This is a genomic window from Autumnicola musiva (assembly GCF_031846585.1).
GTDB classification, from domain to species: domain Bacteria; phylum Bacteroidota; class Bacteroidia; order Flavobacteriales; family Flavobacteriaceae; genus Autumnicola; species Autumnicola musiva.
The window spans coordinates 115,344-230,686 of record NZ_JAVRHK010000006.1 but is presented as its reverse complement, the minus strand read 5'-3'; the positions used below and the strand labels follow the sequence as shown (position 1 = coordinate 230,686).

Sequence of the window (115,343 nt, the reverse complement as noted above, 5' to 3'; positions counted from 1 at the left end):
TTTTCGATAGCAATTCGTCCCGATTGTTCTTCTATCATATTCGTAACCTCTTTTTGAAATTCAGGGTTTAGTCTTTTGATATGAGGTTTTCCAAAAAACCTAACTTTCCAGTTTTTTTTGATAACGGATAACAATTTAGACCTAAGGCACCTGTAGAATCATTGTTTAAGTTAAAATGTTGCCTTAAGCGTATTACTACGTTATTCTGGTGACCGTTGTAAATGATTTGTTTTCCGTCATCATCTAACTTACATAGATATTCAGCTCCAAAAGTTTTTATATTCTTCCTGGATAATTCACCAATTTTACAGGCGTTTCGTCGCAAAGCATCGTTGGAACTGTTTAATTTTTTTACTTCTTCAAAATTTAAATCACAGGCTATCCAATACCATCCAGGCGACATTGTGATGTATTTGTTAGAATAACAATTTTTGTCAAACCACTCCTTTTTTAAAATGTTGTCATTCCATGTTTTAGAAGGTTTTATTAATATTTCTTCAGCACTATCATAAATTGCTTCGCTTAATTTTATAAAGTTTTTCAAATATTCTTCAGACATTATTAATTGTTTTAGTGTATACCAAATCAGTTTTTTAAATTTTAAACATTATATATCGGGCATCTAAAGATGGTTTTAAAACTCTTATAGACAGTATTCTTAAGGTGAAATGGCAATAAGAATAATATTTTCTCTGAATATTATTGCCAATATTAATTAGCAATTGTGCAGTATATCTGCACATAAATTAATAATTTTAAAACCCAAGTTATTAATTTCCCAATGGCAATAACAAAAAATGCTTTAATAAGATATCAAACTTTAAATCGCTGTTTTAGAAATCCCGGTAGACGTTATTCAATAAATGATCTTTTAGAAGAATGTAATAAATCGCTTGCAGAGTTAAATGTTTATACAGAAGGAATAAAAAAGCGACAGCTTTACGAGGATATCAAATTTATGGAATCTTCCCAGGGATGGAGTATACCTTTGGCCAGGCTTAAAGAGGGGCGGAGTGTTTTCTTTAAATATGAAGATCAAAATTTCAGCATTAATAATCAACCAATTAATGAATTAGAGGCAGAACAGCTAAAATCGGCTATGTCGGTTTTGCAACGGTTCAAAGGACTTCCCCAGTTTAAATGGATAAATGAACTCCTGCCAAAAATAGACCAGGCCTTTAACTTTTCAGAAGATACTTCAGGAATTATTAGTTTCGATAATAACGAATTTTTAAAGGGGCTGGAGTTTATTGATCCACTCTTTAATGCCATACTTTATAATAAGACAGTGAAGATTCTTTACCAATCCTTCAAAAATCCGGAGCCTGTTTCCATAATTTTTTCTCCCTATCATTTAAAGGAATATAATAATCGCTGGTTTGTGTATGGGAAGAATTCAGAATATGATAATATGGTGAACCTCGCACTGGATCGTTTTGAAACCGTGGAGGAATTTGATGGAATATATGAGACTACAGATATTAATTTCGAGGAATATTTCGAGGATACGATAGGGGTTTCTATAATTCAGGGTCAAGAACCTGAAAAGATCAAACTGAGAATTGATAATAGTCTGTGGCCCTATATTGAAACTAAGCCTATTCACGGTTCACAGAAGGTTTTAATTAGAAAAGAGGACTATACAGATATTCTTCTGGAGCTAATTCCAAATTATGAATTAGAGAGCCAGATCCTTCATTTTGGGGAGAAAGTAGAGGTCTTAGAACCTTTGAGTTTAAGGCAAAAGATTAATAACAGAATAAAATCATTATTCGAAAAATATAATGAGTGCAGATAGACTGCATTAATCAGTTTTAGATTTGTCCTGTAATCAAAAAATGATATTCTCATGAAAAATCAAACCACCATTAATTGCCCTGAATGCGGAAGCGAAATAAATGTTAACGATATCCTTAAACATCAAATAGAGGATGCGATTCGTTCTGAATTTCAGCAGAAACAAAATCAGGCTAATAAAAAACTGAAGGCAGAACAGGATAATTTTATAAAGGAAAAGGAAGAATTTGAAGCAAAAAAGGAAAGGGAAAATGAGCTTTTTAAAGAACGCCTTGAAAAGGAGAAGAAAGAAGCGGAAAAGAAAATTGAGGAGAAACTAAAAGCCAAGCTGGAAGAAGAACAGATAGAAAGTAACCAGGAGCTTCAAAAAGAGCTGAATGAGAAAACCGAAAAGCTTAAGGAACTTTATAAAAAGGACGCAGAAATCAGCAGACTACAAAGAGAAAAATCTGAAATGAAGGATGCTTTGGAAGCTGAAACCGAAAAGAGGATTGCTGAAATGATGTCTAAAGAGAGGGAGAAAATCAGGAAGCAGGAAGATGAAAAGAATGAGTTGAAGTTCAAGGAACTTGAAAAGCAGCTTGACCAGCAGAAGAAATTAACCGAAGAGATGCGACGAAAACAGGAACAGGGTTCTATGCAACTTCAAGGTGAAGTTCAGGAATTAGCGATTGAAGAATGGCTGGCTACTAATTTTCCTCTTGATAATGTCGAAGAAATAAGGAAAGGAGCTAATGGTGCAGATTGTTTTCAGACTGTAAACACATATGAAGCTCAGAATTGCGGTAGTATTTATTACGAGAGCAAGAGAGCAAAGAACTTTTCAAATGCCTGGGTCAGCAAATTTAAAGATGATATGGCCAAGAAAGGAGCTACCCTAGGTGTACTTGTAACAGAAGTTCTTCCTAACGGGATGGAAAGAATGGGAATGATAGATAAAAGCCTGTGGGTTTGCACTTATCAGGAATTTAAAGGACTGAGTGCTGTTTTGAGACAGGGAATTATTACTGTTAATAATGCAGTCGTAACCCAATCGAATAAGGGTGATAAAATGTCTTTGCTATATGATTACCTGGTTGGTCCAGAGTTTAGAATGCAGATAGAAGCTATAAAAGATGCGTTTATAGAAATGCAACAAGACTTGGAAAAGGAGCAGAGAGTGGCTCATTCTCGTTGGAAACGCAGACAGAAACAGATTGAAAAGGTTATGGTAAACACTGCCGGTATGTATGGTAATTTAAGGGGAATTGCAGGTAGTACAGTTCCTATGATTGAAGAGTTAGAAGAAGAAAGCGAGTAGTAATTAATTAAAAGTTTTGAAGTGATTTATGGGCCACACAGATGATATCAAATTATTAGAGCAAAAAATATGGGAGTCTTTTGAATTTTTACGGTCAACTGGTCTTCAGCCTCACCATTATGATGTTATATTATTCCTTATTGTTTTAAGAAAATATAATCTTACTCCGAATAATAAGGAGGGAACTAAAGAGGACATACTCAAAAATATAGATGAAGAAATCGCAAGCTTCAATCCTGAACTTTTTAAAAGCTGGAAATTAGTTTATGAATCAATTTTAAAATCATTAGGGCGTTTCCAATTTTCAATATTTATGCGTCAAATTAATGATCTGGGTTTGTCTAAATCGGATCTTGAGTTTTCTAATCTTTTTGATTCCATACTTTATAGATTCATTGATTCTTTAGGAAGATCTTCTGGAGAACACTTCCTTCCCCCTGGTTTAGCAGATTTTATTATTAATCAGGCTAATTTAGAGTCTAGCGCTTTAGTATATAACCCATTCGCAGGAACGGGTACATTTGGACTTAAGTTTAAAAAGGACATTAAATATGTAGCTCAAGAAATAAATTTCAATACTTGGGCTCTTGGAATCTTACGAAGATTAGCTTACGGAAAAGATACAGAAAACTATTTCAATCATGATTCAATCCAGGAATGGATTAAATCAGCATCATTCGATTTAATCATTTCGGCGCCACCCTTTCAACCAATGAAAAAACTTTCTTCTAGTTGGCATACTAGATATAAGAGTTGTGATGAGTTTATTATTGAAGAAGGATTGGAATCTGTTAGTGCAAATGGTCAACTAATTGTTCTGGTGCCTAATAGTATTTTATTTGATTCTGGTTTTAAAGCTAGACTAAGAAAAAATCTTGTTGAAAAAGATTTAATTGAAAAAGTTATCACTTTACCACATGGTGTTTTAAAACATACAGGTATCAAAACCTCAATTCTAGTATTAAGTAAAAATAAAAAACGACCGGGAATAGTAACTTTTGTTGATGCGAATAAATATTTAGATGGTAATTCTAAATATCCGATTATCAATTATGAAAAAATAGTAACTGATTTAAACACAGAGAAATCCGGTGATGGTATCCAAAGAATTTCACGGGAGGAATTGACGGCTGATGATTATAATTTAGAAATAGGAAGAATATTATGGCGAGAGGAACTTGAAGTGATTCAAGATTCGAATGTGATAAGGCTAGCAAAGGTTTTGAAAGTTAATAGGGGAGAAAAGATTGAAAAAAATGAAGTTATTAGATCTATATCTGTCAAAAATTTAATCAAAGACGATCTTGATTTCTACTTGAAACTTGATCCGATTGAATCTTCAGCTATAAAGACTAAAAATTTTAGAAAAATTTCAAGATCAGCTCTTTTGGTTGCAAAGATTGGTAATGATTTGAGGCCTACATTTTTTAAATTCAATGGAGACCCTATTGCAATATCGCATGCTGTTATGAGTTTTGAGATTGTTGATGATAGTCTCAATTTAGATTATTTAATAAATGAATTACATTCTAATTTTGTCGAAAAGCAATTATCTATTTATAGACATGGAAGTGCAACGAAGCTTCTAAATTTTAAAGATTTTCTTCAAATTTCTATCAATCGACCTTCCAAAGCGGAACAAGAGTTAAGAATGAAGCGGGTCAAAGAAGCTTATATAAGATCTAAGGAGAAAGAGGTTGAATTAAAAAGAGAATTAATAGGACTAAAAGATAATTCTTTTAGAGAGTTTGCATCCATAAAGCATACATTCAGGCAATATTTAAATGCATTAAAATCGAATGTTTCTGGAACCAAAAAGTTTATCAGAAAGAATCAGGGGAAACCATTAGATCCCAATTTAATTTATAGTAAAAATTTAAATCAAACTTTTGATGAACATTTGTCTAGTCTTGAAGATACTATTGGTTCAATGAGCAAAATGTTAGAAACATTTGATGAAAGAATTGACCTGAAAAGAACCAAAGAAAAGAACGATCTTGTGAAATTAGTAAAGGAAAGCATTAACAGATTTAAAGATCCCGATTTCTTTAGATTTGATCAACTTCATATCGATCGTGAATCCTTTGATATGGGGGGGCGTTTTGCAAGGCCAGAGATTCTAATTAACAGAGAGGATTTCTATATGCTATTTTCTAATATAGTTTCAAACGCTCGGGATCATGGATTTAATAAAGATGATAAAGGAAACATTATAAGATGTGAAATTTGGAATGATTGGGATCGCAAAAATTACGTTTTGGAAATTTCTAATAATGGTAAACCTTTTCCTCGTAATTTTTCTTTCGATAAATTAATTACACGAGGAGAAAAAACTTCTGATAGTGGGGGCTCTGGAATGGGAGGGGCTGATATTAATTCAATATTAAACCATTATTCAGCTAAATTTGAAATTAAGAATGAGCCTCAATCTGAATTTCCAGTCTCATATATACTTAAATTTCAACATGAGTTTGATGTAATATTATAGTTTGTAAGATATGAATATAAAAGTACTTTGGATAGATGATTTGTATAAGACTCAGCAAGATATTATTGGTGAAGCGGAACAGGATGACATTGATATTATTCCTTTTGAATCTCACGAAGAGGGAATTAATGAATTAAAAAAGAATCCCATTTACGATGCTGTAATACTTGATGCCAAGGTCAAATTTAAAAAAGATGATACCGTTACCGATCTTAATGGTTTACGAGCATCAAGAGATTTTTTAATAGATTTGAATAAGACCAACTATTTACCTTTCTTTATATTCACAGGGCAGCCCGATTATACAGAAAAGGAGTGGTTTGAACAGTCTTATGGCAATTACTATATAAAGGGTGAAGACAATGAGTCTTTGTTCCAGGATATTTTGAAGTCACAAGAAAAAAGACCCGAAATTCAGGCAAGAAAGGAATTTCCAGGGAGTTTTCAATGCTTTGATGAAGGTATTTTAGGAAATTCAGATAAGACTAACTTTCTAGAAATTATCAAATGTTTTAAAGAGCAAGATTATCGAAAGAAGAACATCAATTCCCAGAGAGATTTACTCGAAGGAATATTTGTTGGACTAAATAATCCAATACCTTGTATTCCAAATTCATTTTTCAATAACGGAAAACCAAATCAAGAATGGTGCGTAAGATTTTTGGAGAATAGGCCAACGGATGATTCTAATGGAGAAACACACAGGTTAGATAAAAATATTCCAAGGGATATTAAAGCTGCAATTAGAAAGTTAAAAGAATCCACCAATCGATATTCGCATTTAAATGATAAAGCTGAAGTAAAAATGCCATTCCTTTCTAATTTTTTCTTGATCCAAGAGGTTCTATGCTGGCTTACGGTGTTTTGCAATGACCCGCATTATCGAAACTATTTTTAATGTGCACATACACTGCATACATTCATTCTATATTTGAACTATAAATAAAAACAACCAAAACAATATATGATTACAGGAGAATTAAAAAATCAGGTAGATAAGATCTGGAACGATTTCTGGACTGGGGGAGTTTCAAACCCGCTTACCGTTATTGAACAATTTACCTACCTCATTTTTCTAAAAAGGCTTGACGATAAACAGCTAAAGAAGGAAGAGGAAGAGAACCTCATGGGGATTGCTATAAAGAATCCAATTTATACTAAGGAACAAAAGGATCTTAGATGGAGTCAGTTTAAGGATAAAGATCCTGAAGTAATGTTCGACCTCTTTACCACGCCTCAGGAAGAACTGAGAGGAATAACCGTTTTCGACTTTATGAAAACCGTGGGCAGAGAAGGAGGTATTTTTTCTCAATACATGAAAGGAGCCACCTTTATGATTCCAACACCACAGGTTTTAGATAAGGTGGTGCAGAAGATTGATAAATTACCTCTGGATAGCAGGGATACTAAAGGTGATATTTATGAATATATGCTCTCTAAACTATCTATTGCTGGTAAAGCAGGACAATTTAGAACACCTAAGCATATCATTAGAATGATGGTCCATTTAATGGAACCTAAAAAAGATGATATTATTAGTGACCCGGCTTGTGGAACAGCAGGATTTTTAGTTTCAGCTGGCGAATACCTTTACGAGAAACATCACGATTGGTTTCAGGAAGAAGAGTTTCGGAAGCATTATGATGATAAGATGTTTAACGGAACAGAGTTCGATGCTTCCATGTTACGTATTGCTGCAATGAACCTACAGTTACACGGAGTGGAACATCCTTCTCTGATAGGAAAGGATGCTCTAAGCAAGAGTAACGGCGATGTAGATGATGCATATACGCTTGTGCTGGCAAACCCTCCTTTTAAAGGAAGCCTGGATTATGATACTGTAGAATCCAGTCTTTTGAAAACTACCAAAACTAAAAAGACTGAACTGCTGTTTTTATCTCTAATGCTACGTACCTTAAAAACAGGTGGCCGTGCGGCGGTGATTGTGCCAGATGGAGTGTTATTTGGAAGTAGTGGGGCTCATAAATCTATTCGCGAAGAGTTAGTGGAGAACCAACAATTACAAGGGATTATCTCTATGCCAAGTGGAGTATTTAAACCTTATGCGGGGGTAAGTACCGCTGTTTTAATTTTTACAAAGACCAATAGCGGTGGTACCGATAATGTATGGTTTTACGATATGAAAGCCGACGGTTATAGCCTGGATGATAAGCGTAATGCTCTAATTGATGAGGAATTCTTTGAAAAGGTTTTTAATGAACCTGAAAATGCAATAGAGGAAACCAAGGGTAAATGTGATATTCCAGAAGTCCTTGCCGATTGGAAAAAACTGGCTAAGGGAGAAGGAGGTTTTAGCGATCGCACTTCTCAGTCTTTTCTCGTGCCAAAAAAGGAAATCAAGGATAATGGTTATGATCTTAGTATTAATCGTTATAAGGAAATTGTATATGAAGAAGTGGAATATGAAAAACCGGAAAAACTGATCGCATCCATCAAAGAACTGGATGCCGAACGCCTAAAATCATTGTCAAATCTCGAAAAAATGATTGGTTAAATGTTTTTAGCTCATAGCAATTTTAAAATGATCCCGTTATCTGCCTTGGCTGAAATCAATATAGGTAAAACACCAGCGAGAAAGGAAAAATTAAATTTCGGAGAGGGTGAAACCTGGCTATCCATCAGAGATTTAAACGGAGTAAAATATATTGAAGACTCAAAAGAAGAACTAACAAATTTAGGTGTCAAAAGTTCAAATATCAAATTGGTAAAAAAGGGAACATTACTTTACAGTTTTAAGTTGTCGATTGGAAAGACTGCAATAGCAAACAAAGATTTATATACTAATGAGGCAATTGCCGCGCTTCCAATTAAAGACGAATCAATATTAGATCTTAACTATTTTTATTATGTGATGAGTTCTTTTGATTTTACGGAAGGAGGAGATCGAGCGGTAATGGGTAAAACATTAAACAAAGCGAAGCTAGCAAAATTGCAAATTCCACTTCCACCCCTAAAAGTCCAGCGAAAGATCGCGGCTATTTTAGACGAAGCCGACAGGTTGCGCCAGCTGGATAAACAGCTTATCCAGAAATATGAAGATCTAAGTCAGTCTCTGTTTTTGGAGATGTTTGGGAATGTAATTAAAAATCCAAATAACTACCCTGAAAAGAAATTATTAGATGTTTGTCAGGAAATTTTCTTAGGGCTTACTTCAAAAGTAGAATACGTTGAAACTGGAGGCTATCCACTCATTCGTGCAACTGATATCAGAAACGGACAATTAAAATTTAATAAAGCAAAATTTATTTCTGAAGCGCAACATAAACGAATTACAAAAAACAGGATAACAAAGAGAGGAGATGTATTGGTGAGTAAGTCGGGGTCTTTGGGAACCTGTGCTATTGTTGATTCAGATAAAGAATTTACGACATATGAAAGCATATTTACGGTACGAGTAAATCCAAAGTTTCTAATCAATATTTTTTTGACGGAACTTTTGAGAAATAAAAGTTTTAAAAAGAAATTATTGGGTAATAAGGTTGGGGGAACTGTAGCACATTTAAATCTAAAAATATTTCGAAATTTTATTATTCCTATTCCTACAATTTCTGAGCAGAAAAAATTTACATCTCAAATTAAATTACTTGAAGATGAAAAAATTAGGATTAGAAAATTAAGATTAAAGTCAAATGAACTTTTCAATTGTCTTTTACAAAAAGCTTTTAAAGGAGAGCTGGTATAAGGAAAGTCATAAAGAAATAAATAGATAATTTAATAATTAAGCATATTCCCAAAATCTGCTTAATTTTAGACGAAACCGATAACTAACCAAAACGAGTTTTAATGAACAGCCATTTAAGCTATTTCAAACCTTATTCAAAAACAGATAGAGAATACCAATTAGAAGATGATTTAACCAGGGCTTTTGCATTATGTCTTAAACGAGATCCATTGCTACTCCATGAGGTATTAAAATATATCATGAAGGATAATGAGGAAATCTATAACAGGCTTTTTAATCAAAAAAAGAAAGATCCAGACTTTGAAAATGATATTCAGCGCCGGGCAAAAGATGTAGAAGAATTTGAGATTCTCTTTGCTGTAAGCCTTACAGGATTGAGGTTGGATGTGGATAAATTTAACTCCTATAATGCAGAAAAGGTAGGTGATCAAAGACCTGATATGTATATACGGGCTAACAATGTGGCCATCATCTTCGAAGCTAAGCCAGATGATAGAGATTGTTCTTTTCAGCTCTATAAACAAACCGTTGATGCAATTGCTAATAAAGGAGTAGAGGGGATGAAGCCTATTCCTGTTGATCTAAATTGGAGAGATTTAATGGAGATGGTTGTACGCGTAGCTAATTTTGAAAATACGCTGGGATTAAGTGTACCCCTGGTAAATGATTTTATCAATTTAATTAAACGTCATAAACACAATTGGCTTCCAGAAATACCATTCAATCACCTTGATTTTGGTAATGATGTGCTAAAGGCAAACGAAAGATTAGAAACAGCCATTGAAGTTGGGGAGTTTGAAGCTATCAAGGGTAGACTTGGCTTTGAAATGAATACTAACTGGTCCCGAGAATTACTTTTTGAATTTACTAATACTGGATTAGCGGTAATTATGTGGCCTGCAAATACAAAAACTCAAGGCAAACACATATTGCATGAAAAGCCTGGTGTAATTTTTTCAAATTCGGTGCAAATACTAGGAAAGGAATATTCAGTTGAAAAACTCTTTCATATTAAAATATCAGATTCCTATGCCAAGTATATATCGAGTTTGAATGGTGATTATGAAGAACTAAAATCAAATATTTTCAAGTCCAATAACTTTTGGAAATACTCTGGAAGAAAGGATAGAAATCTTGGGCAGTGGGATGAAATAGAGACCTTTTTTGATCAAACCTTTGAATCAACCTTTGATTGGCGAGAAAAAACAAATTGGAGAAAATTAGAGAAATCCAATATGAATAGGATTTTGATTTCTTTTGGCCACCAGGTTAGAATCGAGATTCCATATGAAGATCTAAGGTCTATAGATACTGATAAGGAAAATGTACAGCCTGTGGTTGACCTGCTAACAGAATGTAAAAACAAATTTGAAAATATTTTTATCACTTCAGAAGATATAGCAACCAAAACAGTTTCAGTATGATTGCACCAAATCAAGCAGCTAATATTTACCCTAGAAGTATTAAAAATATAAAGGCACTATTACTTAAACTAGAGCTAATTGCAATCGAAGAAGTTGCCCGGCCACTGAATACACATTACGATGTACTTCAGGCTGAATTAAGAGAAGATCAGCTTACACTTTCTAATGCGTTTCACTATGGAGAGGATGCGTTGATCAATTATCCGAAATTAAACGGAAGTAAGAATTGGAATCGAATAACCGGTCATTTGAGAAATAGAATATTAAGCTTAGATACGTCAAAATAATGGCAAAATTATTTCCTTCCTTCGATCAAATCAGAAAGCAAAAAGTACAGCCCACAGAAGGTGAAAATGAGTTTTTGAATTTCCTGGTAAATAACCTCAATGATGATTATGAAGTTTTCTTTCAACCTTTTTTGAACGGGGATCAACCGGATATTATCTTGGTGAATAAGATTGCTGGAATCCTAATAATTGAAGTTAAAGACTGGAACCTGAATAATTACTATTTAAATCCTAAAAATAACTGGGTTCTTAAATCGAATAAAACAATCATTGAGTCTCCTTTATATCAAGTTCAAAAGTATAAGGAGAATCTTTATGAACTTCACAGTGAGGCGATATTCGAGAAGAAAATTCAAAATAAGAATGCATGGTCTGTTGTAAATTGCATGGTTTATTTCCATAATGCATCAGAAGCAGGGATAAATAGGTTTTTACATTCAGGAGAATACCAGGATTATCGATATAAGAACTTTCTTAATTATATGGAGTTCTGGGGGCACGACTCTTTGAATCCCCGACGCCTTGAAAAAATGCTTAGGCACTTTAGACTGAATCGGAAGTCTTATATCTTTGATGAAGCAATATATAAGAGTTGCAGAAGATATCTTGCTCCACCTTTTCATGAGCTTGAAGAAGGCAAGGAAATCAATTACACCAAGGCTCAAAAGGAATTAATAAGAAGTGAAGAAAGACCCTATAGAAAAATAAAGGGTGCTGCTGGAAGCGGGAAAACTCTCGTGTTGGCAAAAAGAGCTGTAAATGCTCATAAAAGAACTGGTGGAAGAGTTTTGATACTTACCTACAATTTAAGTCTTAAAAACTATATTCATGACCGTATAAGCGATGTGCGGGAGGAGTTTTTTTGGAATAAATTCTATATCACCAATTATCATCAATTTTTTAAAACTCAGGCCAATAATAACAATATCAAGATCACCAGTCTTGGTTGTTTTCAGGATACTGAGTTTTTTAAAAATAAGAATACTATGAAGTTCGATGCGATTTTCATAGATGAAATTCAAGATTACCAGCAGGCCTGGCTCGATATAATTACTGAAAATTTCATGCATGAAAATAGTGAGTTTGTGGTTTTCGGGGATGAAAAACAGAATATTTATGAAAGGGAGTTGGATGACAACAATGAAATAAGGATAAATAAGATTCGAGGTAACTGGAATAATTCTATGAATGAGTCTCACAGATTTGGAAGTGATATAGGTAAACTTGCTTTAAATTTTCAGAAACAATTTTTTAAACAAAAGTATAAGGCCGATGACCTAAATTTCCTCTCACAATTGGATTTTGAACAGCGGTTGATTCAGCAACATATTATCCCAAATTCTAATGCAGAAAAATGCGTGGAAAAGATATATGAGATATTGAATGCGAATAGGATTCATTCTTCTGATGTTGCAATTCTGGGAGCCTCGGTTACTAAGCTAAGGGATATTGAATATTTGATTCGAGAAAAGAAAAAGGAAAAAACCGCCATTACATTCGAGAGAAAGGAGGAATATGAGGATCTTAAAAAAGCCCAAATTGAATATCTCCAGAAGGCTAATACTCCATTAGACCTTATAGAACAAAAGGCAGAAAAGGATATTTATAATAAACTGGAGAAGATTCGACGGGGACGTAAAAATCATTTCTGGATGAAAACAGGTACCGTAAAACTATCTACTATTCATAGTTTCAAGGGGTGGGAGATTAATACTTTATTTCTACTAGTAGAAAATGATGAAGACAGTAACGCAAATGCAGAATTAATATATACAGGTCTTACAAGAGCAAGACAAAATCTGATAATACTTAACCTGGGTAATCCTAATTATCAAAGATTTTTTGAGTCCCAGTTTTCTGAAATAGGAATTTAAAAAAGATACATGAGCAATTTTAGTTTTCTACAAAAGGAATTTCCAGCGATATATCAGGAAGCTCTGAATACTGAAACGCACGTATTCAAGGAGCCCCGGTATTCCGCACTCCTTTCCAGAACTACCTTAGAGAAAGCAATTTTCTGGTTGTATGAAAATGATGTGGATCTAAGATTACCTTATGATACCAAGCTTGGAGCTTTAATGCATAACCAGGATTTTAAGGATATACTTAAACCATCTATGCATCGCGAATTGGATGTGATTAGACTTACCGGGAATAATGCCGCTCACGGAAAAAAAGTCAATCAATTTCAGGCACTTCAGTCGTTAAAAAATCTTTTTAGATTTACCTCCTTTTTAAGTGTCTATTATAGTGAAGAAAATCCTAAAATTCCTACGTTTGACGAAAAAATACTTCGGTATGAAGAAGCTGAAAAGGAGGCTTTTAGGGAATTAAAAAAGAGAGCAGAAAAACTTGAGGCCGAATTAGAGAAAAGCAAAAAGAATGCCTTTGAGCTTCAAGAAAAGGCTGTAGATAATGAGATTCTCCAATTACAGGTTCAAGAGCATGAAAAAAAATTAAGGGATAGAAAAGAGCAGCGAAAAAAAACTCAGGATTCTGATAAGTCTATTCCACCGCTTACTTCTGAAATTGAAACCCGAAAACAGCTTATTGATCTTTTACTGAAAGAGGCAGGTTGGGATGATTTAAAGCAAGGGAAAGATCTAGAATTTGAGGTAAAGGGAATGCCCCTAACAACTAATCCAAGTGGAACTGGATTTGTCGACTACGTTCTTTGGGGTAAAAATGGTTTGCCATTAGCTGTTGTAGAAGCAAAAAAGACATTATATGACGCTGCGAAAGGTAAACATCAGGCTTTTCTTTATGCCAATTGTTTAGAAGAAATATTTGGACAAAGGCCGGTAATCTTTTATTCAAATGGCTTTAATACACATTTATGGGATAATACGTTTTATCCAGATAGAGAAGTACAGGGTTTCTATACCCAGGATGAATTACAATTACTAATTGACCGAAGAACTTCGCGAAAAGATATAAGAGATTTTAAAGCAAATCTTGATATCGCAGGAAGACCATATCAATTAGAAGCCATTCAGCGTGTCGCTGAAAGTTTTACTACAAAAAAGGAAGGTGAATTAGTAGGTAGGAGCAGAAAAGCTCTGTTGGTAATGGCAACCGGTAGCGGAAAAACCAGAACAGCCGCTGCTATTGTAGATATGCTAACGAAAAGTAACTGGACGAAAAGGATTTTGTTTCTGGCAGATAGGAATGCCCTGGTTACCCAGGCTAAGAATGCCTTTAAAGAGCATTTGCCACATCTTTCGGCAATAGATCTTACTAAAGAAAAAGAAGATAGCGGTACCAGGCTCGTATTCTCTACCTATCCTACAATTATGAATAAAATTGATAGCTTAAAGTCTGATGATGGTAGGTTTTATGGAGTAGGCCATTTCGATCTGGTAATCATAGATGAAGCTCATAGGTCAGTATATCAGAAATACGGCTCAATATTCGATTATTTTGATAGTCTTTTAATTGGATTGACTGCTACTCCCAAGAAAGATATAGACCGAAACACATATTCTTTATTTGAGATAGAGGATGATAATCCTACATTTTCTTACGAACTGGACCAGGCGGTAGCCGATAAATTTTTAGTGCCACCTAAAGCTATTGAAGTTCCCATTAAATTTCCCTTAGAAGGAGTAAAATATAAAGAGCTTCCGGAAAAGGATAAAGCTCATTATGAAGAGCTTTTTGGGGATCCTACAACTGGCCAGGTTGTAATGGAGGAGATTGATAAGGGTAAATTAAATAGTTGGTTGTTTAATAAAGATACCGTTGATAAGGTTTTGGCGCACGTAATGGAAAATGGGGAGAAAGTTGAAGGTGGTGATAAGCTGGGTAAAACCATAATTTTTGCGAAGAATCATAAGCATGCTGCATTTATAGAAAAGCGTTTCAATAAAAACTATCCCGAATATAGAGGTAATTTCTTAAGGATTATTGATAATTACGCTGATAAGGCTCAGGATCTTCTGGAGAAATTTTGTGAAGATAAGACCGAAATGGAACCCCAAATTGCTGTATCAGTAGATATGATGGATACCGGGGTAGATGCTCCAAGGGTTGTAAATCTGGTATTTTTTAAAAGGGTTCGATCCTTTGCGAAATATTGGCAAATGATTGGAAGGGGGACACGGCTACGCCCCAATTTATTTGCTCCTAATAAGGATAAAGAGCATTTTGTGATTTTTGATTTTTGTTCAAACTTTGAGTTTTTTGATGAATTTCCAGATGGTATTACCACGTCTTCTTCTAAAAGTCTTTCTCAACAAATCTTCGAAGCAAAACTTGATTTAGTGGTAGCGCTTAGAAACAAATCTAATACATCTTCAGAAGAAGATGAATTGATGAATCAATTTACTACTAATCTTTTTCAGACTGTAAAGAGTTTAAATGAAGATAGATATTTAGTGAGATCTGTTTGGGAACATGTAAAGAAATATAAAAATAGAGAGGCCTGGGATAATCTAAGTAAAGGCGATGAAAATGACATAAAAACTCACTTGTCCAGGTTGCCATCATATAAGGATGATGAAGATGAATTGGCTAAAAGATTTGACTTGCTAGTATTAAGATTGCATTATGCATTAATAGCAGGTGATTCTTCCCAAGAAAGATATATTGAAAGAATATATAATATTGGAAACCGCTTAGAAAAAAAGAGAAACATTCCGGCAATTGCTGCAAAAATTAATACAGTGAGAGAAGTCCAGGATATGGATTTTTGGAAGCAGGTTTCTCTCAGTCAGGTCGAAAAAGTACGGGAAGATTTAAGGTCATTAATACAATTCCTTGATAAGGAATCTCTGGATCCCGTATATTCTAATTTTGAAGATACTGTATACGAAAGTGAAATTAAAGAATGGGACTTATTGAAGGGGTATCAGAGAGGTACGAATTACAAGGAAAGGGTGGAGGCTTTTATCCGAAAAAATAAAGACCACTTGGTGATTGATAAGCTATACCGGAACTTACCGATAACTGAAAAGGAATTACTATTACTTGAAAATTTTCTCTCCAGTGGGGAATTAGGTAAAGACTTTAAAAGTCATTTAAATGGTGATCCTCTAGGTAAGTTTATTCGTAAAATTATTGGTTTAGACATTACTATAGCAAACCAACTCTTTAGTGATCTCATTCAGGATGAAAATTTAAATGCAGATCAAATTACCTTTATAAATAAAATTATTGAATATTTGAACGAGGAAGGAACAATAGATAAGAAGATGCTTTCTTCTTCCACATTTGATAAAAACTATGAGAGAGGTATTCTTGATATATTTAAAGGTGATAAAGAAAGAATAACAAAAATTGTATCCATTGTAGATAGGGTAAATGAGAATGCGGGGATAGCTTAAAATGACACCTATCCACTTTCGGTAGCTATAAAAATACTTTCATTTGATAGAATTTATAATAATTAAAGAAGAAAATTAATAATAGAAGGATCGTAATTGAATGCTTTTATTTTCCAAGAGGAATCTCTTTCAATCCAAATTAAATTTTTTTTCTGTAGATTGTTTATAATAGCCCAGGTATCGTAATCATTCAAATTATTATGGAATATGTGCCTATAAATTTTAAACTTAGTTTTTAGTTGAACTATTCCGTTTAGAACTTTTAATTCTTCATTATTCAATTTATTAATACTGCTTTCCAGAGAATCGGGTAGGGGAAGTCCTCCTTCTAAATAGGGTGAAAAATCATTACAATTTTCACAAACAAGTTTAGAGGTCAATACTGCCTCTCTAAATTCTTTCCTACTATTGACTTCCTTTTTAATTGGCATTTGACATAAGGCGCAGGGCGTTAAGTGTAAAACGCAATGGGAATTTATTAGTATATCTTTAATATCTATTTTATTTGAACTCCGTTTATCTGAAAATTCCGAAGGTAAGGGTGAAAAGCAGCCATTTCTGTATGACCAATATTGAGAGATTGGCACCAGTAGTTCTTCTGGTGTCGAACTTCCTATGATAATTTGATAGTTCATACAAGCACAAATAATGACATTTAAGTCATTACAAAAATGATGAATTCTTTGGACTTTTCATAATCTTATGGGAAGTCGCTTAAAGAATGAAAAATTACTACACCAAATCTCTATCCAATTAAAACGGCATAGAGAAAAAAAGGAACTTACCCAAGAAGATGTTTATAATGATACTGGCATTCATATATCTAGGATTGAAACTGGTAAAGTAAATATTACTGTTAGTACTCTTGCCGCCCTTTGCGATTATTTTAACCTCAATCTTTCTGAATTTTTCGAACAACTATAGAATTCAAACTTTTTAGAATTTCCATAATCTTTCTAACCTTAAAAAGGTAGTCTTAAAACACACTATTATACAGTTCCTTTAAACGGTCGTTTTTTGGGTTTATAAACTATTGGTCGAAAGTATATCAGTATAAGTCCCATTTTCCGTTTTATTTAATAGTTTTATAAAATAACTTTTTTTGTTACAGATATGGTGGTTGGATATGCAAGAGTTTCTACTCAGAATCAAAAATTAGAATCACAATTGGATTTATTGGAGAAGGAGGGATGTGATAAAATTTACACGGATATTGGTAGTGGTGTTAGAGAAGATAGAAAAGGATTGTTAGAGATGCTGGAATTCCTTCGAAAAGGAGATACAGTTATAATTTATAAGAACGATAGAATTTTTAGATCTTTAAAGAATATGATAGATCTCATAGATACTTTTAATGAAAGAGGTGTCCATTTTAAAAGTATTAGTGAACCTGAATTTGATACTACCTCTGCAAATGGTAAATTTCTTTTACAAATATTTGCTGCTGTAGCAGAATTTGAAAGAAATCTTATAAGCGAGCGTACGAAAGTGGGATTGAGCAATGCACGGAAACGTAAAAAACTTCTAGGTCGTCCAAAAGGTTTTAAGAAAGATACCATAGAGAAGTATCAATATGCAAAGCATTTATATGATAATCAGAATTTACCAATAGAGGAGGCCTGCAGGAGAGCAGGAGTAAGTAAAACAACATTTTACAGAGTAGACGCTTCGAAAAAATAGGATGATAGATACCACTTTATTTTTTAACTAAACTTTTTGAATGTACTTAGATATAGGAGACGAAGCTGCGTATTTTTTTTACTTTTGCGGCTTCTATACTAAATGGATAAAACAGAAAGTTGTTTAAGATGAGTTTGTGAAAAAGGTTTAACATACACCAAAAAACTAGTACTAATACATCACACCTAATTAAATTCCCTCTATTTTAAAAATTATGTTTAAACATGAGGATTTAATGCAGTAGCATACAAGATACTGATATTGAATTAATTAGGAATGATCTATGATTACTTATTATCAATACTATGATGGATACACAGACTCAAATATTCAGCCTTAAAAGAAAGCTAAATGAGGAACTGGAGAAGGAAAACTCAGATAATAGTGTGGTTCTCTCCCTTTCTCATGAGCTAGCTAAACTTGACAATCAAAATGTCAGATTTTCCGTAGATGCGGGAATAATTAATAGGCTTGGACTTGAATTAGTTGGGAGACATGAAACAGCCGTATCAGAGCTGGTGAAAAATGCATATGATGCCGATGCGCTGGAAGTAAACTTAATTTTCGAGAATGCGTGGAAAGAGGGTGGAAAATTGACCATTGAGGATAACGGACTAGGAATGACAAGGGAGCAACTAATTAATGGTTTTATGCGATTGTCTTCCGCAGATAAAATACATAATCCAATCTCCGGTAGGTATGCTAGATATAGAGCTGGAAAAAAAGGGATAGGACGATTTTCTACTCAAAGATTAGGCACTAAATTGACCGTAATCACTCAAACCCTCGAATCGCAGGAAGCAATAAGTATTACAATTGCGTGGAATGATTTTGAAAGTGATAAGGAACTACTCTTGATTTCAAACCAAATTAAGACAATATCAAAAATAAAAGATGAAGGAACGACTCTAATAATAGAAGGTCTGAGGGATACTTGGACTGATGCGATGATCAAACGTGCTTACCGTTATACATCTAATTTACTTCAACCCTTTCCGCTTTCGGACAAACGTAAGAAATCAGAAACAGATAGAGTTGATCCAGGATTCAAAAGTAAATATTTTCGGAAATATGAAGAGGGTCATCTTGAACCAATTATTGATGATAACGAAGCATTTTTCCAGCATGCTCTAGCTGAAGTAGAAGGATTTGTACTTGATGATGGCCAAGGATGTTGGAGTTTAAAAAGTGATAAACTAGGCTTCACTGAAGAGATTTTCTTTATAGGAAAGGACAGGAATAAAGATAAATCCAAATTTGAATTTATCAGGGATATTCATTTTAAATGCTATTACTTTATTTATGAATCCAGCCTGCTTCCAACTCAGACTCTAAGTTTTATTAAATCGGTAGCAAATGAAACCGGTGGAATTCGGCTATATAGAAATGGCTTCAGAGTTCTACCTTATGGAGAAAAAGGAAATGACTGGATTGGTTTAGATGAATCAACAAGAAGAAGGGCAATCATTGCACCCCACCAAAATAATAGTTTTTTTGGATTCGTAGAGATTAATGACAATACAGGCCATTTATTTGAAGAAACCGCTAGTCGGGAAGGTCTCATTGAAAATGAAGCATTCCAAGAACTTTCTGATTTCATTTACCGGTCGATTACTAGCGCAGTTCTTAAAGTCGCTGAACTTAGGAACAGAAAGGGAACCGCAGGGCAGAGAGACTGGGAAAAGAGAGAAAAGAAGCCTGCTGAACAGGAAGTTGACGAAGCAATATTCGAACTGGAAACTTTGATTGAAAATGAGGAGGGGCTTGAGGATCAAAAAGCAAAATCAAATGGGACTTCTGATTCTAAAAGTCATTTTAAGGAAAAAATAGGCAAGCTCAAAGCTAGTAGAGAAAAAGAAAAAGAGGAAAAAAAAGGACTTATAGAAGAAATGAATATGCTTCGTATTCTTGCTGGTCTAGGTTTAGTAATTGGAGAATTTGTTCATGAAATTGATAGATTTTTACCTGCTTTTGATACGGATATACGATATTTAAAACGTGCAGTTGCTGATTTAACAGAGGCATTAGCAAGAACGGAAAGGCTTGATGAAAATTTGAAAAGTTTCAGTACTTACACGGCCTATTTTTATGAAGCCATTTCTCGTAATGTTCTTAGAGATTTAGATTCAATAGAGTTACGTGATGTAGTATATGAATTTGAAGATGTAGTTCAAGAGGATATAAAAGCTTCGAATTACATTTTTTATAAGCCAATATTTGAAGATTATGATCTATGGACAGTTCCGATGCATAAATCGGAATGGGCTTCTATTTTGTTCAATTTTTATATAAATGCCAAAAAGGCTATTAAAAGAGCAGAAAGTAAGGGACAAATTAAAATAAGATGTGGTCGTGAAAGAGGCTATGTATTCCTTGAATTTTCAGATGATGGAGATGGAATACCTGTTGAAAATAGAGATAAAGTATTCAACGCATTTTTTACAACTACATCAGCGGCAGGACGAAATGAACCTGAAGGTGAATCTCTGAGGGGAATTGGTTTAGGCTTAAAAATTGTCAAAGACATTGTTGAGAGTTATGGTGGTGAAATACTTGTAGCAAACCCTGAAGAAGGTTTTAATACAACAATGAGAATAGAAATTCCAGAGAAAAAAGAAGATAAAGATGAATAAGGCTAGTTATATATACATAGATGATTTTTCAGATAGTAGTGTGATGGCTATTAGGGACGGTCTTCAGGATACGAACATAATTGATGTCGATTTTATTCAAGTTGCAGAGTTCAAACAAATGATTCTGGAATTTGAAGGTGAACTGAAAAGATATGATGGTGTGATTCTGGACTTACGTTTGGACGGGAACGCAGCAATTGATGTGAAATTTACGGCATCTGGACTTGCTCAAGAATTGAGAAATAGAAGTGCCGCTAACGAAGGAATAAAAGATGTTCCTATAATTCTATGTTCAACAGATAAAAAAATAAGGGAATACTATAATAGGGATCATACTAGCCACGACCTATTCGATTATAGATTTGTAAAGGATTCTAGTCCTAACTGGGATAAAATTGCAACAAAGCTTCAATCTCTTGCTAATGGCTATGAACAGCTGAAAAAATTTAAAGGGAATTTAGATGAAATACTGTACCGAGACACTAAACTTTTGGACTCTCGAATACTTGGAAAGTTTTCTGATAAGGATTCAGAATTTCCCATTCATGAGTATTCACAACACTTCTTGAAAGAAGTTATTAGAAAACCAGGTCCACTTATTCAGGAAAAACTTCTTGCCTCTCGATTAGGAATTGATATTGAAAAGTCCCAGGACTGGTCTAAACTGGTGGATGATTTTTTTTCTGATGAAATGTATCAAGGGGTATTTTCAGACGCTTGGAAAAGATGGTGGATGGATCGTATTCAGAACAAATTTAAATCCTTAACTGGCAAAAGACTAGCCTCGTTGAATGCAGTACAAAGAGTTAATTCAATTGTGGCAGCAACTAAATTGAGTTCGCTTGTACCTGCAGAACCTATCGAAAAGTCCATTAGCACCAAATTTTGGACCCTTTGTGAATATTACAAAAGACCTCTAGATCCACTAGAAGGGTATAAAATTCACTATACTAAAGAACCTAAACCTTGGCAGGACCAAATGTATCTATCATTTGAAGCTGCTTCGGAAAGAAAAGGCTTAAAAAGTGGATTAAAAGTTCATGCTGATGACATTGAAAAACTGAAAATAGCAAAACAAGCTGTAAAGAACTAATTGATGAATGTACCCGCAAACGTCATGAAAATTAGACTTGATAGAGCTAGTGAATTGACAAGATATGCTCAACTATTAGAAAAGTTCGGAATTGCCAACACTTTTCCTTTACACGATGCTGCTCAGAAATTAAGGGATAAAACTCAGGCTTTCCATAAACCAAAAACTACAGATTATTCGTGTTGGGGGTATGATATTGAAGGGCTTACACTTTATTTGCCTACAACAGGACGTCATATTCACCCAAATACAATTACTTCTTTAGAAATCACAATCGATACGAAAATATTGTGCGATCATCAAATTTGGAATACATTCAGTGATCCTTTCATTCAGATGAATTTTCGCACAGTGGTTAGGGGAATTGATTCCACTGGCAATTATTCTTTTGGTTTTCATATCGACCGGCATGATGAAAGTATCGAAACAGATGAAATTCATCCAATTTATCATATTCAATATCTACCAAGAACAGACCCCTCATCTCAATCAGGCCAAGTTCTTTTAATGGACACTCCTAGAATGATGCATATGCCGGTAGATATTATTCTTGGAGTAGATTTAGTTCTTGCAAATTTTTCGCCGGAGATATGGCATAAAATGAGAGACGAGTCTGAATACCACACTATATTCAAGAAGTATCAAGAGAGTTTTTGGCGACCTTATATTCATACGTTTGCTAATAACTGGGCATTCAATAATGGAAATATTTCATGGGACGGAAAACATAAGATTTGTCCAAATCTTTCGGAATGATGAAGCACGGTTTTTTTACATATCTCAAATCTTATTCCTGTGACCCCCAGAGTGTGAACAGGTTAATTGTTTCAAACTTTTTATACTCCAATAATATTCAGAAGTGTAACAATGTTCTTATAGAACAACTTCGCATTAAAAAAGATGACTCCAATTTTGATGATCTTAAGAAATTTGTAAGCACATTTTCTATCATTACTATTGAAGATTTAATTGAAGCCTTTGAATATGTAATTTCTCCTGAAGAAAAGGTAATTACTGGTGCTATATATACTCCTAACGATATCAGAGAATTTATTGTTGATCAAGTCATTAATATTAAGGGAAATATTGACGCCTCCTTTAAGCTTTGCGATCCAGCATGTGGATGTTCCGGATTTCTTTATACGGCAGCCAAAATGATAAAGGAAAAGAGTAAAAGAAGTTATTTCGATATTTACAGAGAGAATTTGTTCGGCTTGGATATCCAAAAGTTTTCAATTACTAGATCAGAGTTACTTCTTAGTTTGGCAGCAATAGTTGATGGAGAAGATCCTGAATATTTCTCTTTTAATCTTCATCTCGGAAATGCTCTTAATTTTGATTGGAAAAATGAAATTCCAGATTTTATAGGATTTGATTCAATTGTCGGAAATCCCCCATATGTTTGTTCTAGAAATATTGATAGAGAATCAAAAATTCTTATACAAAATTGGTCTGTAAGTAGCACAGGGCATCCAGATTTATATATTCCATTTTTTGAACTGGGTATTAGTTTTTTAAAACCAAATGCAACTCTTGGTTATATAACGATGAACACTTTTTTTAAAAGTGTAAATGGTCGTGCTTTAAGAGATTACTTTCAGACACACATGTTCGATATGAAAATTATAGATTTTGGTTCCTTTCAGGTCTTTGATTCTAAATCAACCTACACTTGTATATGTGTAATTCAAAAATCGGTCTCCGAAAATCTGAAGTATGTTAAATTGTCAAGTACTGATTTTTTAGTAAATGAAAAATTATCTTTTAAATCCATAGGCTATAAAAATCTCGATTTTGAAAGAGGTTGGAATTTACAAGAGAGAGAAATTTTAAATAAAATTGAATCAATAGGGACACCACTCGGTAAAAAATTTACATCAAGAAATGGAATTGCTACACTCAAAAATGATGTGTATATCTTTGATCCTTTTCAAGAAGATGAAGATTTTTATTTTTTACAAAATGATCGGGAGTACCAAATTGAACGAGCTGCTTGTGTTGATATTATTAATCCAAATAAACTTACCAAATTAGATTCAATAGAAAGCATAAGGAAGAAAATAATCTTTCCTTATCGAATTTTAAATGGACAAGCTGTTATAATACCTGAAGAAGAATTCAAAATGGAAGCACCAGGTGCATACAAATATTTACTTTCAAAAAAAGAGGTACTTGCAACTCGTGATAAAGGTAAGGGTAAGGATTATCAAATATGGTATGCATATGGAAGAAATCAGTCCTTAGAAAATTATAATTTTAAATTATTTTTTCCTCATATTTCTCCTTCAATTCCAAATTATGTTATTAATAATGAGCCTTCTTTGTTGTTTGTTAATGGTCTTGCTATAATTGGAGAAAATGAAAGAGAACTTAAATATTTAAGAAAAATAATGTCCTCTCGATTATTCTGGTTTTACATTATCAACTCAAGCAAACCATATGGTTCTGGCTATTATTCTTTTAGCAGAAATTATATTAAGAACTTCGGAATATATGACTTTTCCGATAATGAAATTGATCAACTTTTAGCAATAAAAGACCAAGAAGAGATTAATAATTATATTGAAAATTTATATGACGTTGATTTAACACAAGTAAAACCTCTTACCAAAGTTTCCGGTACTACTATTAATTCCAAATCACTACCTGAAGTTGTTGGTTAGAATCAAATTCTTTTTTGATAAAGATGGTTTTCTAATGAAGAATAGGCATCATAATTTCTTCAACATCATATCCTTTGGCCTGGGCACCATTAATTATCATTGCCATTTTTTCAATTAAAGTATCTCTTTCTTTTTCTAAGTCAGCTATTTTCCTTTTAAGGTTTTCGTTTTGTTCTTGCAGGCCATTTCGCTTTTTCTTTCCTTGTAGATCAAAGCCAGCATTGTTCATCTGTACCTTCCGGGCAATATCAATCATTTCGGCCCTATAGGCTACAGCTAATGTGCTTCTACTATTTAATTTTAATCTCCGCTGGATAGCAGATCGAGAAATAGGAGCCAGTTTATAGCCTATTTGGATCATATCATCTAGTTCCTTTTTTAACTGTGCATCTAATTGTTCTCCACGTAATTTTTTCATTTAAACTGAACTGTTTTTTTTCTTGTATACAGGTTTTGTAAACTCCTCTCCTTCAGGAAATATCTGAATAGGAGTAGAGGAGGGTGTGATTTTTAAAGATCGTTCTAAATTTTTAATTTTCTTTTCTAAATCTTTTGTCCATACATCTTTACCATAAGTGCTGTCGTTTTGAGATATCATAGTTTCATGTGCTTCTTTACTTCTGACAAGCTGTTCTCTTATCCTTTCTGTTTCTCCGGGAGTATTTGTTCTATGTAAATGAGAGCATCCGTTCCAACATTGTAAATGCTTCTGACAAGGTGATTGGCTAAAATCGTGAGTGCAACCTCCGAAAGGGGTAAGGTGAATGGCCAGACCATGTGTCCGTAAAAAACTTTCTGCGGAATCTAAATTTTCATTTTTTTTGAGGTAGTGATACGTATTAGTAATATCCCCTAAAATGCTTTTGTTTCTAACCCCATCATGTAGAAACGATATTTTTTCACCTACCGAACTAAAGCCCAAAAATTCCTGATGTAAGCCAGTCTTTTCCCGAATTGTTGTGTGCTGGTAAGCTTTATTTTGGGTTAGATTTTGTCTTCCCATTGCAAGAGCCTGTTGAACATTACTCATTCCGGCAAGTTCATATAACGTATTTCGCCAGTGCCTCGGTTGGTGACTGGTTAACCTAATTTTAGTTCCATCAGGTTCTGTCAGGTTCCTTCTTTCAAAAATTGATTCCGCAGTTTCATTTATTCCTAATGCATAATTGATTTCCGTAAGGGTTACTCTACCAGGCAAAATTTTGAAGGTGTTTGCAAATCTTTTAAATCGAAATGCACCTTCAGGTCTTATTACCAAAAATCCACTCAATTTTATTTCCTTATTATTATTCGCATTGGCTTCTTCCAGGAACACATTTTGTTCTCTTTTAATATTCAATAAATGCTCTTCAATGTCCCCAGCCCTATAAAATTTCGAGTAATAAATTTTACTAGTTCTTTTAGATTTGTACTCGAAAAAGGATTTATCTGTGCCTGTATGTTTTATGTTATGCTTTTTTAGATATCCATCTAAAGATACCATCTTTCTATATCCTAAAAATTCAATAAGTTCATACGTAGATATAATCTCATCCTTTTCATATTGCCAAAGTTTATTTTTATTTTTCTCTTGCCACTTAGCGATTTCTCTTGTTTCCTCAGTCAAGGTTTTTATTCTTTCTACGGCTCTTTTAGCCATTGGAATATCTTGTTTCGCAAACCAATGAACCCTGGACTGAAATTGTTTTTCGGCAAAATATCTAATTCCTATATTTATTAAATCATTTCCATGAAAATCTTTTTTCACTAAGCCTTGGGGATCTTTTAATGGCTTTTCCACCCAACAATCATAAGGAAGATGGGTTATTTCATTCCCTCTTAAACCTGTTACTATAAGAAGATCAATTGTTCTCAAAAGAATTTCCTCATAATTATTAATGGGGTTGTTAGAACATTTTGCATATGCCACTAAGGCCTCGTAACTTGGCAACTTTTCCTCTTTTCTGAAGTCTAAATCATTTGACTGGGCTAATTGTGTAGATTGATAATTATAATACCTATTTTCAGATTTTATTCCATGGCTAAACCCTATAGGCTTTGATGAAATTTTCTTTAATTCAATTATATCTGCAATTACTTGTAAATTGGTAGCAGTATCAAATAGATTTTTATACTCAATTTCTTTTAAAAATTGGACAACTTCTTCAAAATGCCAACGGGTTAATTGTGTTGGAGAATTTTCTCCACGTCTATACATAATTATATGTAAACGTCTACATTCATTTACACAATTACGTATAGACATGAAACCAACGTTTTTTGTTCTATGAATATATACGGCAACTGCTTTTGTAAACTCCATATATGGAGAGGGTAAATCTTTCTTTTCTGGCAAAATTATGTTTGGTGGCAACTTCTTGAAAGTTCTATAAAAAGTGTTAAAAACAAGGCTATTATCATGACCTCTGTGGGGTAACCATTTAGAGACATTCCATCTACTATCTTCCCAATTGATTCCTGTTTTAAGTGAACTGAAATGTTTTTTTTCGATATTAATGAAGTCAACAAGGTTAATTTCCATTTTCACTTGAGCTAATTTTAGTAATTATTCGATCTACAGCTATTATCGTATCCTCTAATTGATGAACTGTTCTGTTTGTACTTAAATCATTCACATTTTCTGCTATGTCAACAAAATATTGTGCTTGTTTTTGAAGTTCCTCTTTTACAACAACATGATTACCATCCTTAAATGGATGGAATTTTATGCATGTATAGCATGCATATACAGGGTTTTTAGGGCAAGAAGTATTAGAAGGTAAACCACATGATCCAATACCTCCAATATACTGTTGAGCAATCATTCCTTTTATCCATCTTTCATGAAGTGCATCCTTTCGTTCTATAATTTTACCTGTAACCATCATATCCATAATTTCCATGTACTTAGGATTTTTTCCTAAAGCTTTTGCCTTTATCTCTGCAATTTTTGGCGTTGCAGCTATGTATGCACGCGCTGGTAGAGTTGAATTATGTCCCATTAATTCCGCTATAACTTCGGCTGATGCTCCCTGATCAGCTAAAGATTGCGCCAAATGATGTCTTAAATCCGTAGGAGTTTTGTTAATATTCAAGGTATTCATTTCTGCCTTTATAATAGAGGTGTAATCAGATACTAAAAGCCTGCTTCTATTGTTTGACAGAAATAGAGATTTAGATGGAAATCTATAATATTTATATAGCAACAACAACTTCTCAATTTTTTCACCTAAACTGAGACTAATGCTTCGGTTCCTTTTCTCAATTCTAAGAGATTTTCTCTTTTTGGACATAGGTAAATTAATGGAAAAATAGATCTTTTCTTGGGTCTTTACAGAAATGAAATCTTCAACATTAATTAAGTAAAACTGTGATGGGCGGGGAGCTAGTTCATAAGAAATATTTAGAATTATATTATTTCTTAGCTCAATCCAACTGCATTTTGTAATATCTATTTCTGCTATTCTGTTGCGTATAAGCAGGTCTTCTTCATCTGTTACAAAATTTTGCTGTAGAAAAATTTTATGATATGGATTCTGTCGTTTGATTTTAATCTCCTTAATCTGATCCATTAATACCGAATCAAAGCCTTTGTAGGCTCTTTGTAAAGCCCAGCCATAAAATCCCTTAAAGGCATTTACTAAATTATAATTTTGGCTATGTCGTAAAAAGCTTAAAACGCCATCTGAATTAAATGGAAAAGATATTTGTTTGCGGTTCAACTCAATGATCATTCTATAATCACCATTCATCACAGTCGCAACAGATCTAGTTTGAAGTCTATGAATGACGTAAAGTTTGAAATAAAATGTTAGTTCTTCGCTAATAATCAGTTTATTCCAATGTATGTGGTTATTAATTCCTCCAACTGGTATCGTCCAAACATCTTCTGCAGTATGGATTACGTGTGCAGTCGTAGTTGATAATTCTATCCTTAATAAAGCAGGAATCTTAGCTATTGACACAAGTTATTCTTTCTTGGTTATGGTTATTGGCTAACTTTGAAATATAGTTTTTAGTGTAAAGGTTTGGCATATTAGAATTTATAGACCAACCACAAATTATTCTGAGTTCATCTTTGGCACGCTCCATATCAATTTTCTTTATTTCTATTAAAAACTCTAGCATAGTTTCAGAAAAAAAATGTCGTAAAACATGAGGAGTAAATTTTAAATTTAATTTAATAGAAATAATATGGAAAATATTTGATACACTGTTCTTAGCTAATGGATTTCCGTTTATATCACTTGTAAAAAGATAGGAGTGATGTTGATTCTTTTTTCGATGTTGTTGGATATATAAGTCTATTAATTCATAGGTTCCTTGGCTGATTCCTACGGTTCTAATTCCATAGTAATTTTTTAGACTTGGAGGATTTTTTCGAGTATCTTCTTTGTCTATATTACGATTGACTATTCGTAAATATATTTTTCTTCCATCTCTTATAAAGTCATCAGTTTTTATTTTTAGCAGTTCACTAAGTCTTAAACCTGTTTCACTGAGTAGAAGAATAATAACAAAATTTCTAACTCTATTTTTTTTAACAAAGGGATTATTTTCGGAATGGGGATGAGCTAGGTCCAAAATATTTTTTATATCCTTTTTCTCTAAACTAGTATATGATGAATTATACCCAAACGAAACAATATGAGAATTAAATATTGATTCAATTTGTCTATTCTCATCATTAGAGGAATTGTTGAAATAAAGATTACACCATTCCAGGAAATTTCTCATTCTGCATAGATGATTATTTTTAGTTAAAAATGAATTTGGATTGCTGGCATCTTTAGTTTTGGATTCCTTAGTTTCCAAGTACATCGTTAAACTATCAATTTTACCAAGGATGAGAGAAAAATTACTTTTTAATATTTCCAGTTGTAAGTTAATTTTTTGGTCCTCAAAAAATTCGAATAAAATTTTGATGGAGTGCATATAATTATATTGCGTTTTGTAGGATTTATTCTTTAAAGAAAGGATATTGTACTTAAATGGTAAATAAACAGGAACTGATTCTTTGCAGAGAACTGGTTTATTTATATCACATTTAAAACTTACTCGGACAATATTCATTTATCTTAATCTTAGATTTCGGAATTAAGATATAAAAATATTTGATGTGTATGCTTATTTAAACAGGTAGTATAAATCAATATGAACATCCTTTACATTGAATCCCATTTTACATAATATAAATTATAGTTCAGATATGATTCTTTAAAGTTTATTAATTGATTCATGGTCAATTCAAAAAAAATTACTGCTCTACTCTCATTATATTTTTATTAATTTTTAATCTCAGTAATAGAAAATGTTATTTGATCTTAAAAGTAGTTTCAGCGTCTGAATATTTATCACTAATTACTTTTTAAGAAATAACTTTGGATTTTTAAAAATTAGTTTCTCCTCTGTTCTTCTTCACTGGCACTTCCAAAGGAAATATTTTCTTTTAAGTTTTTTTGCCCGAAAGTGTAATTAAATCCTATTTTCAATAAACGGGTATCGTTGTATCGGGTAAATCCTAAGGATTGCGAAGGATATTGAATTGCTACTTTGCTCCGGTTGGTATATAATATATCAGAAAGGCCCGCGTAAAGCCGTGCTTTTTTCTTCCAAAAAGAATAACTGAAACCTATATCCAAATCAGCCGAACTTTCTATCTGGTAAAATCCCTGTAAGGTGCTGCTTCGGTAATTTCCGGATATTTCAGCTTGCAGATTTTCGCTGAAGGCTACATTAAAGGAAAATTGATACATCCAAAAGAATCCATGCGGGTTTTCAGAAATTGAATTATACGAAATATTATAATATTGATATAACGCCAATAAGGTTTGTTGTAATTGAATTTTATCATTGAACTTAACAGGAATTACTGCCTGAAGTCCGAAATTCTGATTATTCCCTATGTTTCCAAAAGTGTAGCGGGTTTCCGCAGACCCGGGAACATTTTGCGGAAACTCAGAATAATAAGACTGGGTGAAATTATAAAAAGGAGTGACAATATATTTCTTATCAATAATGTGATTAAATTCTATGGAATGAGTGAATTCCGGGCGTAACAACGGATTTCCCTGGTTGGAAAACAATGGACTCTGATAGGTAATAAATGGATTTAAATCCCGGTAATCAGGTCGGTTAATCCGCCTGGAATACGTAAAGTTGAGCTGGTAATCTTTACTTGCACCATACTGCAGGTAAAAAGTGGGAAAAAGTTTAAAATAATTAAAAGTGGTGGTTTGTTCTAAGGTGGGCGAAAAACCTTCAGTAGCTGTATATTCACCTCGCAAGCCTGCTTTTACTTCCCAGCGATCTGATAATTCTTTTTGCACCGAAACATATATTGCAGCATTATATTCCTGATACTGAAAATCGTTGCTCAGATTTGTATCTTTTAACCATTCATCATTTTCAAAACTTTCAAAAAGGAAATTATTTTTTGCCCTGGTGTGGCCATATTTTGTGCCGGTCTCCCATAAAATATTTGCATAGGGTAAATTAATATCTAATTTGAAAGCATGAATTTGCGTATCATTATCAAAATCGCTCTGCAAGCGTTCTTTATAGTTATTTTCTTCAGCATTAAACAGGTTCTTGAAATTTTGATCATTCTGCGTACCGAATCCTGCTGAACTGGCAGAAAGTGAAATTTTCTTTCCTAAGGAATCTAGCTTATATTCATAATATAAATCGGCACTGTAGTTTGTAAATTTCACTTCTTCCCGGGTAGAAGTCTGAAATGAACTAACCGTGTTATTTTCACTATTTGTTAGAAAAGTCTGATTTATAGAAGGTCGATTGTTTTCGTTGATAGAAGTACGGGTTGAAAAACTCATATTTGAACTATTGTTTATTTGAAAATCAACCTGTGATCTTAAAACATTGTAAAACCGTTTCCTAGGCTCATAATTAAAAGATCTGTAACGCTGTTCACCTTCCGGCAATTCCGAATTATTGTACTGCTCTATTTCTTCGAAGGAATTCACTTTACCACCGCTATAGGAAACCGTTGTTTTTAATAGTTCCCCCTGATATTGAAACCCGGCCTGCCCCAAATATCGTCCATAATCGCCATAGTATCCTGTTAAAGCCAGGTTCCCGTTCCATCCCTTACCGCTTTGTTTTTTGGTAATAATGTTAATAATTCCGGCGTTACCTTCAGCTTCATATTTGGCCGGTGGTGTGGTAATAATCTCTATAGATTCAATATCTTCTGCAGGTAAGGTTTTTAGAAAATTACTAATTTCATCTTCATTCAGTTGCTGCAAGCGGCCATTTAACATTAGCCTGATTCCCGATTTTCCCATCAATTTCAGGCGGTTTCCCAAAGATGTATAGATGCCCGGAGCGCTTTTCAGTAATTCAAATGAATTACTGCCTGCAAAAGCAGGACGATTGCCAACATTAAGTACCATCCGGTCCAGTTTTTTCTCCAGTAGTGGTTTTCTAGCGGTAATAATTACTTCAGAAAGCCTTTCTTCTCCTGGATTTAATACAATTTGCTTCGAAGTTATATCTTTAGAAATACGCAGGCTATTACTGTAGCTTTCAAAAGCCAGGTGATGCACTTCCATTAAATAAGTACCCGGAAGAACTTCAATACCGAAGTTTCCCAGAGAATCGGTAGTGGTATAAGCTATAACTTTATCTGTTTCAATATTTTTTATTAAGACATCGGCCGCGAAAACAGACTCCCGGCTTTCAGTTTTAATACTTCCCTCAAATAGTATTAAATTTTGAGAAAAAGAAGTTTTCACTAATCCACATAAAATAAACAGGAGGCTTAATTTTAAAAATTTCATCGTATATAATTTTTGATTTGGTAAAGGTGGAAAAGCCAGATAGAAAAGACGGTTAAAGCTGGGTTAACGCAGGGTTAATGTAAATTGCAGAAGAGAAATGCCTGGTTATAAATTTTAGGAAATCCCAAGAAGATAGATTCTCTATACTTCTCCACGGTTAATGATGGGTTAACAATCATAATTCTCCTTATAAAATGGAAGAACTGTATTATGTTTGAAGCAGATTAAATAATATGAAAACGAAGTTTTTTTGGTTGATCAGCGTTTCCATTGTAGTGTTTATTGCGCTTTCTAGTATTCAGGGCTATTTAATTTACAATACTTATACCCTAAAACGCAATGCTTTTATGAAACAAACCCGGGATCAAATTTCAGAGATTGATTATAACCAGGAGCTTGATTCAATTGTAGATTTTTGGGGTGAGGAACTTAAAAACGAAATAGGCGATTATAAGAATAATCGAATTAGTAAAAATGAATTGCTTAATAACCTAAAATTAAAGACAGATACTTTATACCCACAATATTATCAGATTTATAAACGTGAGTTGCACAAGCGAGATTTAGGGTATGCCCTTAATTACAAAAAAAATATTACAAGTATTGTAATTTTTGGAAATGAGAATGATACAATCTTTCCGCTAAAAAATGAGAAGAGCTTTAAGTTGTTTGGTGCAGATTTTCCAAATGACGAAGGAAGTTCTGTAAGTATGTCCCGTAACTTTTCGCAATTTGATTTTATAGATCAGACCGGTGAAGATATTATTACGCAGCAATATAATTTAGAAGTGAAAACACAGGATTTGATGCAAATCATGGATCAAAAAAGCATAGTTTTCAAGCAAATGGCAGGTATTATGGCTGGCTCCGTATTTATTTTTATGTCAATGCTGGGCTTGTTTTATTATTCCCTGAAAAACCTTATTAAGCAGAAAAAAATAAATAGTATTAAAACTGATTTTATTAATAATATTACTCACGAACTAAAAACGCCACTGGCTACTTTGGGAATAGCTACCAAAAGCCTGAAGCTTCAAAAAATTAAAGAAAATCCGCAAGCAATTGCCCATTCCTTAGCCACTATAGACCGGCAGAACGATCGTATTCAAAAATTAATTGACCAGGTAATGAGCACCAGCCTTAACGCAGGAAATATACCGCTACAACATAAACAGGTTAGGGTGCGTCCTTATTTGAAAGAAGTTTTGGAAGATTTTAAAGCAGGTCAGCAGCATCGTAAGCTTTTCATAGAAACCGATTTTCATTCCGAAAATGCAGTGTTGCAGCTGGATAAATTTTATTTTACCACTGCACTTTTCAATTTGCTGGAAAATGCGGTTAAGTATAGTGAAGATCCTGTCAAGATAAAATTAAGAACAGCAATGGATCAAAACTATTATACTATCACTATAAGGGACCGGGGAATAGGAATTTCAAAAACCGCCCAAAAAAGTCTTTTTGAGAAATTTTATCGTGTTCCGCAGGGCAATACATATTCGCAAAATGGCCTTGGTCTAGGCCTGTACTATGTTCAACAAATTATACAAGCACACCACGGGGAAATTTCAATAGAAAGCGAACCGGGAAAGGGTAGCATTTTTATTATAAAACTTCCCATGGAAAAATGAAAAATAAGCATATTTTACTGGCCGAAGACGATGTGGATTTTGGAAGTATCCTCAAGCAATACCTGGAGGTACACCACTATCAGATTACCTGGGCGAAGAGCGGAAGTGAAGCACTTGAAATTTTTCAAAAATCCAGTGAAAATCATTTTTCCATTGCCGTGTTGGATATAATGATGCCTAATATGGATGGTTTTCGATTAGCTGAAAAAATGATTAATAAAGCTCCGGAAATTCCCTTTATTTTTCTAACAGCCCGCAAGCTGAAAGAAGATAAGATAAAGGGCCTGAAGTTAGGAGCAGATGATTATATAGTAAAGCCTTTTGATGCAGATATATTGGTGTTACGGCTTAACAATATTCTACGCCGAACACAAAATCCAAACCTTATAAAGAAGTCGTCCAAAATTCAAATTGGCAGTTATACTCTGGATACTGGCAATTATCGCTTGCTGCGAAACGGCAATGTTCAGAAGATCACAGAAAAAGAAGCTGCGTTAATCAACTACTTTTTTCAACATAAAAACCAGTTGTTGAAGCGGGAGCAAATTCTGAATACAATTTGGGAAAATGATGACTTTTTTTCCGGAAGGAGTATGGATGTATTCATCAGCCGTATTCGAAAACATTTTAAAGCAGATCCTAATATTTATATTGAAAGTACACGCGGGATTGGACTTACATTTCATATTAATGAAGAAGCAGAAAAGATTAGTTAATATATTAAATCACTTAAAATTCTACACTTATGAAGATTATTCTTTTAAACAGTTTATTACTTAGCTTGAGCATTTCGGTTTTTGCCCAGCTAACCCCTACTCCAACCCCCACAAATTCAACTACGGTAAGTACCTCTTCGAGTAAGAACAGCAATTATGTACACTCCGTTTCAAATAGCGATGAAAAGGGAAATGGAAATCTTTCTATTTCCATTAGCGAAACTGACAATTCGTATAAGTTTCGCGCAAATTTTCCTTCTAAAAATAATGCTGCTTTAAAAGAGCTTTTGTTGAATAATTTTGGTAAAGAAAATCTGGAAAAAAATGATGACGAATGGGAATGGAGCCTGGCCAGCAAAGGAGATGAAATTTATAGCATTGAGATTTCTTCAGGAAAATTACGAATGAAACTGGATAAAGAACAAGCCGCAAATAACCTGATCCAAAAGTTTATAAAAACCGGGGAAGATGTAAAACAATTGCTTTCCGGTGAAGAGGATAACCAAACGAAATCGCTTGAACGCCGGGCTGAACATTTGCTTAGGGAGGCGGAGCAAATGCAACGTGAGGCCGAGCGTTTAGAAAAAAGGGAAGGGCAAGATTCGCAACAAAAAGAGGTAAAGGCGTTAAAACTTAAAGCTCAGAATTTGCAGCAAAAGGTTGATAGTTTGCAGCAGGAGCTAAAGAAACTTAAAGAAAGCTAATGGCATTATAAACTTTGATTTCCTGATGAATAGTTGAAGAAAACTTTGCCTGTATTTATTTAATTTTCTAACTGAATCCATACCGGAGCATGGTCACTGGTTTTTTCCCAACCGCGCACTTCCCGGTCTACACCGGCATCAATAAGCTCGCTTTTTACATTCGGACTTAGCAGAAAATGATCAATCCGTAGGCCGGCATCACGTTTATAGGCATTCCTAAAATAGTCCCAGAAAGTATAAATTTTCTCCTCTGGATACAAATCTCTTATGGCATCAGTCCAGCCCTGCTTTATAAGATTGCTAAAGGCTTCCCTTACTTCCGGCAAAAACAAAGCATCCTCCAGCCAACGTTCCGGTTTGTACACATCGAGTTCTGTAGGCATTACATTATAATCTCCCACAAGTATTACGGGAGTATCCAATTGCAATAATTGTGAAGCATGCTGTTGCAGCCGCTTAAACCAGCGCATTTTATAATCAAATTTGGGGCCGGGAGCGGGGTTACCGTTGGGTAAATAAATACATCCAATTATAATATCCCCAACCAATGCTTCCAGGTATCTGCTTTGTACATCTTCCGGATCACCTGCAAGGCCTCTTGCCGTTTCATTAATTTCTATATCGCGAGCCAAAATAGCCACTCCGTTCCACTGTTTTTGTCCATGCCATATTGCATTGTATCCGGCATCAATAATAGCTTTTTCCGGGAATTTTTCATTGGGAGCTTTTAATTCCTGCAGGCAAACCACATCGGGTTTGGTAGCTTTCAGCCAGCGTAGCAAAACATGGAGCCTGGCATTAATCCCATTTACGTTATAGGTGGCAATTTTCATGAGTAAAACTTCTGCTTTAATTTAATTATAATTCAACTTAATAATTATTAGAAATCAAGGTACGCCTGCATATTTAAGGAACATAAAGATTAATGTTTTTTCATATTTTCGGAAAACTCCCGCAAAATTAATTTCAACTTTGGATCGATATAGTTTTTACAGAAAGGTTTCTCCGGATCTTTTTGATAATAATCCTGAATTGCTTCACGGGAAGCTTTAAATTCCCTGAATGGAATTGCTTTAGTGATAATTTTTTCTTCGAAATAATTTTGAAGGAATCGAAGTGCAATTTTGCCTTCCTCCTTTTGCTTTTGATTAAAATAATAGACTGCAGAACGATATTTTTTACGAAAACTATGGTTGGATGTACTGTTGTGAGTGCGCAAATGAATTTCTATAAGGCGATGCAGCGGAATAATTTTAGGATTAAAATGAACAATAACAGCTTCGGAAAAATTGCAGTTTTCACCGGTTGAAGCCACATAACCCTGCTTTACTTCAGTTACTCCTTTCAGCATCTGGAAAACAGCTTCTATACACCAGTGGCAGCCGCCACCCAGAGCTATTTTTTGTAATACTTCAGCCATTATTAGTAAAATCTTGGTTTCCAGTTAGTATAATATTGTAGTTCAGGATGTAGGATTAAATTAGATCTTTCCTCTATACTGTATCCAAAATAAAAAGGTCCTAAATTCGACCTCGCCGCATACTGCTGGTATTATACTTTCAACAACATTTAGAATTCAATATACATTTTCGCCATTAGAAAGTTTAAAATACTTCTGCGTAAATCAATTCCATATCGGTTTTTCCAAATTCATATCCGGGGCGTTTACTGGTGAATTTCATATCCAGAACATTCAAATTTTCAATTTCAGCAACCTTAAACATTTTCCAGCCGGGAATTTCAGGGTTTTCTCCCGTACCTTCTGTTTGATAAGCAAGAAGGTTCTCATTACCGTTTTTAAACCGGCCATACCTGTGCGGCTCCACCAGGCGGTAATGTTCATGATATGTAAACTTCAGGAGATTCCTGTTTTCTATCGCTTTAATAACGGTCTTATTCATATAATGTAAAATAAGCCTTATTTCAGAATTTCCCTATTCCTTTTCATGTTCTTCCAGATCCTTCCGAAGATCCAGTTTTCTAAACCCTGGGAAAGCAATTCCCATTCCCAATACGGTTAATAAAGTCATACTTCCGCCAAAAACAACCGCTGTCACTGTTCCCATCAGTTTTGCGGTAAGTCCACTTTCGAAAGCCCCCAGTTCGTTGGAAGAACCCACAAACATAGAGTTAACTGAAGAAACCCTGCCCCGCATATGATCAGGCGTTTTAAGCTGAAGAATGGTTTGCCTTATAATCATGGAAATGCCATCTGTGGCACCACTTAAAAATAAAGCAATCACCGATACCCAGAAAATATTCGAAAGGCCAAAAGCGATAATACAAAGTCCAAACCCAAAGATGGATCCCAGCAACTTTATCCCTGCGTTTTTATTAAGTGGATAATAAGCTGAAGTAAACATGATGAGTACTGCACCCACGGCAGGAGCTGCACGAAGAATACCGAAACCTTCCGGGCCAACTTTTAAAATATCCTGTGCGAAAACCGGTAATAAAGCCACTGCCCCACCAAAAAGTACGGCTATCATATCCAGCGCGATTGCTCCAAATATTATTTTTGCATTGTAAACAAATTTTACTCCTTCCAATAGACTTTTCATCACCGGCTCTCCGATTTTTGGATTCAGGATTGGTTTTTTTGGAATTTGTAAAAGGGCAATAAGCGCGATTAATGAAAATCCGAAGATAAGGCACATAGACCAGTGAACCCCAATCCAGTGAATGCTGAATCCTGCCAATGCTGGCCCTAATACAGCTCCCGCCTGCCAGATTGAACTATTCCAGGTGGCAGCGTTGGGATATACTTTTTTAGGTACAATAAGCGCAAATAGGGAAAAATTTGTAGGTCCCAGAAATGCTCGAACTATCCCTCCTAAAAAGATTAGAAAGTAAATTGAATACAGTGTAAATTGCTGGGATAAATCATCGATAACCCTGGGCCAGGTAAGCAAAAACAATCCAACGCTAATTACCGAAAAGCCAAGCAGGCACTTTAAAAGCAAGCCTTTCTTTTCTTTTTGATCTACAATATGGCCAGCAAAAAGCGCAAGTCCAACTGCGGGAATTACTTCCATTAATCCAATTATTCCCAGGGAAAACGGATCTTTGGTAATATTATAAACCTCCCACTCTATAACAATAAATTGCATGGTACGGGCAAAAACAAATGCGAAGCGCACGAGTAAAAAAGTACGAAATTCCCCGTAGCGTAACGCAGCATAGGGATCATTTTTAGGCATAGAAGAGTATAAAGATCATATTAAAAACTTACACAAATTTAGTAATATGATTCTCCTGCAGATGCTTAACAGTGGAAAAAACAATTATTTTTTTAGAGGTACCAAAACGCTTACAAGGCTAAATGCAATCAGGCTAATTGAAGCTACATCGGCATCATAATAGATACCGCTGAATTTTTCTCCACTGGTAACGTAGGCCCAGATAATGAAAGCCAGCGAAGACAAAACCAAATGCATAATTTTGGGTTTACCGGCTTCAGCCTGAAAATTGAGGTAAAGCGGAGTAAGAATAAGACAAAAAAAGAAAATACCTATTAGCAAACCTTGTTTTTCCACTATAACACTTCCCTCCTCCTTTTCCAAGAATCCCAGCATCGCGAGATAACCGGCAATAATTTCAGCAGGGACAAGGGAAGAAACCTTCTCCAGATAACTTTTTACCCTTTTTCTTTCAGGTTTTTCGGAAGCCCTGAAACCGTGAAGTCCTTTTTCTTCATAAAATAACCTGCTCATACGTGAGAATTTAATGATGGAGCATCAGCTTAGTTTACTGTTCACTTTATCAATAAACGGCTGCATTTTTTCCTGTATCAGCGACTCTTCAAGGTTTACTTCTTTTTTTGCATTATTTTCTTCAAAACTGAAATAATAGACGTAAGAATCGCGCATGCTTTCATTTGTTCGGTTTTCCTTAGCCACTTCTTTAAAAGCCATATTTTCTGAAGTATTTAACTCTTCCAGTTCAATAACGCAGCTTTGCTGTCTTCCTAAAAAACCGCCACTTTTAACACAATGTATTTTCATATAAACCTACTTTTTCCCAGCCGTAAAGAACGGCTTCGTGCTCTGGGCTATTTTGGCCATAGAGATTGATGGTAATATTTGCAGTTATTCTTACCAGTTGTTCAAAATTACTGTTGGAATTAAGCTGCAGCATGGCTTCATACCATATTCGCCCTGCTTTTTCCCACGCAAAACCTCCCATTTGTAAGGCTGCTTCGCAGAAAGCTTTGTTAGGAATTCCGGAATTGATGTGCACTCCCCCATTATCCTGCATTCCGGTATATTTGTTGGCATAATGATCAGGCTGTGGATCGGTGCCTAAATCGGGATCATTAACATAAGCTGTTCCAGGATTTCTCATATCCCGGATGGCCTTCCTGGTAGGAGAAGGAATAATAATCTCTTCCCCCATAAGCCAGTTCGCCGTTTCGGCGTCTTGCTTCAGTACCCATTGTTTTACGAGACTCCCAAATACATCTGCCAGATGTTCATTAATTGCCCCCGCTTCATTTCTGTATACAAGCCTGGAAGTATAAGAAATTACACCATGGGTGAGTTCATGCCCAATCACATCTAAACCTCTTGTGAATCTCCGGAAAATAAAATCATCTCCGTCACCATAAGCCATCTGACTCCCGTTCCAGAAAGCATTGTTATAATTTTCTCCAAGATGAACAGAGGAGATCAATGTAAGGCCGCTGTCATCCAGAGAATCACGATTAAATAATTCCCAGTAGAAATCATAAGTATTGCCCGAATAATCATAAGCCTCATTTACGGCAGGGTCTTCTACCGGCTCCTGCCCTTCCCTTCTTACCAGTTTCCCTGGTAGGAGATCACGGCGGTTCGGCCTGTTAAGCATATCATACACTTCACGATTTTTGCCTTCTTTATTGGTAAGTAAGGAGGCCACAGTTTCCGGCCATAATAACCTTCTTTCAGTACGTACTTCGGCGGCGGTTTCAATGTTCCTTAAGGCCATCTGCCGCACCTTTTCATTAGGAGAGACAGCCATAGCTTCCAGCATATATGGGGGTACAATACAATGTAATGAATGGTGGTTTCCACAGTTACAACTCAGCATCTTCTTCATTTGTTCGGGTTTTTAGTTTCCGTTTACATGAATATGTTTATAAATTCAAACATGTCCATGGCTACGGAATTGCATATATTAATATGAAAGCAACTTTTCTGAAAAAAAGTTGGGTGTCATAAAGTATACAGCTATCTAATTTAAAGAATATTCCAAAAAATTCTTAATTCTATCTCTTTTATTTAGCTGAAGTTTTAAAGTCAGGTTGAAAAACTCTCCTGTTATCTGATTTCATTTTTTTCTTAAGCTGAAAATATAAAAGCGAACCAATAACAGGAAAAAATAAAATGATAACCATCCATAACGGCTTTAATTCAGAATTAGGTAACCTGGATTTTAAAAGGTCTGTAATTGCCCAACTCCAGATAATAAGCAATAAAATTAAAAATAAGATTCCTAAAATCATGTGGTCTGTTTAACTCGGCTGCATACCTCCATTTATATTAAAAGTCTGTCCGGTAATATACCCATTTTTCAATATACTTATAGAAAGGCTGGCAACTTCTTCGGGTTTTCCAAACCGCTTTACAGGAATAATTTCGGGTTTTACGCCGCCTAGACCTTCTACCATATCGGTATCTATAAGTGCCGGAGCAATGGCATTGGCAGTAATATTTTCTTCAGCAAGATTTTTAGCATAATATCTCATCATGCCCAGTTGTCCGGCTTTGGAAGTAGCATAATCTACTCCCACCACTCCCCCGGTTTGGGCAGCCACGGAGGAAATCATTAAAATACGGCCCCATTTTTTGCGGCGCATAGCCGGTAGTACTTCCTGCGTTACAAGGAACCCGGATCTTAGATTAACTTTTATGGCCTTATCAAAATCCTGCAGACTTACGTCTTCTACCTTCTGCTTTTTGGCGATGCCGGCATTATTGATAAGGATTTCAATCTCACCTAATTCATTCCTCACTCTATTAATCATTTTTTTGACTTCTCTTTCTTCTGAAACATCTGCCTGTACGGCAATAGCTTTTCCTCCATTTTCCTTTATCATTTCACAAACTTCTTCGGCTTTATCTTCTGAATGTTGATAATTAACGGCAACATGACTTCCTTCTTTCCCGAGTGCCAAAGCTATTGAACGTCCAATTCCTCTGCTCCCACCAGTTATAAGTGCGATCTTATTTTTTAAATTTTCCATCTGCTTAAGTTCGTATTTATTACAACGAAAAGCTGTTATAAAATTGCAAAATGTTATTATTTTCAATAAGCCGGAGGCGGGAATTCCAGTATTTTGAAATCTTTTACCATAATTTTAAAATGCTTTGTAGCCATTCCTAATTAATTTTAATTACGTAGTACCTTCGGATATTCTGAAAAGCGATTTTTTGAAAAAGAAGATTTTGAATCCTGCCGTGGTTCCCGGTAATAATTTTTCTGAAGGTATTTGGATTCTTCAGAAGCAAAATAAAGTTTAAGAAACCTGCCAAAAAGAAACTGATATGACTGAAAATGACGATCAAAATCAGGGAAAAAAAGATGACAAGAATAAACAAAATAGTGGAAGCATGGGAAACCGTGGTGTTACCCGTCCCATGGCCGAAATGCAAATTAATAATGGCTCCGGGGATAAGCAGGAAAAGAAAGATCAGGATAAGGATAAAAAGAAGAAAAAACAGTCCCGAGAAGGTATGGATATGCCTATGGAAAAAAGAATGAATATGCTCCATATGCACCATAAACAGACGCTTTGGGTATATTGGCTTATCGTTCTATTGGGGGGATGGATGATCCTTTTTCCAATTACTTTCAATTATTCTGTAGGCACCGTTGAACCCAGTGGTGGACGAGAAGTCTGGCTTACATTAAGTGAGCGGATAATGGTAATGCGGTGGAGTGATATTATTAGCGGAATTTTGCTGATGATTTTTGGATGGCGGTCCCTTACGCCTAACCGTCCTGTGAGTTTGTGGGTTTGTTGTTTTGTAGGGATATGGATCACGTTTGCTCCCCTTATATTCTGGTCACCAACTGCGGTAGGTTATCTTAATTCAACAATGGTGGGAGCTTTGGTAATAGCTTTAATCATTCTAATCCCCGGTATGCCCAATATGATTACTTATATGAAAATGGGATCACAGGTGCCGCCGGGCTGGACCTATAATCCTTCAAGCTGGCCGCAGCGTTGGATAATGATTGTACTTGCTTTTTTTGGATGGGTTGTTTCAAGATATTTAGGAGCCTTTCAGCTGGGTTACCTGGATACTGCCTGGGATCCGTTTTTCGGAGAGGGTACTATGAAGGTTTTAAATTCCAATATGTCCCATTCGTTCCCAATTTCTGACGGGGCCATGGGAGCCCTGGCTTATACTTTTGAGTTTCTAATGGGTTGGATGGGAAGCCCCACCCGCTGGCGCACAATGCCGTGGATGGTAACTTTCTTCGGAATACTGGTAATTCCGCTTGGTCTGGTACATATTTTCCTGGTGATTTCACAGCCGGTTGTAGTGGGAGAATGGTGTACCTTTTGCCTTTTAGCCGCGGCAATAATGTTGCCTATGATTCCATTGGAATTTGATGAAGTAATTGCTATGGGGCAACACATGGTACAGGCAAAACGCAGAGGTGACAATATGTGGGATGTTTTTTGGAAAGGCGGAAAGGCCTTTGAAATGAATAAAGATGAAAGAACAACAGAATTGATTGAATTTCCTCAAAAGCCCGTAAAGGTTTTTAAATCTTCTGTTTGGGGAATGAGCGTTCCATGGACCCTTGGCGTATGCACAATAATTGGAATAGCAGCAATGTTTGTTCCGGCTGTTTTTGAGGTAGGTATTCAGAAAACTGCTTCTGATATTTTTCATTTAAGCGGATCACTTATTGTGGTGGTGTCCGTAATTTGTATGGGAGAAATTGTGCGTCGCGGCAGGTATCTCAATATTCTGCTTGGCCTGGCCATGGCAATTGGACCCTGGTTTGTAGATAATACCCCTATCGGCCTGTGCATAACAGGCCTTATTGCCGGATTACTGGTTGCAGGACTTTCTATCCCTACAGGAGTAATAAAGGAGCGCTACGGCTTATGGGGTAAGTATGTGAAATAACAGGTGTAACCCGAGAAAGTAAATTTAAAGATTAGAAAATGTTAGATGACTAATAAGGAGTTGTTTGAAAAAGTAAATAAATTACTAAATGATAATATGGAAAAAGGCGGAGGTAAAAACAAGCCTTTTTTCCATTTTACAAGGCCTTCTCCAGGCACCTATCCTTATAATTTTTTTTGGGACACATGTTTTCATGTCTTTATCTTTTGTTCCCTGGGAGAAGATGAGATGGCTAAAAAACATATCCGCAGTCTTTTTGCTTTACAAAACAAAGATGAATTTGTAGGACATATGATCTATTGGAACAGGTTGAAACCGGGAAGATGGACAGACATATTTCAATCTTTGCCCCGGTTAAGAAACCTTTTCAGGAGCCATACGAGCGCTATTATACAACCACCTTTGGTAGCCCAGGCCGTGGAACGCATTTATGAATCTTCGGGAGACAAAAAATTTCTGAAGGAGATGCTTCCAAAGTTAAAAAAATACTACAGCTGGCTGGCCGGTAACCGTGATTTTCAAAATGATAAATTGCTTACCATAATTTCAAGTTTTGAATCCGGAATGGATTGGAAACCAACTTTTGATGTACCTGCAGGTTTTAAACCTGGGAGAGCCAACTGGCAATTATTTTTGAGGCTTACAGGAATAGACTTCAGAAATTATATAAATAATTATAACTATAAAAGGATTTATAAAAAAGGATATTTCCTGGTGAAAGATGTAGCCTTTAACACCATTTATGCCCAAAATTTAAGAGCGATGTCCCGTCTTTGTCAAATAATGAATGATCCTGATGCGAAAGCTTACGCTGAACTTTCAAACAAAGTGGTAGATAGTATTATGGAACTAATGTATAACAAAGAGGATGATGCTTTTTATGATTGCTATGGAAAAGATAATGAGCAAATCAAAATTCTCACTCCAACTATTTTCTATCCTGTTATTTTAGATGGTATTTCTGAAGAAGTCCGTAAAGCAGTAACCAAAAGGCACTTTTTCAACAATAAAGAATTTCAAATGCCTTACCCACTTCCCTCCCTTGCAAAAAAGGAAGCCGCGTTTAACCCGAATCAATCCATATATATTTGGAGGGGACCTACCTGGATTGTCCATAACTGGTTTTTGCATAAGTTCATTATGATAAGGGGTTACGGTGATGAATCTAAAAAGCTGGTAGAAAGCATAAAAAACTAATTGAGAAAAGCGGATTCCGGGAATATTATAATCCGGTTACCTGGGGCGGGTTAATAGTAGATATGCTAAAAATGGAAGAATAACACGAAAATTCAAAATCACAAAAGTAGATGGCTCTCACCTGTTATTTTCTAATTGTTTCTTTTTATTCCTGTTGCGGGAATACGCAAAATTGAAATGAGGGATTCGGTTTAAATATTAAGGTTCTGCAAAAAAAAGAATTTTCAGGTGTGAAAGTTTTTTAAATGACTGTGAAAGGCTATGTAGAATGTTTAAATTTAGAACAATCGAAATTGTTCCCACAAATGGATCCCTTTAATTTAATGTGTATTTTTTCTAAAGTTGCTAATTTCTACAGGTATAGCACTATGGAGGTAGTACTTAACTAATAAAATTATGCAAACACAATGTGTACTTTCAGCGATTTTTATCCTGGAACGTTTAAATGAATGGGAGTCAAAGGCATGGGTACTCCTAATATAGGATGAGTGCTTTACTGCTGTACGTGTCAAACCAGAAGATTATGGAAAAGTACAATTTATCGACATCAGTTACGTATAACAGCTTATAAAGGAATAAATAATCAAAAACCAAAACAATGATGAAATCTAAAACAGTAGTAATAACAGGTGCTTCGGCAGGAGTTGGAAGGGCCACAGCAAGGGAATTTGCAAAAGAAGGAGCAAAAACACTTCTTATTGCCCGGGGCAAAGATGGTTTAGAAGGTGCCAAACGTGAAGTTGAAGAGTCCGGAGGACAGGCATGGACGTATGTTGCAGATGTTGCCAATGCTGAACAAATGGAACAGGCTGCAGATTATGCCGAAGAAAATATCGGGCCTATAGATGTCTGGATTAATAATGCTATGGTAAGTGTATTCAGTAAAGTTATAGATATGACTCCTGAAGAATACAAGAGGGTAACTGAAGTTACGTATCTGGGACAGGTTTATGGTACAATTGCCGCACTAAAAAGAATGAAAAACCGAAATTGTGGAAGAATTATTCTGGTGGGTTCTGCATTATCTTACCGGGGAATCCCACTACAGTCGGCATATTGTGGTTCCAAACATGCCATACAGGGATTTTTTGAATCTTTAAGAGCTGAACTTTTGCATGATGGAATTAATGTAGGACTTTCTATAGTTCATCTTCCCGCTATGAATACCACCCAGTTTGGATGGGTAAAAACCAGGTTTAATAAAAAACCTAAACCAATGGGCACAATATTTCAGCCGGAAGTTGCCGCACGGGCTATAGTTGAAGTTGCTGAATCTGGTGAAAGGTTGCGGATGGTAGGCTACTCTACATTAAAAACTGTATTGGGAAACAAAGTTTTACCGGCTTATCTTGATCACTATATGGCTGAAAACGGAATTAGTGGACAGTTGACTCCTCATGACGAAGATCCCGACAGGCAGGATAATCTTTGGGAACCGGTTCCCGGAGATCAGGGAACTTATGGAGGGTTTAGCGATCAGGCCCAGAATTACAGTATCTATGACAAAATCTATGAAAACCGGAAAACGCTTGGACTTATTGCCGGAACCTTTTTAGGTGCAAGCTTATTCTCTGCACTTACTGGGAAAAAGAATTAAAAAGATAATTTCAGCCTCTTTAGGTTTATAAGACAAAAGACATTTTCAATTATCATTATTTTTATGGTAATTGAAAATGTCTTCTGTTAAATAGAATTGATTTTATGGATTTAATGCTATCGGTTTTCTTCGTAAGTCTATTAGTCTTAGCCTCAGGAGGCTTATTTAAATGGATGGAAGATGTTTATTTAACAGGCCCATTACTTGCTATGCTGCTGGGAATAATACTGGGACCGATAGCACTGGATCTTATTCATTTTAAAGATGAGCTGCAGGCGGAAAAAAGTATTAAAATTGCATGCGAATTTACCATAGCTATGGCTTTAATGGCCACAGCCCTGCGTATACCCGCCAATTTTTTTAGAAATCATTTCTGGAGCCAATCTGTAATTATCTGTTTAGGTATAGTTCTCATGTGCCTGCTGAGTACCGCTGTATTCTATATATTGCTGGATGGCTTCTCTTTAATTGAATGTCTTCTGTTTGGTGCTATTATCACCCCAACCGATCCTGTAATTGCTGCCACACTTATTACAGGGGAAAAAGCAAAAAAGTATCTTCCACTACTGGTAAGAAGGACACTATCCTTTGAGGCAGGAGCAAATGACGGACTTGCTTACCCGGTGGTTATTTTGGCCATATTTCTGGTCAACAATGGTTTATCGGGCTTTCCTGCAAAAGAATTTTTGCTGCAAACCATTCTTTACGAAACTATTCTCTGTTCGGTCATTGCTTATATCGTGGGAAGATTGGCAGGTCTTTTTATGCACAGGTCAAATAAACACGGCATCATGAATCGTAAATCAATCTTACCTTTCAGCCTGGCCCTCGCCTTTATGCTGTTATCAGGTCTTGATGTAATGGGAATGAATGGGATTATTGGTGTATTTGTAGGTGGAATGGGATATGCCCAGTATCTTAGTAAAAAAGAGGATTTACAGGAAGAACGCGTCCAGGAATCTATGGAGAGGATATTTACAATTCCGGTTTTCTTCTTTTTAGGAATAGCCCTTCCTTGGCAGGAGTGGATGAAGCTGGGCTGGACTGCTGTATTTATCTGTATAGGAATTTTGCTATTTCGAAGAATTCCGGCTTTGCTCCTGCTAATGCCAATCATTCCAAAGTTCAGGAAAAAATTAAATGATATTCTTGTTATGGGATGGTTTGGCCCAATTGGAGTTGCTGCTCTTTACTATGCATTGCATTCCAAAGAAAAAACAAACCTTGAAGAAGTTTGGATTATTCCCACTCTTATAGTTTTTGCTTCCACTATTATGCACGGCATCACCAGCCTGCCTTTTGAAAGATTGTTTTATAAGTTGAAGAAACCTGATGAAGAAGGTTAGATATTAATGTATTTTATATGTAATATTGGTTCATAGAAATGTGCCTGATGAAATTACTATAAATCCTATACCCTTTTTATTCTCACTTTTTTCTTCTTCAGCCTGCTATTATTTAATGCATTTATAAGTGCGTTTACTTTTTTCGGCGGAACGGAAACAAAAGCGCAATCCTGCTTAAGTTCAATAAGGCCCAGCTCATCTTTTTCTAACTTTCCCTGCTTCAGAAAAAGTCCTGCAATGTCTCCTTTTGAGATTTTATCTTTTCTTCCTCCGGAAATAAATAAAGTAGTCCAGGCGGTATTTTTTGAATGGATATCGGTGGCTTTTTCTTCAATATTTTTAGTATAGGCATCCGGAATAATATACTCCGGAAGAACTTCCTTTTCGTACTGCAAAACGTATGCAATCCCTTCTTTATACATTCGGGCAGTTCGCCCGTTTCTATGAATGTACCCCTCTTTCCTATGGGGCAGCTGGTAATGAATAATAAAAGCTATTTCAGGAACATCAATGCCCCTTGCTGCCAAATCTGTAGCCAGCAATAACCGGTAAGTTCCATTTCTAAATTTTATAAGAGACCGCTCCCGCTCCTTCTGTTCCAGGCCTCCATAAAAACAACCATGATCCAGAGAATTCTTATTGAGATAATCGCTCACTTCAGCAATACTGCCTTTGAAATTGCAAAAAATAATACCTGATTCAGTACCGGTAGATTTAATAAGCTTTACAAGACTTTGCAGTTTATCCTTAGATGGAGATACTACAATCTCCGTTTGCAAGCCCGTAATTCCTTCCGGCAGGTAATTAATAATATCAGGAGTTTTAAGTCCTGCAAAAACAGGAATATCAATATTTTGTGTCGCCGAAGTGAGAATTCTTTTTTTAAGATTTGGAAGCGCAGTTATAATCTCTTGCATTTCTTCTTCAAATCCCACCTCCAGGGATTTATCAAATTCATCTAATACCAGGGTACTTATATTCTCTACAACAAAGCTTCCTTTTCTCAAATGATCGGCCAGACGGCCGGGAGTTCCAATAAGTATTGCAGGGGCATGATTTATTTCCAATTTATCTTTTGAAAAAGCCCTTCCGCCATATACAGCGTTAGCCTTAAAACCAGAACCCATTTCCCGGGTAACCTGCTCTATCTGAATAGCAAGTTCTCTGGATGGTACAAGAACTATGGCCTGTACTTCTTCTAAATCAGGATCCAGATTATCAATAAGCGGTAAAAGAAAAGCCAGGGTTTTTCCTGTTCCCGTGGGAGAAAGCAACACGGTATCTGTTTTTGTTTTAATGGATAAAAAAGCTTCCTCCTGCATAGGGTTGAGCTTTTCTATTCCCAATTTTTGCAGAATTTCCTGTTGATTTTTAACCGATTTTTTCATGTTTGCAAAAGTACATCAAATTTAATCGGCTAAAACAATTTAAAATTCTGGTATAAATGAAAAGCTCCTGCACAGGGCAGAAGCTTTTTTCAATTATTTAAGTAAGAAGTGTAAAAATTAGATTTTCTTAACTCTTACAGCATTCATTCCTTTAAGGCCTTTTTCAAGATCATAGGTTACCTTATCATTTTCATCAATTTCATCAATAAGGCCGCTTACATGCACAAAGTGTTTTTCCTGTGTAGCATTATCTATAATAAATCCAAACCCTTTAGAATGGTCAAAGAAGGAAACTTTGCCTTCTTTTGGTGCATTTTTATCTTCTTCCTCCCGCTCCTCTTTCTTTGGAACACCAATCTCAATTTCAGAAGCATCTATTTCTACTTTATCTGAAGGATCTGGAGGAGTATCGGTAAGATTTCCATTTTCATCAACATAGGCTATATCAAAAGAACCTCCCTTAGAGCTTGCTTTGCGTTCTTCCTTCTTCTTACGCTTTTCTTCCCGCTTTTTTGCCCGTTGTTTTTCTTTTTCAATTTTATTAAAAGTCTGTTGAGATTTTGCCATTTAGTTTTCTTAGTTATTTAATTTAGTGTTCTTAAAGTAACAAATAATTTTTTCAAATCAAAAGCCAGACGTGCGTCTATTTGACTTTTATGAGAAAATTAATATTTACTGAATGTTGCAAATATAATCATTTCTCTTCTAAAGTTGAAATATGTGTTCCTTGTGATTTTAAATTAAATATTTGAAGAAATTCTATATTTAATCTTCATAAACATAATGTTAACTTTCCGGATTGGTTGAATTAGTTAGCTCTTCTTTTGTAAATTCAGAATAACTAAAAAATTAAAGAATGAAAGCTGTAGGATTTAAGAAAAGTTTACCTGTTGAAGATGAAAATAGTTTTATAAATTTTGAAACCGAAAAGCCAGTTCCCGGGGAAAATGATCTGCTTGTTAAAATAGAAGCAGTATCTGTAAATCCTGTGGATTTTAAGGTAAGAAAAAGCGCCGCCAAGGATAAAGAACTTGAAAGTCCAAAAATAATTGGTTGGGATGCCGCAGGTGTTGTTGAAGGTATAGGAGAAAAAGTAAAAAATTTTAAAAAAGGAGATGAGGTATTTTATGCCGGAGTTATTACAAGACCCGGCTGTAATGCTGAATATCAACTTATTGATGAGCGCAGTGCAGGACATAAACCTCAAAATTTATCATGGGAAGAAGCTGCCGCTATGCCACTTACTTCCCTTACTGCATGGGAAAGCATATTTGAGCGACTTCAAATTTCGGAAAACAGTGGATTGGGAAAAACTATCCTGGTAATTGGAGGAGCCGGAGGTGTTGGTTCTATAGGAATTCAATTGCTTAAGAAGCTCACTCAATTAAAGGTTATAGCTACGGCTTCCAGGGAAGAAACTGAGAAATGGTCACGCGAGAAAGGTGCTGATGTGGTGGTAAATCACAAGGAGCTGCTAAAGAACATGAAAAAGGCAGGTTTTGCAGAAGTTGATTATATTTTGAACTTCTCTAATACAGATATTCACTGGGATGCTATGGCAGAATTAATAAAACCTCAAGGCCATATCTGTTCCATTGTTGAAACCCGGGAACCGGTAGATTTGAATAAGCTGAAAAACAAGAGTGCCGCATTTCACTGGGAACTAATGTTTACCCGCCCAACCCTGCAGACGGATGATATGTTCAAACAGCATGAAATTCTGGAAAGGCTGTCAAGTTTACTGGAAGAAGGAAAATTAGAATCTACTTTAAACAAAACCTTTCAGGGTCTTGAAGCTTCGACATTTAGAGAAGTACACAGGCTTCAGGAATCTGGAGAATCAATAGGAAAAAATGTAATTAGGTATTAATAAAAAAAGAAGTTCCTGAAATCTTATTCGACTATTTCGATCTTTAGTTTACAGAAGAATCGAAGAAATTGAAACAGATTTCAGGAACATTTTTTATTTATAGATCAAAAATTTTAAGAAATTACTTGATTAGTATTTGCTTTGGCTTCATAATCAATATATCCTTTTTCACCGGTAGAATAAAAAGTGTCTTCATCCCAATCGGTTAAAGGAATATTCTGATGAAAACGTTCTACAAGATCAGGATTGGAAATATAAGGTTTTCCAAATGCCACAAGATCGGCATCACCTTCATCAATTACTTTATTCCCTTTTTCCCTGTCAAAATTGGTATTTATTATAAGTGTGCCTTCATACATCGGGCGGTACCTTTCGGCAATTTCTGTCTCCGAAAAAGGAAGGTCGGAAACATCATTAAATGGTTCAGACAAATGCAAATAAGCAAGGTTGTATTCTTTGTTCAGCTTCTTAACAATATAATCAAATGTTGGGATAGTTTCTTCATCCATAGTCATTCCGAAAATGCCGTTTAAAGAAGGATTTAATCTTAATCCTATTCTTTCCTGGGGCATTACTTCTTTTATAGCGTCCAACACATCAAAAAGGAAACGAGCTCTTTTCTCTTTTGTTCCTCCATATTCGTCCGTTCTAATGTTTGAAGTTGCATTAAAAAACTGATGAAATAAATAACCATTTGAAGAATGCACTTCTACCCCATCAAATCCTGCCGCCATAGCATTTTTAGCAGCATTTTTAAAATCCTGAATTGTTCTTTTTATATCCTCCAGGCTCATTTCTTTAGGGGTAACAGTATCTTTAAAACCTTCGGGAGTAAATGATTTTGCTTCAGGATTAATGGCTGAAGGAGCCAAAGGTAAGTCTCCATTATGGAAATCGGGGTGTGACATTCTTCCCACATGCCATAGCTGAATAAAAATTTTGCCATTGGCTGCATGTACTTTTTCTGTCACTTCTTTCCAGCCTTCTACCTGAGCCTCACTATAAATTCCTGGAGTATTGATATACCCTACAGCTTCTTTTGAAACCTGTGCGCCCTCTGTAATAATTAAACCTGCACTGGCTCTTTGTTTATAATAAACATCATGCAGGCCGGCCATGGGTTTATTTTCCGGGTTATCTGCCCTACTCCGCGTCATAGGTGCCATAACTACACGGTTGGCTATTTCAAGATCATTTATAATATACTTTTGCAGCAATGGCTGTTTGGTTACGGTCTTCATAATATTTGTTTTATGTCATTACAGGAAAAACGAAACCGGCTTCAATAAGTGATTTTTCATAGCAATTCTCTTCCCCGGAAGCCGGATTTCCTTTCTCTACAGCAGAAAATTTTCCTGCTTTATATAAAGCACAAATTTAGGAGTACCGGATGCTTTAATAGCTTGATGTATGTTAGGAGGAGCTGTTAAATCTTGTTAAGTCAGAAAATTTCTTTTCGGATGCGACTTAGGCTTTCAGGTTTAATCCCCAGATAATTGGCAATATTATGATTAGAAACACGCCGTTCAATTTGTGGATACTGGTCGCAAAATTCGAGATATCTTTGTTTACCGGTCTTTTGTAATGCTGAAAGTACGCGACTGCGTAAAGCAACAAAAGCATTGGTGGTTTTTATTCGAAAAAAACGTTCAAATTTAGGTATTCGCTTATAAAGAATTTCCAAAGTATCTTTTTGTATTCCAAGCAGCATACAATCTTCGATGGCTTCTACATAAAGTTCTGCTTTCCTGCCGCTGAAGAAGGCTTCAAAATCACTAATCCACCAGTCTTCTACCGCAAATTGTATAATATGTTTATTTCCGGCTTCATCCTGATAATAAGATTGCAGGCACCCCTTTATTACATAATATTCGGTAGTTATTTCCTGTCCCGGTTGGGTAAGAAATTGTTTTTTATTGATGCTTTTTTCTGTGAGTACACTGGTAAATTCTTCTTCCTCTTCAGCAGTTAAACTAATATACTCGGAAAGATGTTTAAGGATTTCGGAATACATAAAAATGGATAACAAAAACTATGGCTTAGAATATAAATTTAAATAATGGTCGTGAACCAGTAATGACACTTACATTCATTCACAAATTAAATTTGATAATTAATGTTTTTTAACCGGTACCATATAAACAGGAATTCTTGTTTTCTCCAAAACTTTAGATGCCACTGTTCCCACCAACAACTTTTCGAGGGTAGAGTGGCTATGTGTTCCCATCACAATTAAATCTGCATTCCATTCCACAGCATAATCCAATACCACAGCGGAAGTTTCTCCATCCCCCAAATGATAAGATACAGAAGGATCATTTAAATGTTTTACTACAGATTTCATAAAATCTTCCGCAAAATTTCGCATTTCAGTGGCAAGATCCATCTCTGTAGCTATATTATAACCGTTGTAACCCATAAAACTTGGATACTCCATTCCGTAGTATCCTACATCGGTCACAGCATGGATTAGACATACCTTTGCACCCAGAGTCTTTGCCAGTTCATAACCCTTATTGGTTACCTGCTCTGCTACGGGATGATAATCTACCGCTATAAGTACTTTTTTCATGTCTTTGGAGTTTTGTTCCTTATCATTAGAGTTTTAAAGTAGAGAAATCATTTCTCTTCCTTCATTCTTCCTTTCCTGTGATTCTGGCGAAACTTAGAAGGCGATATATCGTATTTTTCCCTGAAAATTTTTGAAAAATAGCTTTTATTAATTAATCCTATCTTGTCAACAATTTCGGCCAGGCTTAGGTCGGTATTAAGCAATAACCCCTGTGCCATATCCAGGCGGGTTTTTTTCACATAACCATTAACCGTCTGAGAATATAAATCTCTAAAACCCTGCTGAAGTTTATTGGCATTTAATCCTACCTCTTTGGAAATTTCATCCACATTATGATATTTGGTAATATCCCTCTGTATCATCTCTGCTGCTTTTTCAACCTGAGATACTTCATACTGCCTTAACAAGGAACGATTTCCTTCATCCTTAAGGTCATCCTGGTATTGTACAATCTGAAGTGCGATAATCTCATGAACCTTTCCCTCTACGAACAATATATTTAGAAAATTTTCATAATTAAAACTGTCAATTTCTTTAAAAATATCATATAACTTTAAGCTGTACCTTCCATCGTAATAAAACACGTGTCGGGCTTCCACATCTGTAAACAACTCCTGAAGGTGTTTTTCCATACTCTTTATTTCGCAACGAATTTTAGACTGAAACTGGTCGCGTTGTATTTCCACACTGCTAAGATCTGTATTTATTCCGCCTTTAAATTGCAAAACATGGCCATTATGCTTTTCACTTGCTACAATAACATTTTCATATTTATTAATCTCGTGCACAGAAACCTCATTACCAAAATAATGATCTACAGAACCTTCCAGAGAGTAAATAAATTTTACCGGATGTACTTCACTTTTTACAAATTTTATTTTGAAATCTTCCTTAAATGTGCAATTGTAACGAATAATTCCAAGCCCATTTTTTAGATTTACACCTGTAATTTTTCCCTTTCCTAATGAAGAAGGAATACGAACAGAATATTCTTCGCAATTTTGCTCGTAGGTTATATTTAATTCATTTGCAATGTCTCTAATCACCTCATCCAGAGGCAGGGAATTTATTTTTATTGTGTTCAAGAATTTTAAATTTTATTTTTAAAATATAAAATTATAGTTATTGTTAAAGCAAAAAGAACATCTTTAACAAGAGTTTAAAGATCTTTTTATATCTGAAGGATTTTTTTATTATTACCAATTATAAATTGAAGGATTTTATTATTCCTCCAATTTTATTTTTAATCAATAAAAAGACATTACAAAAAAGAACCGCTAAATTATGCGGTTCTTGATATTTGTGAAAAAATGCTTTTCTTATCTTCTGTCCCTGTAGCCTTTTTCATTTTCCCTGGCACTTTCTTTTATATGATGTTCTTCAGTAAGCGTATGCTCGGGAGAGCCCAGGCTTCCACCAAAAAAAGCTGCCAGCGCTCCTAATAAAAGAACACCAAAGGCTATAAGGCTGAATTTTCCTATGGCATCAGAAATTTTGTCACTTAGTTCAATTGCTTTTTCCTTCGCATTAGCATAAAATTGCTCTGCACTGTTAACAGCCTCTTCTAAACGCTGCTCCCAGTTTGCTATCATTCGGTCGATTTCGCCTTCACTAAGATTAGTATTCTGAGTAAGATAATCTTTCAATTCTTCAGTTTGAATGTATTGTTGATTTCCCTGAAGATTTATCTGTAAATCCCCATTGTCGTCTATATTAAAAGAAAGATCATTAAAAAATTCTTCTATTTCCATAGACTTTATCAATCCTTTCGCCCGGGCACCAGTCTGCTGAATAGCTTCCTGAGTTTCACCAGAAGCATTTTCCGGTAATACATTATATCTTTCAGCCGTGTTAACTAACTGCAGAACCTCCTGTTTTATATTATCTAAAGTGAGATTTGCCTGATCCTGAGATTGCTGCTGTGCCTTATCTACCTGAACAGTTACCTGCCGGGAATTATCTCCTCCAAATAATCCCGATACAACATTGCCCATACCATTCATTATAGAACCTATTGTGGAAGTAAGAAAATAAAATGTAACAACTGCGTAAAGAGCCCAGGCTAAAAAGCCATGTATTCCTCCATCTGCCGCAGTTGGAAATCCAGATAAGCGCCCTGCCACCATTCCGCCTACGAAAAGTGCTGCAAGATTGGAAAGGCCCCACCAGATTATAGTTCCGGTACCTAGTCCTGCGAGTGGATCAGACTCTGTCATAGGATCTATGGAAGTAAGGCCAATTCCCAACCCCAGCAAATTTAGCAGGAATGCTACAGCAAGGGCAGTTAGTGCCCCAGCAAAAATAGCTCCCCAGGAACTTCTTCTTATCTTCTCTTCAAAATTACCTGTATTAGTGTAAGTTGTTTCCATAAATTATAATTTTTAGTTGGTTTCCAATTAATTTAATATTTTAATTAGGTATTGAAGACTATGAAATCAGTTTTAACATCAATTAGAACATTGTTTAACAACTTTTTTAGTCTAAAACAGTATTATAAGTCAGCCTTTCAAATTCTGATTTTTTTTGAAATTAATTACTTCTAATTGATGTATATTTCCCGATAATTAGATAGTAGAAAAAATGGTGGAAAATAAAGAAAGTAATGTCCTTGCAGAGAATCTTCAGGAATTACTGGACAGGAATTATGATGCACAGGAAGGTTTCAAGCAGGCCATGGAAGATACCGATAATCATGATTTAAAGCGCTTTCTTTTCTCTAAAGCTGTACGCCGGGGAGAATTTATTGCTGAACTTCAAAAGGAACTTAATATTCTGGGCCTGGAATCAACCAGGGAAGGTACTGTAGAAGGTACGGCGCACCGGGCATGGATTGGTTTTAAAACTGCTTTAGCTGGTAAAAATGATAAAGATGTTTTAGAAGAATGCATCAGAGGAGAACAGATTATTCATAAACAGTATACAGAGCAGCTTCAGGCAAATGTATTTCCTGAGAAAATTGAAGAAATTTTGCGGAGGCAAATGCAGGAAATTCAGAAAACTTTAGATGAAATTCAAACCCTGGAAGATCTTGCGCAGAGGGAATGGAAAACGGATACAGATCTTAGGGCACGGTTTTAAAAAACTTTTAAATCACAAAAAATAATTCTCTCTAGCTACCACTATTGCTTCACTACAATAAGACTGGCTTTAGCACCAGTAAGAAGGTTCCACTCCTTTTGAGCCAGGGGCTGACCATCAGCATCAAAAACTCTTAGCTCGGCAGTATTAGGCCCTGAAGAACCCTGGTTAAGAGCTTCAAATTCGATATTATTAAGACCGCTTGCAAGAGTAATCAAAATAGGATGATAACCGCTGCCCAGTGAAACCCGTGGCTCAACGACGGTGCCGTTAACTGATATTTGCACCTTATCACCATCTACAAATTCATGATCCCGGCAATAGATTTCCACAAATTTACCCCCGGTTTTGAAATCTCCCAGATATTGGTCGTTTTTATACTCTGATTTAGCTTCCTTATCTTTTTTCCATTTTTTCTCATATACACTTCCTGCAGTAAGGAGATCATTTTTAGTTTCCCGGAAGTCGAGCTTTTTTGGTTCCTTCTTAAGAAAATTATTATCGGTATTTTCTTCCTTCTTTAGTCTAAAGGCAGGAAAATTACCCGTATTACTTTCAGAAGCAGCAGGAATAGAAGTACCTATATTTGTAGAACTTGGTATTTCTATCTGCGCATAGGCTCCAGCTGAAAATATCATTATTAGAAGAGTGATGAGTTTTTTCATATCATTTTTTTATGCCTGATTACAGGGATTGTTAATTCTTCACAAAAATGTGGCCAAAATCCTGTACAAGAAAATAATTATAACTGAATTCCTAATGAGAGCCTATCGCTGTACTCTGCTTCCAGTTTATTAAAAACAGACCAAAAGCCTTTTGGTTCCATATTTTCCAATCTGTCGGACAAAATATTTAGATGAGTATGCCATCCCGCACAAACGGCAATTAGAGTATCCCTGTCTTTTGCAAGCCCCGTATGTGTAAGATAAAGCTGTGTGAGATCCTTTGTTCGGAATAATTTAAAGTTAACCAGTGAATTTCCGCTCCAGGTAAAACTGAGCAGCTGTTCTTGTTGCATTTCAATAATTTCACCTTCTAAAACTTCTCCATCGGCTTTGTCTTTAAATTTTTCAGGAATTGGGTCTTCCTGCGAAGAAAGATTTCTGTGCTGGAATATCAATTTCACTTTTCCGCCGGGTTGCAATGTCATTTCTCCTGAAGCCAGCCAGAGCCCTAATTTATCAGGATCAATTAAATACTCCCATACCTCTTTTACTTCATTAGGAAATTCACGCCTAAAACTAACAGTTCCATCATCTCCAACTTTTCCGTATTTATCCATAATGTAATGCATTTGCTTCCATGCCCAAGATATGAATAATTCCTGTTGATTGCTTTGGCATATTCCTCAGAAATGGACAGGAATATTTATTCAGAATATCTTGAAAAAATGAACTGTATTAAAGAACTTGCAAAAGTTCCTTAATTTGAAGGGAATAGCTTTAAAAATATTAATATGACTATACACCACCTGCTCGAAGAAAATTCCATTGCAAATAAATTTGTGGCACAACTTCGAGATACTTCCGTTCAAAATGACCGGCTGCGATTTAGAAGGAATATAGAACGTCTCGGCGAAATTTTGGGATATGAATTGAGCAAAAGTCTTTCCTACCAGCAGCAGAATATTACTACTCCCCTGGGTAAATCAAAAATAAATTTGCTTCAGGAAGAAATTGTGGTATGTTCCATTTTAAGAGCCGGTCTCCCCCTGCACACAGGCCTGCTTAATTATTTTGATGATGCTGAAAACTCTTTTATTTCAGCATACCGCCATCATCCCGACAATGATGAAAATTTTGAAATTTTAGTAGAGTATCTCGCTTCCCCTTCTCTCGAAGGAAAAATTCTTCTACTGGCCGATCCAATGCTGGCAACAGGCAGTTCTTTTGTAAATGTTATGGGTGCTTTAAAAACTATGGGGAAGCCTAAAGCTATTCATCTGGTTTCAGTAATTGCAGCCCGTGAAGGCATTAATTATGTGAGCAGGGAATTTCCTGAAAATTCACACCTCTGGATTGCCACAATAGATGAAGAATTGGATGAAAAAGGCTATATAGTTCCCGGTCTTGGAGATGCCGGAGACCTTTGCTTTGGTTCTAAGCTCCAGCATTAAAATGGATAACCAATAGCAAAATTAAAGACGGGGCTGCCAAAGTCGTAGGTCCATCGCTCTCCTTCCGGAAGGGCAGGATTATGCAATGGGGCGGCAAGATCAAATCTAATTACAAAGCTTTGAATATCTATTCTTAATCCAACGCCTACCCCAATTCCCAGTTCCTTCATAAAATCTGATTCAAACTGGCCTCCTTCAAGATAATCATTTTGGAACTCGCTTTCTTCTTCACCTTCCTCTAAAGAAGCCGCCTGTGTATTCCATATATTACCGGCGTCAGCAAATGCTGCTCCTTTAAGAAACTGAAAAATTGGAAAGCGGTATTCTATGTTGCCTTCTAGCCTTAGATTACCTGTACGGTCAAAAAAGCTAATATTATCTCCCTGAGCTTGGTAACTTCCTGGGCCAAGGGAACGCGTTCTAAAAGCTCTCACACTGTAAGGCCCGCCGGAATAATACTGTTTTATAAAAGGTATTACTTCAGAATTGCCGTAGGCATACCCATACCCTGCGAAAAGTCTGGTAGCTATTTTCTGTTCCTTACCAAAGTTAAAATGGTAGCGAAAATCAATATCTGCTTTGGCATATTGAGCATATTCCTGTCCTAAAAACTCCTGAGGTTCTTCTCCTCCACTGCCCGTAAGCAGACTTATACTATTTCCTGCAATATCCCATGTATTATTTAGGAAAAACTGGTGAGTTTTACCTGCATCTACCATCCCGTTATAAGTAAAGGAATATGTAAGGCCTGAGATAAACTGCTGCTCAAAACTGCTCTGCAAGAAAGGATTTTCTGTGAGTATGTCATCAAATTCAGTACTTACGTTACTTAATTTGGTATAGGCAATCGAAATTGGTGTTAATTCATGAGTAATATATCGGTTTGCATCCCACAAATATCCAAAACTAGCCAGAGCAGAACCGAGTGTAAAGAGATTGGTCCTGTTCATATAGTCAAAGCTGAGACCTATTTTTGTTTTCGGAATAGAATAATCAAACCAGTTTTCATCTATAGAAATTGGAAATAACAAGCGCGGAAATATCAAATCTGTACTCAGCCCCAGTTGAAGAGTGCTTAATCCGGCATTATCACCACCTGCAATTTGTGTTTCATAACCTACCGATCCTGTAATATTCAGAATTTCGCCCCCGTTAAATAAATTCCTGTTACTGTAAGTTACCGCTATTGTTGGTCCGGCAAAATTATTGGATTTTGTAACGGCCTGTAACTCTGTGCGTATTGATCTTTTGTTTAGAGGAGAAAGGTAGATATTTGCCTCCAGAAGTCCCAGGCTATCTGTTGCTGTAGAATCTGTTTCATCATACCTGATATTTACAAATTTATATGCACCAATAGATCCCAGCCTTCGGCTGGTATTTCCCGATATTTTTGGATTATAATAGTCTCCTTCATTTATAAGTATAAACGGATCCAGCCTTTTCGGTTTGAAAAATTCCTCACCTCTTATGTAATTTTTATTATCAAAGTGTAGCGTATCAAGCTGAAGTGAATCGCTGCCAACAGAATAGTTAGGATATACATTAACTTCAGCAATACGATAAGGAATAACAGCTTTAGGCGGCACATCCTTTTTTAATTTCAGAAAAAGATCAAATTTCTTTTTTTCGTATTGATTAGTATCGGCTTCAAAAATTAAAAAACCGGAATTAAAATTATAAAAACCTTCATTTTTTAAGTGGGTATCTATTCTTTCCCTTTCCAGTTTCATAACCGGCAAATCAAAACGCATTCTTGTTTCTATAGGAGAATCTGGTAAGTAATCTTTTATTTTTCTGTAGATAAGAAGTGAGTCATTATCCAGCCGGTAGTTCTCCAGAAGATAAGGTTGGGATAATTGTGCCCTGTAAAGGATACTTGCTTCCTTAGCCTCTTCATCCTCATTTATTTGATTTCCCACCGAACTATAGAAAAAGCCACGATTCTCCAGGCGATTAAGTATAAGGTCCTGAGTATTTACGGTTTCCACATCAGATAGATACACCGGTTCTTCCCCAATCTTTTTATTTAAAAATTTATTGATAAAACCCGGTTTTTCCCGCTGTGCCTTATAATGAAAATAAAGGCCTGGCCGCATTCCTAAAAATTCGCTGTTGGGAGTAGGCACTAAAACTTCCTGGAGTTCATTCCTTATTTCTGGCAGATCATCAATCTGGCTTGTGGTATCCATTTCAATCTCGGCACCTGTATATAATATTTTGCCTTCAGGAATAAATTTCTCCACACTGCAGGAATATGTAACGAAAACTGCGAGTAAGACGAATAATATGTAATGCTGAAATTTCCTCACCTGGTTCAATTAATTATTTTTATTATCCTGATTCTCATTGGCATTATCTTCCGGCTGACTGTTTTGTACCTGTGGCTCCTCCTCTTCTTTAGCCTTTGCTTTTTCTTCCTGTTGCATTAAAAGAGCATCCCATAATTCTGAAAATTTATTGAATTCCTGAGTGAATATTAAAGCAAGGCCACTAATGATTACCTGCCCATCAATTACATTTTCATATTGATTTCTACGGAAGCCCTGCAGGCGGAATTGTCCGTCTTCAGTTAAAAGATACTGCAGACTTACATTGCCAATTAATGGGTTAGTATCCCGGGGATCGCTGCTGGCTCCTTCAATATCCACCTCACTACCTACCCGAACAATTAACCTGTCATTTAAAAATCTTTTTTGGGCAGCAATATCAAGTTCTGTTCTTTGCTGTGGAGCATTTCCCTGATAATCGGTATAGCTGTCCAGGCCAAAATCAAGTTCCAAACCGGTGTCTCCCAGTAATTTATCCGAGAACATATTTAACTGATCTGAAAGCGCCTGGTTTAAATTATCTCTTGCAATGGTGGCAATACCTCCCGAAGTTCCCGCAGAGCCCGCATCAGGATAAAAACGGTTAAGAACCAGAAGCGAAAATACCTGTTTATTAAGCTCCTGTTCCTGCTCGTTTAGTTGCTGGATTCTTCCATATACCTGCCCACCAATTGCGCCCTGCTCGTCTTCCGGCATATCAAGACCAAAAGAAAGCCGGGGCTGGGTAAGTTCTCCATCAATATTTAGATAGACAAGGAATGGTAATTCCTGTTGATACCTTGATTTTTCATTTGCACCTATTCCGGAAATCTGAGAGGCCATTAAAGCACTCGCTGAAGTTTCAACATTATATCTAGCCCTTAAATCCAGGCTGGCATTATAAGGATCTCCAAACCATGTAACGGTACTGCCGTCTACTATTTCAAACCTTCTTGAAACAAGATTGTAGAGGCTCATTTCATAAAAGCCATCACTAACCTCATACCTGCCGGTAAGGCTGGTTCGGCCGTTTGGAGAAATGCTCATATCAAGCTCTCCTTCTCCCTGTACCTGAAACTCGTCTCCTGTTTCCGGATTTATGATAATACTAAAAATGGCGTCCTCGCTCACATTAATGAGAGCATCTATATTAACACCCGAGACTACCGCAGTTTCTTCTTCTGTTTGCGTAAGAATGGCATCAGGATCTTCACGATTAACAAAAACCACAACTCCATCCCTTTGTTGCATTTGAAGTTCTGTTTCAGGAATAACATAGGTTACATCGGTTTGAGAACCAATAGTAAGATCCAAATCCAGCTTTGGTAAATTAAGATCCCCCGTTAATGTGGCATCCATGTCAAAAACTGCGGTACCATAAAACAGATCATTATCTTCTTCGGTGGAGTTTAGCACCTGGAAATTATTGGCTGTTATACTTAAATCGAATGATGGGTTCAACAAATCTTCTGTAAGAATATCCCCATCCAGTACCAACGCATTATCCTCTAAATCCTCTATTCTGAAATTATTAAAATACAGACCTTCATTATCAAAGGTCATAGTTTCATTAGGAAGTGTAAAAGGGGCATCCAGCATGGCCATGGTAAAGGTGGCTTCGTTAAATATAAGCTCCCCGTTATAATCTGGATTGGCCGTAGTGCCGTTTATCTTAATTTGTCCTGAAAAACTTCCTTCCCCGCTACTGACTGCTCCCATGGAAAACCCGGCAAGGGCAGACATTTGTACTTCCTGAAGATCCAGCGTCATGTCCAGCTGCGCAGTAGTATCCTGGACCTTATAATTACCGGCTAATTCCATAGCTACTTCTCCTCCGCTGGTTGCGAGGCCAAAATCGTAATTTTGGTTTCCAAGGGATTCGCCATTCAGGCTGAGCGTACCCATATTCACATTCAGCATGTTGAATTCGTTTACCTCCAAATCTGCCAGAATCCCGGTACTGCCAAAAGGTTCCTGTAAAACAAATTCCCCGTTCATCCTTCCGGTGGCCAAAGTATCGGTTGGATTAAGATAGGTAAGCAATGTTGCCAGTTTAAAGTTTTCAAAATTGAGGGCTATATGCTCTTCTTCCACATTGGGCAACTCATTTGTAACGGCAAATTCCTGGTGGTCTTTATTAATACGAAAATTATTGAATTTGATGGATTTTTCTGCAAACCTGGCTTCATTATCTGCCGGAATGTTCCATTGATTCCTGTTTATAATGAATTCTTCAGGGTTAATGTGGATTCTTAGAGTATCATTTGTTTTGGAGGTTTCGGTTTGTACATGAACAAGTTGTTCCCCGTCATAAATAGATTTAAAATCCAGGTATAGTTTTTCATTTTCTATATTTCCATCAAGAATGGTTTCCTCAATATCCAAAGGCCCTGCGGCCAGGGAATTAAATCCGAGGTTAAAATCAAATTTCCCAGGCTCAGAATCGAGATTAAACTGAAGACTATCCACCTCAATCCCGGAATAATTCACATAAGGAACCTTTACATATGCGTTAAGCAGCCTTTCACTTTCATTAAATTGCACATTTAGATCAATAGTATCCAGTTCTTCGAGGCTTGTGAGAAAAACGTCGCGCATTATGGGTGCGGGCATGATCTTTCCTTTCACTTCCAGTTCAACGGGATTCATTAAAGTATCCGGGACATCAACATCATCACTAAGATAACTGCGGTAATGCCTTATAATTGCATCTACAAACCCGGCTGGATTAGTATTGGAATTCAGCCGTAAATTCAACATTTTATTATCTACAGCCATTGCGGTACTATCCTGAGTTATATATGCTGCAGCACCAAATTCACCTAAAATATACGTTTGATTATCATATACCACCACTCCGTCTTTGATGCTGGAAATTACCTGGAAACCTTCAGCAGTTCCTTCGTAAATTCCCCTTAGCCGGAAAGCCGTTCTCATTTCCCTGTTTGTTATTCCCAGTTTGGTGAGATTTGCTCCAATTACTTCCAGGTTAAGGTCTACTACCGGAGAAACAGAATCCAGAAGAACATCAGCCGCAAGTTCAGCGTTAAGATTTTCATCTTTATAATTTGAAGTGATAGTTCCCTGACCATCATTTATTTCTCCTGATAATTTCAAATCTTCAATAGCATAGTTATTATATTGAAAACTGGAAATATTGGTTTGCAGGTTTGCGTCCAGACTGTTGATATTTTCTCCTTCTCCTGAAGCCGTGAGTGTAAGGCTAAGAGCGCCCAGCTGTTCATTTTTAAGGATATTGCCTAAATGAAGACTATCTACTTCAAGATCTGCATCAAAGGCGAGTTGCCCCCTGTTTAAAAAACTGCCGTCAAGGTTAATGTTTCCTTCCGAAGTATTGAGCCTTGCAGAGGCAGTCATGTTATCAGTACTTCCTCTGAGATTTGCATTTAATTGTATATCCTGTGGCAAACTTATTCCGAGGCTATCTTCTTCTATTAGCTTTCCTAAATCTGTTTTGGTACTACTAATCCTGATTTTTGGAAAATTAAAATACATATTATCGGGATCTGTAGGATTTTGAATACTTCCGCTTGCAGAAATATTTGTATTGTTTCCCCAGTTAATATTTGTGGAAGGAATCTGCAGATAAGCCACAGGTCCTTCAATTTTTAAACTTCCTGTAATTTTTTTATTGCTGAGGTTAACAAGGTATGGATTCTGCTTCAAAGCAGGCTGGAATTTAAAAAGTTCACCTAAAGCGATTTCAAAATGACTTAAATCTGCAGCCATTTCAGCACCTTCCGGATTATTGATTAAATTGTCTATGCTTTCATATTCTGCAGAAAATGTACCTTCCAGTACATTATTATTGGCAGCGAAGTCAAAATTGGAAATTTTCAGTATTCTATCGGTAACCTCAAGATCAAAATTAAGTGCATTAAAATCTATTCCGGAAGCTTCGGTAAACTGAAGTTTATCCAGGCTTAATCCCGCAGATTGTCCTTCAAGGTAAATATTACTCCCGTTTAAAGTAAAATCATTAATTGCAATAGCATTAGGGTTAAATTCGCCCTCTTTGGGTATGGCACCGCCTACTAAGTAGGTAATTTCATTATCCTGAAGCAACAGCTCATTTACATTAACTTTCCATTGCGGCCACTGGAAAGGTTCAGTTTGATCTGCCGGTTGTTCTGTAGCGGCCGTTTCTTTTTCGCTGCTTCCGGTATCTTCCGTTTCCAGTCGCACCAGGGAATTTACCAGCAGAAAAGAATTAATATCAATGGTGTTGTCTGCCAGATCCATCAGCGCGTCTTCACTATTTAGATTCTGAATGTTCAGTACTGCCAGCATTCCGTCCGGAACAGACTGGTAATTACCGGAAAGTTCTTTAATTTCTATGGAAGCTACAGAAATAAGCGGCATAGGAGCACTTTCTTCATCTTCGCTTTCAGGAAATGCTTTGGTTTGAATATAACTGAAGTTTGTATTTCCAAGCCTGAAGTCCCCCACCTTAAATATCATGTTCTCCATGTCGGTCTCTTCCATCTCTAATTCCAATTCATCAAGCAGAATTTTACTGTCAATCCCTGTTACATCATCTTTATAGGTAATATTAAACTTGGAAAAATTAAAATTACCAAGGCTCAGGTTCATGGGAGCCGATGTGGTATCCTGTGCCGTAGAAGTTGTGTCTGAAGGTGCAAGGGCATCTATAAGAAATTGAAAGTTATAACCTGCTATTGAATCTTTTCTAATAATATTGGCGGTAAGTCCGTTCCAATTTACTTCATCAACTCCAATACCGTTGCCGCTAATAATTGGCCATAGCGGGATATCAGCTTCAAGTGATTTTGAATAAACAAGAGTGTCTCCCTGTTTATCTTCCAGGTAAAGCCCTTCTATACTTATATCTCCTGAAAAAGTAATAAAAAGCTTTTCTACATCTATAGTAGTGTTGGTTTTACCAGATAAGTTGGAAATAAATTTATCCTTTATAATGTCCTGTCCCCATGGACTACGAATAAATAGGATTATGAGAAGTAACAGGACGAGAATCCCTGCCAGTATTTTAGCAAGGATCTTCAGGGTTTTTAAAAGAATACGCTTAGTCTTTTTCAAATTCAAATTGTGCGACTTCAAATGTATTGCAACATTAAATTATCAGGAAGTTTTTAAAGTTTATATTTTCCTAAGTATAAACTAAATTATGTTAAAATTGAAATTGTTTTCAGTTAAGATGACAATGATATTTTTAAGTTGAATCTTACTACCTGTGGTAAATTTTCACACCTCAGTATTAAAATCCACAAAATTACAAATTGCATAACCATTATTAAGCAAAAATAGTCAAACCTTACATATAATGATAAATAAAAGATTATTTGCCATTAAATACTTAAAATTCAGGTATTTAAAATTATGATAAGATGGATTAATCTTCTCAGATGAACTGATTCTGATAATAACTTTTGATTCTGGCATTATAATGGAAAAAATAATCCCGACTCTGTTTTAAAATAATTTAAGGAGTTTAATTAAAATTAAATTTATGAAAAAAACTATCGCACTTACCGTATTATCAGCTACCATATTTACTTCCTGTGTATCAAAGAAAAAATATGTGGCACTGGAGAATGATTTAAATAATACCAGAAGTGAATTACAGAAAACCCGGGTTGCAAAAGAAGAAATTGAGGGAAAATATTCAGCAATTGAAGCGCGTGTAGCCGATTATAATTCTAAAATAAATTCTTTACGGGAATCTAATGATGAAAAACTGGAAATGAATGACCTCACTGCTATGTCTAATAAAAACAAGCAAAAGATGAGGGCAACAATTTCCAAGATGGATCCTGAAAAAGTCCAGGGTGCTCAAACGCTTGAAGATTCCATTAATCTTGCAGTATCCTATAATCTTAAAAATTCTATTTCTCAAGGAGCAGACGACGAGGATATTGATATTAGTGTAGACGAAACTGTGGTAATGATTAATGTTTCGGACAAATTGCTTTTTAATAGTGGAAGTTATCGTGTAAGCAACAAAGCAAATGATCTTTTAAAGAAACTTGCTGATGTTATAAAATCTGAACCCACAATGGAGGTAATGATTGAAGGACATACTGATAACAGAACTATGGTTGAAAGTTCTTACCTGCAGGATAATTGGGATCTTAGTGTGCGTCGCGCCACTGCGATTGTAAGATTACTTCAGGATAAATATGGCGTATCGCCGGAAAAACTTATTGCGGCAGGTCGTAGTAGTTATTCTCCCTTAGTTGAAAATAATTCTAAGGAAAATATGGCGAAAAACAGAAGGACTAGAATTGTAATAATTCCTAATCTTGATAAATTTTTAGCTATGCTGGATTCTGAACAGTCTGTAGCTCAGCAAACAGAGCAGAATCCTGATCTAAATGGAACAACAGCTGTAAAACAGTAAATTTCTAATTGATTATAATCAATCAATTGTATGAAAAAGGAAAGCTTAACCGTTTTCCTTTTTTTTCTTTGTTTAACGAGATTTTAACCCAGGCCAAATTATTGGAATTGCTTTAATGATTAAATTTATAAGTAAACCTAAAATTTGATATTATGAAGAAGGAAGTTAACCGACCTGAAGAAGAAAATAAAAAGAAAAAACCTGAAGATTTACCTTATAATCCTGAGGTCACTAAAGAAGATAAACAAGCTCTCAATGAAAAGGGGCGCAGTATGAATAAAGGCCAGGATAAAGAACTGGACAGGGACAGGCCTGTAGATTTTACCGGTAAAGATTTGGATATTCCAGCGAGTAATGATAATCTTCCTGACAATGAAAAAAATCCTAATCCCGATGAGCAAAACAGGCAGTTTAATGAACGTGGAGCAAGACAGGAAAGGGATAAAGCAAAGGATCATCCCGATTCACAAACAAAGAAGCCGTAAGGTTTTAACAAGATTTGATAAGGGGAAAATTCTAAATTTTCCCCTTTTGTTTTGATTATAGCTGACTGGTAAACCGGTTGAATGTTTCCTTTGCCTGCATTACCAGCTCATCCTTATCTATATTTAAAAGTTCTCCATCTCTTTTAGCGATTTTTCCTCCAATAGCCACAAATTCTATGTTGGCAGGTTGAGCGGCTTCTGTCATTAAATGATATGGTCTGTTTCCGGTTGAAAAATTAAGATCATTTTTTCTTAACATAATTAAATCTGCTCTCTTTCCCGGGGTAATAGAACCCGTTTTATCCTGGATTTTTTGGATCTTTGCTGCATCTGTAGTGACCATTTTTAATATTTCTTCCGGCAGTATTTCAAATTCATTTTTAGCTTCCGCATTTGCTATATTCTGAAGAACTTTTATTACTGCAAATAAATTGGCATTTCCTGAAAGTGCAGTAGTGTCTACTCCTACGCCAAGGCGAACTTTAGACTTCCTGAACCTGTTTATTTGAGGAAAACCAAAGCCTATACGCATTTCAGTAAAAGGAGTCATCGTTACCGAAGCCCCCGTTGAGGCAATTTTCTCTATTTCTTCATCTGTAACTTTATTTGCGTGAATTATATTCACATCATTATCAAGCAGGCCTTTATTATAAAGCTGTTCAATTTGTCCCCTTTGGTTAACATGTATATCGATAGGCATACCAAGTTCTCTTGCCCGTTCCCAGTCTTCCTTCAGGAAAGGAGAATCAACCGAGCGTGCTCCCAGTCCAAGGGCAATATCCTTATATTTGTCATTATTACTGGTAATCTCCAGTACCTGCTTAATTCCTTCAAAATCTGTAGGCGTATCCGGAGCCAGGTCACGATATCCGCCATAGGCTACCCTTCCCTTTAATCCTGCTTCTGCAATTCCTTCAAAACTGGCCATTACAAATTCTGGACTGCGGGCATTATGATTAAAGTCATTCACACAGGTAATTCCCGAATTGATAGCTTCAGCAGCAGCAAAACGGGCGGCCAGTTTCATGTCTTCAGGAGTATATAATTTACTGAAGCGTTCAGTCATTTGGAAGTAACCCTTTTCTTTTTCATTACCGGCCATGCTTCTAAGAAGAGAAGTCCAAAGGTGCCAGTGATTATCAATTAATCCCGGCATAAGAATGGCACCTTCTCCTTCTATAACATGAATGTCATGCGGAATTTGCACATTTCTGGAAATGGTTTTTATAAACCCGTTTTCGACTAAAACGGAAGCCCTTCCAAAATTTCCTATTTCAGGATCCATGCTGATAACCTGTGCATCTTTAATAAGAAAACTATCTGAAGCATCAGTTTTGGGGTTACCTATATCTTCTTCAAAGGAGAAGGCTTTAAAAGGCAAAAAGCCGCTGACAGATAAAGTCCCGGCTTTTTTTAAAAAATCTCTTCGGAATATTTTCATATAAAGGCTTTTCTATAAAATTAGAATATCTACTGAAGAAAGCCTAATAATACTCTTTATAAAAGAATATGAATCATTTCTTTTTTCTGTTCATAAGAAGAAAATGGTCCAGGGAATATTTACCGGCTCCCGTAATCAACAGCAGTAAAAATCCCAGTAGATAAAGAAAGGGAAGTTCCTGCCTGCCCCATCCATCTGAAATATGAACAATTAATGCCGCCGTTATCATGGTGCAAACAATGGGAATAGCGGCAAGACGGGTGGCAAAACCAAGCATGATTAGAACTGCACAAACAAATTCAGCAAAAACAGCAAAAGTAAAAGTAGTGACTTCTCCCAGGCCTATAGGATCCATAAAGCTGATTTCCTCTTCTCCAAAAAAAGTTATCAGTTTAGGGACTCCATGTGTTAACATAAGAGCAGAAATGCCAATTCTGAAAATAAGAAGGCCAATATCAACCTGGGAAAGATTAAGACTTGTGGTATAAGATTTTTGCATGGGAAATTTTTTTGTGTTTGAAAGATAATAAAAATGTGGAAACAATCTCTTCTTCTCTACTTAAATGCTGACATCTTGAATTGAATTTAGCATCTAAAAATTAAACATTATGTATTTCATCGATTTTATTTGTCTTTAATCTGATTTTTGAATGAAAACTATTACTTTAGCGCCAGTAATAAATGTCAGATCTTATATGAAAGCTTATTTCTCAATAGTATTTATTATTTGCTGCATGATTTGCAATGCACAAACAAGTGCTACAGCAAATTTCACAGCATCAGTTACTATTGTTGAACCAATAGCGATTTCTACCACTTCTAATATGAACTTTGCCAGTATAGATGCAAAATCCGGGGGGGAGGTAACCATAACTCCTGGTGATGCAAGGCTAACTTCAGGTGGGGTAGAATTAAAAGATGCCACAGGAGCTTCTGCTGCAAGTTTTGAAGTTAAAGGACAGAAAGGCTTTACCTATTCCATTAGTTTACCTGAAAATGAACAAATACTTACAAACGGGAGCGAATCTATAATCATTAAAAACTTTGTAAGTGATTTCACCTCCGGAAGCCTTGCTGACGGTTCCCACGTGATAAAGGTGGGAGCTACACTGGATATAGCGCCTAACCAAATTCCAGGTATATATAGGAGCTCCGGAGCCATGCCTGTTACTGTGAACTACAATTAGAATTGGTTATTTCAATCAATAATCTCTTATTATTCCTCTTATTTTTCTTTTCCTTAAAGGCCCTTAACCACCGATAAGTGGCCTAATCCCATTCATTTTCTTGTTAAAGCATAGCCAAAAAATGCACTTTAACGAGTATTACATGTATAATAACGATTTTATTTTGAAGACATAGGTGCATCAGTGCATATTTGCAGTGTTAAACAAAACAACCCAATTAAATAACACTATCAAAAACCTACTTGTTATGAAAAAGATTACATTTATTTTATTCGCTCTTATCGCCGGAACTACATTTGCTCAAAGCAGTGCTTCAGGAACAGCTACAGTAAACGCTGAAATTGTTAGTCCTATTTCAATCACTGACGGAACAGATTTAGATTTTGGTAGAATTATTGGAAATACAGCAGGAGGAACAGTTACTGTTGCTACAAATGGTGAAAGAACAGCAGATAATGATGATCTATTAGCACCAAGTACAACAGTACAGTCAGCTTCTTTTAGTGTAAAGGCAGCAGAAGGATATACTTATAAAGTCGAGATTCCTGAAGTAAATTTAACAGGAGCTGGTGATGCTATGCCTGTGGTGTTCACCAGTAGTTTGGGTAATGCAAATATAGTTGGTACCGGCGCGGCTCAGACACTGAATGTTGGTGGTGCATTAAAAGTAAATGCCAGCCAGGCAGAAGGAAACTATACAGGAACAGTTGAAGTAACTGTTGCTTACGAATAATAAAGAATAAGCTTTAAATTATAACGCCGCCCATTGTGGCGGCGTTTTTAATTATCAACTGTTGCCTTTACTTCAGAAATATGAATAAACTTGCCTTTTTTCTTTTTTTGGTGTTCGTTGTACCCGCAACAAAACTGTTTGCACAGGCTTCGTCCTCTGCCAGTATTACCAGCAGGGCTACAGTGATAGAACCGATAAGAATTGATAAATCGGTTGATTTGGATTTTGGAAACGTAATAAGTGCCTATAATCCAGGAAGCGTGGTGCTTTCCCCCGATGGTTCCAGAATTGCTTATGGGGTGCAAATTTCCAATTCCTTTCCCGGTAATGTAAGTCCGGCTGAAGCTGTGGTAACGCATGGAAGTAATAATTATTCTATTACAATGCCTGAATCTTTTACACTTTATAACCAGGAAAATCCCGGCCAGTCGTTAACCATTGACGAATTTACTGTAGCACCGGAAGAAGGATTTTCTGCAGATATCATTAAAATTGGCGCACGGCTTCACCTGTCTGCTAATCAACTTTCAGGCTATTACACTAATTCTACAGGTTTTAATGTGACAGTGTCTTATAATTAATTCTAATTTTCTTAACCTTCTAGTTCTTGTTTTATTACTTTTGCTTCCAATTAGACAAGATATTAACCATAATCCTGCCCCGGATATGAAAAAATTTCTACTTAACCTATTTACACTTTCTTTGTTATTTCTTTTATTCTGCACCGGAACCATTTCCTATGCCCAGGGAGATCTTATGATTATGCCCAAAAGGCTGGTATTTGATGGTTCTGAACGTTCGCAGGAGATAAACCTTGCAAATACCGGAAGTGATACAGCAGTATACGCCGTTTCTTTTGTGAATTACAAAATGACTGAAAACGGAAATTTTGAACAGGTACAGGAGCCTGAAGATGGACAGCGATTTGCTACAAATTTCTTAAGATATTTTCCCAGAAGGGTAAGTCTTGCCCCAAACGAGGCGCAGACAATAAGAGTTCAGCTCACCCGAACCGGAGATCTGGAAAATGGTGAATACCGTTCTCACATGTATTTTAGAGCTGTAGAAGAGCAAACCGCTCTTGGCGAGGAACAAACAGAGGAAGCAGAGGGTATATCCATTAATATAAAAACTGTTTTTGGCATAAGTATTCCTATCATCATTCGGGAAGGACAATCTAATACCCGGGTGGAACTGGACAACATAAGCCTCCAATCTAAAGATCAAGATCATACTCTTTCTATGGTTATTAATCGTAGCGGAAATATGTCGGTTTACGGAAATTTAAAGGTGGAACATATTGCCCCCAATGGAACAACTACAGAAGTAGGACTGGTAAAAGGAATCTCTGTTTATACTCCTAACCAGAAGAGAAATTTCAGTTTTGAACTTCAAAATACTGAAGCGGTAGATTTGAACAGCGGGAAATTAAATATTTCCTATTCAGAAGATAAAGGCGGCACTTTAATAAATACGTCCTACAATCTCTAAAGATTGTTTGTATAGTATTTATAGTTCCCCACCCCCTATCTTAATGAAATTCTCCCCTAACCTTTTTCGTCATATACTCTTTTGCGCATTCCTAATTACAGGAGTTCTGGCGCATAGCCAGAGTATTGGAAGACCTACAATTATAGGTGCCCCTGCTTGCCAGGGTTCAAATATTACCATAAGGTTTACAGTTACCAATGGAGGTAGCGGCACCTATGGCTTTACCACTTCCACCAGATATGATGTTTATCTGGGTACTGGTTTTAATTCACTCAACGACTACTCTGTAATAACAAGTTTTACTTCGGAAACAGCTCCGGTATATGCTTCAGGGGCCAGTGCAACCATAACTAAAACTATAACTTTACCATATAATATTGCTAATCGCACAGATTATAGAATTGGTATAGATTCAGAAAATCCTGACCCGGAGCATTATTCAATTTATGTTTCTGACCCGTTTCAGGTAGGAGAAGCCGGTTCCGGAGCAGATCAAAATCTTACAGGCAACGATAATTGGGTAGGCCATATTTACAATGGTCAATTTGGCACTTACCTGGGGAGGTACAGTAAACCTGCAATTTTTGATGAAAACTTCGGAAATTCAAGTTGTTTTAGTTTTTCTTACAACGGGCGGGCAGGTGTTGTAAATACTGAAACCTTCTCGGTAAGGTATAGAATGAGAAGTTCCCTGAAGGGGTTGTACACAGTAGCTATAGGCTCTGATGATGGAAGCAGGCTCAATATTGATGGAACTCAGGTATATAATCAATGGAGTGACCATGGCTATATCGAAAATCAAAATATTCTAATAAGCCTTTCAGGTAGCAGCAATCTTGTTTTGGACTATTACGAGAACGGAGGAGCAAACAGGATAAGCTTAAATAGCAACTCAAGACCTTTAATTCAGAATAACCTAACCCAAAATATAACACAAAGCATTTATATAGGAAATACCGGCCAGACTATAAGTGGAGACACTTATGAAACTTATGGCAGCCTTCCGGTAGGAATTAGTAAAACAGGTTCAGGTTACCAGTGGTATTATAGTACAAGTGAGGGAGGTGCCAAAAATGCAATTCCAGGTGCAACCGGTGCAACTTATACTCCATCTACCAATATTACCCCTTTTAATACTTCCGGAAATTATTACTTATATAGAAATGCAAGGCTAAGCAGCTCAAACAACATGTTGGCTGAACCCTACCAGGCTTCTAACGAATCTAATGTAGCCAGGATAACTATTGAGCCAGGTGCAGCCATAATCCGGCAACCGGAAAACCAAACGATTTGTCAAAGTAGTTCCGCCACGTTTTCGATACAGGCAGCAGGAACCAATTTATCTTACCAGTGGTATGCCTACAATGGATACGGCTGGATCTTACTTAACAATAATGAGAAATATAGCGGCTCTACCTCTAACACTTTAAATATTACGGATGTACAGACCAATATGAATAATTACCTGTTTCGCGTAGTAGTAAAATCAGAAGGCTCTAATGAGCAAACTTCTGCCAGCGCTACTTTAAGAGTCACGGAAGGGCCGGGATGGGTTTCGCAAAATCCGGACAAGGCAATTTGTGCCGGAGAAAATACTTTTTTCCAGGCATATTCTTCTGAAGCAAGCTTTCAATGGCAGGTAAGCAAAAATGGAGGTTCTTCATGGTCCAATTTAGTAAACGATTTTAATTACAACAATGTTACCAGCAGTAGGCTGGAAATTAGAAATACCTCGGCATCAATGAATAATTATCTATACCGGGCCCTGGTTTTCAAAAATGGTTGCAGCCTTTCTGCCTCGCCATCTAAGCTCAATGTTAACCCGCTTCCGGTTATTACAGCTCAACCTTCCAATCAAAGTATTTCCGTTAATAATAATGCTGTTTTTGAAGTTGGAGCATCTGGTAATAATATAAATTACCGGTGGCAGGCAAACTCCGGCTATGGTTGGGGAGATATTTATGATGATGCCAATCAAAATGGAACCAGCACTGCGAGGTTAATAATTAATAATGTACAAAATAACCAAACCGGCAACAAATATAGGCTAAGAATAACGAATAGCTTTGGTTGCAATATAATTTCCAATGAAGCAAGCCTTACTGTAATATCTGGTCCATGTGGAGACAGGGAAGGCGGCCAAAATTTTCAGGATAATCAAAATCTTACGGCAACAGATTCCTGGAGGGGCCATGTTTATAACGGAACAAACTTGGAAACCTATATAGGGTTTTATAATGAACCAGAAACTTTTGATCAAAATTTTGGAGGTGATGCGAACTGCTTTGAAGTAACCGCTAATTCCACGCCGGTTACTGTTTATACTGAAACATTTTCTGTTCGGTACAAAATGAATTCCAGCAGAAAAGGTTTATATGTGGCAGATTTGGGTTCCGATGACGGATCAAGGTTAAAAGTTGACGGAAATTTGGTTTATGATAATTGGACGCCACAATCTTACAGCGTGAAACCACGCGTTTTATTTAGTCTCTCCGGGGAAAGCGTACTGGAATATGATTTTTTTGAGAATGGTGGAGGAAATAGGGTAAATTTCACCAATTTGGTACAGCTGCTGGAAAACAGGCTATCAGTTAATTTTGAACAGCATGCCTGCCCGGGAACTTCTGCTAACCCCATCTCGGGAGATAATATTGGTCCATTGCCAACCGGGATAGAAACGGTTGGATCCGGGTATCAATGGACATACAGTACAACTCCCGGTGGGTCCCGAATTAATATTACAGGGGCAACTGCGGCAGGTTTTACACCAGATATTAATGCCGCCCCCTTCAACAGCCCGGGCGAATATTATATTTATAGGAATATTAATTTGTCCAGTAATAATAATGTTGGAATAGAATCTTATACGGTATCCCATGAGTCCAATCCCGCCATTCTTGTGGTGGGAAGCCAAATTTCCAATAACCATATCAGTTTTGGGGAAACTGGAGTAGTTTGTGCTACAGCATATGAAAATGCTACTCTTAGTATAGCCGCCCCTGCAGGCACTGGTTTTACTGAAGTTTTGTTTGCAAGCTACGGTACTCCTGGTGGTAACTGTGAAAATTTCAGTTTTGGTGCCTGTCATGCCTCTTCCAGTCAAACTATAGTTGAAGATTATTTAATTGGAAACAATAGTGGCCGCATACCTGCAACAAATTCCGTTTTTGGTGATCCTTGTGTGGGAACCGCTAAAAATTTATTTGTCCAGGCAGCTTATAGGAAACCTGTGGAACCCATTTGCAGCGGAACCAGCCCCGGTACCATTACCGGTTCTGCTGTACAGGGAGGTACAGCCATATCTTATCTTTGGCAGAGCAGTACCACCGGCGCCGATTCAGGATTTAGTATAGCTGCTGGAGAGAATAATCTTCAAAACTATAATCCTGGGGCATTAAACAAAACTACCTGGTTCAGGAGAAAAGCCATTTCTGAAAATTGTTCAGAAAATATATCAGAAGTGGTGAAAATAGATGTCTATGCTGAAATTAGCAATAACACCATTACAGCGGGAGATACCGAAATTTGTATTAATACCAGCCCTGCTGCTTTAACAGGAACAATTGCTGAAGCCGGAAATATAAACTTTACGTATAACTGGGAAGTGAGTACCACAGGACCGGACAGTGGTTTTTCTGCCGCTTCGGGAACAAATAATTCAAAAGATTACGCACCAGGGGTTTTAACACAAACTACCTGGTTTAGAAGAACTGTATCTTCTGCTAGCTGCGGAAGCAATATTTCCAACGTGATGAAAATAACAGTCACTCCACTTCCTTCCGTGGTTTTAAATGAACCAGTTACAATTTGCAGGGGGCAAACCACTTACCTAACCGGTAATTTTAGTGGAAATGGTCCCTGGAAGGTCACCGCGAAAATGGGAGCCAGTACGTTTACTTTTAATGTGCCACAAGAACAAAGCACATACTCAATTCCCGTAACGCCAGAATTTAGTACTATTTATACCGTTACAGGAATTACCGATGTTAACGGATGTTTTAATGGTGAAGATGTTTCTGTTTCTGTTAATGTTTTGCAGGAAACATCCTGGACAGGGGCCCGGGATACCAATTGGAACAATCCGGCCAACTGGAGTTGCAATGTTGTTCCAAATTTGGATATAGATGTCCGTATTCCTTCAGGATTACAAAATTACCCGATTTTAAGCAGTGGTATAAACGGTCTTTCCAGAAACCTGAACATTGAAAATGGAGCATCCGTGGAAATTGTGGAAAATTGGCTAAAAGTTGCCGGTAATCTCTCAAATTCTGGGCAGCTAAATACAGTAAGCGGGAGTATGGCCTTTGTAGGTAATTCTGCCCAGATAATTTCTTCAGGTGCATTTACAAACAACAGAATTAAAAACTTGAGTATTAACAATAACAGCGGAGTAACTTCTGAAGCAGTTATAGAAGTCACCGGAATATTAAAGGCTGAAAATGGCCATTTTGAAACCGGTAATCAGCTTACCCTAATTTCAGATGAAACGCATACCGCGCTTATTGATGGATCCGGAAATGGAGAAGTCACAGGTTTGGTGGATATGCAGCGTTATCTGGATGTTGCGTTTGGTTATAAATATTTCAGCTCCCCTTTTCAACGTTCCACTGTAGGAGAATTTAGTCCTTTCACACCTCTTACCGACCCGGAGACCAGCTTCTCCAATTTCTACCGTTACGATGAAAACAGGCGTATAGACAGCCTTAATATAGATGCCACCGGCTGGGAAGCCTATACCACCACTTCCTCTCCTTTAAATAAAATTGAAGGTTATGCGGTAAATTTTGGAGTAAGCAATGATCCTGTTACTGTTGAGTTAACCGGGGAAGTAAATAATGGTTACTTCAGCAGAAACCTTCAAAATCATAAACGGGAATATACACAAGGTTTTCACCTGGTTGGTAACCCCTACCCTTCTCCTATAAATTGGGATGCTTCCGGTGGATGGACCAAAACAAATATTGATAACGGGATTTACTTTTTTACTGCAGGGGATTCGTCACGCTATACAGGGACTTATACTTCTTATGTAAATGGTATTTCAAGTGCCGATGGAAAATCTTCAAATATTATCCCGTCCATGCAGGGCTTTTTTGTGAAAGTAAGTGATAGTGAAACGGGTTCCTACCCGGTAAACGGAACTTTAGGAATGGATAATGCGGTGAGAATTGTGGATTTTGAACAGGTATTTTTAAAATCGAGGATTATTGATGAGAAACAGCTGCTAAGATTAACCGCCGGTTTTGGCAATTCTGAAGATAAAGATGCCATGGTAGTCTATTTTTCCAATATGTACAATACAGATTTTGAAAAAAATATGGATGCTCATAAAATGATGAATACCGATACCCGTGTTCCCAATCTTTACAGCATTAGTACAGATGATAAGCAATTATCCATAAATGCCCTTCCCTTCCCGAAAAGCGGTAGCTATAAAAAAATTCCACTGGGAATAAGAACAGAAAAAAGCGGCAGTATGGAAATTCGCCTGGAGGATATTGTAAACCTTCCGCTAAACTTCCACATTTATCTTATTGATATGAAAAGGAAAATCGGACAGGATCTAAAAAATAATCCTGTTTATTCCTTCAGCATAAGTAAAGGAGTAAACAACAGCAGGTTCCAGTTAATGTTTTCCGAAGAAGAAATCACCGATCCCGCTATTGCTTTTGATGAACTTTTCAGCGTGAAAAACGAGGGAACTAAAGTAAGCGTACAACTGAATTTAAAAGAAGATCAGCAAGGGACACTGCAGGTTAGCAGCGTTACCGGACAGATCCTTGAGGTTAAAGAAGGCCGTGGGAAGGAAATTGTGGAATTTGGGGCCATTACCAGTAAAGGGGTTTATTTTATCAATTTATATGTGGGCGAGCAGCGCATTTCTAAAAAAGTACTCATTAAATAAGAAAACATTTATGCACATTCCTGGCCTATTATTGAGGTTTTCTTTGCTGATTTCGCTCCTATCCGGGGTGGCCAGACTTTCTGCACAGGAAAATCCGCCAATTCCCGTAAGCGTGGAAGTGAACACCTCCCAGTTTCTCAATTTTGGAGCTTTTACCGTTGGACCAAACGGCGGTACTATAACCGTAACTCCAGATGGCAATCGTACCCGTACCGGAAATATATACCTGCTTCACCTGGGAGAAACTCCTTCTCCTGCCCTTTTTGATGTTATGGCAAATCCCGGAACTATTATCCAGATAAATGCACCAGGTAACGTTAAACTTACCGGCTCCAATGGCGGCGAGATTTACCTGGATATAAATAGTTTTAGTACCGGAAATCTCTTTATCACCACTGTAAATCCACCAGCCGTTAATTCGGTTTTTGTAGGTGGGATGCTGCGAATAAGCAATCAGGCTGCAGCAGTTCCCGGCCGTTATAATGGCACATTCACCTTGATTTTTAATCACGAATAATAAGAACTTCAATTAATGGAAGGTAGTTTCCCCGGCTTCTTATTTTTTGAACTAAAGACAAAAAAGCGAACTGCATTAATTTTAATGCTGCTGTTCTTGCTATTGAATATTCCTAATCTTAAAGCACAGGAGGTATTTCCTGAATATGATGAATTGACTGTAGAGATCAATATTGCAAAAATGGGAGTTATCGAAATTCCTATTACCATAAAAGAGCAGGAAGCATTTTTACCGGTAAGACAGCTTTTTGATTATCTGAAGGTAAAAAACGAAATACGGAATGGTAAAATTTCCGGATTTATTATCCATCCGGATTCTACCTACCAAATAAATCCTGAAACTGCAGAGATATACTTCAGAAATAAAGTTTATCCGGTTTCCGCTTCAGACTTTATTGAGTCTCCTACCGGGTTATATCTCAATTCAGATTATTTTGGTGAAATCTTTGGTTTAAACACTAGTTTTTCTTTCCGAAGTCTCTCTGTAAAGCTGGAAACCGATCTTGAACTTCCCGCCATTAAAGAAATGAGACTTCAAAAAATGAGGGAGAACCTGGACCAGGTTACAGGAGTAATTAAACCCGACACCAGTATTGCACGAAATTATCCCTTTTTAAAAGCGGGAACATTGGATTGGGGTGTAGTTACCACTCAACAGGAGAACCTGGAAAACGACAACAGGTTTACTCTTGGGCTTGGTACGATGTTTCTTGGTGGGGAGACTAACCTGCTGTTAAATTACTCCACCAGGGTTCCTTTTGATTCCCGAAACCAGTTCTACCAGTGGCGGTATATTAATAACACTAACAAAATTTTCAAACAAGTCTCTGTTGGACGAATTTTTACCAGGGCTACTTCTTCGCTTTTTGCTCCCGTGGCCGGGGTGCAGGTGAGCAACACACCAATGCAGAACCGCAGGTCTTTTGGGAGCTATATTTTAAGTGATTATACTGAACCGCGCTGGACGGTGGAGCTGTATGTAAATAATGTACTGATTAATTTTACTGAAGCTGACGCTTCCGGTTTTTATACTTTTGAAGTTCCGCTGATGTATGGAAGTACAGCCGTGAGCCTTCGATTTTATGGCCCATGGGGAGAGGAACGTATAGAAGAGCGGGTGATAAATATTCCTTATAATTTTGTTCCTAAGGAAGAACTGGAATACACACTTAGCGCGGGAGTGGTAGAAGATGAAGATAACAGGCGGTTTTCACGGCTAGATCTTAATTATGGATTAAGTAACGGGATCACTATTGGAGGTGGTGCCGAATATCTATCTGAAGTACAGAGTGGTGAGATAATGCCATTTATAAGTTCCTCCATGCGCCTGGCCCCTAACCTGCTTTTTTCCGGAGAATACATGTATGGTGTAAAAGGAGAAGGAATATTAAGCTATCAGGCTCCCAGAAACCTTCAGATAGATTTGAATTACGCAAAGTACCATGAAGACCAGACAGCGATAAATTATAATTATCTGGAAGAGCGGAAAATAAGTTTTTCTGCTCCTATCCGTACCAAAAGATTTTCCCTGTTCAGCAGGTTTAGTATCAACCAGATAATTATGCCGGCAACTGAATTTACCACGGCCCAGCTCCTGTTGTCCGGTGCAGTAATGGGTATCAGCACTAATTTCACTACCTATGGGATCTATAACGACAGGACTAAAGATCCAACTGTTTACAGTACCTTGTCGCAAACCTACCGCCTGCCCTATCAGATCTTACTTTCTCCACAGCTCCAGTACGATTTTAGCAGGCAGCAGGTGAATAATGCTATTTTGGAAGCAGAGCGGCCTGTATTTCAAGGTGGGTTTGTAAACATGGCTTATGAGAGCAATTTTATTAGTGATGCACATATTTTTGAAATCGGTTTAAGGTACACCTTCAATTTTGCACAGACATCCCTTAATTCGCGTATAGGCAACAAAAATACTTCTTATGTACAATCGGCGCGGGGCAGCTTTATGCTGGATGATAATACCGGGCACGTGATTGCAAGTCATCGTACCGCCATTTCTAAAGCCGCACTAACTATTCTCCCATTCCTGGATTATAATAGGAACGGAATTAAAGATCCTATGGAACCTGGTGTCCCGGGGATGAAACTTAAAAATCCCGGTATGCTTTCATACAATGAAGACAGGACTATTCTACGTATTAGCGAACTACAGCCTTACATAGATATTCTACTGGAAATTGATCCGACCAGTCTGGATAATATTGCATGGAAAATTCCCAATCCAAAAATCAGGGTAACTACTATTCCCAATCAGTTTACTGAAATTCAGGTACCGGTGGAAATAATGGGAGAAGTGGCAGGAATGGTTTATTTAAAGCAGGGAAGTAATATTGAAGGACAGGGAAGAATAATTATAAATATTTTTGATGAAAAAGGTAATCGTGCTGCCCGGATACTTAGTGAAGGAGACGGTTATTTTACCTATCTGGGATTAAAACCAGGAGATTATACTGCAAAAATTGACACTGAACAATTAGAAAAACTGGGTTATAAGGCATCACCCGAAGAAAAAGCTTTTGAAATACAGGTTGATGAATACGGCGATATTGTGGATTCACTGGAATTTATTTTAGAAAAATCGGATACGCAGTAAAATTTACATTATGCTAAAAACTGAATTTTAGAGACTTCATCTTGAGTTTTTAAGACAGAAGCAAAACCACTTAGCTCCCATAGTTTCGAGACAAAAACAAGATTACTTTACTGCAAGACCTCTTTCGGCTACCGCAAATCCAGTAATCACCATACAATTAGCAATGAAAGAAAAGCCTGAATCTTTAGCTTCAGAATAAGAAAAAAGTAGTAGCACAATACCTGTTAATACTGCAGAGATTAGTTGGATATCCATTAATTATCCAGCCAATCTGTGTGAAAAAATTCTCCCCGGGCTTTATCAGTTCGTTCATAAGTATGAGCGCCAAAATAATCCCTCTGCGCCTGTATCATATTTGCTGAAGATTGGGCAGAAGTGAAACTATGCAGGTAATTTACTGCAGAAGACATTAACGGCATGGGGAAACCTGCATTTATGGCATTTCCTACAATCTGGTTTAAATGCGGCTGGTATTCTTTTATCCGCTTTGATATTTCTTTATTCATCAAGAGGTTTTTAGACGGAGAATGTTTTAGTAATTCAATAAGTTCCTCCATTAATTGCGACCTGATAATACAGCCATTGGTCCAGATACGGGCAATTTCAGATAAGTTAAGATTCCAGTTATAGCTTTTTGAAGCTTCCAAAAGTAGATCAAAACCTATGGCGTGGTTAATAATACTGCCGGCTTTAAAAGCATTGAATAATCCTTCTGAAATTTCTTCTACAGAGGTGAAAGCTTGTTGATTGTTCCCATACATTTCCACGGCTTGCGTTCTTTCCTGCTTTTTTCCGGAAATGTTCCTGGCAAGTACAGCCGCGGTAATGGTATCTAAAGGTACACCCAGTTCCAGGGCAGCGTTTGTAGACCAACCACCTGTTCCTTTTTGTTTGGCAGCATCAAGGATTTTGTCTATAAGAAAGCCATTGTCTTCTCTCTTTCTAAGAATATCTACGGATATTTCAAGAAGAAAACTTTTCATATCCCTGTTCCAGTTTTCAAAAATTGAAGCTATTTCTTCCGGAGAGGCTTTTGCGCCAAATCTCAAGAGGTGATAAGCTTCTGAAATCAACTGCATTTCTCCATATTCTACACCATTATGCAGCATTTTCACAAAATGTCCTGCTCCGTTAGGTCCCACATGAGTACAGCAGGGATCACCATTTTTATCACGGGCAGCAATGGTTTCTAATATGCCTCCCACACGATTATAGGCTTCATCTGACCCACCGGGCATAATGGAAGGTCCCTTCCTGGCTCCTTCTTCCCCACCCGAAATACCGGCTCCCATAAATAAGATACCTTGTTTTTTCAATTCTTTTTCTCTCCTGATAGTATCTTTATAATGGGAGTTTCCACCATCTATAATAAGATCGTCTTCATTTAAAAACGGCTGTAAACTTTCTATAACCAAATCTACGGCAGGGCCGGCATTTACCATCAGAATAATATTACGGGGCCGTTCCAAACTGGTCATAAATTTTTCCATATTATCAAACCAGGGAAAATCGTAAATGGACTTGTTTTCTGCAGCAAAATTTTTAGCAATATCTACCTCCAGCTCTTCCACATGCCGGTTAAACACAGAAACATCAACTCCTTTAGTTGCCAGGTTTATAGCCAGACTTTTACCCATAACTCCCAGGCCAACCAGGCCAACAGGAGCTTTACTGTTTCCCTGCAGCTTTGCAAGAATGGCCGCCATAATTTCTTCAACGGAACCATCTACATTTATATGAAAACCATACTTGGGCATTTCAAGGGTATCAAATTGGGATCTTAGCAATTCAGGTTTAAAGTAATGGTCTTTCCTGGCTGAAAGTCTTTTATGAATAACATCATATTCACTGTGAAGAAAAATCCATGTGATATTTTGTTTGGGAACCGATTGAAGCTGCTTCCTATACTCTTCCTTTAAAGCAGAACAAGCTAAAACAGCGCCACTATTTTTTTCCCATTCCAGAATGTTTGAAGCAAGGGTCTCCAGCCATTCTTCACGATCCTCATCTTTTAGCGCAATTCCATTCTTCATTTTCTCACGGTTAATACCGGGATGAAAATCATCGGCATCATAAAATTTTAAACCTAATTCTTCTGCCAAAAGTTTTCCTATGGTGGTTTTGCCCACTCCCGAAACTCCCATTACAATATAAACCTGCATAACTTTTACTGATTATAATTAACCTTCTGTATTTTTAATTTTCTTAATTCAGCGCCTAATTTAAAAGTTACCGTGTCCCCCAGCCTTTTACCGGTTAAGGCTCGGGCAATAGGAGCAACAAAAGCAATTTTCTGCTTTTTCACATCTGCCTCATCCACTCCTACAATCTGAAATTTTTGTTCCTGATTTTTATCCAGGTCTAAAAACGCTACTTCCGCTCCAAAGCGCACCTCGTCCTGCACCTGTTCACCAGGTTCCAGTACGCGTGCAGAATTAATCCGCTCTTTCAGAAGATTTAATTTACCATCAATTAAAGCCTGGCTCCGTCTCTTTTCCGTATCATCCTCAATTTCAAGCGAAGCCCTGTTTTGTTCCAGTTCATTTTTCTCATCCAGTAATTGTTGCAATCCCGCAGGTGTTACATAATTGGTTACACCTGCGGGCAATGCCGCTCTTGGAGGTATAATAGGTGCTTCTTCCTGGTCTTCTTCTTTTACAAATCCTCTGCTCATGTGATTTTAATTATCTATTTAACAAGTTACTCAAATTTTGCCTAAGAGAAAATCTGAAAACCTCCGGAATTTCAGAGGACGAAAGAAATGGTTAATTTTACACCATAACTTTTATTCTTCATGTCGAATCAAAAAAATCTGCTTGTTGTTGGCTATGTCTGGCCCGAGCCTGCTTCTTCTGCCGCGGGAAGCCGAATGATGCAGCTTCTGGACTTCTTTTTAGCAGAAAACTATTCAATTGTCTTTGCCACCACAGCAGTACCCACTCCTTTTATGGCCAATTTGAAGAAGATGGGCATTGCTACGAAAAACATCAAATTGAATGATCCTTCTTTTGATGATTTTCTGATGAAAATAAAGCCTCAAATTGTGCTTTTTGACCGTTTTATGATGGAGGAACAATTTGGTTGGCGGGTAGATAAAATTTGTCCTGAGGCACTGAAAATTTTAGACACCGAAGACCTTCATTTCCTAAGAGACGCAAGAATGCAGGCCTGGAAAAGACAAATTTTGCCTGAAGAAATATTTTTTGATTCCGATCTTACAAAAAGGGAAATAGCCGCAATCTACAGGTGCGACCTTTCCCTAATTATTTCTGAAGTGGAGATGGATTTACTTATCACTGACTTCAAAATTGATAAAAACCTGCTGCTGTATCTGCCGTTTTTTTTAGAAGGTATTTCTGAAGAAGAAATAAAGAATTTGCCTGATTTTAATTCCAGGAGTCATTTTTTGAGCATTGGTAATTTTAAACACGAACCTAACTGGAACGCTGTGCTTCAATTAAAAAAAGAAATCTGGCCGCTCATAAGGCAAAAACTGCCAAAAGCTGAACTTCATATCTACGGTGCTTATCCTACGCAAAAAGTACTGGACCTTCATCATAAAGCTTCGGGATTTTTAGTAAAGGGACGTGCAGAAAATGCATATGAAGTAATGAAAAATGCCAAAATATGTCTTGCCCCTCTTCAATTTGGCGCGGGCTTAAAAGGTAAATTTATAGATGCCATGCAATGTGGAACTCCTTCTGTAACCACTTCTGTGGGTGCTGAAGGAATAGCCGGTAATTTTCCCTGGAACGGCTTTATTGAAAATAAAACGAAAGATTTTGCTGAGAAAGCTGTTGGTTTATATCAAAATGAAAAGCAATGGATAAAAGCACAGAGAAATGGTTTTTCCATTATTAATCAGCGGTTTTCAAAACAAATTTTTGAACAGGAATTAATTGGGAAAATAAATGAATTAAATAAAAATCTACTTCAGCATAGAAGAAAGAATTTTACGGGGGCCATGCTGAAGCATCACCTTCATAAAAGCACTTATTTTATGTCAAGGTTTATAGAGGAAAAAAACAGGAAAACCGCCGACTAATGCCGACGGTTTTTCACTACACAAAAATGAACATTCATTAAAAATGCTCGCTAACAGAATGTTTAAGCTGTTTCAGATATTAAGGAGGTACTAAAAAGTTTTTCATTCAGTTTTCTAAGTGTGGCTATTTTATTTTCAGTATCTACAAGAAGTGAAATATTATTACTACTTCCTCCATAAGAAATCATCCTTACAGGAATGTCATTTAAAAGTTCAAAAAGCCTGTAGGTGTGCTTATCTTCTATTACAGATTCTCCCACCACGCAAATTATACTATGATTTTTTTCAACAGTAATTTCTGCATAAGAATCCAGTTCTGCTAAAATTTCATTTAAATTACGATCATCATCAATAGTGAGCGAAATAGCAATCTCAGAAGTTGTAATCATGTCTATGGCAGTTTCATAATTGTCAAAAACATCAAAAATTTTTCGAAGGAAACCGTGGGCCATCAACATTCGGTTAGATTTGATTTTAATCGCTGTTATACCATCTTTTGCTGAAATAGCCTTTAATCCTTTATGCCTTACCTCAGGTGAAATACGTGTCCCACTGGATTCTGGAGTGAAAGTATTTTTAAGATAAATAGGAATATTTTTATCCATTACGGGAGATATGGTTTGAGGATGCAAAATTTTTGCACCGAAATAAGCCAGTTCCGCAGCTTCTTCAAAACTCAGTTCTGATATTCGGTGTGTATTTTCCACATAGCGGGGGTCATTATTATGAAAACCATCAATATCTGTCCATATCTGTACTTCTTTAGCATTAATTGAAGCGCCTAAAATGGTGGCCGTGTAATCGCTTCCTCCTCTTTTAAGAGTACTTATTTGATTATTTTTATTAATGCAAACAAAGCCCTGGGTAATGTAAATATCGCTCTGGTCTTTAGCTGAAGTAACTTCTTCAAATAACTCTCCCACTCTTCTCGTGTCCGGATTCTCAAGATTGCTCACATACATGAATTCTTTTGCATCCAGCCATTGATTATTAATACCCTCACTTTTGAGAAATTGAGAGAAAATGATGGTTAAGATTGTTTCCCCAAAAGTGACAATTTCAGAATATACAGTTTCGGAATGTGTTTTTTTGGTAGTATTTTCAAGTTCACCGAAAATTTTATTTAACCGAAGATTGGTCTCCTGTTTAATTTGGTTATTCTGGATAAGCTCATTAATTGCTAATTCATGCTTTAACCGAAGATCATCAATTACTTTAGAAATCTCACCTAAATTTCCGGCTTTCATCAAATCAGAAATTTTGACCAGTTCATTGGTAACCCCTGCCATCGCCGAAAGAACCAAAATTTTTTCTCCCGGTTGGGAAAGAACTATATTTTTTACATTTCTTATGCTTTCTACAGCGCCTACAGAAGTTCCTCCGAATTTTAATATTCTCATCATCAAAAAATTAGTGATGCATAATTAGTTTTTCCGGGCTCGTTCCCCAAGAAAACGACACATTTTACATATATTCGTACAAATTGTATAATATTTAACATGAAGACTATTACCACCTGCGTTCACAATATTATAAAGCATCAGCCATTTCTTGATGATGCCATGGCGAGGGATATTATTAACTTTAGCGGGCTTGCCGCCGATATCCAGCCACAGGTTGAAACAGAAATGCGGAAGTCTGTTAAACAGGGATCCATAATTATGGCATTGCGCCGTTATGCACCAAAGCGTAGTAAGGTGAACATGAATGCGCTCCGCAACCTTGGAGATATTGTGGTACGCTCAGGTGTTACAGAATATACCTTTCTTAATTCAAACAGTATCATTGCCAATAAAGCACGCCTACTGGAAGCAGTAAAAGATAAAACAGGTGTTTACCTTAACTACTCCAGCAATTATCAGGAAAGCAATATTCTCGTTTCCTCCTCTCTTACAGATTTGGTTGAAGATTGCTTTAGAAGTGAAATTAGAGTTTCGGTTAAGAATGAATTATCTTCAATTACGATTGCTCTTCCGCAGAACAGTTCAAAAACGGTCGGGATGTATTTCTACATATTTAAATTATTAGCCTATGAAGGCATTCCGGTGTTTGAAATGATTTCTACCTCTAACTATTTTACAATTTTTCTTGAAAAGGAGTTTGTGAATAAGGCTTTCCTGCTTATGAATGAGATTAAAATATAAATTTACCAGAAATCAAAAAATACTCCGGTTATGGCTACGGCAGCTATTAAAATGATAAGCACTATAGCGATAAAAGTACCTCCAAATTTGGTCTTCTTATTATCTTCTACGATATAATCCTCCGTACTGTGGTTGTGTTTGTTCGTGTTTTCCATAATTAATGGATAATTTATTAGTTTAATTGATACCACCAGATGGCATTTTGCAAGTTCATTGGCAATACCAGCTGATTTCGGTCTTCAATATATAAAATATCCCCGGAACTTTTTTCGGCAGTCAATATTAACTCTTTCTCCCCCTGCCTGTTTACTTTAAAAATTCTTCCTGTACCCCAGTCGGATACATAAAAGGAATTCCCGTCAATTTTCTGAAGGCCATCTACATTTCCTATCCCGCCTGTAGTTACCTGTTCTATGGTTTTATCATCAGGATTAATCACGTTTAAATTTCCAGGTTCTTCATTTCCCCAGGATCCCACATATAACATATTATCTACCATTAAAACACCATTCGGGTCCTTAAGTTCATCAGAATTAAGCCATTCCGATACTTCACCTTCTTCAGGATCAAAAACATAAATGCTGTTTTTTCCCATATCAGAAATATAAATATTATCATTTTCTCCCAGGGTAACATCATTAAGTGATTTAGCTCCTTCCACTTCAAAAATATCGGTTATTTCGCCACTTTCAGCATCTATTTGAATAAACTCGGTATTATTACTCACATAAAGCTGCCCCTTATGAAAAAGCAAACCTTTTGGATCTTCCAAACCTGTTATCCACTTTAGTGTTTCTATTTTACCGTCTTTATTGAGTCGGGAAATAAATCCATCACCTTTAGTATTACCAGCCATATTCGATACATACCAAAAAGAACCGGAAGGATGCTGTATAATCGATTCCGGATGGCTGAAGCCTTCTTCCTTTTTAATCAGTTGTGCCCTGTCTTCCTGCGCTAAGCTGATTGTTCCACAAAAAAGAAGCATTAAAAAAATTCTACAAGTTGACATATTATTTTTAATGTTAATATACTGAAAAAGGAGCTTATCAGAAATTTTTAGGTAAAGTTTTGCTAAAGAATAACTTCCGGTGATTTTCTTGTTTAATTTTATCTGAAAATAAACTTCATGAAAAATATTATCAGGGCAATTCTTGCCGGATGGGGTGCCAAAAAATTTGGCGGCGGCTGCGGGTGTATAGGAATTATAGTTGTTTTTATAATATTGTGGATTTTGCTGGGATACCTCGGGCTTGGTTCATAGTTATTTATAATCTTCAACCAGTACGTTCCATTCCATCGTTTTTAATATACTTACCAATGTAGGATTTATCTCCTTCAGCAGTGGTGAATCTTTTGGAAAGCTATAACTATAGTAATCTTTCTTAAGGGTTTTCTCCAGGACTTCAACTTCATCCTGAAGATTTCTCTCATTAATCTTATACTTCAGCATTGGCACATCATAAACAAAAAGAGAAGTTTCTTTGTTTAGAACCGCATTGATTCCCTCTTCTTCTGAAAGTACAAGCGCACTTTCAATATTATAAAGCTCGAGAAATTCCTGTGAACTGGAATTAGAAACAGTGGTTACTTCAAATTTATCAAGATCCTGAACAGAGGAAATCTCATCATTCATGGTGCTTATCGTAAGCGAAGAAGCAATTCCAGCCGTTAAACTTGAAATCATGATTATGGCCATAAACATCCATATAAAACCAATTATGCGGCCCCCTGTGGTTCGTGGTGATTTATCGCCATATCCTACGGTGGTCATTGTAACTGCACTCCACCAAAAACCTTCCATAATGCCACGAGGGCTATTCCCAAATTCTTCCTGGTTATGTTTCCGTTCAAAAATCCAAACAAGAAAACCGAAAATAAAAATAACCCCTACCAGAATAAGAATAGCAGAAATAAAATTCCAACTCAGAATATTTCCAATATAACTCCATATATGAGACTCTTTTCTTTTCGCTATACCGGTATTGGAAATGAAGTACGGCTGTGAAAAATCCATTATCTTCATCCTGTTATCAGTAACGGTAATAGGATTAATACTAAAATCCACTTCCTTATTTTGTATGGCATTTAAAAGGTCGGTAAGGGAATTGTATGATTTGAACTCGTAGTCTTTGTTCAGTTTATCATTTACCAGTTCCCACGAAGAAATACTTAATCCTGAATATCCACCATTTTCGGAATAGATAAAAGGCGGTGCTTCAGTAATTCCTATGCTTAGTTTCTGCGGAATTTGTACTGAATCCTGTACGCCGGCAAATGAAGAAAAGTAGATGAAGATTAAACTTAATACCGGGAAATAAAATTTCATAAGAAGATGCTGCTTTTGCTGATGTTAAGCAGGTAAAATAACAAAAATCCCTCTTAATCTAAATTTTTATTTCGGAGTTGTTATTTTGTTACCTTTTCGGAAAGGCTGTCATTTTCTACCACGTAGATAATTTCAAGCTTTTTACGACCAAAGTTCCGGGCTTTCTTTACATTTTTACCCATGTATATATCGATTTTATTTTTCCAGCGATAATGCATTTTATCTTTGACTAAAAATTCTCCGTTAAAACCTTCAATTTTCACCCTTGTATTGTAGTCAAGACCTTTTTTTATAAGATCCCTGGAAACTGCAATTGCTTTGGTGCCGGGTTTTAATGTATCTCCCCAGGCAGTTATATTGGGATCACCTTCTGCCTGGTAATGAAGAGAATTATATGCCGAAACAGTGACATTAAGAGTATCCCAATTTACATCCGGCTGACGGTTCTTCTTTGAATCACAAGCTAAAAAAATAATCATAAGTATCCAGAGTAAAACCCTTAATGAGCTTATACTATAAATCCTTAAAAGGTTTTTCAGCCTATACATAATTGATAATTTACAAGGTCCAGCCTTCGCGGTAATCCCGTTTTACATATCTATTTGCTTCTTCCAGATTGGTTACACGCATTTTCCTGGCATCCCAGATCATTTGAATATTTCTACCGGGATAAGTATAAGATATATCTCCATTATCGTTCTTCTGCTCATTTCTGATATCCACTCCCCTTATGGCCAGATTGGCAATTAATAATGTTTCAGTTAATGGCCCTGCTATTTCAAAGGGAGAACTGACTTTCTTGTTGCCATATCCGGCTATGGCAGCTTCTATCCATTGCCCGTAATGACCATCTTCCCCACCGGGAACACGTGCTATGGTTTCGGGAACATTAACTTCTTCCATTCTTGAAGTAGGTATTAAGCGTGGGTTTCTTCCATATGTACTACACATCATCTTTCCTTTGGTACCAATAAATAAGACTCCATTGCCACCATCTCCAAATGTTTCATTCGGCCCTAATTCTTCCGGACGTGTAGGTTGGATGCCTCCATCCATCCAATGTAACTTAAGCTCGCCTTCGGTTTTTTCACTTTCAGGGAAAGTCATGGTAACATGGCTGGAAGGAGGGCAACTTTCAGGAAAATACCCTCTCTGGAATTCATCAACATAAACACTTCCCACACTGCATTGCACATCCTTGGGATATTTTAGATCCAGTACGCTGTAGGCAGGCTCAATAAGGTGACACCCCATATCTCCTAAGGCACCAGTACCGTAGTCCCACCAGCCGCGCCAGTTAAAGGGAACAAGTCCGCTAATGTATTCTTTATAAGGAGCTGTTCCTAACCATAGATCCCAATCCAGTTCCTTTGGAACTGCAGCATTACCTTCTTCGGGCCAGGGGATTCCCTGTGGCCATACGGGGCGATCTGTCCAAACATAAACACTGTGTACCTTACCAATTAAATCTGCCTTATACCATTCCTGCAATTTTCGCACGCCATCACCCGAAGCTCCCTGGTTCCCCATTTGGGTTACCACTTTATTTCTTTTAGCCCCTTCGGTAAGCATCCGTGCTTCATATATATCGTGAGTTAAAGGTTTTTGTACGAAAACATGTTTTCCTAAATTCATAGCGGCCATGGTTTGTACCGCATGGTTATGATCGGGAGTTGAAATGGAAACTGCATCAAAATTCTTAGCTTCTTTATCCAGCATTTCCCGGTAATCCTTATAAAATTTGGCTTTTGGAAAACGCGCGATAGAATTAGCAGCTCTTCTATTATCTACATCACAAAGAAAGCCAATTTCAGCTTTGCCGGTTTTTGCAAAATTATGAATATCACTTTCACCTTTTCCTCCCACTCCAATTCCGGCAACAATTAATTTATCACTGGGAGCAAGAAATCCCGGACCTCCCAAAACGTGCCTGGGAACTATACTTATGCCTGCGGTTGCAAGGGCAGTACTTTTAATAAATTTCCTTCTGGAGTTAGAATCAGGGGTTTCTTTTTTTATCATGCTACTGGATACTATTACTATAAATCTGAATGTGAGCAAAACATCATAATAAATTAACCGCAAGACTGGTTTAAAAGCTTATGAAGTTGGATTATTTATAGTAATATATAAAATTAAAAGATCAATTTGTTAAAATATGATCTGAAATTATAGAAAAAGGTTAATCTTTCTCAATATCAGGGCATAACCAACCGCTCAGTTTGGAAGTCCCTCATATAAATGTAACTTTGCAAAATTAAATGGCTGAAAATTAACGAGAAGCCAATTTTATAATTGTAAAATAAAACTATGAGTCAAGTAAAACAGAATGACACGGTAAAGGTACATTACACTGGAAAATTAACTGACGGACAGGTATTTGACAGCTCTGTAGAAAGAGGAGAACCTATCCAATTCACTCTTGGTCAGGGGCAGTTGATTCCAGGTTTTGAAAAAGGCCTTATCGACATGGAAGTGAACGAAAAAAAGACCATAAATATTCCGAAAGAAGAAGCTTACGGAGAACCAAGAGAGGAACTTGTTCAGGAAGTGCAAAAAAATCAATTACCTGAAGATATTAAGCCTGAAGTTGGTATGGGATTAGTTTCCAAAAGTCCTGACGGTAAGGAAATGAACCTCGTGGTAAAAGACGTGAAAGATGATACTATAGTGGTAGATGGGAATCACCCTCTTGCAGGAAAAGATCTTGTATTTGATCTGGAAGTTGTAGAGATAAAATAGAGGATACACCTTATATTTATAATGAAAAGCCCGGCATTAAATGCCGGGCTTTCTTTATTAATGATGGTTAAGTTTTTTATAATTATTTGAATTTAATCAAAGGTCTTTTTACCTTAAGATAAATCAAAAAATATATATTATGAAACGAAAAGCCACAGCAGTTTGGAAAGGTAACCTTAAAGAAGGCAGAGGAACTCTATCTACAGAAAGCGGAGTACTCGGGGAGACACAGTATTCCTATAAAACACGCTTTGAAGACGGAAAAGGAACTAACCCTGAAGAATTAATTGGTGCAGCACATTCCGGATGTTTTTCTATGCAATTATCTGCTTTCCTTGCAGAAGAAGGTTTTACCGCCGATAAGTTGGAGACCAACAGCGAAATTACTTTTGAAAATGGAGAAATTTCAAGATCCCATCTAATTTTAGAAGCAACTGTACCGAACATTGAAAAAGATAAATTTGAGGAGCTGGTAAATAAAGCAAAAGAAAACTGCCCTGTTTCTAAACTGTTAAAGACAGAAATTACCGTATCCTCTACTCTTATATGAAAGCTCCGGAACTGAAGCTGATAAATTTTAAAACCCAGAAATGATGGCGAAGAATAAATTGAGTTTTGAAAAATTTTCACAAGATGCCCATGAGTATATTAACAGTCTCGCAAGGAACTTAGGACACCCCAATGAAAAGGATAGGGTTTTAAGGTTATGGCGTGCGGTAATGCATACCATAAGGGACCGGATTCATTATGGCGAAAGCCTCCAGTTAATTGATCCCTTAAATACCCTTCTTAAGGGAATTTATGTTGAAAACTGGAAGTTTTCAGAGAAACCTACCCTGGACTACGACAATTTTCAGGAAATGGAACAGGAGGTGGAAAAGCTTCAGAATTTTTACGGGGAAGATGATTTTCCATGGAAAAAATCAACTAAAGACTTAATAATTATTACCCTGAATTCTCTAAAGTATTTTTTGACTAAGAATCAGCTGGAACATCTAAGGGGACAAATGCCAAAAGAGATAAAAGAAGAACTGGCTAGTAAGATTTAATAACTTATAGAAATCGAAGATTTAATTCCCTCGATGAGGAATCAAATCTTGAAAAGTTTTCAATTTAAAACCTCGTGGTCCTGCCCCGAGGTTTTTGATTTAATAACAAGAAGGAAAGCTTTAGGACGTGGTATAAAAATTTGATATAAAGGAATTTTAGATGAAAATTACTTCAGTCCGTTCTTTTATTTGTTATCAATTAAATATTGTTCTATACTATTGAATATCATTTGCTTTAGGTCTTCATTCATAACATTATCCTTTACAAACTTTTGATTAACCTCCAATTCAATTCCGCAGTAATTCTCAGGGAATTTCTTTCTTAACCAGGTGATAAAACCATCAGATATGCCAAGATAAGGATAATTGAACCTGATGCAGTAAGAAGAAGATTGTTCCAGACTGCTTTTTAAGCGGTTAACCACTTGCTTTTCCTGTTCTTTTTCCGGATCAAATAAGAGGCCAACATCAGCATTTCTTACCTCCCCATCTAATTGCGGAGTAAAGCTGTGTATTGAAAGATGTAGCACCTTCTCCCCCTCTTCAAGAAATTCAGCAATTTTCTCTTCTACCGTGTTTCTGTATAAAAAGTAATAATTGGCAAGGAGTATTTCTTTCTCTACATCATTAAGATCTGCTGTGAATTCTGAATATAACTGGGGATGGTCTAGCGAACGATTGACTTCTATTAAAAGTCGTCCTGTTTTCTGATAAATAGCGAAATCTGAAAGTACAGAAAGTTTTTCAAACAGATTAAAAGCCCCTAAATCAAAACCACGATGAGTTCTAAGCACCTGATCGGCTCCGGAAAAATATTTAATATATTCCGGCGGAATAGTATTAAATGCATGCTCACAGGTGAGGATAACTTTCATTACTTAAAAAACTTATTTTCAGCAAGACAATCTGCCATTCTGCTATAAATCTTTTGAATATTTTCTTCCGAATAATCCTGATCTAGGGCTTCTATTATACGGGTGGAAAGACTTCCATTTTCAAGAATATATTCAATATTCTTCTGGTGTTTTTCTGAAATTTTGGATTTAATCCTTCGGTATATTTTTTTCCAGATTTCTTTCACCGTGGCTTTTTCCGGAATATCGAATACATCGAGATATGCAATATTTTCAATTACTGAATTTTCCCCATCCCGAACCATAGCATTAAAAATTTGAAGCAAATCATCTTCATGCCATTTTTTCTGGTCTCCAAGCGCAATTAATTCTTCACTTACCAACAGCTTAAGACTTTCTATAATTAAAATAGCTATGGCAAGATCAGCTTTTGGGCATTCCTGAATATCTATCACCCGAATTTCTATGGCATTTCTGTCAAACCTTGCAATGGCTCCACGGGAATTTAGAAAATGATGATCAAGAATATTTTCAGTATCATGAGGTTTTATGGCTTTATTAATTGGCTCAAAAATCCTTTCAAAATAGTCCTTTCTGTTAAAAACCTGTTCCGGAATAACTTTTCCGGCCATTTCGGGAATTTCTTTTTGATTGGTTTTATAGACTTCCATCCGGCTGTCTAAAAAACCTGTTACTTTTCCTTCAAATATCGGTGAACTTGCACTCAAAGCTGGAAGAATTGGCAATAACAGCCTTACTGCCGCATGAAGTTTTTCAAATTCATCATCATCAAAAAATGGCAAATTTATATGCATGCTTTGGACGTTGCTCCAGCCGTGGCCGCCACAATCAAAGATGCGATTATATAATGCATAAATTTTACTGTAATTATGCTTCCAAAGCTTTGTTTCAGTTTCCGGGTGCATGAGCGGATGCGCTGCAGAAGGCAGGAGCTGTGAACCTAACTGCTTCAGCAGAGTGTTTATTTCCTTTACATTTTCAGCAAAAAAATGGTCCAGTTCATCAAGATTGGCAGTTGGACCATTGGTCTTTAATTCCACCACGTGGGCAACCAGCTCATTGCTCCATTCAATTTCACCATTTTCAACATCAGAGGTAAGGCTGCCATTCTTTAGAGTAAGAAGTTTGTCTACCACCGGATTTACCTTAAAAGTTTCTGAATTTACGAGCATGTATTCCAACTCAATCCCAAAGACTTCAAACAAATGATAACTCATAATTCGCCTTTTTTAAGCCGGTTTTTAAGTGCCGAAAGAATTTCAATATAAACCTGATCTCCGTAATAGGCATCTTCAACCCCAAAGTCAATATTAGGATTATCATTAATTTCAATAACCATAGCTCTTTTGTTGACTTCTTTTATATCAATTCCATACAGCCCTTTCCCCATCAATTTAGCCGATTTTAAAGCCAGATCTAATATTTTTGGGGATACTTTTTCTATAGGAAGGCAATCTGCATTTCCATCCTGATCATCCTTAACTTTCGCATCCCAGTTATAAATTTGCCAGTGCCCTTTAGCCATATAATAGCGGCAGGCGTAAAAAGGCTTATTATCCAGAATGCCTATTCTCCAGTCATATTCTGAAGGAGAAAATTCCTGTGCGATCACAAGATCTGATTTTTTAAGCATTTGCTGCACCAGCTCTTCATATTCCTGTTCTGTCCCGGCTTTTTTCACTCCGAAAGAGAAAGTGGAGTCTGGTGATTTTAATACTACCGGCAGGCCTGTAATTTCCAGTACCTGGTGTTTGTTTTGTTTATGAACAATAACAGTTTTTGGAGTGGCAATCCCCGCATTTTCCAAAGCTTCAGCCATAAAAACCTTATTACAGCATTTAAGAATGGCATCGGGATAATCTATTAATGCAATTCCCTCCTGCTGGGCTTTACGGGCAAAAGCATAGGCGTCATTATTTACCTCAGTGCTCTGGCGGATAAACAAAGCGTCAAATGCCGAAAGACGAGACAAATCTTTAGGCGTAACCACTTCAACATAAAAATCCATTTTTTCAGCCAGTTCCACAAAACGTTTTATTGCTTTGGGATTACTTGGCGGAGCAGGATCTCCTTCCTGAACCAAAATAGCCAGGTCATATTCTGCAATATTCTGCCGTGGAGTATCATAACGTTTTTTCGAGAAATACTGCGAGGCAAAATAATACATACTTTCCTTATGATCTGCAGGAATTTCGGCTTCAGAAATAGCTTTTATGCTTTTAATATTCCATTTATTGGTGCGTATAAAATTTACCCTTAAAAAAGGAATCTGGAAATGCCTGTAGAACATGGAACTAAGTTCCTTATATTTTTGGGCCACATTCTGCCCAAAATAAATACTAAGGGTAAACTCGGTAGATTTGATGTTTTTAAGGCTTTTCTGAATAGTATCATCAAATTCTTCAGAAACAATTTTTACCAGTTTTGGCTCCCTCAGGTCCACTATATTTTTAACTGTTGGAATAGCCATATGCCCCCTCGCTTCAGCCAGAAGAGAAACATAATACCCCTTGCTCTGGTAAGAATAATCTTTGCAAAGATTAAAGATGCGTGACTTCTTTAATTTGGAATATTCAGGATTAGTTAGATAGGCCTGCGCAGAAATAATCTCCACATTTTCCGCGAGTGCCTCCCATTTTTCGGGATGGTTTACAACAATATATTTATTCATTTAAGAATTAAAAGTTTTAATCAAATGTAGTCTAAAATTAGACAAATTATATTATTTTTTTTAACCCGTAACCAACTGTTCCTGAATTAAAAAGGCCCGTCTAAGACAGGCCTTTATGAAAATGTCTATAGTTAGTGAAAAGAATATTGCGCTCCTAAAGTAAGGGTATTGCCATTCTCTAGCTGAACCCCATTAAGATCCTGGTACAAAGGGAAAGCATATTCCATTGCCAGTCTCACATTTTGTAATGCTCCTGAAGGAACATAAAGGTTCACCCCTAACCCGGTATTAATATATTTCCCTCCGGAATTGGCAATATTGGCCGCAGGCACCATCATGGCATTAAGATCTGGATGTGTACCCTCAATTTCCTCAACAATTAATCCCTGCAGTCTTGCTGAAATGCTCAGGCTGCTGATTAATTTTCCTGAAATCCAGTTTTCAAGCTGATAGCGGTTACCAAAACGATAGCCATTATCATTTTCATCAAATCTGATGAGGGCTTTAAACTGACTTCCGAAAGAAATAAAATTTCCCTGAATCAAATAAGTAAGCCCACCTTCACCATCAAAAGTGCCACTGCCAATCTGCATGGGATATGGCAAAATCATTTCATTGGGAGCTGATGCGGGGGTAACATCTTTTTCATCAATACTACCTGTTGGAAGCGAAATTCCTAATTGGGCGTGCATGGATTGCCTGTTAAGGTTAAACAAACGATATAAACCGGAAATTTTAAGATCTCCAAATCCTGAAGATGCTGTACTAAATCCCTCTCCCATTCTTGTGACTAAATCCATATCATTGCTAATCACACTGGCCATCGCCATAAGAGTAAGATTATCTGAAGGGGCATACATAGCTCCCAGCATGTGCATTTTCATGCTCATTTCTTCCGGAGAAACCATGTAATCCTCCAGCACATCGCTCGTGGAAATTTCATTGTTCCCATATTTAAGGTCCTGCATATTCATTTTCATAAACTTATAAGAAAACATCCATTCCCCCTTGTGATGTACATGATCTCCCATTACAGAAATAGGCGCATGACCATCAGGCCGTGCCGCCGTCCACGTTGAATTATTATTTTCATTTGATTTTTGGGCAACAAGCCCTGCAGACATGAGTAAAAGTGCTAATGCCAGTATATTATTTTTCATTTTTGGATATAGAATTAAGAGCAGACTTTAAGAAGAATCCTTAGTCCGCGCTGTTGAATATTAAATTTTGCAACTGAGTAATTAAAAACACTGGAGCATGCCCACGAGATATGAATCGGAAAACGACTTTAAAATTTGAGGCACCCCAATGGAGTTAAACCCACAATAAGGGTTTAAATTCTAATATCCGGTGGATGCTCTAAATCTTGAATGAAATCTGTAGCATGAAATAATGGAATTTTCCAGTTCTCTACTTTGAAAACCAGTGGCTGAAAATTAATTGTATAAGAAAAAGCCTTCTGAAAATAAACCGGTAGAAAACTTTCACTGATGGTAGATTTGCCCGGGTTCTTGGTTTTATCAAATTTACCAAGCTGACTGTTCAGATGGCACTTCCCGTTACAGTGCATAGCAGGTTTATCTTTGTTTACACAATATTTTTCAATAATATAATCTATGTTTAGCTGGTAATAGGTAATATTAGCCATTTGATAAAGAGGGCGCAGTGCAAAGCAAACCAATAATAATATACTCAAAAAGTGCTTCAACAGGATGTTTTGTTGACTGCAAAAGTACTTTTAAAATTCCCATTATTACTATAGATCGTAGAATTCTTGCAGTCATGATGCGGGGCATATATACCTGGCAAAAACCAATTAAAAATTTATTACTATTTTCAGGGTTTTAAAATTCAGTACAACATGAAATCGCACTTAAAATTTATCATTATTCTGCTCACACCTTTGGCACTTTTTTCTCAATCTTCCGAAGAAGAAATCCTGGAGAGAGCCAAGAGAATTCATGAGACGGTAATTACCATAGATACCCATAATGACATTAATGTTAAAAATTTCACCAATAAAAAAAACTATACAATGAACCTGGATACACAGGTAAATTTGCCGAAAATGGAACAGGGCGGTCTGGATGTTTCCTGGCTTGTGGTGTATACAGGGCAGGGTGAGTTAATTAAAGAAGGTTATGAGGATGCTTATACCAATGCTATGCTCAAGTTCATTGCCATTCATAAACTGGTTAATGAGCTGGCACCGGAAAAAGTTGGACTGGCCACTACTTCTGATGAGGTTAGGTCTTTGGTAAATGAAGGCAAAAAAGCAATAATGATTGGGGTGGAAAATGGATATCCCATTGGGGAAGATTTAGAAAAATTAAATCAGTTTTATAAACTTGGGGCAAGATATATGTCCCTTTCCCACAACGGGCACAGCCAGTTAAGCGATTCAAATACCGGGGAAGAAAATAATGTATGGCTCCATAACGGAGTGAGTGAATTAGGAAAAAAAGTAATTGCTGAAATGAACCGGCTGGGAATGATGATTGATGTTTCCCATCCTTCCAAAGAAGCGATTAAGCAAATGTTTCAGTTTTCTAAAGCGCCACTTATAGCTTCCCATTCTTCGGCACGTGCGTTGGGCAATCATAGCAGGAACCTGGATGATGAACTTTTAATGTTGTTTAAAGAACATGGCGGAGTGGTGCAAACAGTTAGTTTTAGCGGCTATGTTAATACTGAAAAAGACAGTACGTATAATGAAGAAAAAAACATGGTTGGTCGGGAAATAGCTAAAGAAATGAATTTTGAAATTTTGGAAAAAGACAGTGTTGCCAGTTTAGATGACAAAACAAAAATCGCCTATAATAAACAATTAGAACTTGTAAAAACCGCAACCGAAGACTCCATTAAACAAGTGGGAAGGATCAAACCTGTAGATGTCTCAGATTTTGTTGATCACATTGATTATATGGTAGATCTTATTGGGATTGATCATGTAGGAATTAGTTCTGACTTTGATGGCGGCGGCGGAGTTGAAGGTTGGAATGATGCTTCAGAATCACTAAATGTCACCATTGAACTTGTGAAAAGAGGCTATACTGAAGAGGAAATTGCCAAACTATGGGGAGAAAACCTATTGAGGGTTTTGGATGAAGTACAGGCCGTAGCCAGAGAATTGCAAAAAAATTAAAATGATCAGAGTTCGAGTGGAGATTGAAAAAGTGCGAAGTTAGAAGTGGAAACTGAAAAGTGCAATATCAAATATCAGACAACTGATAAAACTACGAACCACCTAAGAACTCCAAGCTAAAAACGAATCATGCCTTTTTCTTTCTTTTCTTTTTGTCCCACCAAATATAAAGTCCAAATAAGATAAGGCTTACTACAGAACCCCATAACAAACCTGTTTTTAAGCCCTGGGTGCTACGGCCTATTGCGGCAATAAATATGGTAAGCGGAGCAATTCCAACCAGCGTTGCTCCAATAAATTTCCAGTAACCCATCTTCAGAACACCGGCTACAAAACTTATGGCATCATTGGAAAGAAAAGGGTTTAACCTGGTAATGAAAACTGCCCAAAATCCGTAGTCATCAAGAAAATCGGCTACTTTCTTCTCAGATTTATGACCTATTACCCTTTCAACGATTACCGGCCCAAAATATCTTCCTATCAAATAACCAACTGAAGAAGCCGAAAAAACAGCCGCGAAAACTATCAAGCTCCCCCAAACCGGGCCGTAAGCCAGGATACTTACCACCATAAGCAGGATGGTAGGAATAACCAGGAGAAACATTTGGGCAATCATGGTAAGAATAAGCATTACAGGACCAAACCAGCCAAAATTGTTTACCCAATTTTCAATACGTTCCTGGTCATCACTTGTTAATACATTCCAGGCTTCATTGAAGAAATTCTGAATTCCCGGCACAAAAAAATAACTTAGAACAAGGGTAACTACAAGTGCCAGCGAAATGTATAATGGCTTTTTACTTTTTTTAACCGATGCCGTTTCTATTTGATTTTCTGCCATAAATCTATTGTTGCTTATTATTATTTTCCTGAAGTTCTACTTCTAAAATATTAGCCGCATCATCATCTGCTTCATTTGAAATATACATTTTTCCAGAAGGACTGAAGCTAATGCCTTCAGGCTGTGCAAATTCGTCTTTATCAAGATGAATAACTTTTTCTGCTTTTCCTTCTGAAGACATTATCAGTAATTTAGGGTTCTTCCCGTCTAAGATATAAATTTTACCGCTTCCAGGATGAATTGCAATCTCTGAAGGACTCATAACTTTTCTTAGATCATTCTCATCTACTTTCTTAAATACCTGATCCTTCAGGTTAATCCGGAAAACAGGATCCTTCTTAAAACGCTTCTCTTTAAGATTGTATGCGTAGATTCCCTTATAATCCTCGCTATCTTCTTCCTCATCCTTTACTCCTAATAACAAACGATTATTTGGAGGATCTATGCAGATACTTTCAATATTCTGGTTTTCGGTAAGATCTGTCTTAAGGCGGTTTACTTCAGGATCAGTCTTTAAAAATCCTCTGATTTCAAAAATTTCACCGTCACTTCTAATTACATAAGCGTTATCACCATAAGCGGTAATTCCTTCGTAATCACCTCCCCCGGCAAATTCTATCTCTCTTTCTATTTTAGAAGTTACAGGATTATATATAAAAATGATTCCATCTTCATCCTGCACACAGGCCAATCTATTTTCACTTAGCCATGCAATCCCCGATACTTCTTCCAGATCTTTCGGCAGCTCCCACTTTCTAATAATATTATAAGCATCGAACTCTTTTTCTTTAATTTTTCCTTCATCTGAAGGTAAAGTTAGCATAGCTATTCCGGCCAAAGAAAGAACACCAAGAACAATCAATATCGCCGCTCTGTTTACCATATTATTTTTCACTTTTGTTATTGCAATAAATTTTCTTTTGAAATTTCACCATTTTCATCAATGAAAATATTTTTCTCTTCCTGTTTATTTTCTATCTCCAGCCTGTAAAATTTTTTACCTGTCTTCTCAATATAATCGGCCTCAGTAATTTTAAATTCAGGAAAACTTTGTTTAGCCGAAGATAAAATATCTTGGGGGAGCTCAACCAGGCTTACTTCCCGCCCGGTCATTTTCATTTCTCCATTATTAGTTAGAACAGCAGTATAATCTTTCTTCTCAACCTCAAAGTCTACCTCAAAATCATCATTTAATTCTCCCCATTCTACTTCTACAGCATCAGGAAAATTTTTCTGAAATGTATTCAAAACCACAGAAGGCAAATCCTCTGGTGGCCTTTCATCATCCATTTTACAGGAATTGAAAAAAACAGCCAAAGCAAAGATGTACAAGATAGTTTTCATAATGTCTTTATTTTAGAACAAATATGACAGGTGAAACTGGAAACAATCTGGAAATAGGATTAGCGTTTGAAGATTTGAGAAAATTTTAACCTGAAATATTCGATGAAAAGTCCACCTTAAAAGAATGTTTCTTTTCATAACTGTAAGTAAGTTCTAAATTATATTCATCAATTATAGCTTTGGCAATGGCCAGGCCGAGACCACTGGAATTTTTATTATTGCTAAGGCGGTAAAACCTGATAAAAAGATCCTTTTTCTTTAATTTTTTTGCTTCAGAAAAATTAGATATAATGATTTTGTTATCAGAAATATCAACTTCTACCTTGGTTTCAGGCAAACCATGTAAAATGGCATTTTTAATAAGATTTGTAAAAAGGATATAGGCCAGGTCCTTATTCATTTTGAAGTTAATTTCTTCCGCGGCATTTACTTCCATACTCATTTTATGGTGGGAGAGCAAATCTGAAAATTCTTTTTCCAGATGATAAATAACTTCATTAATATTAATCACTTCCTGCTCAACAAATTGCTGATTTTCAATTTTGGACAGTAACAACAGTGATTTATTGAAGCGGGTAAGTCTTTCCAGATTATTTAAAACCGAAGCCAGTGTTGCGATTTCCTCTTCTTTTAGTTCATTCTTTTCAAGAAGCAGCTCCAGTTTATTGATGCTTATAGCAAGCGGAGTCTGAAGTTCATGAGAGGCATTTTCAATAAACTGCTTTTGGCCTATATAACTATCTACAGATTTTTGGAGTAATTTATCAATGCTTTTATTCAAAAGATTAAACTCTTCAATAGGTGATTTTTCAAGGCTAATACTTTCATCTTTTTCAATACTGAATGTCTTAAGCTGTTCAATGAGTTTATAAAATGGATTCCAGATCTTTTTTAGAACGATGTTATTAAGAACAAGTATAGACACAATAAGCCCAAGGTAGAGCCAGAAAATAGAAAAAAGAAGGTCTTCCACAAGGTCATCTTCTTCTACCATAGAGGTTATTACTTTTACCTTATAATATTTCCCATTCTGCTGGAATACGCTTTCCAGTAAACGCACAGGTTCATAATCTTCTTCATTAAGCATGTACATAAGACTATCACGATAGCTTTCCCTGAAATTTCTTGCGGTTTTGGCACTTGTTTCTGTAATGGTATAATAGCCATCATCAAACTCCTTCCTTTCCAGTACTGCATGATTTTGCCGGGCACGGCGAATTACCAGGATTTTCTGATTTTCCAGCCCGTCATCCATACTATCATATATCTCATCAAGCATCTCAAAATAAAAGATAACTGCCCAGAGCGTGAGTAATATAAACAGAATTCCGGCAAAATATTTGGTGGTATAGTTTAAAAGCTTCATTCAACAACCAGTTTATATCCCACCCCGTAAATGGATTTTATCTCTACTTCGGAATTGTTTTTGGTAAGTTTTTTACGCAAATTCTTCATTTGAGAATATATAAATTCAAAGCTGTCTGCCTGGTCTATATGGTCGCCCCACACCCTCTCGGCAAGTGCCGATTTTCTTATGAGTCTTCCATTGTTAGAAAATAAAAATAAAAGAATATCAAATTCCTTACGATTGAATTCTATTTTTTGGCTGTTAATCCAAACTTCCCTGTTTTCCGGCTGTAATTTCACATTTCCAATTTCTATACAATTACTTCCATTAAAATTGTTGCGCCGCAATACTGCCTTTACACGTGCAATAAGCTCAGCCATATAAAAAGGCTTTGGAAGATAATCATCGGCACCCATATTAAGCCCTGCTAATCTATCGTCAAGAGAATTTTTAGCGGAAACAATAATCACATTTTCAGAATTCCCCTTTTTCTTTAAAAGTTTCAGGATTTCAAGTCCGTTTCCGTCCGGTAAAGAAATGTCCAGCAAAATGCAATCATATTCATAAACACCCACCTTATCTAATGCAGTTCTATAATTTGTAGCCACTTCTATAACAAAATTCTCCTGTTTCAGGCCTTCCCTCATATTGTTAAGCATCTCCCTTTCATCTTCAATAATTAGGATTTTCATGGTAAAAATTTGGATTGAAAATTAGTACGGAAAATTGGAAAGAATCTGGAATTTAAAGAGAAATTCTATCGGGAGTCAACTCTATTTTCAAAATGTTTGCGGGGGCACGTCTGCTTTCATTAGATATAAACAATGTACCATCTGTACTAAAAGTTAAACCTTCTGCCTGCTGAAACTCTTTCGGATCCAAAACATAAATTTGTTTGGCATCTCCCACAGAATCAAGTATTATTATTTTTGGCTGATGCCCTTCTAAAAGGTACCAGTCTCCTGTAACAGGATTTCTTTCTATTTCTGAAGGCCTTATTACCCTTTGGGAGCCATGCCCCTGTAAACCTTCAAATATAGGATCATCTATACGAATCCTGAAAACAGGATCTTTTAGAAGCTCTTTGCTGGTAAGGTCAAAAGCGTAGATACCTTTAAAATCCTTTTCATTATGAGGAACTTCTTTTACAGTAAGCAATAATCTATTTTTAGCGATATCCAATGCCATGCCTTCTACATCCCTATTTTCCAGTGACGTCTGGTATTCATTTACCTTTATATTTTTACCGGCATAATCAATAATTTCAAAAATACGGCCATCGCTGCGCATTACATAAGCATTTTGTCCATTTACAGCAATAGCTTCAAAATCTCCCTTTGTACCAAAATCTATTGTGGATGTGATTCTGGAGGAACTAAGATTGTATATAAAAATAGTGGCATCTTCATCCTGAATACAGGCTATTCTTCCGTTACCAATCCAGCTTAGTCCGGAAATTTCATTTAATTCCTCAGGTAACTCCCATTTTTCTACAATTTTATAAGTCTTTTGAGATTCATTAAAAGAAAGAAAAGATTTATCATTAAATAATAAACATATAAGTGCCACAATTGCAAAAACGCCCAAAACAATTAACAGCACTATTTTTTTCATATTATAAGATTTCAATAAAATGTAGAGTGACTTCCTCTAAAGTATCTATTTACTCTGCCACTCCAAAATGATTAACAGAATTTTCCATAAGCTTTTTAGGAAATAATTGTCCGGTGACTTTCTAAAGAAAAACGTGCAACAATCACCCTGGGCGGGAAATGTATTTTCTGCTGTTAAATCATTTAATTCTTAGGATAGATTCTATTCCTAAAAATACTTTAAAAAAGAAATAAATTTTTAGAAGTCTTCGTTTATTTGTAGCAGTCCTCATAAATTATGTACTCAAAACTGAAAAAGTCCCGCAGGTTAAAGTGGGCATTATACTTTTTAATAGGTGTTGCTGCACTGGCTTTAATCTTCTTTGGCAGCATATATTTTGGAATGTGGGGAAAAATTCCTTCTTCAGAAGAACTGGCCCGCCTGGAACAGAGCAAAGCCACACAGGTACTGGCTTCAAAAGGCGAATTAATAGGGAAATTTTACATTTTTGACAGGCAGCCTATAAAGCATGAAGATTTACCTGAACATCTTATCGAAGCCCTTGTAGCCACTGAAGATGTACGATTCTTTGAACATGACGGGATAGATAACCGCAGTCTTTTGCGGGTATTTTTTAAATCCATTCTATTGCAGGACGAATCATCGGGTGGCGGAAGTACCATTACTCTTCAATTGGCCAAAAACATCTACGGAAGAAAAGATTTTGGCGCTTTTGGGATAGTAATAAATAAAGTACAGGAAGCCATTATTGCGAAACGTTTGGAAGGTATCTATAATAAAGAGGAAATTGTTACTTTATATTTTAATACTGTTCCTTTCAGCGATAATACCTACGGGATTGAAAGTGCATCTATGAAATTCTTCAACAAACATACGCGCAATCTTTCTCTTGTAGAGGCCGCAGTACTTGTTGGAATGCTGAAGGCTTCTCACTCTTACAATCCACGGATATTTCCGGAACGTAGCAGGCTTAGGCGCGATGTGGTGTTAATGCAAATGGCAAAATACGGCTACCTATCCCGGGAGGAAGCTCTAGAAGCCAAAAAAGCCGATCTTGTTCTTGACTATAAAAATTATAGCAATAATAAAGGTGTGGCTCAATATTTTCGTGAACAGGTAAGAAAGGATGTAAGTAAGATCCTGGACACCTTAAAAAATAAGAACGGACAGGAATATAATATTTACCGGGACGGCCTTATAGTTCACACCACTCTTGATTTTAAAATGCAGAAGCTTGCTGAAGAAGCCTTACGTGAACACATGGAGCAATTGCAGGAGCAGCATGAAATTTCCTATGGAAAAAATGCTCCGTGGATATCCAACGGTAAATTACTGGAGGATGCCGTTAAAAGAACAGGGGCATATAAGAATCTGCTAAAAGAAGGCAGAACGCATAAACAGATTTTGCAGGAGTTGAGGAAAACACGACCTACAGAATTATTTGATTATTCCGGTTCCATCACCAAGAACATTAGTGTAATAGACAGCGTGGCACATTACCTGAAGTTTTTAAATGCCGGACTTCTTGCCCTGCAACCGGAAACAGGTGCAGTAAACGCCTGGGTTGGTGGTGTTGACTTCAGGTATTTTAAATACGACCATGTTTCTATGAGTAAAAGACAGGTTGGTTCTACTTTTAAGCCCATTGTGTACACCGCTGCGCTGGAAAGCGGAATGGAGCCGTGTACATATTTTTCTGCGGAAGAAGTCACCTATGATAACGGCTGGACTCCTTCAAATTCTTCTGCTGAAGATGACTCTCATATGAATTATAACTTAAAGCATGCGCTTAGCCGTTCTATGAATACCATCGCTGTTAAAGTACTAATGGAAACCGGAATAGGAAATGTTCTTTCTGAAGCACGAAAAATGGGAATTACTTCCAAACTTCCCGAAGTGCCCTCAATTGCCTTGGGCACTGCAGCTTTAAGCATAGAAGAACTTGCCGGGGCATACACCAGTTATGTTAACAATGGAAGGCCAAGCCGGCCTTATTATATCACCAGGATTGAAGACGGTGATGGCAATTTACTGGCAGAATTTAAACCACAGGTCTCTCCCACTCCTGCTTTCAGTGAAAACACACGGGAAGTTATGCTTGATTTTATGCAGGCTACTGTTAATGAAGGTACAGCTACAAGACTAAGATCAATATACGGGCTGCAAAATGATATTGCCGGTAAAACAGGAACCACTCAAAATAATAAAGATGGCTGGTTTGTTGGCATTACTCCTAATTTGCTTGCAGTGACCTGGGTTGGATCAGACGATCATCGGATTGGTTTTAGAAATACCAGGATTGGACAGGGAGCAAATTCGGCATTACCAATTTTTGGGAAGCTGATGCAAAAAATGCAAAGGGATTCCTACTTCAGAAATATCACCACTGCAAGCTTTGATCCTGTATCTCCTCAAGTGGCTGAAATGCTTGATTGTGAAGCTAAAAAGAGGGATGGTTTCTTTAAACGATTGTTTTCAGGAAGCGGGAAAGATGAAGATAAGGCTTCCGAAGAGAAAAAGGAGAATAAAGGATTTTTTAAAAGGTTATTCGGAAAAAAGGATAATGATTAAAAAAGGCTGTTTGAAAATAATATCAAACAGCCTTTTCAGAATTATATATTCAGAACTTAAAACTCTTTATTGATCTGCATTCTCAACTTTCTTGAATAATCCTCTTCAAGCCAGTCGCGGTAATTCTTCGTACTTTTACTAATACAATAAGAATATTGTTTAATCCTGGAAGAAATATCATCCTTAAGCTCCTTTGCCAGGATCCTGGCATCAAAAACATCTTCACTGTTTTCCACGCACATGCGTACATGCTGCTCCATAGACCATTCTAAAACAGTCTTGGATTTAAGCCCTTTTTTAATCACTTCATCGTAGGCAGTTTCCACATCATAATCTACATCCTCAGAATTGGCAAATTTATTCCTGACGTCAGGCGGCATTTCATATTTAAATTCTCTTTCTATTTCTTCATCACTCAGCAGATTTTCAAAATAGAAATCGGGAGACCTGAAGATCTGTTTCCAGTCTACCGGAGCGCTCCAGTCCCCAAAACGTGCCATATTATTACCAAGATCAATCACATTGAACTCTGATTTTCCCGGAAGTACTCTGGAACCTCTACCAATCATCTGGAAGTAAAGGGTAAGTGATTTCGTGGCACGGTTAAGAACAATCGTCTCCACCGTAGGCTCATCAAACCCGGTGGTAAGAATACTTACCGAAGTCACAATGGCATTGGGCGTATGCTTAAACCATTTTAAAATATCTTTTCTATCCTGTTTACTGGTAGTATTATCCAAATGCCTGATGGGCAGACCAGCATTTTTAAAGGTTTCATAAACTTCAATAGATGTATTTATCCCGTTATTAAAGATTAGCGTCTTTTTTCCTTTAGAACGTTCCATATAGGCATTCAGGAGCTTTTCCTGCATGGAAAAATTGGAATAAAGTTCTTCGGAAGATTTTACGGTATAATCCCCGTTCATACCGATTTTTAATCCGGAAAGGCCAACGTTATAACTATAAGTTTTTGCCCGCGCCAAAAATCCTTTTTCAATTAATGAAGAAATGGAATCTCCCACTATAAGCTCCCGGTAATTATCCTTCATGGGAAGTTTAATATTGGAACTTAGCGGTGTGGCAGTAACCCCAAGAATAAAACACCTTTCGAAAAACTTAAACAATTTTCTGAAAGAGTTATAATGTGCTTCGTCAATTATCACCATTCCGATATTGCGCAAATCAAGCTTTTCATCGTGAAGGCGGTTATTTAAAGTTTCCACCATGGCAACGAAACACATATATTCATCCTGATCGGGAAGTTCTTTTACCTTACTGTTGATGATTTTGTTTCGAACCCCAAAATCTGTAAGCATCTTGGAAGTTTGCTTACATAACTCTATCCTGTGAGTAAGAATTAGAACTTTTTGCTGTGTTCTTTGGATATATTCTCTTACAATCTGGGAAAATATAACTGTTTTCCCACCACCGGTAGGTAATTGATATAGAAGGTTATAATGTTCAGGATGTTCATCTATTACATTAAATATCTTTTCTATATCCTTCTGCTGATAATCATATAATTCCTTATCTACTTTTTTATTTTCAATTCCAAATGTTTTGGTCTCCATAGGCTTTATTAAATCTGCAATTTTGCAAAAATAACAGATTTTTGAAGTAAAATAAAGCTTTTTGCCGTAAATAAGGATTTTAATTTTTAAGGGGCATGCACAAGAGCTTGCATCACAGAAATAAAAATCAGAAATTTTAATTTTTTCTGTAACATTTTGTTTTTCCGTACGTCTTTTAAGTAGAGTTCACATTAATTGCCTCATCAACTATTAATTTACTCTGGCTTAAGAAGTTAAAATAAAAGGTTTAACAAAACCTGAAAAAGTTTATAAATCAATTATTCATCAATCAAAATTAACATCATGAAAAAAGCAATTGTTTTCCTAATGCTGACTGTTTTATTTACTTCAGCCCAATCACAAATTATCGAACTTGAAGAAACAGAAGTTAAATTGAATTCTGTTCCCCTAATCTCCAACGTTAACTCAAAAACCAATGAGTTTATTATTAAAGAAGGTTACACTTCTCAGTTTCATGAGAACGCACTGGAATTTGTGAAGAAAAATTTTGATGTGCAGGAATTCATCGAAAACAGCCGCCACAATAACTCCACTTCTTATGAGGTAGCTTTTAGAAGTCCAAAAGGTTTTTTACAGGCTACTTATAATGAAGAAGGTGAAATGGTTAATTCCTATCAAAAATTTAAGGACATAGCACTTCCTTATGAGATTAGGAATAGGATTTATCCGGACTTTCGTGGATGGACAATTACCAAAAATTCTTTTGTTGCCAGGGGCAAAATGGATAAAATTGATAAGTCTTTCTATAAAATTAAACTGGAAAGAGGAAATGAAAAAGAGAGAATAAAACTTTCAACAGCTAATACTTCACATACTGGTCTTGTGAGTAACTAAATTAAACCTATTCTAGCCTAATTCTATTGAGGCGAAACCTACTCCTGCAGGTTTCGCCTTTTTTAGTTTTCATCAAACAGATCTGAAGATAAGTAGCGGTCTCCCCTGTCGCATATAATACTTACTACCAGCCCCTCGTTTATCTCTTCACATAATCTTACTGCTGCAGCAGTTGCTCCTCCACTGCTCATCCCGGCAAAAATTCCTTCTTCTGTGGCTAGCCTGCTGGTCATTTCCCTTGCATCCTGTTCGCTCACTTCCAGGATTTTATCAATTTTATTTTTATCAAATATTTTTGGAAGATATGCCTCCGGCCATTTACGTATCCCTGGAATTTTGGCCTCATCTGTTGGCTGTACCCCAACAATCTGAATCTCTTTATTTTTTTCTTTTAAAAAAGTAGATGTTCCCATTATAGTTCCGGTAGTTCCCATGGAAGATACAAAATGGGTGATTTTGTGTTCTGTGTCATTCCAAATTTCCGGGCCTGTAGTGTTATAATGTGCTTTCCAATTATCGTTATTACTAAACTGGTTAAACATAAAGTAATCTCCCTTTTTCATTTTATCTTCAGCATAATCCCTCGCTCCTTCTATTCCACCTTCTGCATTGGTAAGAATAACCTTAGCTCCGTAAGCACGCATCGTTTGTACTCTTTCTATTGTGGAATTTTCAGGCATAACAAGTTCTATATCCAGCTTAAACATACTGGCAATCATAGCCAGGGCTATTCCAGTATTTCCACTGGTAGCTTCAATTAGCTTGGTATTCTTACTAATCTCCCCACGGTCCAGAGCACTTTTTATCATGTTATATGCAGCCCGGTCCTTAACGCTACCGCCGGGATTTTGTCCTTCCAGCTTTAAGTACAGGGAAACCTTCGGATTTTTCACCAAAGTACCGGCTTTGACTAAAGGAGTATTACCAATAAGCTTTAATATAGAGTCATTCATTTTTCCGAAGTATTTTTTATGTTGATCTGGGGGTTATGGGAAACCATTGAACCTGCCGGTACAGATGCGGTGAGCCAAACATTACCTCCAATAATGCTGTTTGCTCCAATAACAGTTTCACCTCCAAGAATGGTGGCATTGGCGTAAATGGTTACGTTTTTTTCTATGGTGGGATGCCTTTTGACACTTCTCATTTTTCGATCTACATAAAGTGCACCCAAAGTCACCCCCTGGTATATTTTTACATTATCTTTAATAATAGCAGTTTCTCCAATCACCACTCCAGTAGCATGATCTATAAAAAAAGGAGTGCCAATCTCGGCGCCGGGATTAATATCTGTTCCGGTAAGACGATGGGCAAATTCCGTCATTAATCTTGGCACCAGCGGTAAACCAAATTCATAAAATTCATGGCTTAGCCTGTAAATGGCAATTGCAAAAAATCCGGGATAAGAAAGGTAAACTTCTTCTACAGAATTTGCTGCAGGATCATTTTGCGCAATAGCTTCTGCATCTTTATTTAGCTTTTTAAGAATTTCTGGTAATCTCTCCAGGTACTCCTGCCAAACATCCCGGCATGGTTTATCCGGCGACCAGCAAACCAGATCTGCCAGTTCCTTAAAAAGCCTTTCCAGGTTTTCAATATTATCGGCTACTGCAGTATCAACATCAAATAGAGTTGCAAAAAGCTTCCGTGTGAAATTTTCTGTTCTTTCTTTGATGCTGAATTTAAGATTCGGATGTTTCTTATTTTTCTGAATCTGTTCAATGATTTTATTTTGATTACTTAACGCCACAAGTATTTCTGCATTTTCAATTTTCAACTTCAAAAATAAACAATAGCTAAGGAAAACCGGGCGTTATTCCGTATAAATACTTCAGCATGAACATCAGTTTTCCCGAAGCAGAAAAGGGATAAATTCCTGAGTTAATTATTTGCCAATTTTGAAACACCTGATTCACTTTACCCGTAAATTTAATTATCAAATTTTATTTATTAACCATTAAATATTTTAGTCATGCAAGAGAAGCAAAAAAAGCAGGATCCTAAGAAAGATGCTGCAAAGAAACAGGATCCTAAAAAACAAGATCAAAACAAAAACACCTCCAAGAAGTAATTTTTGGTTGAGATTTACCATGCCACCTTTAAAAGGTGGCTTTTTTATTCCTGATATGGCAGGAGTTTGTAAACATTATCATTATTATATGCTGTTTCTTTTTCCCCACGAAGCAGAGATACTATCTTTGCCGGTCCTAAAAAGAAGACCATTTGAAAGAATATTATCATTTTTTAAGAACCAACTTTAAACCGGTCAGCTTTGGATGGCTGCTTACGTTCCTTTCCAGTTTTGGACAAACCTTTCTTATTTCATTATATGTTCCGGAAATTATTGAAAGTTTCAATATTACCGAAGGTACTTTTGGGGCCATTTACGCAGGCTGCACTATTGCTGCTTCTGTAATTATGTTAAGTGTTGGCCACACTGTAGATCATAAACCAGCCAAAAAAGTTACGGCTTTCACTGTAATCAGTCTTGCCGCTTCCAGCCTATTACTGGGGTTTTCATATAGTTTAGGCCTTTTAATTATTGCCCTTATTGGTCTTCGGCTTTGTGGCCAGGGATTGCTTAGCCATATTAGCATGACCATAATTTCGAAGTATTTTAAAGAAAACCGTGGAAAAGCATTAAGTGTTTCAGCTTTGGGATATTCTATTGGGGAAGCTATTTTTCCGGTAATTATAGCCTCCCTAATTGCTGCATTCGATTGGCGAATTGCTGCTATAGTGAGCGGGGTTGCACTCTTCTTATATCTTTTGAGGTTGAAATTCACAAATCTGGCGGGCTTTGATAAAGATCTTTCCACAGAAGTAAAGCCTTCAGTATGGTCGCTCCTAAAGGACTATAAAAGTGTGGTATTTCACCGCAAATTCGGGATAATGATGCCGGCAATCTTCATGTTAGGCTTTACTAATACCGCTATTTTCTTTTATCAATACGTTTTTGTGGAAGATAAAGGATGGTCTGCCCAGCTTTATGCAACATTTTTTGTAGTCTATGCAGGGGCACGATTTTTATTCTCTTTGCTGGGCGGGAGCTGGGTTGATAAATTTTCGGCCAGAAAGATGTTTTACTATTATCTTATTCCAATAAACATTGGCCTTCTGCCATTTGCCTTTATGGACAGCATAGTTGGGGCCCTGATTTATCTTATTCTTGCCGGAATTACTACAGGTATGTCCGGTACTGTAAAAACCGCTATTATTGCTGAAATGTATGGACTGGAGAAAATGGGGGCCATACGAAGTGTTTTTACTATGTTTATGGTAATAAGTACTGCATTGGGACCTTTGCTTGTTGGGTTCTTAATAGATTGGGAAGTAAGTTTCACTAATATTATGCTGATTATTTTTGTTGCTATGCTGTTGGCAAATATCAATTCCCAAAGAATGCGAGGCTTAAAGCCTGAAGCTGAAGATGCTAAATAATAGCGGATGTAGGGATTATTGGAAATTAATGAAATTGATCCATCTGTTTTTCAAACCTGTATTTGTTAGGCCAACTCTGTTCCTGCACGTTTATTTCTATTTTGTTCATTCTTTCAAGAAACTCATGTTGCAGACTATTCTGAATAATGAAACCCACCGCCTCTTCAAAAGATTTATACAGACTTTTACAAAAAGCTTCTTTCAACTCTTTATCTGCGGAATATGCCTGGGCAATTTCTATATTATAAATCATAACATTGGCAAGCATCACGGGTTCCATACCTAATTTTCTAAAATGTTTAATATACTTATGGGCAACCGATCTTCTGGTCTTCGCTCTCTTCCTTTTTTGCGGAAAATATTCTTCTGATATTTTTATTTTTGCCTCCTGCACCAGTTTCTCTTCTTTTGGATTAAAAACAAAATCATAAAAGGTTTTTACTTCTCCAAAGCGACCATACAAATCAAGAATTTGATCTTCTAAATCTTCTTTTTCTAATGATGCCAGATATTTTCTTAAATCTCTCTTACTCATTAATTTTAAAATTTACGGTTTAAAAATTTTCCGTAGACCGGAAACCGTATCCAGAATTCCGGCTGATAGATCCCGCAGCCATTCCAACTGGTGGTTTACAAGCTGTGCTTCTCTTAGTTGAAGGCGTATTGATGGATCAATTTCTGTTTTTCCTCCGGCCACTTCCCTTCTTCGTAGCTCCACAAGTTCTTCATAGGATTTACTAAGCCCTCTTTTAGCTTTTTTAATTGCCTGCCCGTCAAAATGATTTTCCGATAATTCTTTCTGAAGAAGTATATCCTCAGCATTTTTCATGTTTTCACCAATATGGCGGGTTACCACTTCAAAATTTTCCGAAGCAGAGGTAGTTTCATTAATACGTATAAAAGTACCTAAGGAAGCCAGGGCCGAGAGAAAGGTTTGATTAAGGCCCACCAGTTTATAAACAAGACCTGAATCCAATTGCCTGGACTCCGGTTCCTGCTTTAACCTTTGAAAAGCCGCACTTAAATTACCCATACTTATAAATGACTGCTTCCTTGCCAGTTTATAGCTTAGAGGCACCTCCCCTTTTTTATGGTAATAAGCATCTATTTCATTAAGATATTTCCTGTTGGCGTTCAGGCTGCTTATCAAATGATCTTTAATATTTTTGATTTCC

At 36.5% G+C, this 115,343-nt stretch carries 98 protein-coding genes (1 of these 98 only partly in view); 45 read left to right on the top strand and 53 right to left on the bottom strand.

Going from position 1 to position 115,343, the window contains the following annotated elements; genetic code table 11:
• Positions 1-67: 67 nt before the first annotated feature.
• On the bottom strand, positions 68-559 hold the full coding sequence (locus RM539_RS10495; protein ID WP_311503354.1) for a hypothetical protein: 492 nt from the start codon (positions 557-559) through the stop codon (positions 68-70).
• 222 nt (positions 560-781) lie between these two features.
• Here RM539_RS10495 and RM539_RS10490 point away from each other — a divergent pair, with 222 nt between their 5' ends.
• The 10 genes from RM539_RS10490 (at position 782) to RM539_RS10445 (ending at position 16,323) form a co-directional block, all read left to right on the top strand.
• A complete protein-coding gene (locus RM539_RS10490) occupies positions 782-1,798 on the top strand; it encodes a helix-turn-helix transcriptional regulator (protein WP_311503353.1) in 1,017 nt (338 codons plus the stop codon).
• Between the two features lie 51 nt (positions 1,799-1,849).
• A complete protein-coding gene (locus tag RM539_RS10485) occupies positions 1,850-3,097 on the top strand; it encodes a DUF2130 domain-containing protein (protein WP_311503352.1) in 1,248 nt (415 codons plus the stop codon).
• Positions 3,098-3,125: 28 nt separating this feature from the next.
• A complete protein-coding gene (locus tag RM539_RS10480) occupies positions 3,126-5,585 on the top strand; it encodes an N-6 DNA methylase (protein ID WP_311503351.1) in 2,460 nt (819 codons plus the stop codon).
• A 10-nt stretch (positions 5,586-5,595) separates the two neighbouring features.
• Positions 5,596-6,483, top strand: a complete 888-nt coding sequence (locus tag RM539_RS10475; protein ID WP_311503350.1) for a hypothetical protein — start codon at positions 5,596-5,598, stop codon at positions 6,481-6,483.
• Positions 6,484-6,549: 66 nt separating this feature from the next.
• On the top strand, positions 6,550-8,100 hold the full coding sequence (locus RM539_RS10470) for a type I restriction-modification system subunit M (protein ID WP_311503349.1): 1,551 nt from the start codon (positions 6,550-6,552) through the stop codon (positions 8,098-8,100).
• On the top strand, positions 8,101-9,288 hold the full coding sequence (locus RM539_RS10465; protein ID WP_311503348.1) for a restriction endonuclease subunit S: 1,188 nt from the start codon (positions 8,101-8,103) through the stop codon (positions 9,286-9,288).
• 101 nt (positions 9,289-9,389) lie between these two features.
• Positions 9,390-10,712 carry a hypothetical protein gene (locus RM539_RS10460; RefSeq protein ID WP_311503347.1) on the top strand — a complete coding sequence of 441 codons (1,323 nt, stop codon included), beginning with the start codon at positions 9,390-9,392 and terminating at the stop codon, positions 10,710-10,712.
• Positions 10,709-10,999, top strand: coding sequence for a hypothetical protein (locus RM539_RS10455; RefSeq protein ID WP_311503346.1), 291 nt, complete (start codon positions 10,709-10,711; stop codon positions 10,997-10,999). Before RM539_RS10460 ends, RM539_RS10455 begins: the two co-directional genes overlap by 4 nt.
• Entirely contained in the window at positions 10,999-12,873 is a 1,875-nt protein-coding gene (locus tag RM539_RS10450) for a nuclease-related domain-containing DEAD/DEAH box helicase (protein WP_311503345.1), read from the top strand. Before RM539_RS10455 ends, RM539_RS10450 begins: the two co-directional genes overlap by 1 nt.
• A 9-nt stretch (positions 12,874-12,882) precedes the next feature.
• On the top strand, positions 12,883-16,323 hold the full coding sequence (locus RM539_RS10445; protein ID WP_311503344.1) for a DEAD/DEAH box helicase family protein: 3,441 nt from the start codon (positions 12,883-12,885) through the stop codon (positions 16,321-16,323).
• A 62-nt stretch (positions 16,324-16,385) separates the two neighbouring features.
• Here the strand turns inward: RM539_RS10445 and RM539_RS10440 are convergent, their stop codons facing one another.
• Positions 16,386-16,958, bottom strand: coding sequence for a hypothetical protein (locus tag RM539_RS10440; RefSeq protein ID WP_311503343.1), 573 nt, complete (start codon positions 16,956-16,958; stop codon positions 16,386-16,388).
• Positions 16,959-17,025: 67 nt separating this feature from the next.
• Here RM539_RS10440 and RM539_RS20110 point away from each other — a divergent pair, with 67 nt between their 5' ends.
• The 6 genes from RM539_RS20110 to RM539_RS10415 all read left to right on the top strand — a co-directional run bounded on the left by RM539_RS20110 (position 17,026) and on the right by RM539_RS10415 (position 24,392).
• Positions 17,026-17,247: a helix-turn-helix domain-containing protein gene (locus RM539_RS20110; RefSeq protein WP_432264620.1), complete on the top strand. Its 222-nt coding sequence runs from the start codon at positions 17,026-17,028 to the stop codon at positions 17,245-17,247.
• A gap of 189 nt (positions 17,248-17,436) precedes the next feature.
• The gene (locus RM539_RS10435; RefSeq protein ID WP_311503342.1) at positions 17,437-18,003 is read left to right on the top strand and encodes a recombinase family protein; all 567 of its coding nucleotides are present in this window, start codon (positions 17,437-17,439) and stop codon (positions 18,001-18,003) included.
• Between the two features lie 305 nt (positions 18,004-18,308).
• Positions 18,309-20,636, top strand: coding sequence for a sensor histidine kinase (locus RM539_RS10430; RefSeq protein ID WP_311503341.1), 2,328 nt, complete (start codon positions 18,309-18,311; stop codon positions 20,634-20,636).
• On the top strand, positions 20,629-21,729 hold the full coding sequence (locus tag RM539_RS10425; protein ID WP_311503340.1) for a hypothetical protein: 1,101 nt from the start codon (positions 20,629-20,631) through the stop codon (positions 21,727-21,729). Before RM539_RS10430 ends, RM539_RS10425 begins: the two co-directional genes overlap by 8 nt.
• A gap of 3 nt (positions 21,730-21,732) precedes the next feature.
• A complete protein-coding gene (locus RM539_RS10420) occupies positions 21,733-22,485 on the top strand; it encodes a hypothetical protein (RefSeq protein WP_311503339.1) in 753 nt (250 codons plus the stop codon).
• Positions 22,482-24,392 carry an Eco57I restriction-modification methylase domain-containing protein gene (locus tag RM539_RS10415; RefSeq protein WP_311503338.1) on the top strand — a complete coding sequence of 637 codons (1,911 nt, stop codon included), beginning with the start codon at positions 22,482-22,484 and terminating at the stop codon, positions 24,390-24,392. Before RM539_RS10420 ends, RM539_RS10415 begins: the two co-directional genes overlap by 4 nt.
• A gap of 31 nt (positions 24,393-24,423) precedes the next feature.
• Here the strand turns inward: RM539_RS10415 and RM539_RS10410 are convergent, their stop codons facing one another.
• The 5 genes from RM539_RS10410 to RM539_RS10390 form a co-directional block, all read right to left on the bottom strand.
• Positions 24,424-24,810: a hypothetical protein gene (locus RM539_RS10410; RefSeq protein ID WP_311503337.1), complete on the bottom strand. Its 387-nt coding sequence runs from the start codon at positions 24,808-24,810 to the stop codon at positions 24,424-24,426.
• Positions 24,811-26,919, bottom strand: coding sequence for a hypothetical protein (locus tag RM539_RS10405; RefSeq protein WP_311503336.1), 2,109 nt, complete (start codon positions 26,917-26,919; stop codon positions 24,811-24,813).
• Entirely contained in the window at positions 26,903-28,336 is a 1,434-nt protein-coding gene (locus RM539_RS10400) for a tyrosine-type recombinase/integrase (protein ID WP_311503335.1), read from the bottom strand. Before RM539_RS10400 ends, RM539_RS10405 begins: the two co-directional genes overlap by 17 nt.
• Positions 28,323-29,444: a tyrosine-type recombinase/integrase gene (locus tag RM539_RS10395; protein ID WP_311503334.1), complete on the bottom strand. Its 1,122-nt coding sequence runs from the start codon at positions 29,442-29,444 to the stop codon at positions 28,323-28,325. The genes RM539_RS10400 and RM539_RS10395 overlap by 14 nt, the downstream gene beginning before the upstream one ends.
• 323 nt (positions 29,445-29,767) lie before the next feature.
• Positions 29,768-32,170, bottom strand: a complete 2,403-nt coding sequence (locus RM539_RS10390; RefSeq protein ID WP_311503333.1) for a TonB-dependent receptor domain-containing protein — start codon at positions 32,168-32,170, stop codon at positions 29,768-29,770.
• A gap of 233 nt (positions 32,171-32,403) precedes the next feature.
• Between RM539_RS10390 and RM539_RS10385 the strand changes: the two genes are divergently transcribed.
• From RM539_RS10385 to RM539_RS10375, 3 genes are read left to right on the top strand one after another with little or no spacing between them, the layout of a single operon-like run.
• Positions 32,404-33,798 carry a sensor histidine kinase gene (locus RM539_RS10385; RefSeq protein WP_311503332.1) on the top strand — a complete coding sequence of 465 codons (1,395 nt, stop codon included), beginning with the start codon at positions 32,404-32,406 and terminating at the stop codon, positions 33,796-33,798.
• Positions 33,795-34,514, top strand: coding sequence for a response regulator transcription factor (locus RM539_RS10380; RefSeq protein WP_311503331.1), 720 nt, complete (start codon positions 33,795-33,797; stop codon positions 34,512-34,514). Before RM539_RS10385 ends, RM539_RS10380 begins: the two co-directional genes overlap by 4 nt.
• 29 nt (positions 34,515-34,543) lie before the next feature.
• On the top strand, positions 34,544-35,218 hold the full coding sequence (locus RM539_RS10375) for a hypothetical protein (RefSeq protein WP_311503330.1): 675 nt from the start codon (positions 34,544-34,546) through the stop codon (positions 35,216-35,218).
• Positions 35,219-35,277: 59 nt separating this feature from the next.
• On the opposite strand, the gene xth is transcribed toward RM539_RS10375, so the two are convergent.
• From xth to RM539_RS10335, 9 genes are all read right to left on the bottom strand, one after another.
• A complete protein-coding gene (gene xth, locus RM539_RS10370) occupies positions 35,278-36,051 on the bottom strand; it encodes an exodeoxyribonuclease III (protein WP_311503329.1) in 774 nt (257 codons plus the stop codon).
• Between the two features lie 89 nt (positions 36,052-36,140).
• On the bottom strand, positions 36,141-36,638 hold the full coding sequence (locus RM539_RS10365; RefSeq protein ID WP_311503328.1) for a peptide-methionine (S)-S-oxide reductase: 498 nt from the start codon (positions 36,636-36,638) through the stop codon (positions 36,141-36,143).
• 184 nt (positions 36,639-36,822) lie between these two features.
• Positions 36,823-37,119, bottom strand: coding sequence for a hypothetical protein (locus RM539_RS10360; protein ID WP_311503327.1), 297 nt, complete (start codon positions 37,117-37,119; stop codon positions 36,823-36,825).
• A 33-nt stretch (positions 37,120-37,152) separates the two neighbouring features.
• Positions 37,153-38,418 (bottom strand): MFS transporter, encoded by a 1,266-nt coding sequence (locus RM539_RS10355; protein WP_311503326.1) that lies wholly within the window; start codon positions 38,416-38,418, stop codon positions 37,153-37,155.
• Positions 38,419-38,502: 84 nt separating this feature from the next.
• Positions 38,503-38,931: a hypothetical protein gene (locus RM539_RS10350; RefSeq protein ID WP_311503325.1), complete on the bottom strand. Its 429-nt coding sequence runs from the start codon at positions 38,929-38,931 to the stop codon at positions 38,503-38,505.
• Positions 38,932-38,955: 24 nt separating this feature from the next.
• Positions 38,956-39,222, bottom strand: coding sequence for a hypothetical protein (locus RM539_RS10345; protein WP_311503324.1), 267 nt, complete (start codon positions 39,220-39,222; stop codon positions 38,956-38,958).
• A complete protein-coding gene (locus RM539_RS10340) occupies positions 39,203-40,294 on the bottom strand; it encodes a M4 family metallopeptidase (RefSeq protein ID WP_311503323.1) in 1,092 nt (363 codons plus the stop codon). Before RM539_RS10340 ends, RM539_RS10345 begins: the two co-directional genes overlap by 20 nt.
• 178 nt (positions 40,295-40,472) lie before the next feature.
• Positions 40,473-40,700 carry a PLD nuclease N-terminal domain-containing protein gene (locus RM539_RS20105; protein ID WP_432264619.1) on the bottom strand — a complete coding sequence of 76 codons (228 nt, stop codon included), beginning with the start codon at positions 40,698-40,700 and terminating at the stop codon, positions 40,473-40,475.
• 9 nt (positions 40,701-40,709) lie between these two features.
• The gene (locus RM539_RS10335; RefSeq protein WP_311503322.1) at positions 40,710-41,441 is read right to left on the bottom strand and encodes an SDR family NAD(P)-dependent oxidoreductase; all 732 of its coding nucleotides are present in this window, start codon (positions 41,439-41,441) and stop codon (positions 40,710-40,712) included.
• A gap of 301 nt (positions 41,442-41,742) precedes the next feature.
• Between RM539_RS10335 and RM539_RS10330 the strand changes: the two genes are divergently transcribed.
• The 4 genes from RM539_RS10330 to RM539_RS10315 all read left to right on the top strand — a co-directional run bounded on the left by RM539_RS10330 (position 41,743) and on the right by RM539_RS10315 (position 47,484).
• Positions 41,743-43,344 carry a vitamin K epoxide reductase family protein gene (locus tag RM539_RS10330; protein ID WP_311503321.1) on the top strand — a complete coding sequence of 534 codons (1,602 nt, stop codon included), beginning with the start codon at positions 41,743-41,745 and terminating at the stop codon, positions 43,342-43,344.
• A gap of 45 nt (positions 43,345-43,389) precedes the next feature.
• Positions 43,390-44,541: an MGH1-like glycoside hydrolase domain-containing protein gene (locus tag RM539_RS10325; protein WP_311503320.1), complete on the top strand. Its 1,152-nt coding sequence runs from the start codon at positions 43,390-43,392 to the stop codon at positions 44,539-44,541.
• Positions 44,542-45,139: 598 nt separating this feature from the next.
• On the top strand, positions 45,140-46,138 hold the full coding sequence (locus RM539_RS10320) for an SDR family oxidoreductase (RefSeq protein ID WP_311503319.1): 999 nt from the start codon (positions 45,140-45,142) through the stop codon (positions 46,136-46,138).
• Between the two features lie 104 nt (positions 46,139-46,242).
• Positions 46,243-47,484: a cation:proton antiporter domain-containing protein gene (locus RM539_RS10315; protein WP_311503318.1), complete on the top strand. Its 1,242-nt coding sequence runs from the start codon at positions 46,243-46,245 to the stop codon at positions 47,482-47,484.
• Between the two features lie 65 nt (positions 47,485-47,549).
• On the opposite strand, the gene RM539_RS10310 is transcribed toward RM539_RS10315, so the two are convergent.
• Entirely contained in the window at positions 47,550-48,872 is a 1,323-nt protein-coding gene (locus tag RM539_RS10310; RefSeq protein ID WP_311503317.1) for a DEAD/DEAH box helicase, read from the bottom strand.
• A 117-nt stretch (positions 48,873-48,989) separates the two neighbouring features.
• Positions 48,990-49,439: a cold-shock protein gene (locus tag RM539_RS10305; protein WP_311503316.1), complete on the bottom strand. Its 450-nt coding sequence runs from the start codon at positions 49,437-49,439 to the stop codon at positions 48,990-48,992.
• A gap of 289 nt (positions 49,440-49,728) precedes the next feature.
• Between RM539_RS10305 and RM539_RS10300 the strand changes: the two genes are divergently transcribed.
• A complete protein-coding gene (locus tag RM539_RS10300) occupies positions 49,729-50,742 on the top strand; it encodes a zinc-binding alcohol dehydrogenase family protein (RefSeq protein WP_311503315.1) in 1,014 nt (337 codons plus the stop codon).
• A 113-nt stretch (positions 50,743-50,855) separates the two neighbouring features.
• Here the strand turns inward: RM539_RS10300 and RM539_RS10295 are convergent, their stop codons facing one another.
• The 5 genes from RM539_RS10295 to RM539_RS10275 form a co-directional block, all read right to left on the bottom strand.
• Positions 50,856-51,983 carry an alkene reductase gene (locus RM539_RS10295; protein ID WP_311503314.1) on the bottom strand — a complete coding sequence of 376 codons (1,128 nt, stop codon included), beginning with the start codon at positions 51,981-51,983 and terminating at the stop codon, positions 50,856-50,858.
• Positions 51,984-52,183: 200 nt separating this feature from the next.
• A complete protein-coding gene (locus tag RM539_RS10290; protein WP_311503313.1) occupies positions 52,184-52,756 on the bottom strand; it encodes a Crp/Fnr family transcriptional regulator in 573 nt (190 codons plus the stop codon).
• 99 nt (positions 52,757-52,855) lie between these two features.
• Complete coding sequence (locus tag RM539_RS10285; protein WP_311503312.1) at positions 52,856-53,314, bottom strand: universal stress protein; 459 nt, start codon at positions 53,312-53,314, stop codon at positions 52,856-52,858.
• 47 nt (positions 53,315-53,361) lie between these two features.
• Entirely contained in the window at positions 53,362-54,399 is a 1,038-nt protein-coding gene (locus RM539_RS10280) for a helix-turn-helix domain-containing protein (protein ID WP_311503311.1), read from the bottom strand.
• A 234-nt stretch (positions 54,400-54,633) separates the two neighbouring features.
• On the bottom strand, positions 54,634-55,683 hold the full coding sequence (locus tag RM539_RS10275) for a hypothetical protein (RefSeq protein WP_311503310.1): 1,050 nt from the start codon (positions 55,681-55,683) through the stop codon (positions 54,634-54,636).
• 211 nt (positions 55,684-55,894) lie between these two features.
• On the opposite strand from RM539_RS10275, the gene RM539_RS10270 reads away from it, so the two are divergent.
• Entirely contained in the window at positions 55,895-56,392 is a 498-nt protein-coding gene (locus RM539_RS10270) for a ferritin-like domain-containing protein (protein WP_311503309.1), read from the top strand.
• Positions 56,393-56,433: 41 nt separating this feature from the next.
• Here the strand turns inward: RM539_RS10270 and RM539_RS10265 are convergent, their stop codons facing one another.
• Positions 56,434-57,057: a hypothetical protein gene (locus tag RM539_RS10265; protein ID WP_311503308.1), complete on the bottom strand. Its 624-nt coding sequence runs from the start codon at positions 57,055-57,057 to the stop codon at positions 56,434-56,436.
• Positions 57,058-57,134: 77 nt separating this feature from the next.
• On the bottom strand, positions 57,135-57,674 hold the full coding sequence (locus RM539_RS10260) for an SRPBCC family protein (protein WP_311503307.1): 540 nt from the start codon (positions 57,672-57,674) through the stop codon (positions 57,135-57,137).
• Positions 57,675-57,848: 174 nt separating this feature from the next.
• On the opposite strand from RM539_RS10260, the gene upp reads away from it, so the two are divergent.
• On the top strand, positions 57,849-58,508 hold the full coding sequence (gene upp, locus RM539_RS10255) for a uracil phosphoribosyltransferase (protein WP_311503306.1): 660 nt from the start codon (positions 57,849-57,851) through the stop codon (positions 58,506-58,508).
• On the opposite strand, the gene tamL is transcribed toward upp, so the two are convergent.
• Entirely contained in the window at positions 58,505-60,817 is a 2,313-nt protein-coding gene (tamL, locus tag RM539_RS10250) for a translocation and assembly module lipoprotein TamL (RefSeq protein WP_489752679.1), read from the bottom strand. The genes upp and tamL overlap by 4 nt on opposite strands.
• A 9-nt stretch (positions 60,818-60,826) precedes the next feature.
• On the bottom strand, positions 60,827-65,893 hold the full coding sequence (locus RM539_RS10245; protein WP_311503304.1) for a translocation/assembly module TamB domain-containing protein: 5,067 nt from the start codon (positions 65,891-65,893) through the stop codon (positions 60,827-60,829).
• Positions 65,894-66,323: 430 nt separating this feature from the next.
• On the opposite strand from RM539_RS10245, the gene RM539_RS10240 reads away from it, so the two are divergent.
• Both RM539_RS10240 and RM539_RS10235 read left to right on the top strand, forming a co-directional pair.
• The gene (locus RM539_RS10240; protein ID WP_311503303.1) at positions 66,324-67,214 is read left to right on the top strand and encodes an OmpA/MotB family protein; all 891 of its coding nucleotides are present in this window, start codon (positions 66,324-66,326) and stop codon (positions 67,212-67,214) included.
• Positions 67,215-67,366: 152 nt separating this feature from the next.
• Positions 67,367-67,699 (top strand): hypothetical protein, encoded by a 333-nt coding sequence (locus RM539_RS10235; protein WP_311503302.1) that lies wholly within the window; start codon positions 67,367-67,369, stop codon positions 67,697-67,699.
• 55 nt (positions 67,700-67,754) lie between these two features.
• On the opposite strand, the gene RM539_RS10230 is transcribed toward RM539_RS10235, so the two are convergent.
• Together RM539_RS10230 and RM539_RS10225 are read right to left on the bottom strand one after the other, a co-directional pair.
• Positions 67,755-69,140, bottom strand: coding sequence for an amidohydrolase family protein (locus RM539_RS10230; RefSeq protein ID WP_311503301.1), 1,386 nt, complete (start codon positions 69,138-69,140; stop codon positions 67,755-67,757).
• 73 nt (positions 69,141-69,213) lie between these two features.
• Complete coding sequence (locus tag RM539_RS10225) at positions 69,214-69,639, bottom strand: DoxX family protein (protein WP_311503300.1); 426 nt, start codon at positions 69,637-69,639, stop codon at positions 69,214-69,216.
• Positions 69,640-69,790: 151 nt separating this feature from the next.
• Between RM539_RS10225 and RM539_RS10220 the strand changes: the two genes are divergently transcribed.
• The 7 genes from RM539_RS10220 to RM539_RS10190 all read left to right on the top strand — a co-directional run bounded on the left by RM539_RS10220 (position 69,791) and on the right by RM539_RS10190 (position 81,583).
• Positions 69,791-70,327, top strand: a complete 537-nt coding sequence (locus RM539_RS10220; protein ID WP_311503299.1) for a DUF4402 domain-containing protein — start codon at positions 69,791-69,793, stop codon at positions 70,325-70,327.
• Positions 70,328-70,574: 247 nt separating this feature from the next.
• Complete coding sequence (locus RM539_RS10215) at positions 70,575-71,060, top strand: DUF4402 domain-containing protein (RefSeq protein WP_311503298.1); 486 nt, start codon at positions 70,575-70,577, stop codon at positions 71,058-71,060.
• A gap of 80 nt (positions 71,061-71,140) precedes the next feature.
• Positions 71,141-71,641, top strand: coding sequence for a DUF4402 domain-containing protein (locus tag RM539_RS10210; protein WP_311503297.1), 501 nt, complete (start codon positions 71,141-71,143; stop codon positions 71,639-71,641).
• Positions 71,642-71,726: 85 nt separating this feature from the next.
• On the top strand, positions 71,727-72,551 hold the full coding sequence (locus tag RM539_RS10205) for a fimbrial biogenesis chaperone (RefSeq protein ID WP_311503296.1): 825 nt from the start codon (positions 71,727-71,729) through the stop codon (positions 72,549-72,551).
• A 43-nt stretch (positions 72,552-72,594) separates the two neighbouring features.
• Positions 72,595-78,456: a DUF8693 domain-containing protein gene (locus tag RM539_RS10200; protein WP_311503295.1), complete on the top strand. Its 5,862-nt coding sequence runs from the start codon at positions 72,595-72,597 to the stop codon at positions 78,454-78,456.
• A gap of 10 nt (positions 78,457-78,466) precedes the next feature.
• Positions 78,467-78,973: a DUF4402 domain-containing protein gene (locus RM539_RS10195; protein ID WP_311503294.1), complete on the top strand. Its 507-nt coding sequence runs from the start codon at positions 78,467-78,469 to the stop codon at positions 78,971-78,973.
• 15 nt (positions 78,974-78,988) lie between these two features.
• Positions 78,989-81,583: a hypothetical protein gene (locus RM539_RS10190; RefSeq protein ID WP_311503293.1), complete on the top strand. Its 2,595-nt coding sequence runs from the start codon at positions 78,989-78,991 to the stop codon at positions 81,581-81,583.
• 254 nt (positions 81,584-81,837) lie between these two features.
• Here RM539_RS10190 and gndA read toward each other — a convergent pair whose 3' ends face one another.
• Both gndA and RM539_RS10180 read right to left on the bottom strand, forming a co-directional pair.
• A complete protein-coding gene (gene gndA, locus RM539_RS10185; RefSeq protein ID WP_311503292.1) occupies positions 81,838-83,745 on the bottom strand; it encodes an NADP-dependent phosphogluconate dehydrogenase in 1,908 nt (635 codons plus the stop codon).
• Positions 83,746-83,750: 5 nt separating this feature from the next.
• A complete protein-coding gene (locus tag RM539_RS10180) occupies positions 83,751-84,257 on the bottom strand; it encodes a GreA/GreB family elongation factor (protein WP_311503291.1) in 507 nt (168 codons plus the stop codon).
• Between the two features lie 120 nt (positions 84,258-84,377).
• Between RM539_RS10180 and RM539_RS10175 the strand changes: the two genes are divergently transcribed.
• Complete coding sequence (locus RM539_RS10175) at positions 84,378-85,628, top strand: glycosyltransferase (protein WP_311503290.1); 1,251 nt, start codon at positions 84,378-84,380, stop codon at positions 85,626-85,628.
• 62 nt (positions 85,629-85,690) lie between these two features.
• Here RM539_RS10175 and RM539_RS10170 read toward each other — a convergent pair whose 3' ends face one another.
• A complete protein-coding gene (locus RM539_RS10170; RefSeq protein WP_432264623.1) occupies positions 85,691-87,028 on the bottom strand; it encodes an aspartate kinase in 1,338 nt (445 codons plus the stop codon).
• Between the two features lie 99 nt (positions 87,029-87,127).
• Between RM539_RS10170 and RM539_RS10165 the strand changes: the two genes are divergently transcribed.
• A complete protein-coding gene (locus RM539_RS10165; protein ID WP_311503288.1) occupies positions 87,128-87,772 on the top strand; it encodes a hypothetical protein in 645 nt (214 codons plus the stop codon).
• 2 nt (positions 87,773-87,774) lie between these two features.
• Here the strand turns inward: RM539_RS10165 and RM539_RS10160 are convergent, their stop codons facing one another.
• Complete coding sequence (locus RM539_RS10160; RefSeq protein ID WP_311503287.1) at positions 87,775-87,927, bottom strand: hypothetical protein; 153 nt, start codon at positions 87,925-87,927, stop codon at positions 87,775-87,777.
• Positions 87,928-87,944: 17 nt separating this feature from the next.
• On the bottom strand, positions 87,945-88,760 hold the full coding sequence (locus RM539_RS10155; protein WP_311503286.1) for a Vgb family protein: 816 nt from the start codon (positions 88,758-88,760) through the stop codon (positions 87,945-87,947).
• Between the two features lie 141 nt (positions 88,761-88,901).
• On the opposite strand from RM539_RS10155, the gene RM539_RS10150 reads away from it, so the two are divergent.
• Positions 88,902-89,036, top strand: coding sequence for a hypothetical protein (locus RM539_RS10150; RefSeq protein WP_311503285.1), 135 nt, complete (start codon positions 88,902-88,904; stop codon positions 89,034-89,036).
• On the opposite strand, the gene RM539_RS10145 is transcribed toward RM539_RS10150, so the two are convergent.
• The 3 genes from RM539_RS10145 to RM539_RS10135 form a co-directional block, all read right to left on the bottom strand.
• Positions 89,037-90,101 carry a transporter substrate-binding domain-containing protein gene (locus RM539_RS10145; protein WP_311503284.1) on the bottom strand — a complete coding sequence of 355 codons (1,065 nt, stop codon included), beginning with the start codon at positions 90,099-90,101 and terminating at the stop codon, positions 89,037-89,039.
• An 80-nt stretch (positions 90,102-90,181) separates the two neighbouring features.
• Complete coding sequence (locus tag RM539_RS10140; RefSeq protein WP_311503283.1) at positions 90,182-90,580, bottom strand: 3D domain-containing protein; 399 nt, start codon at positions 90,578-90,580, stop codon at positions 90,182-90,184.
• A 79-nt stretch (positions 90,581-90,659) separates the two neighbouring features.
• On the bottom strand, positions 90,660-92,123 hold the full coding sequence (locus tag RM539_RS10135) for a Gfo/Idh/MocA family protein (RefSeq protein WP_311503282.1): 1,464 nt from the start codon (positions 92,121-92,123) through the stop codon (positions 90,660-90,662).
• Positions 92,124-92,411: 288 nt separating this feature from the next.
• Here RM539_RS10135 and RM539_RS10130 point away from each other — a divergent pair, with 288 nt between their 5' ends.
• From RM539_RS10130 to RM539_RS10120, 3 genes are all read left to right on the top strand, one after another.
• Positions 92,412-92,843: an FKBP-type peptidyl-prolyl cis-trans isomerase gene (locus RM539_RS10130; protein ID WP_311503281.1), complete on the top strand. Its 432-nt coding sequence runs from the start codon at positions 92,412-92,414 to the stop codon at positions 92,841-92,843.
• 139 nt (positions 92,844-92,982) lie between these two features.
• The gene (locus tag RM539_RS10125) at positions 92,983-93,393 is read left to right on the top strand and encodes an OsmC family protein (protein ID WP_311503280.1); all 411 of its coding nucleotides are present in this window, start codon (positions 92,983-92,985) and stop codon (positions 93,391-93,393) included.
• A 40-nt stretch (positions 93,394-93,433) separates the two neighbouring features.
• A complete protein-coding gene (locus RM539_RS10120) occupies positions 93,434-93,892 on the top strand; it encodes a DUF2267 domain-containing protein (RefSeq protein WP_311503279.1) in 459 nt (152 codons plus the stop codon).
• Positions 93,893-94,077: 185 nt separating this feature from the next.
• Here the strand turns inward: RM539_RS10120 and RM539_RS10115 are convergent, their stop codons facing one another.
• The 5 genes from RM539_RS10115 to RM539_RS10095 all read right to left on the bottom strand — a co-directional run bounded on the left by RM539_RS10115 (position 94,078) and on the right by RM539_RS10095 (position 99,086).
• Positions 94,078-94,767, bottom strand: a complete 690-nt coding sequence (locus RM539_RS10115; RefSeq protein ID WP_311503278.1) for an N-formylglutamate amidohydrolase — start codon at positions 94,765-94,767, stop codon at positions 94,078-94,080.
• On the bottom strand, positions 94,767-95,984 hold the full coding sequence (locus RM539_RS10110) for a carboxylate-amine ligase (RefSeq protein ID WP_311503277.1): 1,218 nt from the start codon (positions 95,982-95,984) through the stop codon (positions 94,767-94,769). Before RM539_RS10110 ends, RM539_RS10115 begins: the two co-directional genes overlap by 1 nt.
• Positions 95,981-97,438: a RimK family ATP-grasp domain-containing protein gene (locus RM539_RS10105; RefSeq protein WP_311503276.1), complete on the bottom strand. Its 1,458-nt coding sequence runs from the start codon at positions 97,436-97,438 to the stop codon at positions 95,981-95,983. Before RM539_RS10105 ends, RM539_RS10110 begins: the two co-directional genes overlap by 4 nt.
• 131 nt (positions 97,439-97,569) lie before the next feature.
• The gene (locus tag RM539_RS10100; RefSeq protein ID WP_311503275.1) at positions 97,570-98,598 is read right to left on the bottom strand and encodes a transporter; all 1,029 of its coding nucleotides are present in this window, start codon (positions 98,596-98,598) and stop codon (positions 97,570-97,572) included.
• Positions 98,599-98,771: 173 nt separating this feature from the next.
• The gene (locus RM539_RS10095; RefSeq protein ID WP_311503274.1) at positions 98,772-99,086 is read right to left on the bottom strand and encodes a hypothetical protein; all 315 of its coding nucleotides are present in this window, start codon (positions 99,084-99,086) and stop codon (positions 98,772-98,774) included.
• A gap of 213 nt (positions 99,087-99,299) precedes the next feature.
• Here RM539_RS10095 and RM539_RS10090 point away from each other — a divergent pair, with 213 nt between their 5' ends.
• On the top strand, positions 99,300-100,583 hold the full coding sequence (locus RM539_RS10090) for a dipeptidase (protein WP_311503273.1): 1,284 nt from the start codon (positions 99,300-99,302) through the stop codon (positions 100,581-100,583).
• A 127-nt stretch (positions 100,584-100,710) separates the two neighbouring features.
• Here RM539_RS10090 and RM539_RS10085 read toward each other — a convergent pair whose 3' ends face one another.
• The 6 genes from RM539_RS10085 to RM539_RS10060 all read right to left on the bottom strand — a co-directional run bounded on the left by RM539_RS10085 (position 100,711) and on the right by RM539_RS10060 (position 105,730).
• A complete protein-coding gene (locus RM539_RS10085; protein WP_311503272.1) occupies positions 100,711-101,424 on the bottom strand; it encodes a TVP38/TMEM64 family protein in 714 nt (237 codons plus the stop codon).
• A 4-nt stretch (positions 101,425-101,428) separates the two neighbouring features.
• Complete coding sequence (locus RM539_RS10080; protein WP_311503271.1) at positions 101,429-102,307, bottom strand: SdiA-regulated domain-containing protein; 879 nt, start codon at positions 102,305-102,307, stop codon at positions 101,429-101,431.
• Between the two features lie 17 nt (positions 102,308-102,324).
• The gene (locus tag RM539_RS10075) at positions 102,325-102,768 is read right to left on the bottom strand and encodes a PepSY-like domain-containing protein (RefSeq protein WP_311503270.1); all 444 of its coding nucleotides are present in this window, start codon (positions 102,766-102,768) and stop codon (positions 102,325-102,327) included.
• Between the two features lie 85 nt (positions 102,769-102,853).
• Complete coding sequence (gene porY / locus RM539_RS10070) at positions 102,854-104,134, bottom strand: PorY family sensor histidine kinase (RefSeq protein ID WP_311503269.1); 1,281 nt, start codon at positions 104,132-104,134, stop codon at positions 102,854-102,856.
• Complete coding sequence (locus RM539_RS10065) at positions 104,131-104,808, bottom strand: response regulator transcription factor (protein WP_311503268.1); 678 nt, start codon at positions 104,806-104,808, stop codon at positions 104,131-104,133. The genes porY and RM539_RS10065 overlap by 4 nt, the downstream gene beginning before the upstream one ends.
• Positions 104,809-104,860: 52 nt before the next feature.
• Complete coding sequence (locus RM539_RS10060) at positions 104,861-105,730, bottom strand: SdiA-regulated domain-containing protein (protein WP_311503267.1); 870 nt, start codon at positions 105,728-105,730, stop codon at positions 104,861-104,863.
• 276 nt (positions 105,731-106,006) lie between these two features.
• Here RM539_RS10060 and RM539_RS10055 point away from each other — a divergent pair, with 276 nt between their 5' ends.
• On the top strand, positions 106,007-108,301 hold the full coding sequence (locus tag RM539_RS10055; RefSeq protein ID WP_311503266.1) for a transglycosylase domain-containing protein: 2,295 nt from the start codon (positions 106,007-106,009) through the stop codon (positions 108,299-108,301).
• Between the two features lie 56 nt (positions 108,302-108,357).
• Here RM539_RS10055 and RM539_RS10050 read toward each other — a convergent pair whose 3' ends face one another.
• Positions 108,358-109,872 (bottom strand): DEAD/DEAH box helicase, encoded by a 1,515-nt coding sequence (locus tag RM539_RS10050; RefSeq protein WP_311503265.1) that lies wholly within the window; start codon positions 109,870-109,872, stop codon positions 108,358-108,360.
• A gap of 303 nt (positions 109,873-110,175) precedes the next feature.
• Here RM539_RS10050 and RM539_RS10045 point away from each other — a divergent pair, with 303 nt between their 5' ends.
• A complete protein-coding gene (locus RM539_RS10045; RefSeq protein ID WP_311503264.1) occupies positions 110,176-110,727 on the top strand; it encodes a hypothetical protein in 552 nt (183 codons plus the stop codon).
• 62 nt (positions 110,728-110,789) lie between these two features.
• Here RM539_RS10045 and cysM read toward each other — a convergent pair whose 3' ends face one another.
• Positions 110,790-111,680, bottom strand: a complete 891-nt coding sequence (cysM, locus tag RM539_RS10040; protein WP_311503263.1) for a cysteine synthase CysM — start codon at positions 111,678-111,680, stop codon at positions 110,790-110,792.
• Positions 111,677-112,510, bottom strand: coding sequence for a serine O-acetyltransferase (locus RM539_RS10035; RefSeq protein WP_311503262.1), 834 nt, complete (start codon positions 112,508-112,510; stop codon positions 111,677-111,679). Before RM539_RS10035 ends, cysM begins: the two co-directional genes overlap by 4 nt.
• Positions 112,511-112,950: 440 nt before the next feature.
• On the opposite strand from RM539_RS10035, the gene RM539_RS10030 reads away from it, so the two are divergent.
• Entirely contained in the window at positions 112,951-114,168 is a 1,218-nt protein-coding gene (locus tag RM539_RS10030) for an MFS transporter (protein ID WP_311503261.1), read from the top strand.
• A 25-nt stretch (positions 114,169-114,193) separates the two neighbouring features.
• Here RM539_RS10030 and RM539_RS10025 read toward each other — a convergent pair whose 3' ends face one another.
• On the bottom strand, positions 114,194-114,703 hold the full coding sequence (locus RM539_RS10025; RefSeq protein WP_311503260.1) for a DUF6155 family protein: 510 nt from the start codon (positions 114,701-114,703) through the stop codon (positions 114,194-114,196).
• Positions 114,704-114,715: 12 nt separating this feature from the next.
• Positions 114,716-115,343, bottom strand: partial view of an FUSC family protein gene (locus RM539_RS10020; RefSeq protein ID WP_311503259.1) — the 3' end only. 1,631 nt of this gene lie beyond the right edge of the window; only the last 628 of its 2,259 coding nucleotides appear in the window; its start codon lies beyond the right edge, outside the window; it ends in the stop codon at positions 114,716-114,718.

What these genes read in the sequence shown, in the direction of transcription:
- RM539_RS10495 (WP_311503354.1), bottom strand. Translation starts at nt 559, where the DNA reads ATGTCTGAAGAATATTTGAAAAACTTTATAAAATTAAGCGAAGCAATT.
- RM539_RS10490 (WP_311503353.1), top strand. Translation starts at nt 782, where the DNA reads ATGGCAATAACAAAAAATGCTTTAATAAGATATCAAACTTTAAATCGC.
- RM539_RS10485 (WP_311503352.1), top strand. Translation starts at nt 1,850, where the DNA reads ATGAAAAATCAAACCACCATTAATTGCCCTGAATGCGGAAGCGAAATA.
- RM539_RS10480 (WP_311503351.1), top strand. Translation starts at nt 3,126, where the DNA reads ATGGGCCACACAGATGATATCAAATTATTAGAGCAAAAAATATGGGAG.
- RM539_RS10475 (WP_311503350.1), top strand. Translation starts at nt 5,596, where the DNA reads ATGAATATAAAAGTACTTTGGATAGATGATTTGTATAAGACTCAGCAA.
- RM539_RS10470 (WP_311503349.1), top strand. Translation starts at nt 6,550, where the DNA reads ATGATTACAGGAGAATTAAAAAATCAGGTAGATAAGATCTGGAACGAT.
- RM539_RS10465 (WP_311503348.1), top strand. Translation starts at nt 8,101, where the DNA reads ATGTTTTTAGCTCATAGCAATTTTAAAATGATCCCGTTATCTGCCTTG.
- RM539_RS10460 (WP_311503347.1), top strand. Translation starts at nt 9,390, where the DNA reads ATGAACAGCCATTTAAGCTATTTCAAACCTTATTCAAAAACAGATAGA.
- RM539_RS10455 (WP_311503346.1), top strand. Translation starts at nt 10,709, where the DNA reads ATGATTGCACCAAATCAAGCAGCTAATATTTACCCTAGAAGTATTAAA.
- RM539_RS10450 (WP_311503345.1), top strand. Translation starts at nt 10,999, where the DNA reads ATGGCAAAATTATTTCCTTCCTTCGATCAAATCAGAAAGCAAAAAGTA.
- RM539_RS10445 (WP_311503344.1), top strand. Translation starts at nt 12,883, where the DNA reads ATGAGCAATTTTAGTTTTCTACAAAAGGAATTTCCAGCGATATATCAG.
- RM539_RS10440 (WP_311503343.1), bottom strand. Translation starts at nt 16,958, where the DNA reads ATGAACTATCAAATTATCATAGGAAGTTCGACACCAGAAGAACTACTG.
- RM539_RS20110 (WP_432264620.1), top strand. Translation starts at nt 17,026, where the DNA reads ATGGGAAGTCGCTTAAAGAATGAAAAATTACTACACCAAATCTCTATC.
- RM539_RS10435 (WP_311503342.1), top strand. Translation starts at nt 17,437, where the DNA reads ATGGTGGTTGGATATGCAAGAGTTTCTACTCAGAATCAAAAATTAGAA.
- RM539_RS10430 (WP_311503341.1), top strand. Translation starts at nt 18,309, where the DNA reads ATGATGGATACACAGACTCAAATATTCAGCCTTAAAAGAAAGCTAAAT.
- RM539_RS10425 (WP_311503340.1), top strand. Translation starts at nt 20,629, where the DNA reads ATGAATAAGGCTAGTTATATATACATAGATGATTTTTCAGATAGTAGT.
- RM539_RS10420 (WP_311503339.1), top strand. Translation starts at nt 21,733, where the DNA reads ATGAATGTACCCGCAAACGTCATGAAAATTAGACTTGATAGAGCTAGT.
- RM539_RS10415 (WP_311503338.1), top strand. Translation starts at nt 22,482, where the DNA reads ATGATGAAGCACGGTTTTTTTACATATCTCAAATCTTATTCCTGTGAC.
- RM539_RS10410 (WP_311503337.1), bottom strand. Translation starts at nt 24,810, where the DNA reads ATGAAAAAATTACGTGGAGAACAATTAGATGCACAGTTAAAAAAGGAA.
- RM539_RS10395 (WP_311503334.1), bottom strand. Translation starts at nt 29,444, where the DNA reads ATGAATATTGTCCGAGTAAGTTTTAAATGTGATATAAATAAACCAGTT.
- RM539_RS10390 (WP_311503333.1), bottom strand. Translation starts at nt 32,170, where the DNA reads ATGAAATTTTTAAAATTAAGCCTCCTGTTTATTTTATGTGGATTAGTG.
- RM539_RS10385 (WP_311503332.1), top strand. Translation starts at nt 32,404, where the DNA reads ATGAAAACGAAGTTTTTTTGGTTGATCAGCGTTTCCATTGTAGTGTTT.
- RM539_RS10380 (WP_311503331.1), top strand. Translation starts at nt 33,795, where the DNA reads ATGAAAAATAAGCATATTTTACTGGCCGAAGACGATGTGGATTTTGGA.
- RM539_RS10375 (WP_311503330.1), top strand. Translation starts at nt 34,544, where the DNA reads ATGAAGATTATTCTTTTAAACAGTTTATTACTTAGCTTGAGCATTTCG.
- xth (WP_311503329.1), bottom strand. Translation starts at nt 36,051, where the DNA reads ATGAAAATTGCCACCTATAACGTAAATGGGATTAATGCCAGGCTCCAT.
- RM539_RS10365 (WP_311503328.1), bottom strand. Translation starts at nt 36,638, where the DNA reads ATGGCTGAAGTATTACAAAAAATAGCTCTGGGTGGCGGCTGCCACTGG.
- RM539_RS10360 (WP_311503327.1), bottom strand. Translation starts at nt 37,119, where the DNA reads ATGAATAAGACCGTTATTAAAGCGATAGAAAACAGGAATCTCCTGAAG.
- RM539_RS10355 (WP_311503326.1), bottom strand. Translation starts at nt 38,418, where the DNA reads ATGCCTAAAAATGATCCCTATGCTGCGTTACGCTACGGGGAATTTCGT.
- RM539_RS10350 (WP_311503325.1), bottom strand. Translation starts at nt 38,931, where the DNA reads ATGAGCAGGTTATTTTATGAAGAAAAAGGACTTCACGGTTTCAGGGCT.
- RM539_RS10345 (WP_311503324.1), bottom strand. Translation starts at nt 39,222, where the DNA reads ATGAAAATACATTGTGTTAAAAGTGGCGGTTTTTTAGGAAGACAGCAA.
- RM539_RS10340 (WP_311503323.1), bottom strand. Translation starts at nt 40,294, where the DNA reads ATGAAGAAGATGCTGAGTTGTAACTGTGGAAACCACCATTCATTACAT.
- RM539_RS20105 (WP_432264619.1), bottom strand. Translation starts at nt 40,700, where the DNA reads ATGATTTTAGGAATCTTATTTTTAATTTTATTGCTTATTATCTGGAGT.
- RM539_RS10335 (WP_311503322.1), bottom strand. Translation starts at nt 41,441, where the DNA reads ATGGAAAATTTAAAAAATAAGATCGCACTTATAACTGGTGGGAGCAGA.
- RM539_RS10330 (WP_311503321.1), top strand. Translation starts at nt 41,743, where the DNA reads ATGACTGAAAATGACGATCAAAATCAGGGAAAAAAAGATGACAAGAAT.
- RM539_RS10325 (WP_311503320.1), top strand. Translation starts at nt 43,390, where the DNA reads ATGACTAATAAGGAGTTGTTTGAAAAAGTAAATAAATTACTAAATGAT.
- RM539_RS10320 (WP_311503319.1), top strand. Translation starts at nt 45,140, where the DNA reads ATGATGAAATCTAAAACAGTAGTAATAACAGGTGCTTCGGCAGGAGTT.
- RM539_RS10315 (WP_311503318.1), top strand. Translation starts at nt 46,243, where the DNA reads ATGGATTTAATGCTATCGGTTTTCTTCGTAAGTCTATTAGTCTTAGCC.
- RM539_RS10310 (WP_311503317.1), bottom strand. Translation starts at nt 48,872, where the DNA reads ATGAAAAAATCGGTTAAAAATCAACAGGAAATTCTGCAAAAATTGGGA.
- RM539_RS10305 (WP_311503316.1), bottom strand. Translation starts at nt 49,439, where the DNA reads ATGGCAAAATCTCAACAGACTTTTAATAAAATTGAAAAAGAAAAACAA.
- RM539_RS10300 (WP_311503315.1), top strand. Translation starts at nt 49,729, where the DNA reads ATGAAAGCTGTAGGATTTAAGAAAAGTTTACCTGTTGAAGATGAAAAT.
- RM539_RS10295 (WP_311503314.1), bottom strand. Translation starts at nt 51,983, where the DNA reads ATGAAGACCGTAACCAAACAGCCATTGCTGCAAAAGTATATTATAAAT.
- RM539_RS10290 (WP_311503313.1), bottom strand. Translation starts at nt 52,756, where the DNA reads ATGTATTCCGAAATCCTTAAACATCTTTCCGAGTATATTAGTTTAACT.
- RM539_RS10285 (WP_311503312.1), bottom strand. Translation starts at nt 53,314, where the DNA reads ATGAAAAAAGTACTTATAGCGGTAGATTATCATCCCGTAGCAGAGCAG.
- RM539_RS10275 (WP_311503310.1), bottom strand. Translation starts at nt 55,683, where the DNA reads ATGGAAACAACTTACACTAATACAGGTAATTTTGAAGAGAAGATAAGA.
- RM539_RS10270 (WP_311503309.1), top strand. Translation starts at nt 55,895, where the DNA reads ATGGTGGAAAATAAAGAAAGTAATGTCCTTGCAGAGAATCTTCAGGAA.
- RM539_RS10265 (WP_311503308.1), bottom strand. Translation starts at nt 57,057, where the DNA reads ATGAAAAAACTCATCACTCTTCTAATAATGATATTTTCAGCTGGAGCC.
- RM539_RS10260 (WP_311503307.1), bottom strand. Translation starts at nt 57,674, where the DNA reads ATGGATAAATACGGAAAAGTTGGAGATGATGGAACTGTTAGTTTTAGG.
- upp (WP_311503306.1), top strand. Translation starts at nt 57,849, where the DNA reads ATGACTATACACCACCTGCTCGAAGAAAATTCCATTGCAAATAAATTT.
- RM539_RS10240 (WP_311503303.1), top strand. Translation starts at nt 66,324, where the DNA reads ATGAAAAAAACTATCGCACTTACCGTATTATCAGCTACCATATTTACT.
- RM539_RS10235 (WP_311503302.1), top strand. Translation starts at nt 67,367, where the DNA reads ATGAAGAAGGAAGTTAACCGACCTGAAGAAGAAAATAAAAAGAAAAAA.
- RM539_RS10230 (WP_311503301.1), bottom strand. Translation starts at nt 69,140, where the DNA reads ATGAAAATATTCCGAAGAGATTTTTTAAAAAAAGCCGGGACTTTATCT.
- RM539_RS10225 (WP_311503300.1), bottom strand. Translation starts at nt 69,639, where the DNA reads ATGCAAAAATCTTATACCACAAGTCTTAATCTTTCCCAGGTTGATATT.
- RM539_RS10220 (WP_311503299.1), top strand. Translation starts at nt 69,791, where the DNA reads ATGAAAACTATTACTTTAGCGCCAGTAATAAATGTCAGATCTTATATG.
- RM539_RS10215 (WP_311503298.1), top strand. Translation starts at nt 70,575, where the DNA reads ATGAAAAAGATTACATTTATTTTATTCGCTCTTATCGCCGGAACTACA.
- RM539_RS10210 (WP_311503297.1), top strand. Translation starts at nt 71,141, where the DNA reads ATGAATAAACTTGCCTTTTTTCTTTTTTTGGTGTTCGTTGTACCCGCA.
- RM539_RS10205 (WP_311503296.1), top strand. Translation starts at nt 71,727, where the DNA reads ATGAAAAAATTTCTACTTAACCTATTTACACTTTCTTTGTTATTTCTT.
- RM539_RS10200 (WP_311503295.1), top strand. Translation starts at nt 72,595, where the DNA reads ATGAAATTCTCCCCTAACCTTTTTCGTCATATACTCTTTTGCGCATTC.
- RM539_RS10195 (WP_311503294.1), top strand. Translation starts at nt 78,467, where the DNA reads ATGCACATTCCTGGCCTATTATTGAGGTTTTCTTTGCTGATTTCGCTC.
- RM539_RS10190 (WP_311503293.1), top strand. Translation starts at nt 78,989, where the DNA reads ATGGAAGGTAGTTTCCCCGGCTTCTTATTTTTTGAACTAAAGACAAAA.
- gndA (WP_311503292.1), bottom strand. Translation starts at nt 83,745, where the DNA reads ATGCAGGTTTATATTGTAATGGGAGTTTCGGGAGTGGGCAAAACCACC.
- RM539_RS10180 (WP_311503291.1), bottom strand. Translation starts at nt 84,257, where the DNA reads ATGAGCAGAGGATTTGTAAAAGAAGAAGACCAGGAAGAAGCACCTATT.
- RM539_RS10175 (WP_311503290.1), top strand. Translation starts at nt 84,378, where the DNA reads ATGTCGAATCAAAAAAATCTGCTTGTTGTTGGCTATGTCTGGCCCGAG.
- RM539_RS10170 (WP_432264623.1), bottom strand. Translation starts at nt 87,028, where the DNA reads ATGAGAATATTAAAATTCGGAGGAACTTCTGTAGGCGCTGTAGAAAGC.
- RM539_RS10165 (WP_311503288.1), top strand. Translation starts at nt 87,128, where the DNA reads ATGAAGACTATTACCACCTGCGTTCACAATATTATAAAGCATCAGCCA.
- RM539_RS10160 (WP_311503287.1), bottom strand. Translation starts at nt 87,927, where the DNA reads ATGGAAAACACGAACAAACACAACCACAGTACGGAGGATTATATCGTA.
- RM539_RS10155 (WP_311503286.1), bottom strand. Translation starts at nt 88,760, where the DNA reads ATGCTTCTTTTTTGTGGAACAATCAGCTTAGCGCAGGAAGACAGGGCA.
- RM539_RS10150 (WP_311503285.1), top strand. Translation starts at nt 88,902, where the DNA reads ATGAAAAATATTATCAGGGCAATTCTTGCCGGATGGGGTGCCAAAAAA.
- RM539_RS10145 (WP_311503284.1), bottom strand. Translation starts at nt 90,101, where the DNA reads ATGAAATTTTATTTCCCGGTATTAAGTTTAATCTTCATCTACTTTTCT.
- RM539_RS10140 (WP_311503283.1), bottom strand. Translation starts at nt 90,580, where the DNA reads ATGATTATTTTTTTAGCTTGTGATTCAAAGAAGAACCGTCAGCCGGAT.
- RM539_RS10135 (WP_311503282.1), bottom strand. Translation starts at nt 92,123, where the DNA reads ATGATAAAAAAAGAAACCCCTGATTCTAACTCCAGAAGGAAATTTATT.
- RM539_RS10130 (WP_311503281.1), top strand. Translation starts at nt 92,412, where the DNA reads ATGAGTCAAGTAAAACAGAATGACACGGTAAAGGTACATTACACTGGA.
- RM539_RS10125 (WP_311503280.1), top strand. Translation starts at nt 92,983, where the DNA reads ATGAAACGAAAAGCCACAGCAGTTTGGAAAGGTAACCTTAAAGAAGGC.
- RM539_RS10120 (WP_311503279.1), top strand. Translation starts at nt 93,434, where the DNA reads ATGATGGCGAAGAATAAATTGAGTTTTGAAAAATTTTCACAAGATGCC.
- RM539_RS10115 (WP_311503278.1), bottom strand. Translation starts at nt 94,767, where the DNA reads ATGAAAGTTATCCTCACCTGTGAGCATGCATTTAATACTATTCCGCCG.
- RM539_RS10110 (WP_311503277.1), bottom strand. Translation starts at nt 95,984, where the DNA reads ATGAGTTATCATTTGTTTGAAGTCTTTGGGATTGAGTTGGAATACATG.
- RM539_RS10105 (WP_311503276.1), bottom strand. Translation starts at nt 97,438, where the DNA reads ATGAATAAATATATTGTTGTAAACCATCCCGAAAAATGGGAGGCACTC.
- RM539_RS10100 (WP_311503275.1), bottom strand. Translation starts at nt 98,598, where the DNA reads ATGAAAAATAATATACTGGCATTAGCACTTTTACTCATGTCTGCAGGG.
- RM539_RS10095 (WP_311503274.1), bottom strand. Translation starts at nt 99,086, where the DNA reads ATGGCTAATATTACCTATTACCAGCTAAACATAGATTATATTATTGAA.
- RM539_RS10090 (WP_311503273.1), top strand. Translation starts at nt 99,300, where the DNA reads ATGAAATCGCACTTAAAATTTATCATTATTCTGCTCACACCTTTGGCA.
- RM539_RS10085 (WP_311503272.1), bottom strand. Translation starts at nt 101,424, where the DNA reads ATGGCAGAAAATCAAATAGAAACGGCATCGGTTAAAAAAAGTAAAAAG.
- RM539_RS10080 (WP_311503271.1), bottom strand. Translation starts at nt 102,307, where the DNA reads ATGGTAAACAGAGCGGCGATATTGATTGTTCTTGGTGTTCTTTCTTTG.
- RM539_RS10075 (WP_311503270.1), bottom strand. Translation starts at nt 102,768, where the DNA reads ATGAAAACTATCTTGTACATCTTTGCTTTGGCTGTTTTTTTCAATTCC.
- porY (WP_311503269.1), bottom strand. Translation starts at nt 104,134, where the DNA reads ATGAAGCTTTTAAACTATACCACCAAATATTTTGCCGGAATTCTGTTT.
- RM539_RS10065 (WP_311503268.1), bottom strand. Translation starts at nt 104,808, where the DNA reads ATGAAAATCCTAATTATTGAAGATGAAAGGGAGATGCTTAACAATATG.
- RM539_RS10060 (WP_311503267.1), bottom strand. Translation starts at nt 105,730, where the DNA reads ATGAAAAAAATAGTGCTGTTAATTGTTTTGGGCGTTTTTGCAATTGTG.
- RM539_RS10055 (WP_311503266.1), top strand. Translation starts at nt 106,007, where the DNA reads ATGTACTCAAAACTGAAAAAGTCCCGCAGGTTAAAGTGGGCATTATAC.
- RM539_RS10050 (WP_311503265.1), bottom strand. Translation starts at nt 109,872, where the DNA reads ATGGAGACCAAAACATTTGGAATTGAAAATAAAAAAGTAGATAAGGAA.
- RM539_RS10045 (WP_311503264.1), top strand. Translation starts at nt 110,176, where the DNA reads ATGAAAAAAGCAATTGTTTTCCTAATGCTGACTGTTTTATTTACTTCA.
- cysM (WP_311503263.1), bottom strand. Translation starts at nt 111,680, where the DNA reads ATGAATGACTCTATATTAAAGCTTATTGGTAATACTCCTTTAGTCAAA.
- RM539_RS10025 (WP_311503260.1), bottom strand. Translation starts at nt 114,703, where the DNA reads ATGAGTAAGAGAGATTTAAGAAAATATCTGGCATCATTAGAAAAAGAA.